This window comes from Agromyces sp. NPDC058484 (assembly GCF_042720415.1).
Classification (GTDB): domain Bacteria; phylum Actinomycetota; class Actinomycetes; order Actinomycetales; family Microbacteriaceae; genus Agromyces.
The window spans coordinates 1-102619 of record NZ_JBHXMP010000014.1 but is presented as its reverse complement, the minus strand read 5'-3'; the positions used below and the strand labels follow the sequence as shown (position 1 = coordinate 102619).

Here is a 102619-nt window from a genome sequence, read left to right as displayed (position 1 = left end):
GATCGGCGGATGCCGCGCGCCGCCGTCATGAGGCGGCCTTCTTCTTCGCGGCCGCTGTCTTCTTCTTCGCTCCGTCGGTCTTCTTCGTGTCGTCGCCCGAAGCCGACCTCTTCGAGCCGCCCTTCGACCCGGCCTTGGCGGCGTCCTTCGATCCACCCTCGCGCGATCCACCCTCGCGCTTCGCGGCGATCGACTGACGCAGCGCCTCCATGAGGTCGATGACCTCGCCGCCCTCCTCCTCGGGCTGCTCGCCGAACGTCGCGGCAGTATCGACCGCGTCGCCCTGCTCGAGCTTCGCCTGGATGAGGGTGCGCAGTTCCTGCTGGTACTCGTCGACGAACTGGTCGGGTTCGAAGTCGGAGACGAGGCTGTCGACGAGCTGCTTCGACAGGTCGAGCTCCTTCTCGGAGATCTTCACGGGCTCATCGAGCGACGGGAACTCCGCCGCGCGCACCTCGTCGCTCCAGAGCAGGGTCTGCACCATGAGCACGTCGCCGAACACGCGCAGCGCGGCGAGTCGCGTCTTCTGCCTCAGCGCCATCCGCACGACCGCCGTGCGGTCGGTCGACTCGAGCGTGCGCCGCAGCAGCACGTACGCCTTGTTCGACGCGGAATCGGGCTCGAGGTAGTAGCTCCGGTCGAACATGATCGGGTCGATCTGCTCGGTCGGAACGAACTCGATCACCTCGATCTCGCGGCTGCGCTCGGCGGGCAGCGACTTCAGGTCGTCGTCGGTGATGATCACGGTGCGCTCGCCGTCGTCATACGCCTTGTCGATGTTCTTGTACTCGACGACCTTGCCGTCGATCTCGCAGACGCGCTGATAGCGGATGCGCCCCCCGTCCTCGTCGTGCACCTGGTGCAGTGACACGTCGTGGTCCTCGGTGGCGCTGTACAACTTGACGGGCACATTGACCAAGCCGAATGTGACCGCCCCCTTCCAGACGGCTCGCATGTCTCCAAGTAGACACCCGTAACCCCCGTGAGAGGTAGCCCTGCGCCATGATGGGGGCATGGCTGAGATGCGTCAGCTGGTCGAGGTCGACGGCCGCAGGCTCCGGCTCACGAACCTCGACAAGGTCATGTACCCCGAGACGGGCATGACCAAGGGCGAAGTGATCTCCTACTACGCGGAGGTCGCTGCCGCCATGATGCCGCTCGTCGCCGGTCGGCCGGTCACGCGCAAGCGGTGGGTGCACGGGGTCGGAACGACGGATGCCCCTGAGCCCGCATTCTTCGAGAAGAACCTCGAGCACGGCCCCGAGTGGATCCGCCGGGGCGTCATCCGTCATTCCGATGGGCCGAAGACGTACCCGATCGCGGGCGACCGGGCCACCCTCGTGTGGCTCGCGCAGCAGGCCGCGCTCGAGCTGCACGTGCCCCAGTGGCGCTTCGACCCGCGGGGCGAGCCCGCGAACCCCGACCGCATCGTGTTCGACCTCGACCCGGGCGAGGGCATGGGCCTCGCCGAGTGCGCCGAGGCGGCGCGGCTGGTGCGGGCGCTGCTCGCGGGCATGGGACTCGAGGCGATGCCGGTGACGAGCGGCAGCAAGGGCATCCACCTCTATGCGGCGCTCGACGGACAGCAGACCAGTGACCAGGCGTCGGCGGTGGCGCGCGAGCTCGCCCGCGCGCTCGAGGCCGACCACCCCGAACTCATCGTGTCGAGCATGCGCAAGACGCTGCGCACCGGGCGGGTGCTCGTCGACTGGAGCCAGAACAACGGCAAGAAGACGACGATCGCGCCGTACTCGCTGCGCGGGCGCGCGCGTCCGACCGTCGCCGCTCCGCGAACGTGGGAGGAGCTCGACGACCCGAGCCTGCGGCACCTCGAGGCCGACGAGGTGCTCGCGCGTGTGGCATCCGGTGACGACCCGCTCGCCGTTCTCACGAACGCGTCGCACCACGGACCGCTCGCCACCTACCTCTCGATGCGCACGAGCGGGATCACGCCCGAGCCGATGCCGTCGTCGACGTGGGGCGCGTCGGACGACGGCGACCCGACGTTCGTCATCCAGGAGCACCACGCGCGGCGGCTGCACTTCGACTTCCGCCTCGAACGCGACGGCGTGCTGAAGAGCTGGGCCGTGCCCAAGGGGGTTCCGGATGACGCGGGCACGAACCACCTCGCGGTGCAGACCGAGGACCATCCACTCGAGTACGGCGCGTTCGAGGGCACCATCCCGAAGGGCGAGTACGGCGCGGGCGCGGTCACGATCTGGGATGCGGGCACGTACGCGACCGAGAAGTGGCGCGACGACGAGATCATCGTCGACGTCGACGGGAGGCCGGGCGGACCGCTCGGGCAGGTGCGGCTGGCGCTGATCCGTACCGACGGCGAGGGTGAGAAGAGCACGTGGCTGCTGCATCGTATGAAGGACCAGCGGACGGCGAAACCGGCGCCCGCCGAGTCGCCCGAATCCGACCGGAATCGGGCAACTCGAGACGCTGTCGGACCGATCCGCGAGCGGCCGATGCTCGCCACCGCCGGCACCCTCGGGATGCTCGCGGGGGAGGAGTGGGCGCTCGAGTGGAAGTGGGACGGCATCCGCGTGCTCGCGAGGGCGCACGACGGCGGCATCCGCCTGCTGAGCCGCAACGGCAACGACGTGACCGCCCGCTATCCCGAGTTCGCGGGCCTTCCGAGCGTGCTCCGCGGCGATGCCCTCCTCGACGGCGAGATCGTCGCCCTCGACGACGACGGACGCCCGAGCTTCGAGCGGTTGCAGCAGCGGATGAACCTGACGCGTGCCCGCGAGATCGAACGGCTCGCGGCATCCGTTCCGGTGCGCCTGCTGCTCTTCGACGTGCTCGAGATCGCGGGCGAGTCGGTGATGGCCGAACCGTACCGCGAACGCCGGCGCCGGTTGGAGCACCTCGTGCGCCCACGCCGCGGCGTTCCCGTCGAGCTGCCCGCCCAGGCGCCCGGGCCGCCCGACGAGGCACTCGAGGAGGGCCGCCGGCTGGGGCTGGAGGGGCTCGTGGCCAAGCGTCCCGACTCCGTGTACCGACCCGGCGCGCGCTCGGCGGCTTGGCTGAAGCTGAAGCTCACCGCCACGCAGGAGGTCGTGATCGGCGGGTATCGCCGGGGCGTCGGCACACGCACGGGGCGCATCCGCTCACTGCTCGTCGGCATCCCGGGCGAGCGCGGCCTCGCGTACGCCGGGCGCGTCGGCAGCGGGCTGGGCGAGCTCCAGGCCGAGCGACTCCTCGCCGCCCTCGACGAGCGACGCCAGCACGAGTCGCCGTTCGTCGAGGTGCCGGCAGCGGATGTCGCGGACGCCGTCTGGGTGCGGCCCGAGCTCGTCGGCGAGATCGAGTTCGGCGAGTGGACCCGAACGGGCGTGGCGCGTCATCCGCGCTGGCGGGGACTTCGTCCCGACAAATCGCCCGCCGACGTGGTGCGCGAGTCGTGACCGGCTCGCCCCCGTTCGGGGTACAGTGGGAGCCGTGGGTACTCTGTATTACGGCGATGCGGGCACCCCGATCGACATCGAAGATCGCGCGCTCGCGCATCTGAAGATCGCGATCGCGACCAAGCTGCGGCGGGGGGAGAGCTTCATGCTCTCGTGGATCCACGCCGGCGACAAGGGGCGTGGTCGCAGCTCCATCTGGGTGCATCCGTCGATCCCGCTTCGGTTCGAGTTCGACTGTTCCGAGATGCCCGAGCTCAGCCGCGAGTGGGTCGAGGAGCTGATGCTGGAGGCGAACAGCACGAGCGGCGTGGTGCTCGACAAGGCGCACATCCCGGGCGAGATTCCAGACTCCGACCGCCCGCCGCTCCTCGCGGGCTGATCGTCCGACGCCCTCACTCCTCCTCGATGAGCAGGGCGAGCAGCGCCGTCTCGCGCACCCCGCGCCGGGAGATGAGCCGCCCGATCTCGTACTGGGTGAACACCCGCGGATCGATGTAGCTCGCCTTCGCGATCGTGGGCGTGTTGCCGAGCACCGAGCTCGCGTGCTCGATCGCGTCCCGGATGGCGCGACCGCGTGCCCGGGCGGTGCCCTCCACGCCGAGGTCGGCGAGCCGGTCGGCCGCGGCGATCGTGCCGCGCAGCGTGCGGAAGTCCTTCGCGGTGAATTCGCCGCCGGTGCGCATGCGGATGTCCTCGTTCACGTCGACGGGGAGCGCGGGCCGCATGCGTCGTCCCTCCGACCACGCGTAGAGGCGCGCCGCGGGCGAGCGATCGCCCGCGCGCCGCACGAACGTCGCGAGCGCGGCATCCGTCACCCGCACCTCCTGCGAGATACCGCCCTTCGCGCGGAACCTGAACCGCACCGTCTCGAGGTCGTCGACGGCCGCATTCCGGATGAGCAGGGTCGTCAGCCCGCGGCTCCGGAAGCCTGCGAGCGACTCCTCGGAGCCGATTCGGATCGCGCCGAGCTCGAGCGTGCGGAACGCCGCCGCGAGCACGCGCTCGCGCGGCAGCTCTTCGAGGACGAGGTCGCGGCGCACGCTGCGCCGGGCGAGCGGCAGCGCCTCGGCGAGCGCCGTCATGCGGAGGAACTTCTCGGCGTCCTGCAGCTCACGCCACACGGGGTGGTAGAGGTACTGGCGGCGCCCCGCCTGGTCGACGCCCACCGCGAGGATGTGCGCGTTCGGGGCATCCGCGACCCACACCTGCTCCCACGCGGGCGGCACGGCGAGGTCGGCGATGCGGGCGCGCTCGGCCCTGCCCGCCGTGCCCCCGTCGGTGTGGACGTAGCCGAAGCCGCGCCCCCGCCGCACCCGGGTGAAGCCGGGCGACACGTAGGGCTCGACCCGTTTCAGGCGGGGCATCCGCGGGCTCGTCCCGTCGTCTCGGTGCGAGGACTCGACACGCGGCCCGGGCCTCAGTGGTTGCGCAGCGCCGAGATGAGCTCGGCCTTGCGCTTGCCGCTGTAGCCGGTGATGCCGAGCTCCTTCGCGCGCTTCTTCAGCTGGTCGACGGTCCAGTCGTCGTAGTCGCCCGACTTGCCGCCCTTGCGGCCGATGGCGCTGCGTCCCTGGTTCGCGGCCGCGTTCGAGATGCGCGCGGCCTTCTCCTTCGATGCGCCGTCGTCGCGGAGCTCCTCGTAGAGCTCGGGGTCCTTCAGCGACGAGTTCCTGCGTCCGGGCATGATGTGCTCCTCTCCTCTGCGTGGCTTCTGAGCGGCTTCTGCACGGCGCCTGCGTGGCGCCGGCGTGGCGCCGGCGTGGTCAGAGCCCGCGGCCGCCGGTGACCGGCAGCACGGCCCCCGACACGTACGATGCGTCATCCGATGCCAGGTAGACGTAGGCGCCCGCGAGTTCGGCCGGCTGGCCCGCGCGGCCGAGCGGCGTGTTGCGGCCGAACTCGGGAAGCTTGTCGGGCCATCCGGTCGCCGGGATGAGCGGCGTCCAGATGGGGCCGGGTGCGACGGCGTTCACGCGGATGCCGCGGGGCCCGAGCTCCTCGGCGAGCGCCTTCGTGAACGCGACGAGCGCCGCCTTGGTCATGGCGTAGTCGACGAGCGCGGCCGACGGGTCGAAGCCCTGGATCGAGGCCGTGGTGATGATGCTCGAGCCCGGCTCCATCAGCGGCACCGCGGCGCGGGCGAGGAACACCGGCGCGAACAGGTTCACCCGCACCACCGCCTCGAAGTCGTCGGTCGGGATCTCGTCGATGCCGCCGCGGTTGCGCTGGTGCGCGGCATTCAGCACGAGCAGGTCGATGCCGCCGAACGCCTGGTCGGTGTGGGCCACGAGATCCTGGCAGTGCTGCTCGCTGCGGAGGTCGCCCGGCAGCAACAGCGGATCGCTGCCGGCATCCGTCACCCAGCGTGCCGTCTCCTCGGCGTCGGCCTGCTCGCTCGGCAGGAAGGCGATCGCCACTCGAGCGCCCTCGCGCGCGAACGCGATCGCCACCGCCCGCCCGATGCCCGAGTCGCCGCCCGTGATGAGCGCCCGCCGGCCCTCGAGCCGCCCGCTGCCCCGGTAGCTCTGCTCGCCATGATCGGGTTGCGGCGTCATCGGTTCGGTGAGACCCGGAGGCGACTGCTCCTGGCGCGGGAACGGCTCGGTCGTGTGCTTGGTCGTGGGATCGATCAGGTCGTCGTTCATCGCGCCTCCTCGAACGCCTGCCACGCTACGCGCGCCCCTTGCGACGGCGCAGGGGGTTGACAGGCTGGTACGCGGCGACCGCCGCGGCATAAGCTGACCCTGTGGGAACCCTCTACTACGGCGACTCCGGAACCCCGATCGGCATCGAAGACCGGGCCCTCGCGCACCTGAAGGTCGCGATCACGACGAAGCTGCGCAGAGGCGAGAGCTTCACGCTGTCGTGGCAGCATTCCGAGGAGCAGCCGCGGGGCCGCAGCACGCTCTGGCTGCATCCGTCGATCCCGCTTCGCTTCGTGTTCGACGAGCCCGTGGCTCCCGAGCTCAGCCGCAGCTGGATCGAGGAGCTCATGCGATCGGCGAACAGCACCGGGGGCATCCGGCTCGTCACCGAGCAGCTCGACACCGGCCCGATCTCGACCGGCGCCGGGCAGCCCGTGCAGGTCGGGATCGATGTGCAGGAGGTCGAGACCGCGCCGACTTCGACCGAGTCGAAAGCGTCCGAGTCCGAGCGGGCGTAGTCAGGAGGAGCGATGAATGCGACAGAGGGCACGAGACCCGAGAGCGCCGAGATCGAACGCTGGTGGCCGCACCTCTCGATCGACGCGAAGCACCGGCTCCTCGCCGAACTCGACGGGCCGATCGACGTCGAGACCGCGGCCGAGATCGAGTCGATCTCGGGCGGCGGCGCGCCAGAGCGGCTGAGCCCCGGCGAGCAGCGGTTCGTGCTGACCCAGATGGAAGCCGTGGACTGACGGGAGCCCGTCGGCGAGCGGATGCCGCGTGGCTACTCCGCCACGAACGGGTCGTGCTCGGCGGGCTCGGGCACGAACTGCATGCCGGCGGTGCTGTTGGCCGAGAGCAGCATCTGCTCGATCCACAGTCGGTTGAGCTTCGGGGGGCGGTTGCCGCTGAACACGAATTGCAACGGGATCGACTCGTGCAGCCAGAGGGTCGTGCGTCCGCTGCCGTTCTCGACGCCGTGCTCCCACGTCATCGCGAAGCTCTCGGAGCGGCGGAGCTTGTTCAGGATCGCCACGCGCAGGTGCGCGAGCGTGCGGTCGTCGATCTCGAGCTCGCGCGATGAAGAGTTGTAGATCAACTTGCCCATGACGCGACTCTAGCCTCTGGGTGGCTGCGGACGCGGGTCGGTTACGCTCACCGTCAGAAGCAAGAACAGCACCACGAGCACGATGTTGACGGTTCTGTTCGTACTCGGCAGGTGAGAGGGAGCCGAGGGAGGTCCCTCACGGTTGTTCCGAACGTCGTCAAGCCCCTGTCCGCCGCTGCGTGCACGGCGTAGGAACGGAGCATGAGGGCCCTCACCTGGCACGCCACGAAGGATGTGCGCGTGCTCGACGTCCCCGACCCGCGGATCCTGGAGCCGACCGATGCGGTCATCCGCGTCACGGCAGCCGCGATCTGCGGATCCGACCTGCACCTGTACGACGTGCTCAGCCCGTTCCTTCATCGTGGCGACATCCTCGGCCACGAGGCGATGGGGGTCGTCGAGGCCGTGGGATCCGGCGTGCGGCGCATCGCGGTCGGCGATCGCGTCGTCGTGCCGTTCGTGATCGCGTGCGGGCACTGCTACATGTGCGCCCGCGGCCTCACCGCGCAATGCGAGACGACGCAAGGCCGCGATCGCGGCACCGGCGCCGAGCTGTACGGCTACACCGAGCTCTACGGCTCCGTGCCCGGTGGGCAGGCTGAACTTCTGCGAGTGCGGCTCGCCGACGCGAACGCACAGGTCGTCGGCCACGACCTCCCAGACGAGCGATACCTGTACCTCAGTGACATCCTGCCCACCGCATGGCAGGGTTTCCGCTTCGCGAACGTGCCACCCGGCGGGTCGCTCGCCGTGCTCGGCCTCGGCCCGGTCGGCCAGCTCGTCGCCCGCGTCGCGAGTCACCACGACGTGCACGTGCACGCGGTCGACCCGGTGGTGGAACGAAGGCTGATGGCCGAGCGGCACGGCGCGACGGCATACGACCTCGACGACGACGTGGCGGAGAGCATCCGGGACGCCACCGCCGGACGAGGACCCGATGCGGTGGTCGACGCGGTCGGCCTCGAAGCGCACGGCAACCCCGGCACGGCGTTCGCGCAGTCCGCCGTCGGCATCCTGCCCGACGGCGTGGCGAAGCAGCTCATGACGAAGGCCGGCGTCGACCGGCTGGCAGCCCTGCACCTGGCGATCGACCTGGTGCGGCGCGGCGGCACCGTCTCGGTGAGCGGCGTCTACGCCGGGGCGGTCGACCCGATGCCGCTGCTCGCGATGTTCGACAAGCAGCTCACCATGCGGCTCGGCCAGTGCAACGTGCACCAGTGGCTCCCCGAGCTGCTGCCGCTCGCGGAGTCGCCCGGCGACCCCCTCGGCCTCGAGGACCTCGCCACCCATCGGGTGCCCCTCGATCAGGCCCCCGAGATGTACGAGAAGTTCCGGGACAAGCAGGACGGCTGCATCAAGGTCGTGCTGAAGCCCTGACCTGAGCGAACCGCCGAGAAGCGCTTCTGTCAAGCCCCTTCAAGAACCGTTTGCGTGCGTCCTACCTTGAGCGCAGCGAGGCCCACCAGCCTCGGCGAGACGGAGGCGTGGACGATGACGCGGACTCGAAGGGGTGTCGGTTGGGTAACCGGTTGCGCCGCCATCGCACTGGTGTTGGGTGGTTGCGCTGTGGGGACCGGAGGGGCAGGCGCGGACGACGCCGAGTACGATCCCGATGCCGAACTCAGCGGCGAACTCTCGGTGATGGGCTTCTCCGGGGTCGATGAGGTGGCCACCTCGCGCGTCGAGTACACGGAGGCCGAACTCGGCGACGTCGACGTCGAGCTCATCGAGGGCGACCTCGACATCCAGCAGTTCCTCTCCGCCGTCGCATCCGGCCAGCCTCCCGAGCTGCTCTACGCCGACCGAGATCAGGTCGGTTCGCTCGCCGCGCGGGGTGCGATCATCCCGCTCGACCGCTGCATCGAGGGCGAAAGCATCGACATGGACCAGTTCCGGGAGGCGGCGGTCGATCAGGTGACGCTGAACGGGCATGTCTACGGCATCCCCGAGTTCAACCAGGTGCAGGTCACGATGGCCAACGCGAGCCTGCTGCAGGCGGCAGGAGTCGCGATCGAGGACGTCAACGGCTCCGACCGCGAGGCGATGTCGGAGGCGAACCGGGTGCTCACGAAGTCGAACGGCGGCTCGCTTTCGGTCATCGGGGTCGACTCCAAGCTGCCCGAGTTCCTCCCGCTGTGGGTGGCCGGTGCCGGCGGAGCCCTGCTCTCCGACGACGGTCGCACCGCAATGCTCGACTCGCCCGAGGTCGTCGAATCGCTGACCTGGGCAGTGGGCATCTACGAGGACCAAGGCGGGTTCAGCGCAGTGAAGGCCTTCCGCGATTCGGCCGACTTCTTCGGCGCGGGCAACCAGTTCGCGACGAACGTGCTCGGCGCGATGCCGATGGAGCAGTGGTACATCAACGTGCTGAACGAGGTGTCTCCGGATGCCCCGATGGCCTTCGATACGGTGCGCGACACGTCGGGCGAGCCGATCGCCTACGCTTCGGGGTCGGCATGGGCGATCCCGTCGGGCACCGAGAACGCCGAGGCGGCCTGCCGCTGGGCGAAGGCCATGACGTCGGTGGACGCGTGGCGCACGGCCGCCGACGCACGACTGGCGCTGCGCGAAGAGGAGGGCAAGCCCTTCACCGGCATCCTGACCGGCAACAGTGTGGCCGATGAGGAGATCAAGGGCATGGTCACCTCGGGAGGGGAACCCTGGGACTCCGGCATCGAGGCGATGTACGAGGCGAACGACCACACGTTCTCGCTCCCGGCCAATCCCGCTGACGCGGAGTTCGAGCAGGCTGTGCAGGACGCGGTGAACAGCGTGCTCAACGGCGAGGCGACGCCGGAGGAGGCGCTCGCCGATGCGCAGCAGACGGCCCAGAAGGCCCTCGACGAGGGCTGGGAGACGCTCGAGAGCCGTGACGAATGACGAACATCGCGACCCGCACCGGCGGTCGAGCACCGCAGCAGCGGAACTCCACCGTCCCTGAGCGAGGTCGCAGCCGCCGGAGGGCGAGTCGGCGCAACGTGCTCTCCGCACTGCTCTTCCTGAGCCCGTGGATCGTCGGGTTCCTCGTCTTCACCGCCTGGCCGATGATCTACAGCGCCTACCTGTCGCTCACCGACTACGACGTCATCAACGATCCCGAGTTCGTCGGGTTCGCGAACTACGCCGAGATGGCATCGGACCCGAAGATCCTCCTCGCGCTCGGGAACACCGCGTTCTTCACGCTCGTGCAGGTGCCGCTCTACGTCGTCGTCTCGCTCGCGCTCGCCCTCCTGCTCGATCGCGCGGGACGCACGTCGGGATTCTTCCGCACGGTGTTCTTCCTGCCGAAGATGACGCCGCCGGTCGCCGTCGGCGTGCTGTTCCTGCTCCTGTTCAACGGACAGAACGGACTCGTGAACACGGTGCTCGGCTGGTTCGGCATCGACGGGCCGGCGTGGACGACTGATCCCGCCTGGGTGAAGCCGGGACTGATCGTCATGTCCCTGTGGACGGTCGGGGCATCCGTCATCATCCTGCTCGCCGCGCTCCGGAACGTACCCGAGACGCTCTACGAGTCGGCGAAGCTCGACGGCGCCGGCTTCTGGCGCACGGCGTTCAGCGTCACGCTCCCGATGATCAGCCCCGCGCTGTTCTTCATCATCATCGTGAACACGATCGCCGGCCTGCAGACCTTCGACGAGGCGTACACCGCCTTCTTCGGCGCCGGCAACACGACCTACAGCAACGACGCCGCCCTGTTCTACGTCATCTACCTGTTCCAGCAGGCGTTCGAATTCCTGCACATGGGATACGCCTCGGCGATGGCATGGGGTCTCTTCGTCGTCATCATGGTCGTCACGGCGATCCAGCTCATCGTCTCGCGCAGGCTGGTCTACTACGAGGGGGACCGGTGACCGGCATCGACGTCGACCTTCCCGGCGCCACAGGTGCTCCCGTCCCGCGACGCGGCACGAGCGTTCCCACCGCGGCGATCGCGACGGGCGCGGCCCATGTCGAGGCGCTCCGCCGGAACGGACACCACCGACGGATGACGCCGGGCCGGGTGTTCGCGTGGATCGCGCTCGCGCTGCTCGGCGTCGTGTTCGTCTACCCGTTCGTGTGGCTCGTGAGCGCCTCGTTCAAGCCGCGGAGCGAGGTCTTCGACAACCGGCTCATCCCCGAGACCTTCACCCTCGACAACTACGTGCAGGTCTGGCAGGAGGCGCCGCTCGCCCTCTGGCTGATGAACACGCTGATCGTCACGGTGCTCGCCGCCGTCACGGTGACCCTCTCGAGCGCCATGGTCGCGTGGGGGTTCGCGTACTTCCGGTTCCGCGGCCGCGGCGTGCTGTTCGGCCTGGTGCTTGCGACGATGATGCTGCCGGGCGCGGTCACGATGATCCCGGTGTTCCTCATCTGGAACGGGCTCGGTCAGGTCGGCACCCTCACGCCGCTCTGGGCCGGGAACCTTTTCGGCAGCGCGTTCTACATCTTCCTGCTGCGGCAGTTCTTCCTCGGACTGCCGCGCGACCTGTTCGATGCCGCACGCGTGGACGGGGCGACCCAGTGGGGGGTGTTCTGGCGCATCGCGCTGCCGCTCTGCAAGCCCGCGCTCGCCGTGACCCTCGTCTTCGAGGTGCAGGCGGTCTGGACCGACCTCATGCGAGCGCTGATCTATCTGCGAGACTCCGACACGTTCACCGTGCCGAGAGGGCTGAAGTCACTCGTCGACGCCTTCGGATTCGGCGGCGAATGGCACTGGGAGATCATCGTGACCGCGAGCGTCATCACCACGATCCCGATGATCATCGTGTTCTTCCTCGCCCAGCGCCAGATCATCGACGGTGTGGCGTCGTCCGGGCTGAAGGGCTGAAGCGCGGCCGCACGGACGGGCCTTGACGGCGTCGCCGGCCTCGCGGGCGGCCGGAGATCGTCCCATGCACGGATGCCGCGAGCCGGTCGTCGCGCCTAGGCTGGCGGCGTGGCGCATCCGCGAGTGGTCGATCCGGGGCATCCGCTCATCGAACGGGTGCGACGGATCTGCTTCGAACTGCCCGAGGTCGTCGAGGTCGAGGCGTGGGGCAGGCCGACGTTCCGCGCGGCGAAGCCGATCTTCGTGCACGTCGCCGCCACGATGGAGCGGCCGTTCTCCGTCGTCGTGAAGACCGACCCCGAAGAGCATCTCGCGCTCGTCGAAGACGGCCGCTTCTACGGGGTGCCGTACTACGACCGTGCGCGCTGGGTGGGCGCCGACCTCGACGCGCCCGACACAGACTGGCAACTTCTCGCCGAACTCATCGAGACCTCGTACCGGCAGGTCGCGAACCGCCGGCAGCTCGCCGCGCTCGATGCGCTCAGGCCGTGGCCGATTGGCGAGATCGAATCGCGTGGGTTAGAGTAACGTGGTTGCCTGTTCAGCGCAGATCGCGCAGGCGACATCCCATGCGCCCGTAGCTCAACGGATAGAGCATCTGACTACGGATCAGAAGGTTGGGGGTTCGAATCCCTCCGGGCGCACACTGGTTGAGACAGTGTGAAGGCGGCTCGCTTCGGCGGGCCGTTTTCGTTTCCGCGCAGATCGGCAGCGCAGTTGTCCCCCACGGCACGCCGGGCGGGTCCCCATGACACGCCCGTATGCCCCCCTTAAGTGGACGATGACTCGCGTCACCCGCCCCGTTAGGCTCGGCACATCTGAGTCCCGGGAATCGAGAGTTCGGACATGAGGGGTGCGCGTGTCGGGGACGACTCGTCACGACGGCCGAACCGCCCGCGACTGGGCGCGGCCGGAGCACGGATGGCCGATCGTGGGGGACACGACCGGCGGTTCACCCCCGCCATCCGGCATCTCTCGGTCATCCGGCAGCGCTCGGTGATCCGAGGCGGCTCGCTCATCCGGCGCGCCTACGCGGGGCTCATCGCCATCGCCGTCGCGATCGTGGTGTTCCAGGAGCTCACGTCGAGTTTCGCTCGTGTGCATCCTGCCGGGTCCGAGGGCGCGGGGATGCCGGTCGAGTACGTGGTCTGGGCGCTCCCGGCGCTCGCGCTCGGTGCCGCCGCCGGAGCCGCACTCGTCGTCGCCTCCGGCTCGCAGGCGGGCCTTGCCGTGCTGGTTCGGCTGGGTGTACCAGGGCTCGGGACGAGTCCACGTGCCCGGGCGAACGGCCTCGCATGGGGAGGCATCGGCGCGCTCGCCGTCGGTTTCACCGGTGAGGCGTTCGAGGTGCTCCCGGGCGGGCAGGCGGTCGCCGCGACGGTCATCGGGTCGCTCCTCGGATTCGGCGCGTTCCGGCTTCATCGCCACGCCATCGACCACGAGGCGTACCGCACGTTCAACCTCGTCGCGATGCTCCTCGCCGTCGGAAGCCTCGCGAGCATGAGTATCACGCCCACCGGCTCCTGGTGGACGCACAACTTCAGCACTCTCGGCACGTCCGACGACATCGCGGCGGCGTGCTTCAACGTGGCGCTCATCGTCTCGGGCGCGGGGATGGCCGGGATGTCACGGGGCCTCACCCGTGCGGTCGCGGCCCCGGGATTCGCTGCACGGCGGGGCGGGCTGGCCACAATGCGCGTGCTCATCGTCACGATCGGGCTGAGCCTCACGTGTGTGGGCATGGTTCCGATCGACGGCGCCACCGACCTCCACAACGCGGCCGCATCGGCCGCCGCGGCCGCCTTCGCCGTGCTGTGCCTCGGGGTGCAGCTGTGGGCGCGGCGTCTTCCGCGCGCGCTCGTCGCCGGCTCCTACCTGTCGATCGCGATCGAGGTGATCGCGCTGATCGCGTACGACGGCATCGGCGTCTTCAACCTGACGGTGTTCGAGATCGTCGCATTCGCGCTGGTGTTCGTGTGGTTGATCGCGCTCGTCGCGATCACGCACGCGAGCATCGATCGCACGGATGCCGCGAGCCGGCGTCACCTGGCTCGATCGCGCCCGGGTCGCCGCCCCGTCGTCGCCCGCCACGCGTCGCCCGGACGCGAGCGGCTCGCGTCGCCCCGCCGCCGGCCCACGCGGGAACCTCCAGACGCGCTCCGTTCCGGTTGAACGGAATTTCGGACGCGCCAGCGCGTTATCGTGCAGTGAGGGCTGCGCCGATCGGCGGCGTCTCGGCGTGGAGGAACGAATGACCGGGCGGGTGGGGTCGTGACCGACGACATCGTGATCGAGCGCAACGAGGAGACCCGCCGCTATGAGCTGAACGTCGGCGGGGAGCCTGCCGGCTACGCGGAGTTCCGCACGAGCCCGGGCCGCATCTCGTTCACGCATACCGTCGTGTTCCCCGACCGCGAGGGGGAGGGACTCGGCAGCCGGCTCGCGGAGTTCGTGCTCGGCGACGCCGTGGCACGGGGCGAGACCATCGTTCCCGTGTGCCCGTTCATCGCGGCGTACCTGAAGCGCCATCCGGGCGTCTACGACGCATCCGTCTCCTGGCCGTGAGACCTCACTGGGTTCTTCGATCGTGGAGCGCCCGGCCCCGCGGCATCCGCTGACCCTCGTTCGGGGAAATGCGCCCGTCGCGCAGCGCCCGCTACGATCGAGCGGGCCTCCTCGCGGGGCCGCGGTGGGGTGGGAGGTAGGGTTCCCACCCCACCGTCCGAACGCTAGCCTCGACTCAGAGCGAAGGAGTCGGGCAATGGCAGCTCCAGCACTGTGCGTAGGGGGCGCGCTCACGATCGTGGCGCACCCCGATGACGACCTGTTCTTCTTCAATCCGCACATCCTGCGCGACATCGAAGCCGGCCGCTGCACTCGGACGGTCTTCACGACGGCCGGCGAAGCGGGGGAGGGGCCGGAGTACTGGGGCAGCCTCGAGGCCGGGATCTTCGCGACCTACGCGCAGATGGCCGGCGTGGACGATCACTGGACCGCCGCGGATGCCGGGGTCACCGCCGGCGCCATCTCGGTGCACACCCTCACGGATGCCCCGCACGTCTCGGTCGTCTTCCTGCGCATCCCCGACGGGTTCGACGGGAGCGGCAGCGAAGCGTACGGGTGGGAGAGCCTGGCGAAGCTCTGGGATGGCCGGATTCCGACGGTCACCACCGTCGACGCCCAGGAGTGGTACACGAAGGACGAGGTGCGGGACATCCTCGTCCAGCTGATGACGAACTTCCAGCCGACCACGGTACGCACCCAGGATTGGACGACCGACCCCGACAACGGCGACGATCACAGCGACCACCTGGCGACCGCGTTGTTCGCGCAGCTGGCGAGCGGGCATTACTCCGCCCCGCATACGCTCCTCGCGTACGAGGGGTACCCGAAATGGGATTATGAGCAGAACGTGTTCGGCGATGAGCGGACGAAATGCATCGACGCGTTCGTGACGTTCGCGAACTACGACAAGTGGCTCTGCTGGGATCCCGACGAGGGCTGCCCCTCGTACCCGCATGACAACTGGCTGGAGCGCCTGTACCTCGTCAGCGTCGAGTCCACCGGGAACGCCGCGCGCGAGCCGGGGGTCGCGGTCACGGCGTCCTCGACCAAGTCGCCCGAACAGGCCGCCGAGAATGCGATGGACGGGTATCCGCTCGGAGCACCGATGGCCGACGGCCATGAATGGGTGACGGATGACGAGGCCGCCGGAAGCTGGATCGAGGTCACCTTCCCGTCACCGACCCCGATCGAGGGCGTCACCGTCTTCGATCGACCCGACCTCGACGACCAGATCATGGGAGCCACGCTCGAGTTCTCCGATGGGAGCTCCGTGCCGGTGCCGGAACTGCCGAACAACGGCTCGGGGCTCACGATCAGGTTCCCGGTTCGCACCGTCACGTCCGTGCGATTGAAGGTCACCTCTGTCAGCGACACGACAGCCGCGGTCGGCCTCGCCGAGTTCGAGGCATGGCGTGGGCCTGCGGACTAGATGCTGCCCGTGACGCCGCCGTCGGTCTCGTCGTCGGATGCCGCGTGCGTCTCGCCCACCCCGAGCCGCAGCCGATCGCAGAGGTCCATGAGCTCGCGCAGCTCATCGTCGCCGAGCGCGTGCCCGACGTGGCGGGTGATGGCGCCCATGTGCGTGTAGGCGACGCGTCTGAAGAGGGCGTACCCCTGCTCGGTGATCGCGACGATCGTGCCCCGGCCGTCGTCGGGATCATGAGCTTTCGTGACCAGCCCACGCGTGGCGAGCCGGTCGACGAGCCGGCTCACGCTCGGCTGCGTGATGAGCACGGAGCGGTTGAGGTCCTTCAACCGCAGGCGGCGCTGCGGCGCACGCGTGATGTTGAAGAGCACGTCGTACTCGTTGAGCGAGATGACGTCGCTCGGGAACTCCGCGGCGAGCGCGCGCATGACCGAGACCTGCGCGCGGAAGAGCGATTCCCACGCGGCGACCGTGAGTGCGCGTTCGGCCACTCGGACTCCCTTCGATATCCCGCCGACCCCGGCAGATGCACCGGACTCATCCACCAAGGATAGGGAACCTGCGGCGGGAACGGGTGAGGGCCGGTCGTAGAGGCTGACGACCGGCCCTCTCCCTTGCACCAAGAGTGTCCTGCAATCACATTCCGCACCGACCGCCACAGCAAACAGTCGGTGCACGTACGAATATATAACGGATCGGTAACGGGCGCCAGTTATCGTTCCGTTATTTTTGCCAACGCTCGAATCGTGTCGCTCTGGTCGTCGGTTGCGCAGTGCGCAACAATCGCTCACATGACACAGGGCGGGATGGCCGATCCGGGATACCGCGGTGAGCTGGATGCGCGCAGGCATGCTGTCGTGGGAGAGGACTGGGCGGGGCGGTTGCCCGCGCAGTACGGGGTCGCGCCCCGCGTGCGCGTCGGCAGGAGCAAGTGGTTCAACCTGCTGTGGTTGATCCCGATCGCGCTGCTGCTGCTCGTCGTCGGGATCGCGGTCGCGAAGGGGCTCCGGGAGCTCCCGGCGATTCAAGACTTCCTGCGGGAGTACCCGGGAACATCCGAACTGCCCGAGGGCGCGCCCGTCGGGATCCCCGCGTGGCTCGGCTGGCAGCACTTCCTGAACATGTTCCTCATGATCTTCATCATCCGATCGGGGATCACGATCCTCGCCGACCATCCGCGGCTGTATCTGACACGCAACTCCACGCCCGGGTCGGAGTGGTACCGCATGCAGAAGCCCGTGCCGGACGACCCGGGCTACACGGCGAAGGCGGACTCGATCACCCTGCCGGACGGCGTCGGCCTTCCCGGACGTCGGCACTCGATCGGATTGGCCCGCTGGTGGCACCTGGGCGTCGACACGCTCTGGCTGCTCAACGGCATCGTCTTCTACGTGCTCATCTTCGTGACCGGACAGTGGATGCGACTGGTTCCGCTGAGCTGGGATGTGATTCCGAATTCGCTGTCGGTGGCGATCCAGTACCTGTCGCTCGACTGGCCGACGGAGAACGGCTGGGTCAGCTACAACAGCCTGCAGTTGATCGCCTACTTCATCACGGTCTTCATCGCCGCACCCGCGGCACTGATCACCGGGCTCGGCATGTCGCCGGCGCTGTCCACGCGGTTCCACCGCATCAGCTCCGTCTTCAGCATCCAGCTCGCCCGGACGCTGCACTTCCTGGTGTTGTGCTGGTTCCTGTTCTTCATCGTCGTCCACGTCACCCTGGTCTTCACCACGGGCGCCCTCCGCAATCTCAACCACATGTATGCGTCGAACGACACGGACTCGTGGGTGGGCTTCTGGATCTTCGCCGGGTCGATGGTGGTCGTCATCGTGGCCTGGGTCGCCGCGACGCCCTTCACCTACCGGCAGCCTCGCGTCGTGCAGAAGATCGGCTTCGCCCTCATCGGGCCGGCGCAGCGCCTGTTCGAGCACATCGACTCCAAGCCGGGTCGCTACACGGAGAAGGACATCTCGCCGTACTTCTGGGCGAATGGTCGGGTGCCCGATAGCGCGGAGTACCAGCGGCTGCAGGCCGACGAGTTCCGCGACTATCGGCTCTCGATCTACGGTCTCGTCGAGAAGCCGGTGCAGCTCAACCTCGAGCAGCTCCGCGCGCTGCCGCAACAGGAGCAGATCACCCAGCACTTCTGCATCCAGGGCTGGTCGGGCGTCGCGAAGTGGGGAGGCGTGGCCATGCGGACGATCCTCGAGACCGTGACGCCGCGCCCAGAGGCCAAGTGGGTCGTCTTCTACTCGTTCGCACAAGGGTCGGACGAGGGCATCTACTACGACGCGCAGCCGATCGAGCAGATGAGCTATCACCTGACGCTGCTCGCGCTGGACATGAATGGTGAACCGCTCAACTTCACCCACGGGGCGCCCGTGCGGCTGCGCAACGAGTCGCAGCTCGGCTTCAAGATGTTGAAGTGGGTGAAGGGCATCGAATTCGTCGAGGACTTCGCCTCGATCGGGGGCGGCCTCGGTGGCTACAACAACGACCATGAGTTCTTCGGCTACCGACAGTCGATCTGATGACGGCGGCGCCGACGCGATGGTGGCGGGCTGCCGTCGCGGACGTGCCGCCCAATGCGTTCGCCTTCGTGATGGCCTCGGGCATCGTTTCGACGGCGCTTGCCGCCGTGGGTGCATCGACACCGTCTCTGGTGCTGCTCTGGGTCGCGGCCGCCGGGCTGGCGGTGCTCTTCGCCTCTGGGGGCATCCCGGCGGGTCTGGTCATCCTCGCCGTGCCGTTGTGGATCGTGTTCGCCTACGTCCTTCCGGCGAACCTCATCCTCCGGCCCCGGGCGGCCCCGGTGTCAGCCGACATCGACGGCAGCTGGTTCCTCCTGGTCGTCAGCGCACAGTCGCTGGCGATCGCGCTGACCAGCGTCGATCTGAGGCTCGGCGTCGCGGCCTCGGCCGTCGCCGTCTCGCTGTGGGGCATCGGAATCGTGCTCTACTTCATCCTCGCGACGCTCATCCTGCTGCGATTGCTGACCGTCCCCAACTCGACCGACAGCTTCACGCCGTCGTACTGGATCTTCACGGGAGCCAGGCCATCTCCGTGCTCGCCGCGGCGCACCTCCTTCGACTCCAGCCGGCAAGCGAGTTGCTCGAAGCGACCGCCCCGTTGGTGACGGGGGCGGCGTTCGTGCTGTGGGCGTTCGGCACCTGGTGGATCCCCCTGCTCGTGATCTTCGGCGTCTGGCGCCACATCATCAAGCGCCGCCCGTTCCGCTTCGAAGCGGGCCTGTGGAGCATCGTCTTCCCGCTCGGAACCTACGCGGCAGCCACGCTCGCCGTAGGTGAACTCTTCGCCGCGCCGCCGCTCACGACGCTCGGGATCGTCATGACGGTCGCCGCCGCCGTCGCTTGGCTGGGAACGGCCGCCATGATGGTGATCGCGGCGCTCGGGTTCGTGAAGGGTGCATCCGCGGCGGGGATGTCGCGCTGACCCTGGTCTCGTCGACCGGCGTCGCGAGTCCCGACGTGGTCAGAAGACGTCGGGGGAGGGCGTCGACGCCTGGCGGATGGAGACATCCGCGTGGCGGTCGAAGCGGTAGCCGATGCCGCGCACGGTGCGCACGATGTCCTGGTAGTGCGCGAGCTTCGAGCGCAGCCGGCGCACGTGCACGTCGATCGTGCGCTCGCTCGGGGCCTCGTCGTCGGCGCTCCACAGGCTCTCGATGAGCTCATGGCGGTCGATCGTGCGGCCCTCGCGGAGCACGAGGTACTGCAGCAGCTCGAACTCCTTGTAGGTGAGGCCGGCGGCCTCCCCGTCGAGCAGCACGCGCTTGCGGGAGATGTCGATGATCACGCCGTTCGGGTGGCGGTCGGCGTCGTCGCGGGTGCCTTGGACTTCGCGTTGCCTGGCGAGCGCGGCAGGGTCCTGCAGGGCGAGCCGCACGACGTCGACGTCGCGGCCGCCCGCGCCCTCGGGGGCGAGCGCCACGGCGGCGTACGTCTCGGCCGACGGCGAGATCTCTGCGGTGAGGGCGCGGAGTGCCTCGACGATGCGGTGCAGGGTCGTGCCGTCGGCGTTCGCCTTTCCCTCGTCGATCCCGACGTAGAGCACGAACCCGCGCGCCTCGGTGCCCTCGGGCACCGCACGTACGCGGGGTGCGGAGGGGGCGATGACATCGGCATCGGCACGGGGGGCGATCGAACGAACGGGCGCGGCCGGCAGTGAGGGCGCTGCCGGGAGCGAGGGCGCGGCCGAGAGCGTGGGGGCCGTGCGAACAGCGGCGGTGCGGGCGGTCGTGGGAGCGGGGGCGAAAGCGAGAGACATGACGGAGTCCTTGTGTGAGGAAGATGCGGCGATGACCCCGGAATCACGGTCGGGGGTCGGTGCGAAGGCCGTTCGGCCGGAGAACCCTCGCATGGGATGGGTTCGGAGGAGTCCGAGCCGATCAGGGTGTCGATCGGTGACGGGAACTCGGCGGTCGGGTCGCGGTCAGCGGCACATTCGACAACACATGGGCGCACGCGCCGACATCATCACGTCGGCCGTCCTGTTCACCTCGCGGGCGGTCAGGGTGCGTGCGGTGTCGGTCATGGGCGTCAGTCAAACCGATACCCGAGCGTGTGTCAATTCATGACGACGCGATGACGCCGTGTGACGACGCAGACGGTTCGCACCGCGGCGAGGCATCCGGCAGGATCAGGGGCACGGATGTCGCGCCTGCAAGAATCTGCGAAAAGGCGCGAATTTCAGAAACTTTCCGTTTTGACTTGCCGGCTGGGCGCGGCCCAACCGAAGATCCTTCGGGCATAGCAGTCAGCTGAGCTCGTCGAAGCGATTCGCGCGTGGGCTCGATCCCTTCGACGAGCTCAGGGAGCGCTGGCGTCTAGACCGTGCCGTAGAGGCGGTCGCCTGCGTCGCCGAGACCGGGCACGATGAATCCGCGCTCGTCGAGTCGCTCGTCGACGGCGCCGAGCACGATCGTCACCTCACGGCCGTGCAGCGACCGCTCGACGGCGGCGAGACCCTCGGGCGTGGCGAGGATGCAGATCGCCGTGACATCCGTCGCCCCCCGCGCGAGAAGGAACTCGATCGCGGCCGTGAGCGATCCGCCGGTCGCGAGCATCGGGTCGAGCACGAAGCACTGTCTGTCGGAGAGGTCGTCGGGCAACCGCTCGGCGTAGGTCGTGGGCTCGAGGGTCTCTTCGTCGCGGGCCATGCCGAGGAAGCCGACCTCGGCGCTCGGCAGGAGCTTCACCATGCCCTCGAGCATGCCGAGCCCGGCGCGCAGGATCGGAACGATCAGCGGCTTCGGGTCGGCGATACGCACGCCGGTCGTCGGCGCGACCGGCGTGACGATCTCGACCGGCTCGACCCGCACCCCCCGGGTCCCCTCGTACGCGAGGAGCGTCATGAGCTCCTCGACGAGCGAGCGGAACACCGGCGACGGCGTGTTCTCGTCGCGGAGCACCGTCAGCTTGTGGGTGACGAGCGGGTGATCGGCAACGTTGACTCGCATAGGCTCGAGTCTATTGTCAGGGGTGGCGGGGAGGGAGTGCTCGTGGAGCTGCCGATCCACCGCGAATGGATGCGGCTTGCGCTCGCCGAGGCCGAGCAGGCGCCCGCGACGCGCGACGTGCCCGTCGGCGCCGTCGTCGTGAACGGCGCCGGCGCCGTGATCGCCTCGCGCCGCAACGAGCGGGAGCTCCTCGGCGACCCGACGGCGCACGCCGAGCTGCTCGCACTCCGCACCGCCGCCGAGGCCCACGGCGACTGGCGGCTCACCGACTGCACGCTCGTGGTCACGCTCGAGCCGTGCGTGATGTGCGCTGGGGCGATCCTCGCCGCGCGGGTCCCGACCGTGGTGTTCGGAGCGTGGGACGAGAAGGCCGGCGCCGCCGGCTCCCTCTACGACGTGCTGCGCGACCGGCGGCTGAACCACCGCGTCGAGGTGTTCCCCGGCGTCGCGGCCGAGGCATCCGCTCGCCTGCTGCTGGAATTCTTCGAAGACCCCTTGCGCCGTCCGCCGGCGACCTGAACTCAGGTGGGCCCGACGGGAAGCCGGCCGGCCTTCTCTCCCGCTCGTGTGAGATCCGCCTCACTTGAGGCGGGTTCGACATGAGCAGACGAGAAGGCACCACGCCCGCGGCTCAGGTTGTTTCGCGCCTCGATGCCCTCGAGGAATTCGCCCAGCAGGGCAGCGGATGCCGCCTGCGCACGTGGCCCGTGCGAAGCGCGCTCCTCGCGCAGCCGATCGCGGCTGAGCCCGTACTCGGGCAACTCGTCGCCCCACTCGCGCAGCCAGTCCTCGTGGATCTCGTCGTCGACCTCGGGGTGGAACTGCACGGCGAGCAGCCAGTCGCCCTTCGCGAACGCCTGGTTCTCGTACTGGCCCGAAGTCGCGAGCAGCTCGACGCCCGCGGGCAGGTCGAACGTGTCGCCGTGCCATTGCACGGTCGGAACCCCGGCGAAATGGCGCACCGGCGAGGCGGCGCCGGCCGCGGTGGGCTCGACCGTGAGCCAGCCGACCTCCTTGCGCGGACCCTTGCGCACCTCGGCGCCGAGGGTCTTCGCGAGCAGCTGCGCGCCGAGGCACACCCCGAAGATCGGCGCCTCGGCCTCGATGCGGGCCGCGAGCAGTCGTACCTCGTCGTCGAGGTACGGGTAGCGGTCGGTCTCGTATGCGCCCTCGTCGCCGCCGAGCACCACGACGAGGTCTGGTGCGAGCGCGTCGAGGGCCGCGACATCCGCGTGGGGCGCGTCGACGGTGACGATCTCATAGCCGTGGGCCTCGAGCGTGGGCGCGAGGTTGCCGAGCCCGATCGCGGAGTCGTGACGGAGCACGAGGGCGGTGCGAGCCGCGCCCGCGGCATCCGTCACTCGAGGCCCTTGATGACGATGGCGTCGGTGGGCGGGGCCGACTCGTTCGGATCGACGTAGACGTCGGGCTCGATGTAGATGATGCGGGCCGCGGGCACGGCCTCGCGCACGCGCTGCTCGATGACGTTCACCGCGGTCGACACCTCGAGCAGCCGCTGGTCGGCGTGGAAGCCGACCTTCGCGGCGACGAGCAGCTCCTCGGGGCCGACGTAGAGGGTCTTCATGTGGATGATGCGCTCGGCCTCGTCGCTGGCGAGGATCGCCTGCTCGATCTTCGCGTAGTCGGCCTCGGTCGCGCCCTCGCCCACGAGGAGGCTCTTCGTCTCGATGCCGAGCACGATCGCCACCGTGATGAGCAGGGCGCCGATGAACAGGGTGCCGATCGCGTCGAACAGCGGATTGCCGGTGAGAATCGTGAGGCCCACGCCGATGAAGGCGAACACGAGGCCGAGCAAGGCGGCGATGTCCTCCAGCAGGACGACGGGCAGCTCGGGCGCCTTCGCGCGGCGCACGAACTCGACCCAGCTCTGCGTGCCGCGAACGTGGTTCGACTCGATGATCGCGGTGCGAAGCGAGAACGACTCGAGCACGATCGCGATCGAGAGCACGAGGATGGGCAGCCACGGCACGTCGAGCGCGTGCGGGTGCTGCAGCTTGTCGATGCCCTCGTAGATCGAGAACACGCCGCCGACCGAGAACAGGATGATGGCCACGACGAACGCGTACACGTAGCGCTCCCGGCCGTAGCCGAAGGGATGCTCCTTGTCGGCCGCCTTCTTCGCCTGGCGCCCGCCGAAGATGAGCAGGAGCTGGTTGCCGGCGTCGGCGACCGAGTGCACCGCCTCGGCGAGCATCGACGAGGAGCCGGAGAAGAACCATGCGATGAACTTCGTGATCGCGATGCCCGTGTTCGCGAGGAAGGCCGCGATGATGGCTTTGGTTCCGCCCGATGCGCTCATGCTCCAATCCTAAGATGGTCGCATGCCCGTCGAAACGCCGGTGAAGCTGCCCACGATCGCCTTCCTCGGCGCCGGTTCGATGGCCCGCGCCATCATCGCCGGCCTGCTGAAACCGGGGGTCGTCGTCGACGGAGGCATCCGCACGACGAACCGCACGCCCGAGAAGGCGGCCGAGCTCGCCGGGCTCGAGGGGGTCACCGCGCACTCGACCGAGGCGGATGCCGCAGCCAACCTCGCCGCGGTCGCGGGCGCGAAGCTCGTGGTGGTCGCGGTGAAGCCCGCGATGGTGCCGGGCCTGCTCCGCGAGATCGCGGGAGCGCTCGAACCGGGCACCGTGGTGGTGTCGGTCGCGGCGGGGGTCACGGTCGCGACGTTCGAGTCGCTCCTGCCCGAATCGGTCGCGGTGATCAGGTCGATGCCGAACACGCCCGCGGTCGTGGGCCGTGCGGTGACGGGCGTCTCGGCGGGCACACGATCGAGCGAGGCCGACCTGGCGCTCGCGGTCTCGCTCTTCGAGACGGTCGGGCAGGTGCTCGTGGTGCCCGAGGAGCAGCTCGACGCGCTCTCCACGATCTCGGGCTCGGGGCCCGCGTACGTCTTCTACCTCATCGAGCAGCTCACGGCGACGGCGATCGGCAAGGGGTTCACGCCGGAGCAGGCGGCGCTCATGGTGCAGGGCACGTTCCGCGGCGCGAGCGAGCTGCTCGCGGCATCCGGCGACGACCCGGCCGAGTTGCGGCGTCGCGTGACGAGCCCGAAGGGCACCACCGAGCGCGCCGTCGCGGTGCTCGACGCGGCCGGCCTCAAGGCGACCTTCGACCAGGCGACCGATGCCGCGCTCGCCCGCGCCCGCGAACTGGCCGCCGGCGCCTGATCTTCCGCTCGCTGAGCCCGTTCTTCCGCTCGCTGAGCCTGTCGAAGCGAGCTCCCTTCGACGGGCTCTCCCTTCGACGGGCTCTCCCTTCGACGGGCTCTCCCTTCGACGGGCTCCCTTCGACAGGCTCCCTTCGACAGGCTCCCTTCGATGGGCTCAGGGGGCGTTCTACGGCTCGAAGCGGTAGCCCATCCCGGGCTCGGTGAGGAAGAACCGCGGCTCCGACGGCGTCGGCTCGAGCTTGCGGCGCAGCTGCGCCACGTAGAGGCGCAGGTAACCGGCGTCGTTGGCGTGGTACGGGCCCCACACCTCGCCGAGCAGCATCTGCCGCGTGAGCAGCTTGCCCGGATTCTTCAGGAACAGCTCGAGCAGGCGCCACTCCGTCGGCGTCAGGCGCACGGATGTCGCGCCACCGCCGTCGGCGGACGCGGCCGCCCGGACCGTCCTCGCCGCCAGGTCGACGGTGAGGTCGCCGATCGCCACCGCCGCGGCATCCGTCTCGTCACCGGATGCCGCACGCGCACGAGCGCGGATCCGGGCGAGCAGCTCGTCCATCGCGAAGGGCTTCGTGACGTAGTCATCGGCACCCGCGTCGAGCGCGTCGACCTTCTCGGCCGAGTCGGCGCGGCCCGAGAGCACGACGATCGGCACCTTCGACCAGGCGCGCACCGCGCGGATGACGTCGACGCCGTCGACCTTCGGCATGCCGAGATCGAGCAGCAGGAGGTCGGGGTGCGCGGATGCCGCGAGGTCGATCGCCTCGGCGCCGTCGCGCGCCGCGACCACGTCGTAGCCGCGCGCCGTGAGCGTGATGCGGAGCGCGCGCTGGAGCTGTTCGTCGTCGTCTGCGAGGAGGATCCTCATCGCGTCTCCTTCCCGGCCGTGGACAGCGTGACGACCATGGTGAGGCCGCCGCCCGGGGTGTCCTCCGCCTCCAGGGTGCCGCCCATGCCCTCGACGAAGCCCTTCGACAGGGCGAGGCCGAGGCCGAGGCCCGTCTCGTTGTCGGTGTCGCCGAGTCGCTGGAACGGCGTGAAGACCTGATCGCGGCGCTCGGCGGGAATGCCCGGCCCGCGGTCGACGACGCGCAGTTCGGTGCGGCCCTGGAACGAGCTCGCCGCGAGCCGCACGCGCTCGCCGAGCGGGCTGTGCCGCACCGCGTTCGCGAGCAGGTTGACCATGACGCGTTGGAGGAGCACGGCGTCGGCGAGCACCGGGCGGAGGTCGTCGGCGAGATCCAGCTGGATCGCGGCCGGTCCGACCCCGAGTTCGTCGAGCGCGGGGAAGACGACATCGGCGACCTCGGTGGGCGCGAGCATCACCCCCAGGGCACCCGCCTGCACGCGGCTCACGTCGAGCAGGTTGGTGACGAGCTCCGCGAGCGAGTCGAGGCTCTCGGCGGCGGTGGAGAGGAGCTCCTCTCGCTCGGCAGCGGGCAGCCGCACCTCGGCGGAGCGCAGCGCGCTGATCGCCGCCGACGCAGAGGTGAGGGGGCGGCGCAGGTCGTGGCCCACCGCCGCGAGCAGGGCCGACCGCATGCGGTCGGTCTCGGCGAGCTCGCGGGCCGCCCCGGCCGCCTCGGCGAGGGCGCCGTGCTCGATGGCCTGATCGATCTGGGTCGCGATCACCTGCAGCAGCCGGCGTTCGGATGCCGCGAGGTCCTGCCCGTGCAGCTCGAGCACGCCGTGCGCGCCGATCGGCACGTTCGTCACCCGGTCATCACGGGTCGGCTCCCCGTCGGCGACCCGGGGTTCGCCGTCGACGAGCAGGCGCACACCGGTGAGCCCGAACGCCTCGCGGGTGCGAGTGACCATCGCCTGCAGCGCGTCCTCGCCACGGAGCACGCTGCCCGCGAGCGTCGCGAGCAGCTGCGACTCCGCCGCGGCGCGGCGGGCCTCGCGCGAGCGCCTCGCCGCCTGATCGACGACGTAGCTGACGAGCAGCGCGTTCGCGACGTAGAACCCGAGCGCGAGGAACTGCCGCGCGTCGGCGATCGTGAGCGTGTACAGCGGTGGCACGAAGAGGAAGTTGAGCGTGAGGCCCGAGAGCACGGCCGCGAAGAGCCCCGGCCAGATGCCGCCGATCAGGGCGACGACGATGACGAGCAGCTGGTAGGCGAGCACGTCGCTCGTGATCGAGGATTCGGTGCGGAAGGTCGCGAGCAGCCAACTCAGCAGCGGACCGGCGACGAGCGCGACGGCGAAGCCGGCCACCAGACGCTTGCGGCTGAGCGCGCCGCCGAGCTTCGGCAGGGAGAACCCCGAGCCCGCAGCGGCGTGCGTCACGATGTGCACGTCGATGTCGCCCGACTCGCGGATGACCGTGGCCCCGATGCCGGGCCCCGAGAACGCCGCCGCCAAGCGCGATCGGCGGCTCACGCCGATGACCAGCTGCGTGGCATCCGCCGCCCTCGCGAAGTCGACGAGTGCACGCGGCACGTCCTCGCCGACGACCTGGTGGAAGGTGCCGCCGAGTTGCTCGACGAGCGTGCGCTGCGTGTCGAGGGCGCCCGGATGCCGCGCCCGCATGCCGTCGGGATTGGTGACGTGCACCGCGATCAGCTCGCCGCCCGACGAGCGCGACGCGATCCGCGCGCCGCGCCGCAGGAGGGTCTCGCCCTCGGGCCCGCCGGTGAGCGCGACGACCACGCGCTCACGGGCCTCCCACTTGCGGTCGATGCCGTGCTCGGCCCGGTACGCCTTGAGCGCCTGCTCGACCTCGTCGGCGAGCCAGAGCAGCGCGATCTCGCGCAGGGCGGTGAGGTTGCCGAGCCGGAAGTAGTTCGACAGCGCCGCGTCGACCCGCTCGGCGGGGTAGACGAGCCCGCTCGCGAGTCGGTCGCGAAGCGCCTGGGGTGCGAGATCGACGACCTCGATCTGGTCGGCGGCGCGCAGCACCGCGTCGGGGATTGTCTCGCGCTGGGCCACACCGGTGATCTGCAGCACCACGTCGCCGAGCGAATCGATGTGCTGGGTGTTGACCGTGGAGATGACGTCGATGCCGGCGTTCAGCAACTCATCGACGTCCTGCCAGCGCTTCTCGTTCCGCGACCCCGGCGCATTCGTGTGGGCGAGCTCGTCGACGAGCGCGATCTCGGGCGTGCGCGCGAGCACCGCATCGAGGTCCATCTCCTCGAGAGCCATGCCGCGATGCACCTCGCGGCGGCGGGGCACCGTCTCCAGGCCCTCCACCATCGCGGCCGTCGCCTTGCGCCCGTGGGTCTCGATGAAGGCGGCGACGACGTCATGGCCTTCTTCGGCGAGTCGCTTGCCCTCCTCGAGCATCGTGTAGGTCTTGCCGACGCCGGGGGCGGCGCCGAGGAGTACCCGAAGCCGCCCCCTCTTCATTGCGACTACCCCTCCAGCTCTGCGAGGGCGAGGTTGAGTTGCAGCACGTTCACGGTCGGTTCGCCCAGGTAGCCGAGATCCCGTGCCTGAATCCTAGACTCCACCAGCCCCTGCACCTCGGCTTCGGGCAGGCCGCGCTCGCCCGCAACCCGCTGCACCTGCAGGAGTGCGTACTCCGGGCTGATGTGCGGGTCGAGGCCCGACCCGGAGGCCGTGACGGCGTCGGCGGGGACATCCGCGGGGGATACCCCGTTGAACTCGGCGACCCGGGCCTTGCGCTCCTCGATCGCCGCGATGAGGTCGGCGTTCTCCGGTCCGTAGTTGCTGCCGCTCGACGCGCCCGCGTCGTAGCCGTCGCCGGCCGCGGATGGCCGGGGCTGGAACCACTCGGGGAGCGGCTCGCCCGCGGCATCCGTGAACGACTGACCGATGAGGGCAGAACCCACGACCTCGTCACCCGATCGCACGACCGAGCCGTTCGCCTGAGCCGGCAGTGCGAGCTGCCCGATGGCGGTGACGACGATGGCGTAGGCCACGCCGAGCACGAGCGTGAAGATGAGCATCGCGCGGACCGCCACCCAGTGGGTGCGTACCGTCGTGCGAGTCGTACTCATGTGTTCTGGTTTCCTTTCGCGCGCGGGTCTAGAACCCGGGGATGAGGCTGACGACGAGGTCGATCAGCTTGATGCCGATGAACGGGGCGATGATGCCGCCGAGGCCGTAGATCAGCAGGTTGCGGTTCAACATGTGGGAAGCGCCGATCGGCCGGTACTTCACCCCGCGGAGTGCGAGCGGGATCAGGATCACGATGATGATCGCGTTGAAGATGATCGCCGAGAGCACCGCCGAGGCGGGCGAGTGCAGCTGCATGATGTTGAGCACCGCGAGCCCCGGGAAGATCCCCGCGAACATCGCCGGGATGATGGCGAAGTACTTCGCGATGTCGTTCGCGATCGAGAACGTCGTGAGCGCCCCGCGAGTGATGAGCAGCTGCTTGCCGATGCGCACGATCTCGATGAGCTTGGTCGGATCGGAGTCGAGGTCGACCATGTTTCCGGCCTCCTTCGCGGCCGACGTGCCCGAGTTCATCGCCACGCCGACGTCGGCCTGCGCGAGCGCGGGGGCGTCATTCGTCCCGTCGCCGGTCATCGCGACGAGGTTGCCGCCCTCCTGCTCCTTGCGGATCAGCGCGATCTTGTCCTCGGGCGTGGCCTCGGCGAGGTAGTCGTCGACGCCCGCCTCGGCCGCGATGGCCTTCGCAGTGAGCGGGTTGTCACCCGTGATCATCACGGTGCGGATGCCCATCGCGCGGAGCTCGGCGAACCGCTCGGTGAGGCCGTCCTTCACGATGTCCTTGAGGTGGACCACGCCCAGGATGCGGGCGGTGCCACCTGAAGACTTCTCCGCGACGACGAGCGGCGTGCCGCCGGCGACCGAGATCGCGTCGACGCGCTGGGTCAGCTCGTCGTGCGTGCTCGACGGAATGCGGGCGGATGCCTCGACCCATGCGATGACCGACGAGCCGGCGCCCTTGCGGATGCTCGACCCGTCGGGCAGGTCGATGCCCGACATCCGGGTCTGCGCGGTGAACGGCACGACGTTCCCTGAGCTTGTCGAAGGGCCGGCTCCCTCGCTCCCTGAGCTTGTCGAAGGGTCGAAGCGGTCCCCACGCCCACTCCACGCATCGCTGGCGCGCTGCGCGGAGCCTCGGGGCGCGTGGGCCCAGCCCCGCTCCGCCGCCAGGGCTACGATCGACGAGCCCTCGGGCGTAGGGTCCGCGAGCGAGGCGAGCGCTGCGGCCCGCTCGAGGTCGGTGTTGTCGACGCCGGACATCGGCACGAATTCGCTCGCACGGCGGTTGCCGTGCGTGATCGTGCCCGTCTTGTCGAGGAGCAGCGTCGTGACGTCGCCCGCGGCCTCGACCGCGCGGCCCGACATCGCGAGCACGTTGCGCTGCACGAGACGGTCCATGCCGGCGATGCCGATCGCCGAGAGGAGCGCGCCGATCGTCGTCGGGATGAGGCAGACGAGCAGGGCGACGAGCACCGGGATCGACGCCGGGCCCGCCGCGTAGGACGCGATCGGGTTCAGCGTGAGCACGACCACGACGAAGATGATCGAGAGGCTCGCGAGGAGGATGTTCAGCGCGATCTCGTTCGGCGTCTTCTGGCGGGACGCGCCCTCGACGAGCGCGATCATGCGGTCGACGAACGTCTCGCCCGGCTTCGACGTGATGCGCACCACGATGCGGTCGGAGAGCACGCGGGTACCGCCGGTGACCGCGGAACGGTCACCGCCCGACTCACGTACGACCGGTGCAGACTCGCCCGTGATGGCGGACTCGTCCACGGAAGCGATGCCGTGGATGATGTCGCCGTCGCCCGGGATCGCCTCGCCCGCCGACACCACGACGATGTCGCCGAGCTGAAGGTCGCCCGAGGAGACGGCGCTGATCGCGGTGCGCTCCGCACCGGCATCCGCCACTTCGTCGTACCTCGCGACGAGATGCGCGACCGTCGACGTGCGGGACTGACGCAGGGTGTCGGCCTGGGCCTTGCCGCGGCCCTCCGCCACGGACTCCGCGAGGTTCGCGAAGACCACGGTGAGCCAGAGCCAGATGGCGATGGCCCACGTGAACGAGCCCGGCACCGTGGTGCCGCCCGAGACCGCCGGACCACCGAGGAACGGCTCGTTGATCGCGAGCACCGTGGTGAGCACGGCGCCGATCTCGACGATGAACATGACGGGGTTGTGCCACATCTCGCGAGGATCGAGCTTGCGCAGCGCACCGGGCAGTGCTCGGACGAGCTGCGCCGCGCCGAAGCCGCCCATCGGGCGTTTCGAGGGCGAGCCCATCGGGCGCGGGGTGTGCCCGGTCATCTCGCTGACGGTGGCGGACGAGGTGGTGGGGGTGGTGGTGTTGGTGGACATGGATCAGATCAGCCCTTCAGCCAGGGGACCCAGCGTGAGAACGGGGAAGTAGGTGAGGGCGGTCACGATGACCGACACCCCGACCAGGAGGCCGACGAACTGCGGCCGGTGGGTCGGCAGCGTGCCGGCGGTGGTGGGAACCTTCTCCTGCGCGGCGAGGCTGCCCGCGAGTGCGAGCACGAGCACGATCGGGACGAACCGGCCGAGGAGCATCGCGACGCCGAGCGCCGTGTTGAGCCACGGTGTGTTCGCGCCGAGACCCGCGAACGCGGAACCGTTGTTGTTGGACGCGCTCGTGAAGGCGTAGAGCACCTCGCTCATGCCGTGGATACCGGGGTTCCAGATCGACGACGTGACGCTCTCGCGAACGCCGGGGATCGCGAAGCTGAGCGCGGTGCCCGCGAGCACGAGAGTCGGCGTCACGAGGATGTAGAGGCTCGCGAGCTTGATCTCGCGCGGCCCGATCTTCTTGCCGAGGTACTCGGGCGTGCGGCCCACGAGGAGCCCGGCGATGAATACCGCGATCACGGCGAGCACGAGCATGCCGTAGAGACCCGAGCCGACGCCACCGGGGGCGACCTCGCCGAGCATCATGTTCAGCATCGGCATCATGCCGCCGAGTGCCGTGAGCGAGTCGTGCATCGCGTTCACGGCGCCCGTCGAGGTGAGCGTCGAGGTCGAGCCGAACAGGGTCGACCCGAAGATGCCGAAGCGCTGCTCCTTGCCCTCGAGCGCGCCGCCCGCCAACTGCGGCGCGGTGCCGTTGCCGGCGGCCTCCAGCGCGCTGAATGCGACGAGCGAGACGACGTAGAGCGTCGCCATCACGGCGAGGATGGCGTACCCCTGCTTGTTCGAGCCGACCATGCGCCCGAAGGTGCGCGGCAGCGCGAACGGGATCGCGAGCATGAGCACGTTCTGGAAGAGGCTCGTCCAGGCCGTCGGGTTCTCGAACGGGTGCGCGGAGTTGGCGTTGAAGAACCCGCCGCCGTTCGTGCCGAGCAGCTTGATGACCTCCTGGCTCGCGGCCGGGCCGCCGGGCAGGCTCTGCGTGTTGCCCGCAAGCGTCGTCATCTCGGTGAAGCCGTTGAAGTTCTGCACGACGCCGCCTGCGATCAGCACGATCGCGCCGATCACCGAGAGCGGCAGCAGCAGCCGGAACGAGCCGCGGAACAGGTCGACCCAGAAATTGCCGATCGTGCCGGAGCCCCGGCGGGCGAAGCCCCGCACGAGGGCGATCGCCACGGCGATCCCGACGGCGGCCGAGACGAAGTTCTGCACGGCCAGGCCGGCCAGCTGCACCGTGTAGCCGACGGTGACCTCGGGCACGTACGACTGCCAGTTCGTGTTCGCCACGAAGGATGCGGCCGTGTTGAACGAGAGGTCCTCGGGCACCGGCGGCAGCCCGAGCGAGTAGGGGAGCACGGCCTGGGCGCGCTGCAGCACGTAGACGAACAACAGCCCGACGACAGAGAACGCGAGCACGCCGCGCAGGTACGCGGGCCACGACTGCTCGGCGCGCGGGTCGACGCCGATGAGCCGATAGAGACCGCGTTCGACCTTCCAATCCTTCGTCGAGGTGTAGATGCGGGCCATGTAGTCGCCGAGCGGGCGATACAACAGCGCGAGGATGAGGGCGAGGGTGGCCGCCTGCAGGACGGCGAAGAACACATCCATCAGAACCTCTCAGGCTTCACGAGGGCATACACGAGGTACACCACGGCGGCGACGCCGAACGCGACGGCGAGGAGCTCGATGACGATCACAGCTTCTCGACCCCCTTCGCGATCAGGCCGACGAGGGCGAACGTCGCGATGATGACGGCGACGTAGACGAGGTCCAGCACGGGAACTCCAGACTCGGGATGCCGCGGGCCGCGGACGCGGCGGCGGGCAGCGCTCAGTGCGGCTGCATTCCGATGCAACACCCCGGATGCTGCGGCCGCGCCGATCCTCACGGATCCCTAACGCCTCGGCGGCGCATCCTGACACCCCGCTCACGAAGCTCGTCAGCGTCGCGTGAGGATGCGTCGCCGGGCCGTTCGGATGCCGTTCGGAACGGCAGCACGGCGCTCGCCGCGGCGTAGAACCGACGCATGACGCTCACGTCCGTCCTCCCGACCCTCCGCCGTTCCATCCCCGACCCGCTCGATCCCGACCGCTGGCCCGAGCACACCCGGGCGACCGTCGCCGACGTCGTCGTCGCGGGCGTCTCGATGTGCAGGCTCGTGGAGCTCTGCGGCACGCCGTGCGTGCACACCGCCGCGGCGAGTCTGCCCGGCACGGGCGGTCGCCCCTCGCCCGTCGACGATCGTGCCGTGGCCGTCATGACCGTAGCCGCCGTCCGCGTCGACGACGGCACGGCCACGATCGACCTCGATGCCGCCGTCGACGACATCGGCGCCTGCTGGCCGGAGCTGCGTCTGCTCGGCCGGGCGTCCGTCGCGCACGAGCGGCACTTCCTGATCGCCCGCACCGGCGTGCGCGGCGCGGGGTCCGTCGAGGTGACGCTCCCAGGCGACCTCGTCACCGGCGACGTGCTCGTCGTTCCGTGCGAGGCGCCACTCTCGCTCAGCAGGCTGCGTCGCTGACACCCCGTCGCCGGCAAGCGAAACGACGACGAGGGGCGGAGGCGATGCCTCCCACCCCTCGTCTTGGGTGTCCTCAGCGCCCGCAGCGCGCCACCGGCCACTCGGGGTCGTCGGGGTCGGGCCGGCGTGCGGCCGACCGTACGCGACCGCGAAGGTCGGCCCATCCCGTGCCGCCCACGGCAGGAATGGCCAGCAGGTCGCCTGCCCGAAGGTCGGTCGGCAGGGTCGCGTCCGGCAGGGCTGTCGATGCGGGCCGGAGCCGCACCGGCCTCATCGCCCGGGTCCCGCGACGGCCCAGCAGCCTCGACTCCGGGAGCAGTGGCCGCACCTGGTCGAGCGCCGCATCGACCCATGCGGCGAGCGTGCCGTCGGCCGACTCGTCGACGGCGAGCACCCGGGTGGCGATCACCGACGCGAATCGCTCGGGCGCGGCATCCGTTGCCGCCGATGTGCGCGCGCACGGCGTGCCCATCGCCTGGACCTGAGCGAGCATCGAGTTGCCGTCGACGAGGAGGTCACGGCCGTGGAGGCGCGCCGACGCCGGCCAGAGACCGGGTGCGAGCGTGGGGAACGGCTCGACGGCCGCGACGTGGAGGAACGAGCGAAGGTGGGTGAACGTCATGACTTCGGTCTACGCGGCGGCGCGACCGGGAACACGCGTCCTCACGAGATCTGAACGCCCGGGGGCCCCGACCTCACGGTTCCCCGACGTCCGCTACCGTGTGCTCATGGATGCGTCGGAGGTCGTCTCGGTCGTCGCCGAGGTGATCGGCTGGATCGCCCTCGGCGCCGCGCTCGCGTGCCTCCTCCTCGCGTTCCTTATCCGTCTGGCAGACGGCCGCTGGCTCCGCACCGACGCCGTCGTCATCGACCAGGAGCACGGCAGCACGATCCGCTGGTTCGCCGAGGGCGCCTTCCACCAGCGCCGGCTCAGCGATGAGGAGCGCGCCCATGTGGAGCGGCCCGACGAGGAGCGCGCCTTCTACAAGCAGCGCGAACCCGACCGTCTGCGCCTGCACGAGCCGCCGCAGGGGCGGCGCATCATCCGCATCGTCGGGCTCGTGATGCTGGCCATCGCGGCGATCGCGGGGCTCATCGGTTTCGTCCTGGTGCTGGTCGGCTGATCGGCTCGGCGTCTGCGATCTCGCGCCCGCGGCATCCGCCCGCGACATCCGCCCGCGACATCCGCTCCTATTCGAGCGCTGCGAACCGCTCGATGTCGCCCTCGGTGCCCGTCACGATGATGAGGTCGTGGTTCGAGACGACGGTCTTCTCGGTCGCGTAGGTGAACGGCTTGCCGGGACTCTTGACGCCCACGACGGTGATGTTGTACTTCGAGCGCACGCCGGACTCCGTGAGCGACCTTCCGCGGATCGGCTTGGGCGGGTACATCTTCACGAGGGCGAAGTCGTCGTCGAACTCGATGAAGTCGAGCATGCGCCCGCTCACGAGATGCGCGGTGCGCTCGCCGGCCTCGCGCTCAGGGTAGATCACGTGGTTCGCGCCGATGCGCTGCAGGATCTTGCCGTGCGAGGCCGAGATCGCCTTCGCCCAGATCTGCGGAACCTTGAGGTCGACGAGGTTCGCGGTGATGAGCACGGATGCCTCGATCGACGAGCCCACGGCGCAGACCGCGATCGAGAAGTCCTGGGCGCCGATCTGCCGCAGCGCGTCGATGTTGCGTGCATCAGCGACGACCGCGTGGGTGACGCGCTCGGCCCACTTCTGTACCAGCGTCTCATCGTCGTCGACGGCGAGGACCTCCCGACCGAGGCGGTCGAGCTGGCCGGCCGTCGCCGCGCCGAAGCGGCCGAGGCCGATCACGAGCACCGGTGCGTCGTGCTTGATCCGATCAACCAACGATGGGCCTCTCTTCGGGACGCTTGTACAACTGCCGGCGCTGACTGGCCGCCAGTGCCGCGGCGAGAGTCACTGTACCAATCCGCCCCATGAACATGGTGGCGGCCATCACGTACTTCCCCTCGGGTGGGAGGTCGGCGGTGAAGCCGGTCGACAGCCCGCAGGTGGCGAACCCCGAGATCACGTCGAAGAGCACGAAGTCGAGCGGGGCCTTCGTCATCTGGGTGAGGATGATCGTCGAGACGGCCACGATCGTCGCTCCCCACAGCACGACGCTCACGGCGAGGCGCAGCATGTCGCGCGGGATGCGCCGGCCGAACGCCTCCATCGAGGGCGCGCCCCGCGCCTCGGCGAACGCGGCGAGGAAGAGCACCGCGAGGGTCGTCACCTTGATGCCGCCCGCGGTCGACGCCGAGCCGCCGCCGACGAACATGAGCATGTCGGAGACGAGCAGGCTCGACGGGTAGAGGTCGGCCATGTCGATCGTCGAGAAGCCGCCCGACCGGGTCATCGCCGACATGAACAACGACTCGAACAGGGTCTTGCCGAAGCTGAACCCGCCGTACGTCTTCGGGTTGTCGTACTCGAGCACCAGGAAGGCGAGCGCACCGAGCACGAAGAGGATGACGGTGGTCGCGAGGGTGAGCTTGACGTGCACGCTCCACCGGCGCGGAGTGCGCCACAGCCGCGCGAGGGCGAAGATCACGGGGAACCCGACGCTGCCGAGGAACACGTCGAGCATCAGCAGCGACTGGAACCAGTAGTCCTCGAAGAACTCGACGGGGCCGGCCGCATTCGGGGCGAAGCCGGTGTTCGTGAAGGCGCTCACCGAGTAGTACACCGAGTACCAGGCGCTCGTTCCCAGGTCGTACCCGGCGGCGAGCACGCTCGGGATCATGCCGAGCATGATCACCGCCTCGATCGTCAGTGTGCTCACCGCGACGGTGACGAGCAGGCCGCCCACCTCCCCGAGGCGGACCGCCTGCCCCTCGGCCACCGGGCCCGCGTGCAGGCGCGACGGGTTCGTGTCGCTCGCGGCCATGAGCTTGGTGCGCAGGCCGAGTCGTCGAGAGATCACGAGGCCGAGGATCGACGCGAGGGTCAGCACGCCCATGCCACCGACGTTCATGCCGATGACGATCACCGCGTTGCCGAAGGGCGACCAGTACGTCGCCATGTCGACCGTGCTGAGACCCGTGACGCAGATGGTCGAGACCGCTGTGAACACCGCATCGGAGAGCGGCGTGCCACTCGCCTCGCCCGCGCGGGCGATCGGAAGCGAGAGCAGCAGGGTGGTGATCAGGATGAGCGACGCGAAGACGAGGATCGCGAACCGCGACGGGGAGCTCCTGACGAGAGAGTCGATCGCATCGCGCACTCGCCCCAGCCAGGACCGTCGGTCGAATCGGCCGCGGCGGCCCAACGGCTCTGCGCGCATCGAGCCCCCCTTTGTCCGCCTGCCGTGACCGATCGCGTGTCATGGTACTCCTCGCCGTGAATGACTAGCCTTGGGGCATGGCGGACATCTTCGACGTGGTGGCGGATTCGACCAGGCGCGACATCCTGGCGGTCCTCCTCGACCGCGAGACCACGAGCCCCGGCTCGGGCGGCGAGATCAGCGTCTCAGAGATCGTCTCGACGCTCGGCCTCAGCCAGCCCACCGTCTCCAAGCACCTGAAGGTGCTGCGCGAGGCCGGACTCGTGGGCGTGCGCGAGAAGGGGCAGCACCGCTACTACCACCTCGACCGTGGTCCGCTCGAGGTACTCGAAGACTGGCTCATCCCGTTCACGTCGTCGGATGCCGCAGCAGATGCCGCGACGCTTGCGGGCGCCGCGGGAGGCGACGCCGAGACCCTGAACGACGACCAGCGCGCATTCGCCTCGGCGATCGGCAAGGCCTTCGCCGAGACCGCGCACCAGGTGACCGCGGTCGTCGCGGCGAAGAAGCGCAGGTAGCCGTTCGCGCCCTCAGCCCTTCTGCCCCTTCGCGACGATCGCCTCTACGTCGGCGCGAGGGAGCGGGAAGCCGTCCATCCGGCCGACCGGAAAGTTCCCCATCATCTTGATCAGTTCGCTGTCTTCCTCGCCGGTCGTGGATTGCAGCGCAGCGCGCAGTTCCGGGCCCGTGTTCGGGTCTGCGAGCACCTCGTCGAACGTCGACATCAGCGAGATCGGCAAGTTGACCTCGTCGCCGGCGACCTGCACGGTGGCCGACGTGCGCAGGTCGCGGCTGGACGCACCCACCTCCACGGTATACGTGCCGCTCTCGACGATCCAACGCTCGACGCGGATGTCCCAGTAGGCCAACTCTCCGCGCCGGAGGGTCAGCGTGATCTCCTTCGTCTCACCCGGCTCCAGCGCAACGCTCTGGAAGGACTTGAGCTCTCGCGGCGGGCGTTGCACCGAGGAACCCGGGAGCGAGATGTACGCCTGCACGACCTCGCGGCCGGCGATCTGGCCGGTGTTGGTCACCGAGACGGTCACCACGACGTCGCCGTCGGCGTCGACGGATGCGGAGGCGCCGGAGATGTCGAAGGTCGTGTACGACATGCCGTAGCCGAACGGATACCGCACGTCCAGGCCCTTGGCGTCGTACCAGCGGTAGCCGACGAGCAGGCCTTCGCCGTAGCGGACATGCCCGTGCTCGCCCGGGAAGTTGCCGAATGCAGGGGTGTCTTCCAGGCGCAACGGGATGGTCTCGGCGAGCTTCGCCGAGGGGTTCACCACACCGTAGAGCACGTCGGCGGTTCCTCCGCCTCCGGCCTGACCCAGCAGCCAGCCCTCCAGGATCGCCGGAACGCGATCGGCGAACGTCAGGTCGACCACGCCACCGTTCGAGAGCACCACGACGAGATTCGGGTTGGCGGCGACGACCGCGTCGAGCAGCTCCAACTGCGCGGCCGGCAGGTCGATGTGATGGCGGTCGAAGCCTTCTGACTCTTCGCTCGCAGGAACGCCGAGGAAGAGCACGACCGTCTCGGCGTTCGCCGCGACCGCTACGGCATCTTCGCGGAGGGCGGCAGCGTCGCCGGACCCGTCGGTCGTGAAGCCGGGCGCGTAGGCGACCTCGCCCTCGGCGAGCGCACGGATCTCCTCCAATGCGGTATCGAGACGGGTCGGAATGATCTGCGAGGATCCGGCGCCCTGATAGCGGGGCACCTCGGCGAAGACACCGATCACGGCAACCCTCGTGCCGCGGCTCAGCGGCAGGATTACGCCGTCGTTCTTGAGCAGCACGATCGAGCGCCCGGCGACCTCGCGAGCCAGGGCGTGGTGCGCATCCACGTCGAGCGGTCCTTCCACGACCGGCCGCGCCAGAGCCTTGCGGACGAGGTCGAGCACCCGGTCGGCGACCGCATCCAGCGCGGACTCCGCCATCCGCCCCTCGCGGACGGCGGCGACGAGCTCGGCATCCGTGCGACCGTTGCTGGACGGCATCTCCAGATCGAGGCCGGCGGGGACGCCCTCGACTCTGTCGTTCACGGCCCCCCAGTCGGAGACCACCACTCCCTCGAAGCCCCAGTCGTCGCGGAGCACGGTGGTCAGCAGCCACGGATCCTCAGACGCGTAGACGCCGTTGAGGCGGTTGTAGGAGCACATCACCGTCCACGGCTGCGTGTCCCTGACCACGCGCTCGAAGCCTCGCAGGTAGATCTCGCGCAGCGGGCGGGGATCGATGTCGCTGGAGACCCTGAGACGGTCGGTCTCCTGGTTGTTCGCAGCGAAGTGCTTCAGCGACGACCCGACCCCCTTCGACTGGATGCCGCGGACCAGACCGGAACCCATCACGCCGGAGACGATCGGATCCTCGGACATGTACTCGAAGTTGCGGCCGCATAGCGGAGAGCGTTTGATATTGATGCCGGGGCCGAGGATGACGGCGACGCCCTCGATGGCCGACTCGATGCCGAGCGCTTCGCCAACACGCTCGGCCAGCTCGGGATCGAAGCTCGCGCTGAGGCCGACCGCGGGCGGGAAGCATGTCGCGGGCACGCTCTCCGACAGCCCGATGTGATCCAATCCGCCGGACTGCTTGCGCAGGCCGTGCGGCCCGTCGGTCATCATGATCGAAGGGACGCCGACGCGGTCGATCGCCTTGGTGGTCCAGAAGTCGGCTCCGCTGGTGAGGGAGGCCTTTTCCTCGAGGGTGAGATCGCGAGCGCCCGGAATCTCAGGTGAATCAGTCATGGCAGCTCCCAGGCGGTTGATGGACGGCGATGTTGCCGCACAAGGGATGCCCATGCGGTGTGCAGAAACATAGCCGTGGAGGTTTCCCTGCACAAGGCTGCGACGAGACGCACGAAGGTCGCGAGTACGTGACGACGAGGCATCCGCGCCTCTTGTGGTGAAGAGCGGAATGGCCTAGCTTTCTTCCACCGAGGCGAGGAAGACGCCAAGTATCTGTGGCGTCGGGTCGAAGGATACAGCCATGACTACGTCGAGCGGTTCTGCAGGTGGTGTGCCTTCGGGCCTGACCGGGGTCGTTCGCGAGCATCACTGGTTCCCCGAACCGACGGAGCCGGCGCCCCGCAAATACATCGTCGGCCTCATCGTCGCCCAGCTGATCTTCTTCATCGCGTTGCTGGGGCCAGCCATCATCGGCGTCGGCCTCAAAGTGATCTCGATCGTTCCCGCCGAGGGGACGGAGCGTGAGTCGGCGGTCGCGCTCATCGCCGGTCTCGGTGCGGCCGGCGCGCTGGTCGGGAACGTGGTCTTCGGCCGCCTGTCCGACCGGACCACCTCGAAATGGGGCCGTCGCCGGCCCTGGATCGTGAGCGGCACCGTCGTCATGACGATCGGCTTCTTCATCATGGCCATCGGCCCCTATGTTCCCGTGGTGGCGGCCGGCTGGCTCGTAGCGCAGCTCGGGGCGAACGCGACGCTCGCCCCATTCATCGCGACCATCTCGGACCAGGTGCCGAAGTTCCAGCGCGGAAGCATCTCGGCCCTCGTGGGGATATCCCAGAACGTCGGCATCCTCGGCGGCACGTATGTGGCCGAGCTCTTCCAGGACCAGATGATCATCATGTTCGTCGGCCCATCGATCCTCGCAATCGGCGCCATGGTGGTGTTCGCCTTCCTCCTGCCCGACCAGGTGCTCCCGGTGAGACCGCCGCGGATGAACCTCGCGGAGTGGGTGACCACGTTCTGGGTGAGCCCCGTGAAGAACCCCGACTACGCGCTGGCCTGGTGGTCGCGTTTCCTGGTCATCCTGGCGACCTTCATGTTCACCACGTTCCGCGTGTTCTACGTGAACCGCCAGCTCGGCGCTCCCGAGGACGAGGTGGCGAGTGTGATCACGATCAGCGTGCTCATCTACACCATCGCGCTCGTGGCCACCGCGTGGGTCGCCGGAAAGCTCTCCGACAAGACCGGCCGCAGGAAGATCTTCGTCGCCGGTTCCGCCGTGATCTTCGCGATCGGCACGGTGATGCTCGCCTACACGAACGACGTGACGATGTTCTACATCGTCGAGGCAATCCTCGGGTTCGCCTACGGCATCTACATGGGGGTCGACCTCGCGCTCGTCGTCGACGTGCTTCCCAACCCCGACGATGCGGGCAAGGACCTCGGGGTGTTCAACATCGCCAACGCGCTGCCGCAGACGATCGCACCGCTCCTCGGCGGAATTCTCGTGGGCATCGGTGCCGCTGCGGGCGGGGCGAACTATCCGCTGCTGATGTGGAGCGCCGGAATCCTGGCCCTGATCGGTGCCGTCGTGATCCTGCCGATCAAGAAGGTCAGATAGATCGTGCCGGCGCTCTCCGCCCGCTTCAACGCAGCGGCTTGATCATCTCGAGTTCGAGGCCGCCGGGTTCGAGCTCGTACTCGCGGCTGCGGCCGGTCATCGTGAAACCCAGCTTTTCGTAGAAGCGCAGAGCCCGGGGGTTCGCTTCGTGCACTTCGAGACGAAGGGTGTCGCTGTGCCGTCGCGCCCACTTCTCGACCTCGTCGAGCAGCAGCCGGGTAACGCCCGCCGTTTCGCCGCGGTAGTCGGGCGTGACGTAGACGCCAACGAGCAGAGGGCCGGTCGCGGCATCCGGAATGTACCCGCCCATGTGGCCGATCCAGCGCTGCCCGTCGATCGCGACCACCGACGTCTGACCCGGCGTCGTGCCACGGGCCGCGCGCAGGCGCCACCCGGTCTCGTCGACCAGCAGGGCGTGTTCGATCGTCTCGGCATAGGCCAGCGGCGTATCGCGCAGCATCTCGAGCCGCAAGGTGCGCACCTCGCGCCAGTCCTCCTCGTTCGTGGTGCGGATCATGAGGTCGGAGGCGCGCATTCCCCCGAGAGTAGCCGACGACCGAGAATAGGCCGGCCGCGGCATCCGGTAGACTGTCCCGAGGCTTTCCCGCCCCTGGCTGCGGCACGCGCGGCCGACTGATCTTTCACTGTGAGGTTTCGATGGGTTCCGTCATCAAGAAGCGCCGCAAGCGCATGGCGAAGAAGAAGCACCGCAAGCTGCTTCGCAAGACGCGTCACCAGCGTCGCAACAAGAAGTAGTCGTCTCGCACGACCGGCTGAGCGTCAGGCCCGCGGGCCTGACGCTTTTCGCTGTGCGCGCTGCGCTGCACTTCTCCGGTCGAGTGGGCGCACGTGGCGGACGTACGATCGACACATGACCCGCGACATCCGTCTCACCCTCATCGGCAAGCCCGGCTGCCACCTCTGCGATGACGCGCGCGAGGTCGTGCAGGCCGTGGTCGCCGAGGTCGAGTCGACGGATGCCGCGACGCGCGTGTCGCTCGAGGAGCGCTCGATCCTCGACGACGACGGGCTCGCCGAACTCTACGCAGAGGAGATCCCCGTGCTCCTCATCGACGGCGAGGTGCACGACTACTGGCGCGTCGACCCGGTGCGGCTGAAGACGGCGCTGCTCGCGAGCGCGTAGTCGCGGGCGGCCGGCGGGGCGCGCGGCCGGCGGGCCGATCGGGCGTGGTCGCGGCATCCGGCGCGTCGAAGCTTGCCCGCGCGCGTCTCAGGGCGTTGACTGTGCACATGACCTCGCTCTGGAGGGATGCCGCTGCGGTCGCCGCGAACGGGCGGCCCGCCCCGAACGCCCGCGTCGAGGGGCCCGTGTCGCCGGGGGAGCGGTTCGACGTCGCCGTCGTCGGCGCCGGCATCACCGGGCTCTCGACCGCGCTCATGCTGGTCGACGCCGGCATGCGGGTCGCGGTGATCGAGGGCCGTGACGTCGGCGCGCTCGCCTCGGGCCGCAACACCGGCAAGGCGAGTGTGCTGCAGGGCGCCATGCTGCAGCGCATCCGCGCGGGGCATCCGGCCGAGCTCGTGCGCGCGTACGTCGAGGCGAACCTCGACGGCCGGCGCTGGATCGCCGGGTTCGCGCAGCGCAACGGCGTGCCGGCGTCCGAGGAGACTGCCTACAGCTACGCGACCGCGCCCGACGGGCTGGAGATCGTCGATCGCGAGTACGACGCGGCATCGGAGGCCGGCCTGCCGGTCGAGCGCGTCGACGAGCTGCCGGTGCCCTTCCCGTTCGCGGGGGCCGTCGCGCTGCCCGCGCAACTGGGGCTCGACCCCTACCGCCTGCTCGTGGCCATGGCGCGCGCGTACGTCGCCGCGGGCGGGGTGCTGCTCGAGGGGATGCGCGTGCAGGGCGTGCACGCCGGGCGCCCGGTCGAGCTGCGCACCCCGCAGGGCGTGGTGCGAGCGGATGCCGCGGTGATCGCCACGGGCCACCCGATCCTCAACCGCGGGCTGTACTTCGCGAAGCTGCGCCCGTCGCGGTCGTACCTCACGACGTACCGCGGCGGCGCCCCGCTGCCGGGCGGGCTGTTCATCTCGGTCGACGGCGACACCCGGTCGCTGCGCATGGTGCCCGACGTCGACGCCGCCGCGCCGCCGCTCCTCATGGTGGGCGGGAACCACCATCCGCCGGGACGGGTCCCCTCGACCGAGGCGAAGGTGCAGGACCTCGTCGACTGGACCGGCCGGCACTTCCCGGGAGCCGGCCTCACCCATCGGTGGGCCGCGCAGGACTACCACTCGGCGAACATGATCCCGTTCGTGGGCTGGATGCCGCGGGGCTTCGGCCGGGTGTGGGTCGCGACCGGCTACGCCAAGTGGGGGCTCACGAACGGTGCCGCAGCCGGCATCCGCATCTCGGAGGAGATCCTCGGAGTGCCGTGGAACGAGCGGCGCCCGTGGATCCGGGTGCTCGCCACCCGCACGACGACGCCGGCCGACCTCGGGCGCGGTGCGGCGGAGGGCGCGCAGGTCGGCCGATGGATCGCGGTGGGCTGGGCCGGCGCCGAGACGCGACGTCGACGCACGCCCGCGGACCGGCCCGCCGAGGGGCAGGGCATCGTGGTCGCCCGCCACGGCGTGCCGTACGGCGTCTCCACGGTCGACGGAAGCACGTGCGCCGTGCGCGCCGTGTGCACGCACCTCGGCGGGGTGCTGCAGTGGAACGATGCCGAGCGCACCTGGGACTGCCCGCTGCACGGCTCGCGGTTCGAGGCATCCGGAGCCCGCATCGAAGGCCCTGCGGTGCACGACCTGGCCGAGGAGCCGCGGGTGCCGCGGCGGCCGGTCGAGTAGCCGGTCGCAGCCGACGTATCGAATCCTGCCGCCCAGACCAGGCGTAGCGCCTACTCGGTCGACGGGACGTCGCGGGCGCAGCGGAACCCGATGTGCGTCGTCGCCGTGTCGTCGGCCTGGGGCGAGCGCGCCGCCGGGCGGTAGCGCAGGCAGTACTCGGGGGAGCAGAGGTGCGAGCCGCCCTTGAGCACGCGGCGGGGGATGCGCGACCCCGGTTCGGCGGATGCCGCGGCGAGCAGGTTCTCGCGATTGCCGGCCTGGACCGGCTCGGCGCCGGGCATGTCGTGCCGCGGCGCGTAGAAGTCGGTGGTCCACTCCCACACGTTGCCCGTGACGTCGTAGAGCCCGTAGCCGTTCGCCGGGAACGTCATGACCGGCGAGGTGCCGACCCACCCCTCGGCGCCGGTGTTGCGATAGGGGAACGACCCCTGCCATTGGTTCACCATGAGCCGGCCGTCGGGACGCTCGTCGTCGCCCCACGCGAACCGCGCGCCGTCGAGGCCGCCGCGTGCGGCGTACTCGAACTCGGCCTCGGTGGGCAGGCGCTTGCCGGCCCACTCGGCGTACGCCGTGGCATCCGTGAAGCTCACCTGCACCGCCGGATGGGTCGGCTTGTCATCGACTGACGACGGGCCGTCGGGTCCGAACGGATGCCGCCAGCTCGCGCCGGCGCCCCACCGCCACCATTGCCGCCAGTCGCGTAGGTCGACGGGGCCGGGCGTCGGGGTGAACACGAGCCCGCCCGGCACGAGGTCGGCCGGATCGGCGCCGGGGAAGTCGGCCGGATCGAGCGGTCGCTCGGCGACAGTGACGTATCCCGTCGCCTCGACGAACGCGGCGAACTGCTCGTTCGTCACCGGATGCCGGTCGATCTCGAATGCGGCGACAGTGCGCTCGTGCACCGGCGTCTCGTCGGGGTAGAACTCGGCCGAGCCCATGCGGAACGTGCCGCCGTCGATGCGGACCATGGGCGTCGTGGCGACCGGGCGGGTCGGGAGGGTGACGTCACGGGGGTGGCCCGGGCGGCGTTCTTTCGCGTGGCTCATTTCGCTCACGGTTCGAGCCTATTGCCGTCGGCGGTGTTGCCTTCCGCATTCTGACACCGGGCGAGGATGATCGCCAGCACGGCGACGGACATCGGGTAGCGCGTAGAGGCCGGTGACGGCGAGGTGCCTGGTCGGGGCGCGCGGGTCGAACTCGACGCTGACATTCGACCTGTGCCATCCATCGGCGTAGGGTGCAGACATGGCCGACCAAGCGGTCATCCGTGACAAGCTTCGCCTGATGTTCGAAACGCCCGGCGGCGACGTCGCGCATGCCGAGGCGCTTTACCACGACGACGCAGTCCTGGAGTTTCCACAGTCCGGCGAGCGCTACGACGGCCGCGAGACGTTCACAACCTGGCGGAGTCAGTACCCGGCGGGGGTCGCATTCCAGATTCTGCGGGTGACCGTGCGCGATGATGTCGCGGTGGTGGAGTTGACCGCGCGCTACGACGGCGGCGCTGGGATGTACGGGGTCAGCATTCACGAGTTTCGCGGCGACAAGATCTCGCGCGAGCGCATCTATGTGGCCGAGGGGTGGGACGCGCCGGATTGGCGCAAGCCCTGGCGCTCTGACCGGGCGGTCGACAACCCGGGCTTTTGACCCCCGGCCGCCCCGTATTCGGCTTGCGGAACCCGACCGATTACATCGTGCGTAGCCTGGTCGAAGCTGGTGGCTTCAGCGCCCCATCTCCATCACGTGCAGTGTGGTGCGGGTATCGAATCCGCAACAGGGCAGACAGCGGGCCTGCGGCGGCCGCCGCTCTCATTCCTCCACGAGTAGCTGGAAAAGGTCGTGGTCCTGCCACTCTCCCGCGATCTTCAGGTACCGGGGCGCCATTCCGATGGGCCGGAATCCCACTCGGGCCAGCACCCGCTGGGACCATTGATTGTGCCGCAGGGTCTCCGCCTGTACGCGATGAAGGCCGAGATCGCCGAATGCGAGCGCCGTGATCGCCCGCAGTGCATCGGTGGCGTAGCCGCGGCCGTTCGCCTCCGGAGCGACCCAGTACCCGACACTGCACGACTGGAATGGCCCGCGCACGATGCCGTTCAGCGTGACGCGGCCGACGACGTCACCCGCCTCGTCGAGGATGACCTGCGGCAGCGCCACACCGCGCCCATGGTCTGCTCGCACGCGTCGGATCACCTCCGCCTGTCCCTCGGTTGTGTAGTGGGAGTTCTCGCGCACGGGATCCCAAGGCGCGAAGAACTCCCGTCCGTCTGCCTGCAACTGCGCGAGCCTCGGTGCATCGTCGATACTGAGGAGTCGGGTCGTGGCAGCCATCTTCCCAGCCTCGCACGCCATTCGTGACGTGACCGCTTGCCGCCCGACGGATGCTCCGACGGCTCACGTGAGCAGATGCGTCGAATAAAGCTTCTGGGTATCTGCCTAGATGAAGCTGCGCTTCATCGCCCCGCTTGAGGCGTGGATACGCAACTCTTGGGCGCGTCGAAGGATGCCGAATACGGTGTCGTTGCGCGGGTAGTGCACCATGACGGACTTCACCGAGACAGATGCCTAGAATAAAGCTTCGAGCAACAAAGGAAAAGCGGCGAAGGATATATCGAATATACCTTCCCACAACAACGCCAACTCCAGTAGAATCGAGCTATGCCAGAAGCGCCCGTCGCCCTCCACGGTCTGGAGAACGCGTGTGCTGAGGTGCAGGAGTCGTGGGGCGGATCGCTGCTGCGGCCCTCGAGCGAAGTCGATGCCGACGTTGGGCGATGAGCGATTCGGGACTTGTGCGCGCGACTGAGTCACTGGCTCAACTCGCCCGAAGAGTCGAATCTCTTCAGGCGCGGTGCGCTGCAGAACTCGCAGCGCGATCCCGTCGGGCTGAAGGCGACGATCTCGCGCGGAAGCACGGGTTCGCGTCACCCGAACGGTTGATCGCGCAAGCGACCGGTCGTCGGTACTCCGATGCGGCGAGGCTGGTGGCTGTCGGCGAAGCGACCGCGAAGCGGGCGTCGTTCACAGGTGAGTCGTTGCCTGCGCGGCGCCCACGGCTCGCCGCCGCACTCGGTGTGGGCGCGATCTGCGTCGACGCCGCGGAGCTGATTCGGCGCTTCCTCGACGGCATCGCGCCACGCGCCGATCGCGACCTGCTCGACGCGGCCGAGGAGTTGCTCGTCGACCGGGCTCCGCTCGTCGGTGTCGACGGCCTGGTGCGATTGGTGAAAGAGCTCGAGGCATGACCTGCAGCTTCGTGCGGATAGGTCGACCGGCCCGGAAGTCGGGGTGAACACGAGTCCGCCCGGCACGAGGTCGGCGGGATCGGCGCCGGTGAAATCGGCCGGATCGAGCGGGCGCTCGGCGACGGTGACGTATCCCGTCGCCTCGACGAACGCGGCGAACTGCTCGTTCGTCACCGGATGCAGGTCGATCTCGAAGGCGCCGACGGTGCGGTCGTGCACCGGTGTCTCGTCGGGGTAGAACTCCGCTGAGCCCATACGGAACGTGCCGCCGTCGATGCGGACCATGGGCGTCGTGGCGACCGGGCGGGTCGGGTCGCCGGGGTCGCCGGGGCGGCCCGCGCGGCCGGGGTCGCCGGGGCGGCCCGCGCGGCCGGGGTTGCCGGGGTGGCTCGTGTCGCTCACCGTTCGAGCCTATGCCCGTCGGCGGCATGAGCGGGGTGCGCAGACCTGCAACGGCCGATCGCGCTATGCAGCCAGCAGCCGAGTGACTGATCGTGCGGCGGTGAGGCCGGATTCGATGGCACCGTCCATGAAGCCGTTCCAGCCGTTCGCGATATCGGATCCGGCGAAGAGCACCCGGCCATGGGCAGCTTGGAGCGCGGGCAACGTCGACAGCTGTCCCGGCTGGAACGATGACCAGGTGCCGCGAGAGAACTCGTCGGCGCACCAGTCGTGGCCGTCGGTTCCGAGGATGTGCGCCTCGGCGGGAAGCATCCCGGCGAGCGCGTCCCGCACCGCTGTCTCGTCGTTCGGCGGCACGCGCATCGCGTCGGGGCCGAACCCGACGACGAACTGGCTGCCGTCGTCGCGGACCTGCTCGGTGACCACGGCGGTCAGGGGCAGGTCATCGGGAGCTGTGGTGAATACCGGTTCCTGAAGCCCTTGGACGTGCGCCCACACCTTCATGCCTCGGCCGGCATGCCCGTGGGAGAGCGCCGAAAGTCTTGCGGCACCGAGCGCCGGCTGGAAGTGCAGGGCCCCGAGCGTATTCAGCGGCACGGCCACAATGGCGACCGCCGCGGTGAACGGCGTGCCGTCGCGGGCGACCACTGTGACTCGGCCGTCAGCCTCCTCGACTGCATCGACCGGCGTGGTCAGCCGGATCGCGGGTTCGCCGTCGGTCGCCACAGCCTTGACGAGGTCCGACGTGTGCAGGGCTGTGGCGCCGAGTGTGTCCATCATGGCGGTGAAGCTCCACCCGGCGAGGGAGAACTCTCGCATCATCGAGGTCAACGCTGACTCGGAGCATCGCGCCGAGCAGGACGTGCTGAGGATCGCGTTCACGATGTCGCGTTCGTCGGCGCTCAGGCCGCTGGCGTCGATGCGGTCCTGAACGCTCAGGTGGTCCACCGCTGCGACCTCCTCGGGAACCGCGAGAGGCTGGTACGGAAGCGGGAAGATGTCTCGCGCGTCGGGGTAGAGACGATCGAATGCACCCTGCAGCTGCATGGCCATCTCGAAGCTCGGACGATCGTGCAGTCGACCGTCGCCGCGATACGACCACCGAGGCGGCAGGGGCAGCACTCGTGAGGAGAGCCCATACCGTGTCATCTCGGCGAAGACATGCGGCTGGAACCAGTGCACGAACGCTCCACCGAGCTCGACATCGCCGCCGAACCGCTGGCTGGAGTAGGCTCGCCCACCCAGTCGGTCGCGTGCCTCCAGCACGAGCACGCTCAGTCCGGCGCGACGCAGCTCGCGGGCAGCCGTCAGCCCGGCCAGGCCGCCACCCACGACGATGACGTCGTGCACGTCCTGGGTGGTCTCAGCCTCGGAGGTCGTCGTCCCGGTGGATCCATCCGAGTTTCTCATGAGGTCCTCCTCCCGACCTTCGCGGCGCATCATCTCCCGCTTCGCCGCGGACCCGGCAGAATGTGGCGTCGGGTCGATCTGGGACGAATGTACCCCCGCTCGAAGAGCGCGCGCATCCCTCAGACCGCACGACCAGCCGTTCTCATGCGCCGGTTCGATTCCCGGACGCGTATTTGACCGCCTGCACCCGATTGCTCGCACCCAGCTTGGCCAACAGGTTGCTGACGTGGTGCGCAGCGGTCTTCCGCGAGATGTGCAGACGCGCGGCGATCTCGGGATTCGTCAGGCCGTCTGCAATCAAATCGAGCACTTCCTGCTCGCGCCGCGTCAGCCGTGCCGATGAGCGCGGCACGTGTCGCCCCGGCGCTCCCAAACTGCGCAGGATCTCGGCGGCGATGTCGCCGTCTCCGGACGCTCCGAGCCGATCGAAGGCGTTGAGGGCCGCACGGGCCTCGGCGGTCGCAAGTGGTGGCGAGTCCGGTGCGAGCCTGCGCGCGAGTTCGAGCCGCACGCGACCGGTTTCCAGAGGCAGGTTCATCGCGGCGAAGAGTTCGAGCGAACGCTCGAAGCAACGCACGGCGACGGATGCCTCGGTCGCCAGCCGTCCGTGGGCGAGCGCGGCGTGTGCGGCATCGATCCCCGGGCGACTCACGGCGCTCCGCTCATCGAGTATCGCCGCTGCCGACGTCGCGGCCGCACATTCGCCGAGTTCGAGCAGCGCCTCGATCTTGACGGCGAGGGCCGTCGCCGCCTCGATCGAGTGCCCGTGGCCGCCGGCGTGCATGGGAACCGCGGTGTTCATGGAATCGGAGTCGAACCACCGGCCGACGAGCGCGACGGCGCTCGCCGGATCGCCGAGGCGCAATGCAAGGCCGGCGGCGGCCACGGCGGCCTGTATCGGCGCGCCGGCACGCTCGATGAGGGCCCCCGCCTCCTCCAGGCGCCCCTGCCGGGTGCGGAGCTCCGCCAGTCCGGCGACGACGCGAGCGTGAATGGCGGGGAAGGCCCCCCTTGCGACAGTCGCCGCACGGGTGAACTCGGCCTCGGCTTCCGGCCATCTGCCCGACAGCATGAGCACGCGACCATATGAGACGCGGCATTCGGCGAAGAGGTACGGGCATCCGCGCCCCTCCATGAGCGCGTCGGCGGCATCCGACCATGCTCGGGCACGGTCCAGGTCTCCCGTGATGTCGCACACCGTCATCATCGAGCACGCCGACATCACGACCGTGAAGAAGTCGGCCGGCTCGCCGGCGATGACGCCGGCCATGGCCTCGTCGACATCGGACAGGCCGGCCGCTGTCTCGCCGAGCTTCACGCGAGCGACACCCCGTTCGGCGAGCGCGCAGAGCTCAAGGTCCCGGTTCCCGACATCCCGTGCCACGGCGAGCGCATGCTCGAGCAGTTCGTGGCTGCGGGCGGTGTCGGTCGTGAGGAGCGCGCCCTCGTATGCGAGCCACCCCCTCGGCAGGACCGATTCGTCTCCGGCGAGCACACTGCGCGCGCGGGTGTGCCAGCCGTTGGCGGCCACCCGATTGCCGAGCGCCATCCCATAGGAGAGGCAGAGCCAGATCGCCGAGTCGACGGCGGCGACGCGGTCACCCGACCTGAGGCTCACGGCGTACGCACGCTCCCGGAACCGCACCGCCTCCCTCATGTCGCCGAGGAAGAAGAGCGCGTCGCCCAGGCCGGCCAGGGATGCCGCGGAGCCCGTCTCGAGCACGGCCGCCTCGAACGCAGTGCGCGCCGCCGCCCAGTCGCCCGCCGACATGGCGGCCGTGCCACGATCGAGCGCGGACTGCGCGGTCACCTCACCATTGTCGCAGCGCCACCGGCGCAGCCGGCCGAGCGTCGGGCCGAAAATGGGTCAGGTGCCCGATCCGTTGAGGCCAATCGGATCGCATCATCGTTCCAAGGGCGGATCTCCCGCCCGGAGGAGAGCCGAACCATGATCCCACGAGAGCGATATGCGGGCGCCATCGACGCGTTCAACCGCGACGACCCGGCAGGGTTCGCTGCGATCTACGCCGAGGACGCGATCGTCCACGACCCGCTGTACCCGCAGCCGCTTCGCGGACGGGCGGCGGTCGAGCAGGACGCCGCCGACCTGCGCCGCGCCATTCCCGACGCCCGGTTCACGCTGCTCGACGTGCTCCAGGACCAGTCGGCCATCGCCTTCCGTTACGGACTGATCGGAACCCACCTGGGCCCCCTGTCCACGCCCGATGGCGAGATCGCGCCCACCGGCAGCACGATCGACGTTCCCGGAGCCGTGTTCTCACGCCTCGATCGCGACGGCTTCGTCGAGGAGGAACGACGCTACTTCGACGTCTCGCGCCTGCTCGCGCAAGTCGGGCTCGTCAACGTGGCGTGAGCCGACGCGGCCGTCGTCGTCATTTCACGTTCACGGCGTGATCCGCAGCGTGCACGCGCGAGCAAGCGGCCTGAGCATCATCTCGAGCGAGGACGAACTCGTGCGGTACTTCACGCGGTAGGCATCGTCGACACGGGAGAGTTCCGCGTCATCCGTCACCCGTTCGACGACGACGCGCTCGAGATCGTCGCCGACCTCGAACCCGACACGACCCCGCGCGGTCGCCCGTCGATACCACCGTCCGTCGCTGCCGTACTCGGAACGGATGTACGGCACGTCATCCACGACCACCGACCAGATCGGCGTCGACACGTCGTCGCCGTTCTGCCTCGTCGTCACCACCGTCACGACGGAACGGTCTGCGAGGTACGCGTGCAATGCTTCGACGTTCATGATGCTCCCAACGCCATTGTGCCCCTGCTGGATGACCGTCGGAAGGGGATGACGGGAAGGCTACGGAAGCAACCGCGTCGGTCCGCGGAACAGGTACGTGGTCTCGCGGATCGAGTGCTCCTCGAGCATGAGCATGAGCACGCGGGCCAGCCCCATGCCGAACCCGCCGTGCGGCGGCACGCCGTAGCGGAAGAAGTCGAGATAGAACCCGAGCTCCTCGGGGTCGAGCCCCTTCTCGCGAGCCTGCTCGACGAGCACGTCGATGCGGTGCTCGCGCTGCGCGCCCGTCGAGATCTCGACGCCGTTGTAGATGAGGTCGTAGCTGTTCGTGAGCGTCGGCTGCTCGGGGTGGCGCATGTGGTAGAACGGCCGCAGGCTGATGTCCCAGTCGGTCAGGAACACGAAGTCGTGACCGTAGGTCTCGCGCACGTACGCCGAGATCTGACGCTCGCCCTCGGGGTCGATGTCTGCGTCGTCGCGCGGGATGACGTAGCCGCGGTCTGCGACGATCTGCTTGGCCTCGGCGAGGGGAATGCGCGGGAACGGCGTCGTCGGCACCTCGAGCTCGATGCCGAACAGGTCGGCGATCTCGGCGCCGTGCTTCTCCTTCACGGCGGTGATGCCGGCGACGAGCAGCTCCTCGTGCATCTTCATGACGTCTTCGTGCGAGTCGACCCAGCTCATCTCGGCGTCGATCGACGTGAACTCGGTGGCGTGCCGCGACGTGAACGACGGATCGGCGCGGAACGCCGGCCCGATCTCGAAGACCCGGCCGAAGCCGGCCGGCTGCGCCATCTGCTTGAAGAACTGCGGGCTCTGTGCGAGGTAGGCCGTGCCGTCGAAGTAGCCGACCTCGAAGAGCTCGGCACGCGACTCGCTCGCCGAGGCCATGAGCTTCGGCGTGTGGATCTCGATGAAGTCGTTGTCGATCCAGTACTGCCGGAGCGCGTGCTCGAACGTCGTCTGGATGCGGAAGATGAGGTGCTGCTTCGGATGCCGCAGGTCGAGGAAGCGCCAGTCCATGCGCTTGTCGAGGCTCGAGTCCGCCGCAATCGGGGTCTCGGGGTTCGCCTCGCCGACGACCTCGAGCGACGCGATCTTCACCTCGATGCCGCCGAGCTTCACGCGCTCGTCGTGCTTCAGCTCGCCGGTGACGATGATGAACGAGCCGTGCGTGAGCGCCGAGATCGACTCGGTCAGGGCGAGGCGAGCGGCGCTCCCTGAGCCTGTCGAAGGGGCCGCGGCCACTTCGACGGGCTCAGTGAGCGAGGGGTCGAGCTCACGGGTCGCCGGGTTCACGAGCTGAACCGCCCCCGACTCGTCGCGCAGGATGACGAACTGCACCTTCTTCTGATCGCGCACCGTCTCGACCCATCCGGCGACGGTGACGGTGCCGTCGGGGAGCGCGGCGAGGTTCTTGACGAGGGTGCGGGGGCTGGAGGTCACGATCGACCATCCTACCGGTGGGGTTCTGGCTCCTCGGCGGATTCAAAGGGAACCGCTCTCTAGACTGGAAGCCGTGCCGGCCGAGCAGATCCATCTCGTGCGCCATGGCGAGGTGTTCAACCCCCAGGGCGTGCTCTACGGTCGACTCCCCGGATACGGCCTCTCCGACCTCGGGCGTCGGATGGCGCAGGCCGCCGCCGCCGACCTCGTCGCCCTCGGCCGTCCGATCAGTGCACTCGTCTCGTCGCCGCTGCAGCGCACGCAGCAGTCAGCCGAACCCATTGCCGCGGCGTTCGGCCTCGAGACGATCCTCGACGAGCGCGTCATCGAGCCCGAGAACCGCTTCGAGGGCAAGCGCATGACCGGGCGCGACGGCGCCCTCCGCGACGTGCGCAACTGGACCTACCTCGTGAACCCGTGGGAGCCCAGCTGGGGCGAGCCGTTCCGCGAGGTCGTCACCCGCATGCTGCACGCGATGAACGAGGCGTGCGACGGGGTCGACGACGGCGACGCCGTGATCGTGAGCCACCAGCTGCCGATCTGGATGGTGCACCGCAGGGTCGCCGCGAAGCAGCTCGCCCACGACCCCCGCCGCCGCCGCTGCGCGCTCTCGAGCATCACGACGTTCGAGCGGCGCCCTTCGACCCTTCGACAGGCTCAGGGCACCGCAGGCTCAGGGACCGGCTGGGTCGAGGTCGGCTACCGCGATCCGGCGGCCGGCCTGGCCGTGCACGCGACCGATGTGGGGGCGGTGTGATGCGGCTCGATACGCTCCTGCGTCGCTACTCGACCGCCGGGATGGCGCTCGCCGCGGCATCCGCCCTGCTGCTCACCGGCTGCGCGAGCGATCCGCTCGCCGACCAGTTCCGCGAGGGCAGCGGCAAGAACTACATCGCCGGCGACGGCACCATCTCGGTCTACGCCGAGGGGCAGCGCGGCGAACCGATCACCTTCGACGGTGAAACGACCGGCGGTGCTCGATTCGACTCCGCGGATGCCTCGGGCAAGGTGCAGGTGGTCAACTTCTGGTATGCGGGCTGTGCCCCGTGCCGGGTCGAGGCGCCAATCCTCGAGCAGGTGCACGCCGAGCAGGACCCCGGCGAGGTGAGCTTCGTCGGCGTCAACGTGCGCGACCAGGCCGGAACCGCGGCCTCGTTCGAGGAGGCGTACGGCGTCGGCTACCCGTCGATCCTCGACGTCGAGTCGGGCACGGCGCAGCTCGCGTTCGCGGGCCCGGTGCCGCCGGCCGCGGTGCCGACGACGATCGTGCTCGACCAGGAGGGCCGGGTCGCCGCGCGGGTGCTCGGGCAGCTCGAGGAGGCCTCGATCCTCTCCACGATCATCGACGACCTGCTCGCCGAGCAGGCATAGGGCCGGCGACACGGCATGGGCGGCATCGGCGAGATCGTGCTGAACGGGCAGCTGTTCGCCGCCGTCCCCATTGCGCTCGCCGCGGGCCTCGTGTCGTTCCTCTCCCCATGCGTGCTGCCGCTGGTGCCCGGGTATCTCGGCTACCTCGGCGGGTTCGCGGATGCCTCGGCCGTGGCAACCGAGGAACGACGCAACCGGCGCAGGCTGGTGCTCGGCGTGATCCTGTTCATCGCGGGGTTCACGCTCGTGTTCGTCACCTTCAACCTGCTCGCCGGCGTCGCCGGCGCGTGGTTCAACGCCTACGGCGAGGTCGTCACCCGGGTGCTCGGCGTGCTGCTCATCGTCATGGGGCTGGTGTTCATCGGGCGGTTCACGTTCCTGCAGCGCACGATCAAGCCGTCATGGCGTCCGGCGACGGGCCTCGCGGGGGCGCCGCTGCTCGGCATCGTGTTCGGACTCGGCTGGACGCCGTGCATCGGCCCGACGCTGGCAGTGGTGCTCGCCCTGAGCGCCGACTCGGAATCGGCAGGTCGCGCTGTGCTGCTCGGCCTCGCGTACTGCATCGGCCTCGGCATCCCGTTCCTGCTCGTCGCCCTCGGCTTCGGCTGGGTGACGGGGTCGCTCGCGTTCTTCCGTCGCCACATCCGCGCGATCAACCTCATCGGCGGGTCGCTGCTCATCGCGATCGGCGTCTTCATGGTGTCGGGCCTCTGGTCCATCTGGATGTACGAGCTCCAGGCGGTGATCACCGGCTTTGTCCCCGCGATCTGACCCCGACGCGCTGTCGCGCCCCGACGACCACATCGACTCGCCCGAGCGCGCGACTGCCCGCGATGCGGCATCCCTTCGGCAGGCTCAGGACGGCGCCGTCGTGCAACCGAAGCTCGGCTTCGTCGGCTGGGTGCGCTTCGCCTGGCGGCAGCTCACCAGCATGCGCACCGCCCTGCTGCTGCTGTTGCTGCTCGCGATCGCCGCGGTGCCCGGATCGCTCGTGCCGCAGCGCTCGAGCGACCCGAACGGCGTGACGCAGTACTTCGCCGACAATCCCGAGCTCGCGCCCGTGCTCGACGGGTTCCAGATGTTCGACGTCTACACCTCGGCGTGGTTCTCGGCGGTGTACCTGCTGCTGTTCGTGTCGCTGATCGGATGCGTCATCCCGCGCACCAAGCACCACTTCGAGGCGCTGCGGGCGCGGCCGCCACGCACGCCGGTGCGCCTGTCGCGGCTCGCGGGGTACACGGAACGGCCGTTGTCGCTCCCTGAGCCTGCCGAAGGGGGCTCCGCTTCGACGAGCTCGGCGTCCGAGCGAGCGGATGCCGCGATCTCCGCCGCGGCCACCCAGCTGAAGCAGGCGGGGTACCGGGTCGAGCGCTACGAGCTTCGCGGCGAGGCATCCGTCTCGGCGGAGCGCGGCTACCTGCGCGAGACCGGGAACCTCGTGTTCCACACGGCGCTCGTCGGGGTGCTCGTCGCGGTCGGCATCGGCGGCGGCTTCGGATTCGCGGGCCAGCGCGTGGTGGTCGAGGGCCAGTCGTTCGTGAACACGCTCGCCGCCTACGACTCGTTCAACCCGGGCCGCTTCTTCGACGACACGACTCTCGATCCCTACCGGCTCTCGCTCGAGCGACTCGACGCCGTCTACGAGACGCGCAACCAGGACGCGATCGGGCAGCCGATCGACTTCACCGCGAACGTCTCGGTGCAGGCGAAGGGCGGCGAATCGGAGTCGGGCGTGGTCAAGGTCAACGAGCCGCTTCGCGTGCACGGCACCGACGTGTACCTGCTCGGCAACGGGTACGCGCCGACGATCACGGTGCGCGATCCCGGCGGCGAGGTCGTGTTCACCGACGCGGTGCCGTTCCTGCCGCAGGACGCGAACCTCACGTCGATCGGCGTGGTCAAGGTGCCCGACGGGCTCGAGCAGCAGGTCGGCATGGTGGGCTTCTTCTATCCGACGCAGACCACGCTCGCCTCGGGCGCGTACACCTCGAGCTATCCCGACCTCATCTTCCCGGTGCTGACGCTCAACGTGTACCAGGGCGATCTCGGCATCAACGAGGGCACGCCCACATCGGTGTACACCCTCGACCCGTCGACCATGGAACAGCTCACCGGCGGCACGACGGGCGTCGATTCGATCGAGCTCATGCCCGGCGAGACGGTCGAGCTGCCGAACGGCCTCGGCACGATCACGTTCGAGGACGTGTCGCCCGGCGCCGGTGACGCGGATGCCGCGGACCCGGATGCCGCGGATTCGGATGCCGCGACCGACGACTACGCGCAGAGCGTCTCGCGCTTCGCGAGCTTCGACATCCACGACGACCCCTCGCAGCTGTGGGTGCTCGCGTTCGCGGTGCTCATCCTCGCGGGGCTGCTCGTGTCGCTCTTCGTTCCGCGACGGCGCATGTGGGTGAAAGCGGCACGGCGTCCCGACGGCACGGTCGTGCTCGAGTACGCGGGCCTCGCGCGCGGCGAGGATCCCGGACTCGAGGACGCGGTGGCGGCGTTCGCCGACCGGCATGCGGGCGCGGCATCCCGCGAATCGGCCGATGGCCGCGCGAATCCTTCGACGTAAGGTGGAACAGTGACGCTCGACGAGATCTCCATCATCCTCGTGTACTCGGCGATGGCCGTGTACGCGATCGCGTTCGTCGCCTATGCGATCGATCTCGCGCGTCGCTCCGCCGCGGTCACGAAGGCGGCCGACCAGGCGAACGTGGTGCCGGCCGGCGAGGCCGCGGCCGCCCGGGGCGGCACGATCGTGGCCGCACCACCGACGCCCGCGGCATCCGTCGCCTACGGGCGCTCGCCGTCGCTGCGCGTGGGCGTCGCGATGACCGTCATCGCCTGGCTCCTGCACCTCACGGCCGACGTGCTGCGCGGCATCGCCGCCGAGCGCGTGCCGTGGGCCAACATGTACGAGTTCGCGCTCACGGGCACGCTCGTCATCACGACCGTGTACCTGGTGGTACTCGTCGTCGCCAAGCACGACCTGCGCTTCCTGGGCACGTTCGTCACGGGCCTCGTGCTCGTGCTCCTGGGCGTGGCGACCGTGAACTTCTACGTGAGCGTGGTGCCGCTGCCGCCCGCGCTGCAGTCGGCATGGCTCGTCATCCACGTGTTCGTGGCGACCTCGTCGGTCGGCTTCCTCGCGCTCGGGTTCGCGCTCTCGGTCGTGCAGCTCCTGCAGGCCCGGCGCGAATCAGTCGCGGCATCCGCCAAGGCCGTGAAGCGGTCGTTCCTCGCGACGCTGCCCGACTCGGCGACGCTCGAGAACCTCGCCTACCGGGTGATCATCATCGGTTTCATCCTGTGGACGTTCACCCTCATGGCCGGCGCGATCTGGGCCGAGGCCGCGTGGGGCCGCTACTGGGGCTGGGACACCAAGGAGGTGTGGACCTTCATCATCTGGGTGGTCTACGCCGGCTACATCCACGCCCGGGCGACGCGCGGCTGGCGCGGGTCGCGGTCGGCGTGGCTCGCGATCATCGGCTTCTCGACGGTGCTCTTCAATTTCACGGTCGTCAACCTGTTCTTCAAGGGACTGCACGCGTACTCGGGGCTGTGATCGTGATGCCTCAGGGGCGGCCCGGTTGCGGCGGCGCACCGTCACGAGCACGATCGGATCATGAGGCTGCTCGAGCGCGAGTCCGAGCTCGCCGAGCTCGGCGACGCGGTGCATGCCGCGATCGACGGACGCGGGAGCGTGCTCCTCGTGCACGGCGAGGCGGGCATCGGCAAGTCCAGCCTGGTGAGCGCGCTGCGCGAACGCCCAGCCGACGGCAGCCGCGTGCTCGTCGGCGCCTGCGACGCGCTGTCGACGCCGCGCACGCTCGGGCCGTTGCGCGACCTGATCCCGCAGGTCGGACCGCAACTCGGAGACGCACTCCGCGCGGGCGACCGTGAGGAGGTCTTCACCGCGCTCCAGGAGGAGCTCGCTTCGGCACCCGGCACCGTTCTCGTCGTCGAGGACGTGCACTGGTCGGACGAGGCGACGCTCGATGCGCTTCGTTTCGTCGCGCGGCGCATCGACACGCTCCCCGCTGTGCTCGTGCTCACCTACCGCGACGACGAGCTCGACCGCGGTCATCCGCTCGCCGGGCTGCTCGGCGACCTGAGGGTGAACGTGCGCCACGTCCCGGTGCGGCGCCTGTCGGCGGCGGCCGTCGCCGAGCTGACCGCGCATCGCGGACTCGACGCCGACCGGGTGTTCGCCCTGACTGACGGCAACCCGTACTTCGTGAGCGAGATCGTCTCGTCGGCGGATGCCGCACACGTGCCGCGCACCGTGGTCGATGCGGTCACCTCACGCCTGCGTCGTCTCGACCGCTCGATCCAGGCGCACGTCGAGCAGCTCGCGGTCGTCCCCTCGGCCATCGGCCCGTCGGAGCTCGCTCGCCTCGTGCCGGGTGGCCCCGGTGCCTTGAGCGACGCCGAGGAGGCCGGCCTGCTCACCGTGCGCCCCGAAGCCGTGCAGTTCCGGCATGAGCTGACACGTCGCGCGATCGTGGACGCGTTGCCGTCGTCGCTGCGCATCGACCTCAACGCCCGGGTGCTCGCGATGCTGCTCGAGGTCGGAGCCGACCCGGGCCGCATCGTCGCACACGCGCAGGAGGCCGGCGATGTCGACCAGGTCGTGCAATGGGCGCCGAGGGCAGCTCGGGATGCTGCGACAAGCGGCGCTCACCGGCAGGCGGCCGCGCACTACCTGTCGGCGCTGGAGCACGCCGCTCGGTACGGCCCCGTCGTGCGCATCGATCTCCTCGAGGGCTACGCGATCGAGGCGTACACCCTCGGGCGTGGTCCCGAGTCGATCGAAGCGCAGACCGAGGTCGTGCGCCTGCGGCGCGGGCATCCCGACCACACCGCACTCGGTGCGAGCCTGCGCTGGCTCTCGAGGTTCCAGTGGCTGGCGGGGAACCGGGCCGCGGCCGAGGCGGCGGGCGCGGAGGCGTCGGCGGAGCTCGCCGGGTCGGACGATCGCGGACTGCTCGCCCTCGCGCTGAGCAACGAGGCGCAGCTCGCGATGCTCGCACACCACCTCCCACGAGCGATCGAGCTCGCGACCCGCGCGGCCGCGCTCGCGCGGGAGGCGGGCGAGCGGATGGCGCTGTCGCACGCGCTCAACAACCTCGGCACCGCGCACCTGCTGCAGAACCGCGACGAGGGCATCGCGGAGCTCCTCGAGGCGGCGGAGATCGCGGTCGCCGGGAACTTCATGGACGATGCGGCGCGCGCGCACGTGAACCTCGTCTGGAGCCTGCTCGACCAGTACCGCCTCGACCTCGCCGATCGCTACCTCGGACCGGCACTCGAGATCTCCGAACGCGCCGAGGTCGTCGGTCTCTGGAACTACCAGCAAGCCGAACGCGGGCGACTCCACCTCGCCCGAGCGCAATGGGACGAGGCCGTCGCCGCCGCCGGTCACACGACCGAGTCGCTGCCCGCGCTGCACTGCGTCGCGCTTCTGGTCAGAGGCACGGCCGGAATCCGCCGAGGCGATCCTTCCGGCGAGGAGACCCTCGACGAGGCCGGCCGAGTGGCCGAGCGCCTCGGCGAGCTGCAACGCACGGGCCCGGCTGCGGCGGCGCTCGCCGAGGCCGCGCTGCTGCGAGGAGACCTCGGCTCCGTACGCACGATCGCCCGGCCCGCGTACGACGAGTCGGTGCGACTGCACGACGTCAACCTGCAGGCCGAGCTCGCGTCGCTGCTCCGTCGGGCGGGCGAGAAGGTGGCGGTGCCGGAAGGCGATCACCCGTTCGCCGTCCAGGCACGGGGGGACTGGAAGCGTGCCGCCGAGATCTGGCGGTCGATCGGATGCCCCTACCACGAGGCATCCGCGCTGGCCGAGAGCCCGCACGAGGCCGACCTGCTCGCGGCGGTCGCGATCCTCGATCGCATCGGTGCGATACCGCTCGCGAGACGGGTGCGTGCGGACCTCCGCGACCGTGGGGTGCGCAGCATCCCGCGCGGGCCGTCGAAGCCGACTCGGCGCAACCCCGAGGGCCTGACCGACCGGCAGGTCGACGTGCTGCGGCTCCTCGCCGAGGGCCTGACGAACGCCGAGATCGCCGAGCGGCTCGTCGTGTCGGTGCGCACGGTCGACAGCCATGTCGCCGCGGTGCTCACCAAGCTCGGGGTGGCCTCGCGACTGGACGCCGTCCGTGCCGCGCGCGAGCTCGGCGTGCTCTCGGCGTGAGCCGCGGAGATCTCGGTAGTCCGGGCGGCTGATCTCGGTACCCGTCGCCGATGAGGCGGAACCCCCTGTGGCGCTGGACTGGTTTCACGGTTCGCACACGGCGGGCCCTGCACCGAAGAAGGATCATCATGGACACCGCATTCTCCATGAGCACGACCGCCCCGGCGCCCGAGGTCGGCGGCCACGCGGCTCGCGGTCTCGCCGGTCTGGCCCAGCGGGTCGGTATGCGACTGGTCGCGTGGAGCAGGGCTGACGAGCAGCGTCACAGCCGAGAGGTCCTGGCCGAGCTGCATGAGCGGCGTGTCGCGGCCGAGCGCCTGCGCGACGAGCGCTTCAGCAGCGTGGCCGTCGGCCGGCTCTTGTGAGCCGGCTCCTGTGAGCCCGCTCGTGTGAGCCCGGCTCTTGTGAGCCCGGCTCTTGTGAACCCGGCTCTTGTGAGCCCGGCTCTTGTGAACCCGGCTCTTGTGAACCCGGCTCTTGTGAATCCGGCGGTCCCCGTCGGTCGGCCGGCTTGGCACGTGATCCCCGAGTTCATTGCCACCCGAACGCACCGGTTTCGCGAGTCCCGGGTTTCTGCGGGCGGACCCGCATGAACACGGGAATCGGTAGGTGCGGCGGGGGCACGGCATCGTGCGACATCACGAGTCCCGGGTTTCTGCTGGCGCACCAGCATGAAGACGGGAATCGGGCGGATGGCGACGGGGCGCGGCATCGTGCGATTTCTCGAATCCCGGGTTTCTGCGGGCGGACCCGCACGAACACGGGAATCGGGCGGGTGGCGACGGGGGCACGGCATCGTGCGACATCGCGAGTCCCCGGGTTTCTGCGGGCGTACCCGCACGAACACGGGAATCGGGCGGGTGGCGACGGGGGCACGGCATCGTGCGACATCGCGAGTCCCGGGTTTCTGCGGGCGCACCCGCACGAACACGGGAATCGGGCGGATGGCGACGGGGCGCGGCATCGTACGACATCTCGAATCCCGGGTTTCTGCGGGCGGACCCGCGGGAACACGGGAATCGGTACGGCGGCGGGGGTGAGGTGGCACGGGTGAGGCGGTGAGGGCGAAGCTGTGAGGGCGATGTGGCGAGGGCGATGCGGCGACGTGGGCACTCGGCGACGCACCGACCGGGTGGCACATGTTGACAGCGTTTCCACGGTGTGGATCGGCCGGATGGCCTGACGTGACGACGTTCCGAGATGCGCAGAGAACCAGCGACATCAGATCTTGCAAGCGCTTGCAATTTCACGCGCGCCGCTGCTAGCGTCGCCCACAGTGTCGGTGGCACGGGGTCGTGCCGGGAATCGGGAGTCAAGGATGACGCAACGCGCGCGCGCTCGCAGGTGGTTCGCTTCGGCAGTGGCGGGTGCCCTCGCGGCATCCGCCATCGCATTCGTTCCGGGCCTCGCGGTCGCGGCAGCGGCGGAGGAGCCGCGCACCTTCGCCCTCGTCGGCTCACTGCAGTCCGAGCTCGGCTGCGCCGAGGACTGGGCCCCGGCCTGCGAGGCGACCGACCTGCACTCCACGGCCACGCCGGGCGTCTACTCGGCCGAGTTCACGGTCCCGGCGGGCACCTGGGAGTACAAGGTCGCCGTGAACGACACCTGGGACGAGGCCTACGGCCTGAATGGCGACGGAGACAACATCCCGCTCACGGTCGCCGGCGACACCCCGGTGCGCGTCGTGTTCGACGACATCCTGAAGCGCGTCGGCCTCGAGGCGACCGATGCGACGCTGCGCGGCGCCTACGACGAGGCATCCGACGCCGCGCTCGTCGCCGACCCCGTGCGCCAGCCCGGCAGCGACGAGGTGTTCTACTTCGTGATGACCGACCGCTTCGCGAACGGCGACATCGCCAACGACGAGGGCGGGCTCACCGGCGACCGCCTCACGACGGGCTTCGACCCCACCGACAAGGGCTTCTACAACGGCGGCGACCTTGCGGGCCTGCGCGAACAGCTCGACTACATCGACGGCCTCGGCACCACGGCGATCTGGCTCACGCCGAGTTTCGAGAACCGCCCGGTACAGGGAGAGGGCGCGAACGCGAGCGCCGGCTACCACGGCTACTGGATCACCGACTTCACCCGGATCGACCCGCATCTCGGCTCGAACGCCGAACTCGAGGCGCTCATCGCCGAGGCCCACGCCAAGGGCATCAAGGTCTACTTCGACATCATCACGAACCACACCGCCGACGTCATCGACTACGAAGAGGGCCGGTACTCGTACATCGACCAGGCCACCGAGCCCTACCGCGACGCCGACGGCGATGCGTTCGACCCGGCCGACTACGCCGACGGCGATACGGGCGCCGACTTTCCGGCCCTCGACGCCGAGACGAGCTTCCCCTACACGCCCGTGATCGCGCCAGAGGACGCCGACCTCAAGGTCCCGGCCTGGCTCAACGACCCCACGCTGTACCACAACCGCGGCGACTCGACGTGGGAGGGCGAATCGGTCACGTTCGGCGACTTCGTCGGCCTCGACGACCTGATGACCGAGCACCCGACCGTCGTCGACGGCTTCGTCGACGTGTACCAGCAGTGGATCGACCTCGGCATCGACGGCTTCCGCATCGACACGGCCAAGCACGTGAACTTCGAGTTCTGGGAGCAGTGGTCGACCGAGGTGCTCGACTACGCGCACGCCGCCGGCAAGCCCGACTTCTTCATGTTCGGCGAGGTCTACGACGCCGACCCGGTGAAGCTCAGCCCCTATGTGCGCAAGACCGACATGAACTCGGTGCTCGACTTCACGTTCCAGTCGCAGGCGGTGAGCTTCGCGGCCGGCAACTCGGCGAAGAACCTGCAGTCCCTGTTCGCGGGCGACGACTACTACACGACGCCCGACTCATCGGCAACGGCGCTGCCGACCTTCCTCGGCAATCACGACATGGGTCGCGTCGGCCACTTCCTGCAGTCGACGGATGCCCCGCTGCAGCGTGACGAGCTCGCGCACGAGCTGCTCTTCCTCACGCGGGGCCAGCCCGTGGTCTACTACGGCGACGAGCAGGGCTTCGCCGGCACCGGCGGCGACAAGGACGCACGTCAGACGCTCTTCGCGAGCCAGGTGGCCGAGTATCAGAACCAGCCGCTCGTCACCGGCGAGACGGCGGGCAGCGTCGACCGCTTCGGCACGGATGCCCCGCTCTACGAGCACATCGCCGCACTCGCCGCCCTCCGCGAGGCGCACCCCGCGCTCTCGACCGGCGCGCAGATCGAGCGCCATGTCGACAACGGGGCCGGCGTCTACGCGTTCAGTCGGGTCGACCGCACCGAGCAGGTCGAACACCTGGTGGCGGCGAACAACGCGAACGAGTCGCGCACGGTCGACATCCCGACCCTCACCGACGGCGGCGTGTTCACGGTGCTGTATGAGTCCCTTCGACAGGCTCAGGGACCGTCGAGCGTGACGGCCGACGCCGACGGCGTGGCATCCGTCACCGTGCCGGCGCTCGGCGCCGTGGTGCTGAAGGCCGACCGCACGGTCAGCGCGCCCGACGCGGCATCCGCCATCTCGGTGGCGACTCCCGCAGCGGGCGACGGCGTGACCGGCGTGACCCCGGTCGCCGCCGACGTCGACGACGCGACCTGGCAGGAGACGAGCTTCGCCTGGCGCGTCGCCGGCGCGACCAGCGACGATGCCTGGCACGCGCTCGGCACCGCCGAGGACACGAGCCCCCGCGTCTTCCATGACACCGCCGGGCTGGCGAAGGGCACGCTCATCGAGTACCGCGCGATCTCGACCGACGCGGCCGGCAACCGCTCGGCGGCGAGCACCTACGCGTCGGTCGGCAACGCCGTGAACCTCGCCGACGAGGAGGAGCCCGAGCAGCCGATCGACCTCGTGACCGTGCCCGGATCGCACAATTCCGAGATGGGCTGCGCCGGCGACTGGGCGCCTGGCTGCGAGGTCGCGAAGCTCACGCTGCGCGCCGACGGCGTCTACACCGGCACCTTCGACGTGCCCGCCGGCGACCACGAGTACAAGGTTGCGATCAACGGCAGCTGGGATGTGAACTACGGCGTGAACGGCGAGCAGAACGGCCCGAACGTGACGTACTCGCACCCCGGCGGCCCGATCACGTTCTTCTGGAACCCCGACACGAAGGTCGTCTCATCCACCGCCGAGGGCCCGGTCGTGACGCTGCCCGGCAGCTTCCAGTCCGAGGTCGGATGCCCCGGGGACTGGCAGCCCGACTGCCTCGCGTCGCTCATGCAGGACGGCGACAAGGACGGCGTCTCCACGTGGTCGACCGACGCGATCCCGACCGGATCGTACGAGGTGAAGGTCGCGCACGGGCAGAGCTGGGACGAGAACTACGGCGTCGGGGGCGTTCCCGGCGGCCCGAACTACACGTTCACCGCGACGACCGGCAAGCTCGTCGAGTTCCGGTACACGCTCGCCACCTACGTGCTCGAGATCGTGGTGACCGACCCGCCGCTCGCGGGTGTCGGCCAATCGCGGGCGCACTGGATCGACGAGCAGACGCTCGCCTGGCCGGCCGACCTGCTCGACGGTGCCGAGGCGACGGATGCCACGTGGACGCTCGAGCACTCGGCGGAAGCCGCACTCGCCGTCGCCGAGGGCGCGGTCACGGGTGGTGGCGAGCCCGTCGAGCTCGAATTCGACCCGGAGGGGCTCACCGACGAGCAGCTGGCGACGTTCCCGGCGCTCGAGGGATTCCTCGCCCTGCACCCGGTCGGACTCGACCGTGCCGGGGTGCAGGAGCTCCTCACCGAGCAGCTCGCAGTGGCGCAGCGGGTTTCGACGAGCTCAACCGGCGACGATGCGCTCAGCGCCTTCACCGGCGTGCAGCTGCCGGGCATGCTCGACGACCTCTACGCCGACGCCGTGGCATCCGTGCCGCTCGGCGTCAGCTGGGAGGGCGACGCCGCGAGTCTCGCGCTGTGGGCGCCGACCGCGCAGGCGGTGTCACTCGAGAGGTGGAGCGCCGGGTCATCCGGTGACCCCGAGGTGATCGCGGCGGCATTCGACGCCGCCGACGGCACCTGGAGCGTCGACGGCCTCACCGCGGGCGACGAGTACCGCTGGGCGCTGGAGGTGTACGCGCCGACGACCGGGGCGATCGAGACCAACTCGGTGACCGACCCGTACTCGATCGCGCTCACGACGAACTCGGCACGCTCGGTCGTCGTCGACCTCGACGACCCGTCGATCGAGCCCGAGCAGTGGGTGGAGACGCCCGCTCCCGTGATCGAGCGTCCCGTCGACCGGGCGATCTACGAGCTGCACGTGCGCGACTTCTCGATCACCGACGAGACCGTGCCAGAGGCCGAGCGCGGCACCTACCGCGCCTTCACGCGCGACAGCGCCGGCACCGCGCAGCTCGAGCAGCTCGCCGAGGCCGGCATCAACACGGTGCACCTGCTGCCGACGTTCGACATCGCGACGATCGAGGAGAACCGCGCCGCGCAGGCGACGCCCGACTGCGATCTCGCGTCGTTCGGTCCCGCGTCGGCCGAGCAGCAGGCATGCATCAACGCGATCCGCGACCTCGACGGCTTCAACTGGGGCTACGACCCGTTCCACTTCCAGGCGCCCGAGGGCTCCTACGCGGTCGATCCGAACGGCGCCGCGCGTGTGGGAGAGTTCCGCGAGATGGTGGGCGCGCTGCACGGCATGGGCCTGCAGGTCGTGCTCGACGAGGTGTACAACCACACCGCGGCATCCGGCCAGGGGGAGAAGTCGGTGCTCGACAGAATCGTGCCCGGTTACTACCAGCGCCTGAATTCGGTCGGCGCCGTCGAGACCTCGACGTGCTGCCAGAACATCGCCACCGAGCACGAGGTCGCCCAGAAGCTCATGGTCGACTCCGTTGTGCTGTGGGCGAAGGAGTACAAGGTCGACGGGTTCCGCTTCGACCTGATGGGCCACCACTCGAAGGCCAACATGCTCGCGGTGCGGGCCGCCCTCGACGAGCTCACCCTCGAGAACGACGGGGTCGACGGGAAGGCGATCTACCTCTACGGCGAGGGCTGGAACTTCGGCGAGGTCGCAAACAACGCCCTGTTCGAGCAGGCGACGCAGGGGCAGCTCGGCGGCACCGGCATCGGCACCTTCAACGACCGACTGCGCGACGCGGTGCACGGCGGCAGTCCGGTCGACGGGAGCTCGACGTTCGTGCAGGGCTACGGCACGGGCCTCGGCACCGACCCGAACGGCGACCCCATCAACGGCACGCCCGATCAGGCGCTCGCCGACCTGGCGCACCAGACCGACCTGGTGAAGCTCGGTCTCGTGGGCAACCTGCGTGCCTACGAGTTGACGGATGCCTCGGGGCAGATCATGCGCGGCGACCAGCTCGACTACCGCGGATCGCCGGCCGGCTACGCCGACCAGCCCGACGAGGTGATCAACTACGTCGACGCGCACGACAACGAGACGCTCTACGACCTGTCGGTGTTCAAGCTGCCGACCGACACGTCGATGGCCGACCGGGTGCGCATGAACACGCTGTCGCTCGCGACCGTGACGCTGTCGCAGTCGCCCTCGTTCTGGCACGCGGGCACCGAACTGCTGCGCTCGAAGTCGCTCGACCGGAACAGCTACAACTCGGGCGACTGGTTCAACCGCATCGACTGGACCGGTCAGGAGTCGACCTTCGGGTCGGGTTTGCCGCCCGCGGCCGACAACGAGGGCAAGTGGCCGATCATGGCGCCGCTGCTCGCGAACCCCGCGCTGAAGCCGACCGCGGCCGACATGGCGACCGCCGAGGCATCCGCTCTCGACCTGCTGCGGGTGCGCGACGAGGTCGACCTGCTGCAGCTCGGCTCGGCCGCGCTGATCGACGAGAAGGTGTCGTTCCCGAACAGCGGACCGGATGCCACGCCGGGCCTCATCGTGATGCAGATCGACGACCTCGTGGGCGCGGACGTCGACCCCGAGCTCGACGGTGCGCTGGTCGTGTTCAACGCGTCGCCGTCGGCGATCACCGAGCAGGTCGACGGGCTCGCGGGTCGCGAGTTCGCGCTGACCGCTGCGCAGGCGGACGGTGCCGATGCGGTCGTCAAGGGCACCACGTGGGATGCCGCGACCGGGTCGGTCACCGTGCCCGCACGTTCGGTGGCGGTGCTGGTCGACGAGCAGGCGCCCCCGGCGGTGGCCACGCTCACGATCGGTGCCCCGAACAAGCTCATCGCGAGGGCCGGCGCGGCGGTGACGTACGTCGGCGGGGTGTTCGCGCTGGACGGCTCGAGGCCCCAGGGCACCGTCACGATCACCGACGGAAGCACGGTGATCGCCACCGTCGAGCTCGCCGAGAGTGATCGGGGACGCATCGCCGTCAAGCTGCCGAAGCTGAGCCGGGGACTGCACATCATCCGGGCGTCGTTCGACGGCGGAGAGGGCTACGGCGACTCGACGTCGTTCCCGGTGCCCATCCTGATCTGGTAGCCCGCCCCCGGGCGGTCGAGGAGGTCGCTACTCGACCGCCCGTGCGGTGAGGACCGCGTGCACCCGCCCCATCCGCTCGATCCACCACTCGACGCGCTCGGGTGGTGCCGTGTATCGATCGAGCAGCTCGGGGTCGGGAAGCACCCGGCGCACCTCGATCGACCCGCCATCGGGGAGAAGCGGCGAGCGCGTGACATCCGCCGCCAGCAGCGACGCCGTGCCGAGGCCGCAGTCGTACTCGAGTTCGGGAACGGATGCCGCGAGCTGCGCGCCCATCGCGAGCCCGACGCTCGTGTCGAGTGCGCTCGACACCACCACCGGCAACCCGGCCTGTTCGACGATCCCCAGCGCCCGGCGGATGCCGCCGAGCGGCTGCGCCTTGATCACGAGCAGGTCGGCGGCGCCCGCCCCGGCGACGGCGAGCGGGTCATCCGCGCGGCGCACGCTCTCGTCGGCGGCGATCGGGATGCCCATGTACTTCGTGCGCAGGCGGATCTCGGCGAGCTCGTCGACGGTGGGGCACGGCTGCTCGACGTATTCGAGATCGAACTGCGCGAGGGCGTGGATGGCGTGCTCGGCCTCGTCGACGTTCCAGCCCCCGTTCGCGTCCACGCGGATGCGCCCCTCGGGCCCGACCACCTCGCGCACGGCGCGCACGCGGGCGACATCCTCGGCGAGCGTGCCGTCGGCGCTCGCGACCTTCACCTTCGCCGTGCGGCATCCGGGAAACCGGTCGAGCACCGCGCCGACGCTGTCGGGGTCGACGGCCGGCACGGTCGCATTCACGGGGATCCGGTCGCGCACGGCGGGCGGCGGTGCGTTCCAGCCGTACTCGATCGCGGCGGCCAACCAGACGGCTGCCTCGTGGTCGTCGTACTCGGTGAACGGCGAGAACTCCGTCCACCCCTCGGGCCCCTCGAACAGCAGCGCCTCGCGCACGTCGATGCCGCGGAACCGCGTCACGAGAGGGAGCGCCACGACCCGCGCAGTGGCGACCAGGTCGGCGAGCGGGGGAAGGAGCGTGCGGGCGGGCGCGGCGTCGTCGGTCACGTGATCATCGTGGCACGGTCGGGCCCGGGGCGCGGGAATAGGCTTGGCGCATGGCACGCGAGGTCTCCGAACTGTTCGATGCGAGCGAGTGGACGGATGCCGCGGCATCCGTCACCGGATCAGCCGCCGGTCTCGGACAGGCGCTCACCGACATCACGTACCACCACTCGCGCGACGGACGGATCGCACGCATCGCGTTCGACCGGCCCGAGGTGCGCAACGCGTTCCGCCCGCACACGGTCGACGAGCTCTATCGCGCCCTCGAGGACGCGCGCACGAACCCCCGCATCGGCGTCGTGCTGCTCACCGGCAACGGCCCGAGTAGGAAGGACGGCGGCTGGGCGTTCTGCTCGGGCGGCGACCAGCGCATCCGCGGGCGCGACGGGTACAAGTACGAAGGGTCGCTCCCTGAGCCCGCCGAAGGGAGCAACCCCGCCGGGGGCGCTTCGACAGGCTCATCGACCTCAGCGGGTCTCGGCCGCCTGCACATCCTCGAGGTGCAGCGGCTCATCCGCTTCATGCCGAAGGTCGTCATCGCGGTCGTGTCCGGCTGGGCGGCAGGCGGCGGACACTCGCTGCACGTCGTCTGCGACCTCACGATCGCCAGTCGGGAGCACGGCCGCTTCAAGCAGACGGATGCCGATGTCGGCAGCTTCGACGCCGGATACGGGTCGGCCTACTTCGCGCGCCAGATCGGGCAGAAGTTCGCCCGTGAGGTGTTCTTCCTCGCGGAGGAGTACTCGGCCGAGCGCGCCTACGAGATGGGCGCCGTGAACCGGGTCGTGCCGCACGCCGAGCTCGAGCGCGAAGCGATCGCCGCGGCCCGTACGATCCTCACGAAGTCGCCGACGGCGATCCGCATGCTGAAGTTCGCGTTCAACGCCGTCGACGACGGCATGGTCGGTCAGCAGGTCTTCGCGGGGGAGGCGACGCGGCTCGCCTACGGCACCGATGAGGCCGTCGAGGGGCGCGACGCGTTCCTCGAGAAGCGCGATCCCGACTGGGGCCCGTACCCGTGGCACTTCTGAGCCTCTCGGTCCGGTGCGCGCGATGAAACCGCTCGTGCGGGTTTCGGCGTCGGATGTCCCGGCGTTGACTCACGCGCTTCGCGTCGCGCTCGACGGCGGCCCCGCCGTGTGGCCCGTCCCCGGCGAAGCTCCGCCCCGTGCGACTGCGACGTCCGCCCCGCGAGTTTCCTCTGCCCCCAGAACCCAATCCGCCCCCCGAATTCACTCCGGGGGTGGGTTTCGGCCACCGGTGGATGTGAGCGGCGGCGTGGATGGCCGCAACCCACCCCCGGAACGCGGCGGCGGTCTCGGGAGTGAGGGCGCGAGTGACGGCGCGAGCGAGGTCGGCGACGACGTCGCGCTCGTCGTCGAGACGAGCGGGTCGACGGATGCCCCGAAGCGCGTGCTGCTCTCGGCGGCCGCCTTGCGCGCGAGCGCCGCCGCCACCGAGACCGCGCTCGACGGACCCGGGCAGTGGCTCCTCGCCCTCCCGGCGCACTACATCGCCGGCGCCCAGGTGCTCGTGCGATCGATCGTCGCGGGCACCGAGCCGGTCGTGCTCGAGGGCGACCGCTTCGACCCGGCGGCGTTCGCAGCGGCATCCGCTCGGCTCGATCCCGTCGGCCTCCGATTCGCGTCGCTCGTGCCCGTGCAGCTGGCCCGGCTCGTCGAGGCGGCGCGCGACGACCGTGCGATCGCCGAGGCGCTGCGCGGGTTCGACCGCGTCCTGCTCGGCGGTCAGTCCGCGTCGCCGTCGCTCGTCGTCGCCGCAGACACGCTCGGGGTGCGGGTGACGCGCACGTACGGCTCGAGCGAGACCGCGGGCGGATGCGTCTACGACGGACGCCCGCTGCCCGGCGTGCGGGTGCGCATCGCCGACCCTTCGACAGGCTCAGGGCGGCGCGGCGAGGTCGAGCTCGGCGGCCCGACGCTCGCCGACGGCTACCTCGGCGACGACGAGCGCACCGCCGCCGCCTTCACGACCGACGCCGACGGCACCCGCTGGTACCGCACCCGCGACCTCGGCGAGCTCGCCCACGACGGGGTGCTGCACATCCGCGGACGCGCCGACGACGTGATCATCTCGGGCGGCATCAAGGTGGTGCTCGGCGAGGTCGAGCGGGCGGTCCGCGCGGTTCCGGGCTTCGCGGATGCCGCGGTCGTGCGCGTCGCCGATGCCGAGTGGGGCGAGCGGGCGGCGGTGGTGGTCGAGGCGACGGATGCCGCGGCATCCGCTGCCCTCGACGCGCTCGCCGTGGCGACCGACGCGGCGGGCCTTCCGCCGGCGGCCCGCCCGGCGCGAGTCGTGCTCGTCGAGCGGATGCCGCGGCTCGCCTCGGGCAAGCCCGACCGCCGCGCACTCCACGAGCTCGTGCGCGACGGTCAGTCATAGCCACGCGACGCGACCACGACACTGATGCCCAGGTGGCATCAGTGTCGTGGTCGCGACGCGACAGGGCCGGCAGGCCGGGGCGGGTCGGTATCAACCGACGCAGGCGTGCGTCAGCCCGAGTACACCGGCGCCGGGGCATCCGCCTCCGCGTCGGCCTCGGCGAGCCGTCGGGCCTCCTCCAGATGCGCCTGCACCCGGGCGCGGCTCGGAAGGAAGAGGCTCGCCAGCGCCGCGATCGCGAGGCCGGCGACCGCCACCTGCACCGATGCCTGCAGGGCGTCGAGCACGTGCGCGCGGCTCCAGTCGTCGCCGACGATCGTGAAGAACACCGTCGTCGACACGGCGACTCCGGCGGCCGCGCCGAGCTGCTGGAAGGTGCTGTAGGCACCGGATGCCGCGCCCGCATCGGCGACCGGCACGGTGGCGAGCGCGACATCCACGAGCGGGATGATGAGCAGCGCCAAGCCGAATCCTGCCAGCAGCATCGGCCAGACCGCCGCCCATCCGGTGAACGCCGGGCCGGTGCCGGCGACGATGGCGAAGACCCAGATCATGCCCGCGGCGAGGACCATCGCGCCGGCCGTCACCAGGTACTTGCCGATGCGGGCAACGAGCGGGATCACCGCCCCCGTGCCGACCAACGCGCCGAGGCTGAACGCGAGGAGGTTCAGCCCGGCGGTCAGCGCGTCGAAACCGAGGGCGACCTGCAGGTAGATGATGAACGGCAGGGTGAACGCGTTGAGCGCACCCTGGAACGCGGCCTGCGCGACGATGCCGGCGGAGAAGCCCCGATCGGCGAACAGCGGCATCGGCAGCAGAGCCGAACCATCGCGGCGCATGCGCCGGCGTTCGTACGCGACGAACACGACCAGCAGCAGGGCGCCGGCGGTGACGGGGATCCAGAGCCAGGCGGGCCAGCCGAGTGAATGGCCCTCGACGAGCGGCGCCAGGAGCGCGAGCACCACTGCGCTGATCAGGACCACGCCGGGCAGGTCGAGCCGCATGGGCCGCGGCGAACGGGTCTCGGGCACGAACCGGGCGGCGAGCGCGAAGATCACGACGCCCACGGGGATGTTGATGAGGAACACGCTCCGCCAGCCCAGCCCCCAGAGGTCGGCGTCGACGAGCCAGCCGCCGAGCACCGGGCCGGCGACGGCGGCGAGCCCGGCGACGCCGCCGATGAGCCCGAACATCGGGGCGCGCTCGCGCGGGCTGAACAGCGCCTGCACCGACGCGAGGAGCTGCGGCACCATGAGTGCGGCGAACAGGCCCTGGGCGATGCGGGTGGCCACGAGCACGTCGCCCGACCACGCGGCGGCGGCGGCAGCCGACGTGAGGGTGAATCCGGCGACGCCGACGAGGAAGATGCGACGCCGGCCGTAGAGGTCGCCCAGTCGGCCGCCCGTGATGAGGGCGACGGCGAAGGCGAGCATGTAGCCGCTCACGATCCACTCGAGCTGGGCGTCGGATGCCTCGAGGTCGGCGCCGATCGACGGCAGGGCGACCTGCACGATGGTGACGTCGAGCAGATCCATGAACGAGGCGAAGAGGAGGATGCCGATGGCGAGCCCGCGGCGCGGGGTGCTGGTCATGCTCGTCGTCCTTTCGTAGGCTTGTGGTGTTTCCGAGTTGGAATAGTTGCAATGTGGGATAATCCCATATTGGGAACAATAAGGAGTCGGATCGACGATGTCAAGCAAGGCCGAAGTCGCCGGTCGCATCATCGAGCTCTTCCAGCTCGTGATCGCCTCCTCGGTGATGACCAACGAACGCATCGCCCGCTCGCTCGGGCTCAACGTCGTCGACCTGCAGGCGCTCGGCTTCATCGCCCGGAGCGGGGGGCCGATCGCCGCAGGGGAGGTGAGCCGGCTGACCGAGCTGCCCACCAGCACGACGACGCGGGTGCTCGACCGGCTCGAGAGGCACGGCTACATCGAACGCACGACCGACCCGAACGATCGGCGCCGGGTGGTCGTGCGCGCCCTCCCCGACGCACTGCCGAACGCCGGCGGCGGGGGGGACGACGACCCGTACGTCGGGGTTCTCGCAGGCATGCAGCGCGTGCACGATCGGTTCACGCGCGACGAGCTCGAGGTCGTGGCCCGCTACCTCGACGCCGTCAAGGACGTCCGCTGAGGTAAGCCGTCGCGAGACATCGCGGGCTGCGATCGAGTCAGACGCTCGTCGTGTCGATCGTCGCGAGGCCGAGATCGCGCCAGGCGGCGATCAGATCCCGGTCGCCGCTGACGGCGACGAAGTCGTCACTCGACGTCTCGACAGCGGTTGCGCAGTGCACGGCATCGTACCCGCGGAGTCCGAATCGGCGACTCAGCGATGCTGCGTGCAGCACAGTCTCTTCGCGAGGTTCGACAACCGCGACCGCCGCCCAGACGTGCTCGAGCGCGACCATCGCATCACGATGCTGGTTCGCATCGAGTCGGCCCATGCGCTCGGCGCGGGCGAGCGCGGCCGCCACTTCGACGTACGCGAGCAGACTCACGACGACCTCGTCTGATGCGAGCCACGCGCGTTGGCATCGGGCGGAGGTGGGCTCGTCGATGATCAATGGCACGATCGCCGAAGTATCGAGGTAGGCGATCACCGCCGTTGCTCGGCGATGAGGTCGGAGACGGTGCCCGCGGCCGTGATCGGAGCAGGGAGAGCTGCCCTCGGGCGCAACGGCGGGCGGGCGAACCCCTCGGCGATCATCCGCTCGAGCGGCGACACTGTCTCGTAGGGCACGAGCCGAGCGATCGGCCGGCCGTGGTCGGTGACGATGACGGTCTCGCCCGCACGGACTCGGGCGAGATGGCGACTCAGCGCGTCGCGGAGGTCGCGGACGCCCACCCTCGATTCAGAAGTGGCTACAGCCATACGTCGATTATAGCCACAATCGGGCATCGAACTAGCATGGGTGCGTGGCACGCCCGAAGCACCAGCGCATCGACCCCGCCGACGTGAACCGCGCCGCCGCGCGCGGCCGTTCGGGCAACCCCGCGAAGGCGGCGGCCGGCCCGTCTGCGGCCCGCGGTCCCGCGACGGCGGCCGACTGGGTTGCCGGCGCACGCCTGCGCACCCTGCCGCTCGCGATCGCCCCGGTCGCGCTCGGCACGGGAGCGGGCGTCGTCGCGATCGCCGACGGCCCGTGGCATCCGGCCCGCGCACTGCTGGCGCTGGTCGTCGCGCTGGCGCTGCAGATCGCCGTGAATTACGCGAACGACTACTCCGACGGGGTGCGCGGCACCGACGATCACCGCGTCGGCCCCGCGCGCCTCACGGGGTCGGGGGCGGCGAAGCCGAGGCAGGTGCTGGCCGTCGCGCTCAGCTTCTTCGCGCTCGCCGCGATCGCAGGACTCGCACTCACCGTGGTCACCGGCCAGTGGTGGCTGCTTGCCGTCGGCGCGGTGGCGATCATCGCCGCCTGGTTCTACACGGGCGGAAAGCGGCCATATGGCTATCACGGCCTCGGCGAGCTGTTCGTGTTCGTGTTCTTCGGCCTCGTCGCCACCGCGGGATCGGCATACGTGCAGGCGCTCACGGTGAACCTCGAGGCGTGGCTCGGCGGCGTCGGCGTGGGACTTCTCGCGTGCGCGGTGCTCATGGCGAACAACCTCCGCGACGTCAGGCAAGACAGGGTGGCCGGCAAGCGCACGCTCGCGGTGCTGATCGGGCCGCTCGGCGGGCGCATCCTGTTCACGGTCTTCATGCTCGTGCCGTTCGCGATCGCCGGGTTCTTTGCACTGTTCTATCCGACGGCGCTCCTCGTGCAGTTCGCGCTGCTCCTGGCGTTGCCCGCGTGCGTCATCACGCTGTGGGCGAAGACGGCGCGCGAGCTCCTGACGGCGCTGCAGCTCGCGAGCCTCACGGCGCTCGCCTACGGAATCGGGCTCGGGCTGGCGTTCGCGCTCTGAGCGCGGGCCAGGCTACGGCTCGCGACGCTCCGGATCCCGTGCGTCGACCGCGGCATCCTCTTCCTCGTCGTCGGCCCGCACGACGGGCTCCTCGCGGTGGCGGGCGGCATAGAGGTCGGTCGCGATCTGTTCGCGCGGGCGGCGCAGGAAGATCAGCGACGCGCTCAGGCCGAACACGGCGGCGACCGCGGTCGAGACCCACGGGTTCACGCCCGCGACCAGCAGCACGGCGAGCGGCACCGCGAACAGCACGATGCGCAGCACGGTGTACCAGATCCAGACAGGCACGGATTTCACCCTGACAGTGTAGGTCGGAGTCGCTGGGCGGTCGCACAGCGTCTCCCAGCCACTCACAGCCGCCGTGCACGCGGACGCGCCTACACTGAGGATATGGCCCGGCTGCTCTTCGGACTCGGCGTCGCCGCCGTGATCTTCACGATCTACGCCGTCGCCGACTGCGCGTTCTTCGACCGCACGCGCATCCGGGGCCTGCGCCGTGCCTGGTGGATCGTGGTCATCATCTTCGTGCCCATCATCGGCGGGCTGCTCTGGTTCATCATCGGCCGGGGCCGCGCGAACCGCATCGGCGCGACACGCGGTGGGCGCACGGTCGCCCCCGACGACGACGTCGAGTTCCTGCGCCGGTTGCGCGAGGATGCCGCGCAAGACGAGCGCATCCGCCGCATGGAGCAGGAGCTGGCCGAGCTCGACGCCGACGAGCCGCGGCAGATCGAGGGCCCCGGCACCAAGGGCAACGCGGCCGGCCGCGCCCCGGGGGTCGCGGCATCCGGAGACCCGCTCGGCAGCGGCCCGCGCGGTGCCGACCAGCGCGGTGCCGACCAGCTCGGTGCCGACCAGCTCGGCACCGGAGACACGCTCGGCACCGAGCACAAGCACCCCGACGCTCCCGATGCGCCGGGTGAGGCGGGCCCCGCCGGGCGACCGAATGGCTGACCCGGCGCCTCGTCGGGCCGCCGTCCGGTGGAGCCCCGCGAGCGACGCCGCGATGACGCTGCTCAGCGCGTTCGTGCGCGAGGGGGTGCGCGATGTCGTCGTCGCACCCGGCTCCCGCTCGCAGGCGCTCGCCCTCGCGGCCGCCGAGCTCGAGCGCGTCGGCGCGATCCGCCTGCACGTGCGCATCGACGAGCGGGGCGCGGCGTTCCTCGCACTGGGCACCGCCGTCGAGTCCGGCCGCCCCGCGATCGTCGTGACGACATCGGGCACCGCGGTCGCGAACCTGCACCCCGCCGTGCTCGAGGCGCATCACTCGGGGGTGCCGCTCATCGTCTGCTCGGCCGACCGGCCGGCCGACCTCCGGGGCATCCGCTCGAACCAGACCACCATGCAGCCGGGCATCTTCGCGGGCGCGCTGCGCCTCGAGCGCGACATCGGCGCCCCCGAGGGCGAGCCCGGCGAAGCGGATGCCGCGACGCGCCTCGCCCGCGACGCCGTTGCCGCGGCGCTCGGCCGCGACGCCGCGGGCGAACCGACGCCGCACCCCGGTCCCGGTCCCGTGCACCTGAACCTCCAGTACCGGGAGCCGCTCTCGGCCGTGATCGCGCTCGACGAGGCTCCGCGGTCCGAGCGAGCGGATGCCGCGGCATCCGCCGGCCCCGACCGCTTTGCCGCCCCCGTCCGGGTCGCCGACGAGCTGCACGGCGCGCCCATCGAATCCGGGCCGCGCACGGTCGTCGTCGCGGGCGCGGGCGCCGGCCCGGCCGCCGAGGAGTTCGCGCGTGCGGGCGGCTGGCCGCTCCTGGCCGAGGTCTCGAGCGGCGCCCACTTCGGGCCGAACCTCGTCGTCGCCTACCGCGAGCTCCTCCGAGAGCCGGGGTTCGGCGACGTCGTGGAACGCGTCGTCGTGTTCGGGCATCCGACACTCTCGCGCGAGGTGCCGGCGCTCGTGCAGCGCGACGGCGTCGAGACGATCGCCGTCGATCCCACCGGCATCGAGTGGTTCAACCCGGGCCATCGCGTCGGGCGCTTCGAGCGCGCGGTGCACGTCGCCCCGGGCCAGACGTCTACCGACGACCCGGCGTGGGTCGGCCGATGGGTGCAGGCGAGCCGGGCGCTCGTGGATGCGGGGCTGCCGTCCGGGGCATCCCTTCGACAGGCTCAGGGCGGCGCCCGACAGGCTCAGGGCGGCGCCGTTCGCAGTGGCATCGACGAGACCGGCCACGTGTCCGACTACGCGGCGCAACGCGAGTACATGCGCGCGCAGCTCGACTCGATGCGCGCCCCGGTCACGCGGCGGATGCTCGTCGACGCCGTCTGGGCGGCGACCTGGCCGCACGACCGGCTCGTGTTCGGGGCATCCCGCCTCATCCGCGACGCCGACCGCGCCGTGCCCGGCCGCCGCATCGCGGTGCACGCGAATCGCGGCCTCGCGGGCATCGACGGCACGGTCGCCACGTCGCTGGGCATCGCGATCGCGAGCCAGTCGGCGGTTCCCGGTGAGCAACGGGCGACGGATGCCTCCGCGCCCATCACCTCGGCCCGCACGGGCGTCACCCGCGCCCTCGTCGGCGACCTCACGCTCCTCCACGACGTCGGGTCGCTGCTGCTCGGCGCGGGGGAGCCGCGGCCGAGGATCCAGGTCATCGTGGGCAACGACGGCGGCGGCACGATCTTCGACGCGCTCGAGGTCGCCGGCACGGCGCCGCCCGAGGCGTTCGATCGCGTGCAGTACACGCCCCAGCGGGTCGATCTCGCCGCCCTCGCGGCGGCCTACGGCTGGGATTACGTGCGCGCGACGACCCGCGGGGAACTCGACGAGGCGCTCGCCGGCCGCATCGACGCTCCGCAGCTCGTCGAGGTGCCCATCCCGCGCTGACGCGTTCGAACCCCTTCGGGGTGCTTTTCGGCCAGATGCTGCGCGGCCAGCCATGGATCTGGCCGAAAAGCACCCTCAACGGAACGAGACATGCAGCGTGGACGCCCGCCGCAGCTGATGCCGCCGCCGCTGACGCAGCCTGCTGGCGGGCGACACCGCGCGAATCCCGGGAATGTGCGGGCGGGCGACACCCGCGCTGGCGGGCGACACCCCGCGAATCCCGGGAATGTGCGGGCGGGCGACACCCCGCGAATCCCGGGAATGTGCGGGACGAGTCACAGGAATCCGGGAATCGCAGGATCGTCCGGCGGCGGAGAGCGCGCCCGATGGGCCGCGTGGCGGGCTGCCTTCGAATGGCGGCAAGGCGCTCCCGGGTCGCGACGGGATGCCTTCGCGTGCGTAGCGAGCCATCCGTCCCAAGTTCTGGACCAAGTTTGCACAGTCAAGATTGATTATGTAACCTTCGATGAGCCATCCAACGATGAACGGCCCAGGAAGGAAAGATCCAATGGCGGAGTTTCTCGACATGAAGGCGCTGCGCCGGTTCGCCGGCGGCGCCGGTGCACTCGCAGCGATCGTGGCGCTCAGCGCCTGCGCGGCGGACGCGACCGCATCCAACAGTTCGGCACGCGCCGACGTGATCGTCGACGAGCAGACGTGCGAACGCAACGAAGCCGTCGGCACCATCACCTACATCTCCGGCTACGGCTACTCCGCCAGCGCCGGGCAGATGGACGTCTTCCTCGCCGAGGAGCTCGGCTACTTCGACGCGCTCTGCCTCGATGTGGAGATCAACGCGTCCGGGGCGAACGGGCAGCAGCTCGTGGCATCCGGTCAGGCGCAGTTCACCGCCCTCGGCTCCGCATCCGACGTGATGCTCGCCGCGGCGAACAGCCACAACCTCACGGCGGTGGCGACCTACGGCAACACCTCGCCGTTCTCGATCTTCGCGAACGAGAACGTCGAGAGCCTGACGGACCTCGAGGGCAAGAAGCTCGGGTACTTCATCAACCTCACGCCCGTCGCCTCGGCGATGCTCGACGAGGCCGGAGTCGACGTCTCGAAGGTCGAGCTCGTGAAGATGACGAACTACGACCCGACCGTCGTCACCCGCGGCCAGGTCGACGCGATCGTCGGGTACGCCTCGAACCAGCCCGAGAAGCTGAAGTCGCTCGGCTTGCCGTTCAACGAGTTCCTCCCCGCCGACTACGAGGTCGGCGGCACCTACAACGTGATGGAGGTGAACTCCGCATTCCTCGCCGAGCACCGCGAGGTCGCCTCCGACTTCATGCGGGCGAGCCTCAAGGCGCTCGAGCACTGCCTCGCCAACGACGCGGAGTGCGTCGACCTGATCAGCGGTCTCGCCGAGCAGAACAACCAGGGTGCCGCGTTCCCGAAGGACCAGCAGGAGCGCACGTGGGCGGTCGAGTCCGGCTGGGTCCGCGACAGCGAGAGCGGCACGCCCGGCGTGCAGACCGCCGAGGCGTGGCAGTCCGAGTACGAGCTCGTGAAGCAGTACGGCGGCGTCGCCGACCTGCCGGCGCTCGAGGACATGATGGACACCGAACTCGTCGCCGAGCTCTACGACGGCGACACGCTCGTCTGGCCGGGCAAGTGATGCCCGGGCCGGCGGCGACCGTCGAGGCGCCGGTGCAGACCGGCGGCGTTCGGGTCGCGAACGTGTCCAAGTCGTTCGGCGCCGATGGCGAGCGCGTGAAGGTGCTCGACGATGTGAGCCTCACGATCGGCATGGGCGAGTTCGTCTCGGTCATCGGGCCGAGCGGATGCGGCAAGTCGACGCTGCTGAAGGTCGTCGCCGGGCTCGTCGACGCCGATGAGGGAAATGTGACCGTCGACGGCGAGACCGTGCGGTCCGCCGCGCGCGACAAGCTCATCGGACTCGTACCGCAATCGCCGGCGCTGCTGCCGTGGCGCACGGTGGTCGACAACGTGAGCCTCCCGATCAACGTGAACCGCAAGGCGAACGAGGGCCGCACGCTGCGGGATCCCCGGGAGCTGCTCTCCTCCTTCGGCCTCGGTGCGGCGCTCGACAAGTACCCCGGTCAGCTGTCGGGCGGCATGCAGCAGCGTGCGGCGATCGCGCGCGCATTCGCGTTCGACCCGAGCATCCTGCTCATGGACGAGCCGTTCTCCGCGCTCGACGAGATGAATCGCGACCAGCAGCGCCTGGGGCTCCTCGAGTTCTGGCAGTCGAACCGCAAGGCGGTGCTCTTCGTCACGCACTCGGTTCCCGAGGCGATCATGCTCTCCGACCGGATCATCGTGATGGCGGCGCATCCGGGCCGCATCGCCCAGGTGATCGACGTGAACCTCCCGCGACCGCGGACCGTGGAGGCCTACGCGACCGACGAGTTCCGCGACCTCGAGGGCGTCGTGCGATCGGCGCTCTACGACGTGATGGAGCAGGCCAGATGACTGAGATCAACACCATCGGCGCGACCGCGTCGATCACCGCTGTCGAGCTCGCGGAGGCCCGCGTCGCGCGCCGGGAGCAGCGGAAGCTGCCGAAGTGGGCGCACTGGCGCAACTGGCTGCCGACCGCGGTCACCTTCGCGGTCGCGGCCCTGCTCTGGCAGGTCATCGCCATCACCAACCCCTACGTGCTCCCCACGCTCGACGCGATCTGGACGAGTCTCGCCGGCGACCCGGCGATGTACTGGGCGAACTTCCTGGTCACCCTCCAGGAGGTCGTGATCGGCGCCGCCAGCGGCATCGTCGCCGGCTTCCTGCTCGCGGTCGTGATGGCGGAGTTCCGCCTGATGGAACGCGCGATGATGCCGCTCGTCGTGGTCGTGATGGTCACGCCGATCGTCGCGATCGCGCCCGCCCTCGTGGTCGCGTTCGGCTTCGGCATGCTGCCGAAGTACATCGTCACCGCGCTCGTCGTGTTCTTCCCGATGCTCGTGAACTCGCTCGCGGGCTTGCGAGACGTCGACGTCAGGGCGCTCGACGTGCTGCGCACCCTGCACGCGAGCAGGTGGGAGATCTTCCGTGACCTCCGGTTCCCGGGTTCCATGCCGTACGTGTTCGCCGGTCTTCGGATCGCGCTGCCGCTCGCCGTCGTCGGCGCCGCGGTTGCCGAGTTCGTCGCCGCGGGCCAGCAGGCGGGCCTCGGATCGCTCGTCACGACGTCGGCCGCACAGGCGAACCTCCCGGTGACATGGGCGAGCATCACGCTCCTCTGCGTGCTCGGCGTCATGCTCGTCGCCCTCCTCGCGGTCGTGCGCAAGCGCGTGCTCTGGTGGAGCGACGGCGACGTCGTGGCGCGGTGAGCATTCCGGGCAAGTGGCAGTGAACAGCTGAAAGGCAATAAGAAAATGAAGCAACTCCGGTTCGGGCTCTTCGAGAACGCCCAGGCAAACGATTCCGGCACCGCGACGTGGCGGCACCCCGAGAACACCCGGCATTTGTTCGACACCCTCGGGTACTGGCGCGACATCGCCCGCATCTGCGAGGAGGCGAAGTTCGACTTCCTCTTCCTCGCCGACGCGTGGGGCTGGGCGGACGTGAACGGCAGCCGGCCCGAGATCTGCTCGGTGGAGGGGCTCGACCTGCCCCGCCTCGACCCGGCGATCGTGGGGGCGGCGCTGGTGCCGCAGACCGAGCACCTCGGTCTCGTGATGACGGGCTCGATCCTCACCGAGCAGCCCTACGCCTTCGCCCGGCGCATGGCGAGCCTCGACCAGCTCTCCGGCGGCCGGATCGGCTGGAACGTCGTCACGACGGGCACCGCCGAGACCGCGGTCGCGGCCTTCGGCATCCCGATGGTCGCCCACGACGAGCGCTACCGCATGGCGGACGACTTCATGGACGTCGTCTACAAGCTGTGGGAAGGCGCCTGGGAGCCCGACGCGCTCCAGAAGGACAAGGCCGGCCACTTCGCCGACCCCGCCAAGGTGCACCGCATCGCCCACGAGGGCCCGTACTTCCGGTCCCACGGCTACGGCAACACCGCGTACTCACCGCAGGGTTCGCCGGTGCTCTTCCAGGCGGGCGCTTCACCGGCGGGTCGCAGCTTCGGCGGGCGCCACGGCGAGGCGATCTTCATCGGCGCGGGCACCGTCGAGCAGCTCGCCGACCACACGCGGGCGATCCGCGCCGAGGCACTGGCGGCAGGGCGCCGGCCCGACTCGGTCAAGGTGATGTCGGCGTTCGCCTGCGTCATCGGCAAGACGCGCGAGGACGCCGAGCGCAAGTACCAGCGCGTGCTCGACTCGCAGGATCCGGATGTCGCGGTGGCCTCGTACGCGTGGTTCACCGGGCTCGACCTCTCGTCGTACGCGCCCGACACGCCCATGACCGAGCTGCACACCGAGCTGTCGCAGACCCAGGTGGCGCGCTTCGCCGGGAAGACGGTCGGCGACGTGCTCAGGGACTGGCACGCGCACGGTGTCGGGGCGCGGCCGGTCGTCGGCACTCCGGAGGAGATCGCCGACCGGATGTGCGAGCTCGCCGAGGGCGCCGACCTCGACGGGTTCCTGCTCTCGCCCGTCATCCAGCCCGGCTCGACGCTCGACTTCGTCGAGCACGTGCTGCCCATCCTGCGGGAGCGCGGGGCGGCCGGAGATCACTACGACGCGCCGACGCTCCGCCAGCGGCTGCTGGGCTCCGAGAGCGCGACCCTGCCCGACGAGCACCCGGCAGCGGCCCATCGGGTCGCCGCCGAGGCTCGCGCGGCCTGATCGGAGCACAGCATGTCGGTCTGCGTGGTCGGCAGCGTCAACCTCGACGTGATGGTCCGCCTCGAGCGGCTGCCCGAGCCGGGGGAGACCCTGCTCGGGCAGCCGCTGGGGCGGTTCCCCGGCGGCAAGGGGTTCAATCAGGCGGTCGCCGCCCGGAGGGCCGGAGCGCCGACGCGGTTCTGCGGGGCAGTCGGCGCCGATCCCGACGGGGCGTGGCTTCGCGGCATCGCGCAGGCGGCGGGGATCGACGACCGCCACCTGCACGATGTGCCGGATGCTCCGACCGGGCTCGCCCAGGTGTTCGCGCTTCCGGGCGGCGGCAACAGCATCGTCGTGAGTCCAGGAGCGAACGGTTCGCTGGGTCCGGGGATCGCCGCGGCGGCGGTCGAGGGTGCGGCCGTGGCGCTCGTGCAACTGGAGATCTCCGTCGAGGCGGCCGGTGCGGCGCTGTCCGCCGGCCGCCGGTCGGGAGCGCTCACCATCCTGAACGCGGCGCCCGCGTCGTCGGCAGCCCTCGAGCTCCTCGGCGAGGTGGACGTCCTCGTGGTGAACGAGTCCGAGGAGCGCAGTCTCGGCGGTGTCGAGGGGCTCCTCGACTCGGGAGCCGGTGCGGTCGTCGTCACGCTCGGCGAGGCCGGCGCACGCCTGCACCGGCCCGGCGCGGCGGCGACCCGGATCCCGGCGTTCGCCGTGGACGCGGTCGACACGACCGGCGCCGGCGACGCGTTCTGCGGTGCGCTCGCCGCGGAGCTCGCGAAGGGTCTCGGACTGGAGACGGCCGTGCGGCGCGCATCGGCCGCGGGCGCCATCGTCGCGACCGCGGTCGGGGCGCAGACCGAGCGCCTCAGTGCCGCGGCGATCGATCGGCTCGTCACGGCGGCATGAGGGTGCCGGCGGCCGGAGCCCTACACCGGGGCGGCGGCCGCCGGCATCGCCTCGCCGGCGAAGGTGTACTCGCCGGCCCGGAGTCGTCCGACGAGTCCTCGCGCCCACGCCTGCTCACCCCGGAGTCGAGCCGTGGAGATCTCGAAGATCTCGCGCACGTACTTCGGGGTCGTGGCCGAGCGGGCGGTGTCTTCGATGTGGTAGCCGTTGGTGACGATGATCGCGTCGATCTTGTTGATGCGATGCTCGAGCCCGGCGATCACCTCCTGGCGGCTCAGGATGAACATGAACGATGCGATGACCATCACGGGTTTGGTGTCGAAGCTCTCGACGTTCCAGAGGGTGTCCCGCAGCATCCGGAGCAGCTCGATCTCGCCCTCGGGGGTCGTGCGGTAGGTGGTGCGAGCGGGCCGCTTGCCGTTCGTCTCGGTGCCGCCCTCCTCGACGTACCCGTCGTGCTCGAGGGAGCGGAGGGCGTTGTAGATCGAACCGGGCTGGATGTTGGCCCACTCGTCGACATGCCAGGTCATCAGCTCTCTCCGGAGGAAGTACCCGTGCACGGGCTGGAACTGGTGAACGGCGCCGAGCACGACGAGACGCGTGGTAGACGACATGCGCCCATCGTACGTCAAAGTCTGCCGCTCCGACTTGTTTTGCATGATCAAGTGTGCATACAATGAAGAGAGATAGTCAAAATTGACTACACGATCCACACGACAGGAGGGTCTCGGATGTCGGGCCAAGCCAATGTGAAAGAGATGTCACCTCAGGTGGCGCTGCGAAAGGCGTTCTCCGCGTTTCCCACCGGGGTCGTGGCGGTGTGCGCCCTCGTCGACGAGCGGCCCGTCGGCATGGCGGTCAATTCGTTCACCTCGATCTCGCTCGACCCGCCGCTCGTCGCGGTCAGCGTCGCACGCACCTCGAGCACGTGGCCGACGCTGGCGACGCGAGGCCGCCTCGGCATGAGCGTGCTCGGGTCGGAGCACGAGGTGCTGTGCCGCCGGCTCTCCGCTCGAGCGGTGGACCGCTTCGAGGATGCGCAGTGGCACGCCACCGACGACGGCGCCGTGCTCATCGACGACGCGGCCCTGTGGCTCGAGTGCGAGGTGCGGTCGACGTTCGACGGCGGCGACCACGAGATCGTGCTCATGGAGGTGCACGAGGCCGAGACGTTCCCGGATGTCACGCCGCTCGTGTTCCACCAGAGCCAGTTCCGAGAGCTGCATGCAGATCGATGAGCACGCACTCGCGGACTCCGCGATGGTGACGGCGGCCGCCCCCGGCGTCACCGGCGGCGTGCCGAGCTTCACGGGGCGCGTCGTCGGAGGTAACGGGCGGGGCCGGCTCCTGGGCTTTCCCACGGCGAACGTCGCGCCGCACGAGGAAGCGGGGCTTCCCCCCGATGGGGTCTACGCGTGCTGGGTCGCAATCCAGCCTTCCCGGGACGTGTTCGGCGCCACGATGAGCATCGGCAACAACCCGACGTTCGACGACGTCGCCGAGCGTCGCGTCGAGGTGTTCATCCACGACCTCGCGGCCGATCTCTACGGACGACGCGTCGTCGTGTGGGTCGCGCAGCTGCTGCGGCCGATGCGGCGCTTCTCGACGCTCGACGAACTGATCGATCACACCGCCGCCGACGTGCGGAGGTCGCGGGCGGCCCTTCAGCGGATGCCTCGGCCCGAGATCGAGTGACGTGCTCGCTTCGACGAGCTCAGCGAACGGGGGCCTTGTCGCGGCATCCGCTCGCTCGGCAGGATGGGTCGTGCGCGTCCGCCGGGGCGCGCGAGGGGAGCGTGACATGGACCGCGAGTCGTTCTGGACGGAGGACCCGAGCGAACTGCTGCGGGTCGGCGACGGGTTCCGGCTCGACGATGTGGATCCGCACGCGACGCCGGGGTTCGACGGCGACAAGGCCGACGGCAAGCGTGCGCTCGCCGTCGGCGCCGCGATCCTCGCCGAGCAGCAGGAGCTGCTCTACGCGAACAGCCGCGGCGGCGACGACGAGCGGCGTATCCTGCTCGTGCTGCAGGCGCTCGACACGGCGGGCAAGGGCGGCATCGTCAAGCACGTCATGGGCGCGGTCGACCCGCAGGGCGTCGCCCTCACCGCATTCAAGAAGCCGACCGACGAGGAGCTCGCGCACGACTTCCTCTGGCGCGTCGAGAAGGTGGTGCCCGATGCGGGCATGATCGGCGTGTTCGATCGCTCGCACTACGAGGACGTGCTCATCGGTCGTGTGCGCCAGCTCGCCCCGGCCGACGAGATCGAGCGCCGGTACGGCGCGATCAACGAGTTCGAGGCGCAGCTCGCGGCATCCGGCACGACGATCATCAAGGTCATGCTGCACATCTCGGCAGACGAGCAGAAGGAGCGGCTGCAAGAGCGCCTCGATCGCCCCGACAAGCACTGGAAGTTCAACCCCGGCGACATCGACGAGCGCCTGCTGCGCCCGAAGTACATGGAGGCGTTCCAGATCGCATTCGACCGCACCACGGCTCCGGATGCCCCGTGGTACGTCGTGCCCGCCGACCACAAGTGGTACGCGCGGCTGGTCGTGCAGCACCTGCTCATCCAGGCCCTCGAGGCGATGGACCTCGACTGGCCGCCCGCCGACTTCGACATCGCGGCCGAGAAGGCGCGGCTCGCGGCGAGCTGACGCTCCGCCGGCCGCCGGCCGCCGGCCGCCGGCCCCTGTCCCAAGTCGTTCTCTCTCTGGCGTATGCCAGTTCCCCCTCAGTGCCACGCTTCGGTGCACCGCGATGAGGCGGGCGCAGAGGCGACTGGCCCGCACATCCTCCCGCGAGTCGGGTGGCAACTCGTGCAGGCGACGTGCACGAGGCTCTCCGTGCTCCGATGAGGCGGAACTGGCATACGCCGAGGAGAAACTCTCGCGGCCCGCATGCGACGAGGCAGCGCTCCGCGAACCGCGCAGCTCGTCAGCCGCCGAACGCCTCCACGATCGGCCGGAACTTCATGACGGTCTCGGCGAGCTCGTCGGCGGGCACCGAGTCGTGCACGATGCCGCATCCGGCATATGCGGCCACCGTGCCGTCGCCGTCGACCTGCGCGCAGCGCAGCGCGATCGCCCACTCGCCGTCGCCGTCGCCGTCGATCCAGCCGACCGGCCCGGCATACCGACCCCGATCGAAGCCCTCGAGCTCGGCGAGCGTGCGCAGCGCGATGCGGCGCGGCGTGCCGGCGACCGCGGCGGTCGGATGCACCGCCTGCACCAGATCCAGCGAGCTCGAGCCGTCGCCGAGCGTGCCCTTCAGGTCGGTGGCGAGGTGCCAGAGGTTCGGCAGTTGCAGAGTGAACGGCTCGGGACTCGCGTCGAGCCGGGCGGTGTGCGGCGCGAGCCGCTTCACGGCGCTCGCGACCGCGAGGGCGTGTTCGGCCAGGTCCTTCGGCGACGCCGCGAGGTCGGCGGCGCGTTCGCGGTCGGATGCCTCGCCGGCACCACGTGCGGTCGTTCCGGCGAGCACGCGTGCCGAGACGGTGCCGTGGTCGACGCGCACGAGCGTCTCGGGGCTCGCGCCGATGAGTCCGTCGACGGCGTACACCCAGGTGTCGGGGTAGTCCTCGGCGAGACGGGTGATCGTCGCCCGAAGGCCGTCCTCCTCGTGCAGCTCGCCGACGAGCTGCCGGGCGAGCACCACCTTCGCGAGCTCGCCGGCGTCGATGCGGCGCACCGCCTCGGCGACGGCGGCCTCGTACTCCTCGGGCGGCACCGCCCCAGGAGCGAACGTCACCCGCGGGACGCGGCGCTTCGCCGCCGGCTCGGGGATCTCGAGGGTGAGGGCTGCGGATGCCGCGGCATCCGTCGCCTCGGAATCCCCGGTCGCGAGCGCGATGCGCGTGACCCACGCCCGCCCGTCGCGACGGCCGAGTACGAGCTCGGGCACCACGAGCACGCTCGTCGACGCGGATCCATCGGCGAACGCGAACGCGCCGAACGCGACGAGCCCGGTTCCGGGCAGGCCCACCCGGTCGTCGACGTCGGCGAGCGCGGCGAGCGACGTCCATGCCGCCGCGGCATCCGCGATCCGGCTCGGGCCGCTCGTCTCGATGCGCACCGCCTCGCCGAGGCCGACGATGCCCTCGCCGCGTCGCATCCAGAGCAGCGGATGCCGCGGGTCGGCCCGTGGGATGAGCGGCGCGAGCTCGTCGGTCGGTTCGGTGCGCACGACGAGCCGCGCGCCGCCGGCGCGAGTCGCGGCATCCGTGTGTTTCACCGCATCAGCCTACGTCGCGAGCCCCGCCTGCACCGTGACAGCGGCGGCCTACGCCGCGACGACCTCGACCCCGCGCCAGAACGCGACGTGGCCGGCGAGCTCGGAGGCGGCCTCCGACGGGGTCGGGGCGCAAAGCATTCCAATGCATGGAAGCGTCGGGCGAACCGCGTCGGCCAACCGGTGAGCGCCCCGCCGTAGACTCGAGGGATGACGCGCGCAGACCTCGGCAAGGACCCCGGCCAGGTGTCCGCGATGTTCGACCGGGTCGCCGCCCGGTACGACCGCACGAACACCGTGCTCTCCGTCGGGAATGCGCCGCTGTGGCGCGTCGCGACGACGCGCGCGGTCGACCCGCAGCCGGGGGAGCGCATCCTCGACGTCGCCGCCGGCACGGGCACGTCGAGTGCGAGTCTCGCGAAGTCCGGGGCATCCGTCGTCGCCGCCGATTTCTCACCGGGCATGATCGAGGTCGGCCGCAGGCGGCAGGCGGGGGTCGCGAACCTCGTCTTCGTCGAAGCGGATGCCTCGAAGCTGCCGTTCGGCGACGACGAGTTCGACGCCGTCACGATCTCGTTCGGCCTGCGCAACGTGAACGATCCGAGGCGTGCGCTCGCCGAGTTCTCGCGGGTGACGAAGCCCGGCGGGCGACTCGTCGTGTGCGAGTTCTCGCGCCCCCCGGTCGGGTTCGTGCGCGCCGGCTACCACGCGTACCAGCGCTACGTCATGCCCTCGCTCGTGAGGCTGTCGAGCTCGAACGACACCGCCTACGAGTACCTCAACGAGTCGATCAACGCGTGGCCCGACCAGCGCGAGCTCGCCACCTGGCTGCGCGAGGCCGGCTGGGTCGACGTCGAGTGGCGCAACCTCACCATGGGAGTCGTCGCCCTGCACCGCGGCCGCAAGCGGTAGAGCCGCGACCCGCGGCCTCGGAGTCCGGCCGGGCCGGTTGCGTGCTGCGATGACGAGCCGACGACCGATTCGGTGAGCACGCCCGCTGCTGCCCGCCCCCGGTAGGCTTGGGGGCGTGAATCCGAGCCACCCGGGCGCCCGTCGCGGCTCCGCGCTCGCCGCGAACCTCGGCCTGAGCGAACGCGTCTTCGCGTCATCCGCCGACCGGGCGATGGCGAAGGCGATCGACGCCGGCATCGAGCGGGTCGAGGCGGGCCTCCTGCGCGAGGTGAGCTTCGCCGACTCGATCGCGGATGTCTCGTCGCGCTACCTGCTCGAAGCGGGCGGCAAGCGCGTGCGCCCGATGCTGACGCTGCTCACCGCGCAGCTCGGCGCGGGCATCACCGACGACGTCGTGACGGCGGCCGAGGCGATCGAGATCACGCACCTCGGCTCGCTCTACCACGATGACGTGATGGACGACTCCGACCGCCGCCGCGGCGTGCCGAGCGCCCAGACCGTGTGGGGAAACTCCGTCGCGATCCTGACGGGCGACCTGCTGTTCGCACGGGCGAGCCAGCTCATGGCGAGCCTCGGCGAGCGCGCCATCCGCCTGCAGGCGAACACGTTCGAGCGGCTCGTGCTCGGCCAGCTGCACGAGACGGTGGGCCCCGCCGGCGGCGTCGACCCCGTCGCGCACTACATCCGCGTACTCGCAGACAAGACCGGCTCGCTCATCGCGGCCGCCGCGCAGTCGGGCGTCGTGTTCTCGGGCGCCGATCCCGTGTTCGAGGCGCCGGTCGTCGAGTTCGGCGAGAAGATCGGCGTGGCGTTCCAGCTCATCGACGACGTCATCGACCTGTCGCCGCAGCCCGAGGAGACCGGCAAGGTCCCCGGCACCGACCTGCGCGCCGGGGTGGTCACGCTGCCCCTGCTGCGTCTCGCCGAGATCGCGAAGGCGGATGCGGCATCCGCCGACCTGCTGCGGCGCATCGAGCGCGACGTGATCATCGTGACCGACCCCGCCGTCGCCGGCGACCCGTTCGACACGAACACCCTCGCGTCGCGCATCGTGCCGTCGCGCGAGACGGTGGATGCGATCGTCGCCGAACTGCGCGATCACGAGGCCACGCGCGCTACGCTCGCGGAGGCGCACCGCTGGGCGCGCGACGCCGTCGACGTGCTCGCCCCGTTGCCCGAGGGCGGCGTCAAGAAGGCGCTCACGCGGTTCGCCGAGACCATCGTCGAGCGACAGAGTTGATGGAGAGACCACGCACGTGACACGGAACAAGCTGCGACTCGCGATCGTCGGCGCCGGCCCCGCCGGCATCTACGCCGCCGACATCCTGCTGAAGGCCGAGCGGAACTTCGATGTCTCGATCGACCTGTTCGACCACCTGCCGGCGCCCTACGGGCTCGTGCGGTACGGCGTCGCCCCCGACCACCCGCGCATCAAGGGCATCATCACGGCGCTTCGCGAGGTGCTCGACCGCGGCGACATCCGGATCTTCGGAAACGTGCGCTTCGGCGAGCACATCACGCTCGAAGACCTGAAGAAGCACTACAACGCCGTGATCTTCGCGACGGGCGCCGTGCGCGACGCGTCGCTCAACATCCCCGGCGCCTCCCTCGAGGGTTCCTACGGCGCGGCCGAGTTCGTGAGCTGGTTCGACGGGCACCCCGACTACCCGCGCACTTGGCCGCTCGACGCTCGCGAGGTCGCCGTCATCGGCAACGGCAACGTCGCGCTCGACGTGTCGCGCATCCTCGCCAAGCACGTCGACGACCTCATGCCGACGGAGATCCCGGCGAACGTGGCATCCGGCCTCGCGGAATCGCCCGTGACCGACGTGCACATCTTCGGACGCCGCGGGCCGACCTCGGTGAAGTTCACGCCGCTCGAACTGCGTGAGCTCGGCGAGCTGCGCGACGTCGACATGATCCTCTACGACGAGGACTTCGACTACGACGACGCGGCCCGCGCGGCCGTCTCGGGCAACAAGCAGGTGTTCGTCATCGACAAGGTGCTGAACCAGTGGCGTCAGCGTGAGGTGGGCACGGCCTCGCGGCGCCTCCACCTGCACTTCTTCGCGAAGCCGCTCGAGCTCGTCGAAGACGGAAGCGGCCGGGTCGGCGCCATCCGCTGGGAGCGCACCATGCCCGACGGCGAGGGCGGCGTCGTCGGCACCGGCGAGATCCGCGAGCTGCCGGTGCAGGCGGTGTACCGAGCGGTGGGCTACTTCGGGTCGCCGCTTCCCGGCATCCCGTTCGACAAGAAGTTCGGCGTCATCCCGAACCACGAGGGGCAGGTGCTGATCCGAGACAAGGGGTCGGGCGAGGCGCGGCAGATGTACGGCGTCTACGCGACCGGCTGGATCAAGCGCGGCCCGGTGGGCCTCATCGGGCACACGAAGTCGGATGCGATGGAGACCATCAAGCACGTCATCAACGACCTCGGCAACTGGTGGCGGCCCGAGTCGCCCGACGAGGAGTCCGTGGTCGAGATGCTCGAGTCACGCGGCATCGAGTGGACCGACCTCACCGGATGGCACCGGCTCGACGAGCACGAGCAGGCGCTCGGGTCGGCGGAGGGCCGCAAGCGCATCAAGGTCGTGCCCCGCGACGAGATGGTGGGCATCTCGCGCGGCGAGGCGTAGCCCCGCCGCCCGCCACGCCGCACGCCATGACGCTCGCGACCGTGATCACCGCTGCGCTCGCGGCCGTCGTCGGCGCGGCCCTCGGCCGGTGGCCCCTCGCCGCCTTGACCCGGCGTTCGATGAACGGCGAGCGGATGCCGCAGCGCACCGTCCGCATCGCGGGCGCCACGATCACCGCCGTCACCTTCGGCGCACTCGCGTGGCGCTTCGGCCCATCGTGGATCCTCCCCGCGCTCCTCGTGTTCGCCGCGGCATCCACCGTTCTCACCCTCGTGGACCTCGCCGAGAAGCGCCTGCCGAACGCCGTCGTGTTCCCGAGCCTCGGCGCGGTGGCGCTGTGCCTCGTGCCTGCGACCTGGGCCGGCGACACGTGGTGGCCGTTGCTCTGGGCGGTGGTCGGCGGGTCGACGATGTTCGCCGTGTACGTCGTGCTCGCGCTGGTGTCGCCCTCGTCGATGGGCATGGGCGACGTGAAGCTCGCGCTCGTCATCGGCCTGCTGCTCGGCTGGTTCGGCCTGAACGCCTGGCTCATCGGCCTGCTCGCGGCGTTCATCGTCGGCGGGGTGATCGCGATCGGCGCGCTCGCGATGCGGCGGGTGACGCTGCGGGGTTCGATCCCGTTCGGGCCGTCGATGCTCGCCGGAGCGTTCGTCGCTGTGCTTCTGTCGGCCGGGTAGCGACTCGCGCGCGCTCGGCGTGGCGACCCACTCGATCGGTGGAGCACGAGGGTGAGTGAGCGTACTCGCACGAGTGGTGTCCTGACCGGGTCAGCGACGCACCCGCCCTGGCTCACGGCGGAACTCGCCGGCCGCGCGAGGGTCGCCACCGGGCTCATCGTGGACGCCAGCGCCGAGCGCGCCGCACCGCTGACGCGCTGTGCGCGCGGGGGTACGACCATTATGCGGCTGGACGACCGTTGCGTACCGTCGTATCAGCGCAGATGGGTCGTGCAGATGGGTCGTACAGGGGGCGACCTGTCCTCAACACGGCGGCGGGGCATTCCCTGTTCCGCACATGGCCCGGAATGCGTGGCCACAGACGAATGCCACGCGAACATCGATGGATGAATGTCGAGCTGCCGCGAAGGTCCCACGGGTTCATGCTCGCCCGCGACGCGACCGCGCTGGGCGTGCGCTCTGAACTCGAGTCGGGCGTCGCGACCGCGAGGCTCGAGCGCGTGCGGCGCGGCGTCTACGCCGATGTCGTTCGACCTGATCCGAAACTTCCCGCTGCACAGCGAGAGGCGATGGCGTATCTGCGAGATGTGCGCGCTGCTGGGCTCACCCTTCGCGCGCCCGTCTTCACCGCACACTCGGCGATCGCCCTGTACGAGCTGCCGATCGTCGGCGCCTGGCCAGCGCAGGTCTACGTCATGGCCCCCGGCCGCAGCGGGCACCGACGTCGTGGCGTTACCGCCCTCGCCCGCACTCGCGACATCGAGGTTCACCTCGTTGGTGGACTCGCGGTCACCTCGGTGGAGTACTCGCTGATCCAATTGAGCCGGCACGGCTCGCTCGCCGCTGCACTCACCGCGACGGATGCCGCGATACACGTGAGCCGTCGCTCCGATGATCCGCCACCGTTGACGACACTTGCGCAGCTGCGTGCGGAACACGAGCGTTTGCTGCCGTACCCGGGAAGTCGGCGAACCGACGCGGTACTGCGTCGCGCGACGCACCTTGCCGACACGCCGCTCGAGACGGCGAGCCGGTTGGTGATCGAAGAACTCGGTTTTCCGGCGCCCGAGCTCCAGCATCGATTGTGGTTGCCTGAACTCCGAAGGGTCGCCTTCCTCGACTTCCACTGGCCGGAGTTCGGCGTCGGGGCCGAAGCCGATGGGCGGGGCAAGTACCTCGGTGACGGCACGGTCGAGGCATCCGCTGATGTGGTCATCGATGAGAAGGCACGCGAAGATGCGATCAGGAGGCAAGTGCGGGCATTCACCCGTTGGGATTGGCCGGAGATGTGGGGACGCCGTGTTCTCGCGGCGAAGCTCAGGGCGGCGGGCCTGCCGGTGGTGAGACCCTCGCTCAAGCTCTTCTGACCCCTCCCCACCGGTACCCGGTACCCGGTACGCGGTACCCGGTACCCGGTACCCGGTACCCGGTACCCGGTACCCGGTACCCCGGTACGACCGTTGTGCGGCGCGACGACGGGAGCGAGAAGTCGTCACGCCTCACAAGGGTCGTACGAGCGGAGCGTGTCGGGGTGCCGGACGGGTCGGGCGCCGCCTCAGCGGAAGTTCACGAACTGCAACGCGACGTCGAGGTCCTTGCCCTTGAGCAGCGCCATCGTGGCCTGCAGATCGTCACGGCTCTTCGACGAGACGCGCAGCTCGTCCCCCTGGATCTGCGACTTCACCGACTTCGGCGCCTCGTCGCGGATGATCTTCGAGATCTTCTTCGCGTTCTCGCTGTCGATGCCGTTCTTCAGCCCGATCTCGAGACGGAACTCCTTGCCCGACGCGTACGGCTCGCCCTCGTCGAGCGAGCGCAGCGTGATGCCGCGCTTGATGAACTTCGACTCGACGACCTCGAGCACCGCCTTCACCCGCTCCTCGGTCTGCGCCTTGAGCAGGATCTTCTCGCCGCTCCACTCGACCGACGCACCCACGTTCTTGAAGTCGTAACGCTGCTCGACCTCCTTGCGGGCCTGGTTCACGGCGTTGTCGGCCTCCATCTTGTCGACCTTGCTCACGATGTCGAACGTTGCATCTGCCATGCGCGCCAGTCTACCGAGGGGTCGGATGCCGCGAAGGGGCGGATGCCGCGGTGCGGGTGGGTTCCGCGGGCGGGTCTCGAGACGCGTCGCCCGCGCCGGCGCTACTCGACCGGCGACACCGGCCGCGCCGTCGACGAGCGCACGCGCAACTCGTATGGCAACGGGGTCGCGGCCGGCCCCGCGGCATCCGCTTCGGGTTCGAGCTGCTCCATGAGGATCTCGACCGCCTTCTCGCCTTGGAGGCGCGGGAACTGCGCGACCGTCGAGAGGCCGAAGAATTCGGAGAGGTCGTGGTCGTCGATGCCGATGATCGAGACGTCGCGCGGCACGATGAGTCCGAGGTCGCGGGCCGCGAGGATCGAACCGATCGCCATCTCATCGGATGCCGCGAAGATCGCGGTCGGGCGGTCGCGCGGCACCCCGAGCAACTGCTTGGCGGCGTGGTAGCCGCCGCGGATCGTGAAGTCGGCCGGCGCGAACAACGCCGGATCGACGTCGATGCCGGCATCCCTCAGCGCTGCCTCGTAGCCGATGCGGCGGTTCGTCGGCAAGTGGAAATCGACGTCGAACTCGAAGCTGCCGCCGATGTGCGCGATGCGCGAGTGGCCGAGGCCGATGAGGTGCTCGGTCGCGAGACGGGCGACCGCGACGTCGTCGATCGTGAGCGTGCGCACCTCGGGGATCGGACCGCCGACGCCGACGAGCGGCTTGCCCAGTTCGTGCAGGCGAGCCACCTCGTGCTCGGTGAGCTCGAGCGAGACGGCGATCACCGCGTCGACGCGTTGGCGCAGCAGGAAGTGCTCGAACACGCTGGAGCGTTCCTGCCCGTCGCCCGACAGGTTGTAGAGCGTGAGGTCGTAGCCGTGGCGGAGCAGTGCCCGCTGCGCACCCTCGAGCACCGAGGAGAAGAACCAGCGGTTGAGGAACGGGATGACGACGCCGATGTTGCGCGTGCGTCCGGATGCGAGGCTCGAGGCGTTCGACGAGACCACGTAGCCGAGCTGCGCCGCCGCCTCGATGACCTTCGCCTTCGAGGTTGGTGAGACATGTCCGCGCCCGCTGAGCGCGCGCGACACCGTCGCGGTCGAGACCCCCGCGAGCTTCGCCACCTCTTCGATGCCGGCCATGGCCCCTCATTCCCGGCCTCGCCGAGTCGTTCCCCGGCCTCGCCGAGTCAGGAGGAATCCTATCGCCCGGCATGCCTGCCTGCCCCAGCGGAGCGCGCGCACCGGTCGCGCGGCCCCCCGCGTGGCGCGTTGCCGCGGTCACGCCGTTGCGGTACAAAAGCGGGAGTCTGGGCGTGGTCACTGGGGGGATGCTGCGCGTTGTCGCCGTCTCGAAGGGAAAGCACGCGTGAAGTGGCTCAAGCCGATCGTCATCGGGCTCGTCGGGGTCTTCGCCCTGTTCTACATGGTCAGTCGTCCCGAGGATGCCGCCAACGCCGTGCAAGGCGCGATGGCCGCCGTCTTCTCGGGCGCCGAGGCGGTGGGCAGGTTCTTCACCTCCCTCGCCACGTGACGCCATGAGCCTGTTCGACTTCGACCCCCGAGTCGAGCGGCACCTCATCGCCGACGAGGGCGAGGTCATCGTCGACGAGGTGCGCAAGCACTGGGCGGCGATCGTGGGTCCCGTGCTCGAGATGATCGCCGCCATCCCGGTGCTGCTGCTGCTCCTCTGGGTGCCCTCACAGGCGTTCTGGGTTCCCTTGCTGCTCGCCGCCGGCCTCGCCGCGCACGGACTCTGGCGGATCCTCCAGGCGCGCATGGACCGCTTCGTGATCACCAACATGCGGGTGTTCCGGGTGCACGGGATCCTCTCGCAGAGCATCGCCACCATGCCGATCGCACGAATCCTCGACATCTCGGTGCACAAGCCGCTCGTCGGCCGCATCGCCGGGTACGGGCATTTCGTGTTCGAGTCGGCCGCCCAGGAGCAGGGGCTCCGCGAGATCAGGTTCGTGGGCGCCCCCGACGAGCGCGGCATCACGATCCAGCGGGTCATCCAGCGGTCGGGCCTGCGGGGGCCGGCGCGTCCGGTGACTCCGGCGACCCGCACCGCGGAGGTCGACCCGGTGGGTCGCGACCACGCCGAGACCGCCGAGATGCCCTGGTGGCGGGCGTCGGGCTGAGTCGGCGGCACACCGCGATGGCGGCGCAGCAGCGGGCGACGGATGCCGCGGCATCCGCTCGTCGTCGCTGATTTCTCGACACGCCGCTCGCCGGGTATTCTTTACAGGCCCCCGGTTGTGTGCAGAACTCGGTCGGGTGCGACTGGCGAGTTACCCAAGCGGCCAAAGGGATCTGACTGTAAATCAGCTGTCTACGACTTCGGGGGTTCGAATCCCTCACTCGCCACCGATCGACCGGCCAGACTAGAGCGCGATGCCCACTCCGCGCCCGCTGTCGCTGACCCCAGGCCTGCTCGCCGTGCTCGGCGTTCTGGCCGCCGTCGGTCCGATCGCGGTCGACATGTACCTGGCGTCGTTCACCGACATCGCCGACGAGCTCGGCGCGGATGCCGCATCCGTGCAGCTCACCCTCACGGCGTTCCTGATCGGGATGTCCGCCGGCCAGTTGCTGCTCGGGCCGCTCTCGGATCGCTGGGGACGCCGGCCGGTGCTGCTGGCCGCGCTCGTGGTGTTCGCGGCATCCGGCACGGCGATGGCCTTCGCGCCGACGATCGGCGTGTTCATCGCCCTGCGGCTCGTGCAGGGGCTCTCGGGCGCGGCGGGCGTGGTGCTGGCCCGGGCCATCGCCGTCGACCTCAGCACCGGCGCCACCGCCGTGCGCGCATTGAGCCTGATCGCGACGGTCGTCGGTGTCGGACCGCTGATCGCACCACCCATCGGAGGGTTCGTCAGCTCGGCGTGGGGGTGGCGTGCCGTGCTGGGTGTGATCGCCGTCGCATCGGTCGTGATGCTCCTGCTCGCGTGGCTGCGCGTCCCCGAGTCGCTGCCACCCGAGAAGCGCCACACCGGGGGGCTGGGCGCCACCGTGCGGCGGTTCGGCACCCTGCTGCGCGATCCGGGCTTGGCGCTCTACACGCTCGCCTTCGGTCTCGGATTCGCCGCGATGATGTCGTACATCTCGGCATCGCCGTTCGTCGGGCAGGCCGTCTTGGGCATGAGTCCGATCGGCTACTCGTTCGGATTCGCCGCGGGCGCCGCGGCGCTGATCCTGGCGAACCTGCTCAACGCACGGGTGGCGGAGCGGGTCGGGCCGCGGCGGATGCTGCTCGTGGGCGTGACGCTGCTGGTGCTCGCGGCATCCGCCCTGATCGTGCTCTCGACCACCGGCACGCTCACGCCCGCCGCCTTCATCGCCTGCGCGTTCGTCACGACCGGCGGCACGGGCCTCACCATGTCGAACGCGAGCGCGCTCGCGCTCGCCCGCACCACGCCGAGTTCGCGCGGTGCCGGGTCGGCGTTGCTGGGCGCATCCCAGTTCCTGCTGGGCGGCCTCGCGTCGCCGGTGGTCGGGCTCTGGGGCGAGCACACCGCCGTGCCGATGGCCTCGGTGATGCTGCTGACCGCGGTCGCGGCGGCGAGCTGCGCGGTCGCGGCGCGATCGCGGACGTGCGCGTAGCGTGAGGGGCATGACCCAGCACGACCCATCCGTGGCATCCGCTGCCGTTCCCCTGCTCGACCTCGCGCGTGACATCGCCGTGCGGGCGGCGGAGTTCGCGCTCGACGCGCGCCGCGCCGGCGTGCGGGTGGCCGCGACGAAGTCGACGCCGACCGACATCGTGACCGCCGTCGACCGCGACACCGAGACGCTGATCCGGTCGCTCATCCTCGAGGCCCGGCCCGACGACGGCATCGTCGGGGAGGAGGACGCGACGCACATCGGTGCGAGCGGGATCGACTGGGTCGTCGACCCGATCGACGGCACGGTGAACTTCCTCTACGGCGTGCCGGCCTGGGGCGTGAGCATCGCCGTGGTCGAGGGAGCGGGAGGGGGCGCGGGCTTCGGCGCCGCCGGTGGCGGCGTGGCCGGTGCCGGTGCCGGTGCCGGTGTCACCGTCGGCGGCACCACGCTCGCCGGCGTCGTGGTGAACCCCGTGACGGGCGAGCTGTTCGAGGCGTCCGCGGGCGGCGGTGCGCGGCTCGCCGGACGCGAGCTGACCGTGAACGTCGATGTGCCGCTCGGGTCGGCGCTCGTCGGAACGGGCTTCGCGTATGCGGCAGAACGGCGCCGCGAACAGGCGGGCGTACTGCTCGAACTGCTGCCGCACATCCGCGACATCCGCCGGATCGGATCCGCCGCGCTCGACCTCTGCGCGCTCGCCGCCGGACGCCTCGACGCGTTCTACGAGCGCGGCCTGAACGTCTGGGACCACGCCGCCGGCGCGCTCATCGCACGCGAGGCCGGCGCCCGGGTCGGCGGGCTTGCGGGAGGGCGGGAGAACGCCGAACTGCTCGTGGCGGCGGCGCCCGGACTGTACGAGGAGCTCACAGCGGCGCTGCGTGCCGCGGGGATGGATGCGTGAACGGTCGTGCGAGCGGGTCGCGTGTCGCGTTCACGGCGACATCCGCGTGCTGATGCGGATGTCGCGGGCCGCCGGCCGGGGCGTCGACGGAACAGGCCGTGTCATGTGGCGAACACCGACGGGAACGGCTAGTCTTTACCAATCCGTTATCTCGACCTCGAGCCAATTCGACTCGAGGTCGGATGTTCACCTCCCGTCCACTGCCCGCCCAACACGCCGAAAGTCCCCCCTACGTGCTCGAGTCCCCCCTCGTGCCCGACGGTTCTGCGCCAGGCACCCAGGTCCCCGTGCGGCCTGAGCGACCCCTGACGCGACGCGAGATGCGGGCTCGAGAGGCCGCCGAGGCGCTCCGGACCGAGGCCGCCCGGGAGCCTCAGGCGGCGGAGCCGGCCGCGGTGACGCAGGCGACGGCGCCGGCGTCCGTCGTGACGTCCCAGTCGGCGCCGAAGCGCCCCGCGTTCGACGCCCTCTTCGGACTCCCGGATGCCGCGTCGCATCCGATTCCCGAGGCGCCCGCGTCGCTGGCGCTGATTCCGGCGCCGGCGCTGATTCCGGCAGCGGCGCCGGTTCACGCAGCGGCGCCGGGTCTGACGCCGGCTCAGGCGCCGACTCCGGGGCCGACGCCGGCGCCGACTCCGACGCCGGCTCAGGGGCCGACGCCGGCTCTTCGCCGCCGGACGACCGACGCGCCCGCACCGACCCCGTTCCCGCTCTCCGAGGCCGAGCAGACCGACCGCTCCGTCGGCCGCAGCTCGGCCGCCGCTGTTTTCCCCGGTGAGGCCCGTGACTTCCCCCGTGAGGCACGTGTCTACTCCGGTGAGGCGCGCGGCGACGCCTTCCCCGGCGGTGCACGCGATGCCGAGCGCTCGGGGTTCGACGCGCTGTTCGCGGGCCTTGACGACAAGGCCGGCGGCGGCGTCGAAGAGCCCGCCGGTCGTGCACGTCGTGCCGACCGCGACGGCCGGGCGAGCCGCGCCGACCGCACATCGACTCGGCCGGCGAAGGGCGCGACGCCGAAGGGCAAGCCGGCGAGGGGCGCGAAGGCAGGGCCGCCGACCCGCCCAGCCGTGCGCACGAGCGCGCGCCCCGCGGCATCCGCCCCCACTCCCGCTCCGACCCCCACGGGCACGCCCGGCCGCGGCCGCCGAGCTCGCGGCACCGCACGTGCCGCGAGCGTGGTCGCCATGAGCTTCGTCGCGCTGCTCGCCGTGGCTACGACCATCCCGTCGCTGTCGCTGCTGACGGCCGCCGACGTGCAGGCGCTCGCGCTCGCCGACACCGACCGTCCCCTGCTCGACGGGCAGCACATGGAGCTGAACGGCGACATCGTCGCGCGGAGCGTGCAGCGCGAAGGCTACGAGGCGCAGACGATCGAGGAGTACGCGCGGGCCGCCGGCATCCGCCCTGAAGCCACCTTCACGAACAACCCCGCGGGCTCGATCCAGTGGCCCTTCGCGGTCGGCGTGCACATCGGCGACCGCTTCGGGTACCGCGACTGCGCCGGATGCTCGAGCAACCACGGCGGCCAGGACTTCAACCCGGGACTCGGCGCGGAGATCCAGTCGATCGCCGACGGCACCGTCGCCACTGCCACCGACTCGGGCGGCTCGCTCGGCGTGGTCGTCATGGTCGACCACGTGATCGACGGCGAGACCGTCACGAGCGTGTACGCGCACATGGAGTACGACTCGCGGCGCGTCGAGGTCGGCGACGTCGTGCAGGCGGGCGACGTGCTCGGCACGACCGGCAGCACCGGCATGTCGACCGGCCCGCACCTGCACTTCGAGATCCGCCTCGGCGGAGTGAACGGCACCAAGGTCGACCCGCTCGAGTGGCTCTACGCCAACACGAACTGAGCGGATGCCGCGGCGCGGCCGCTCGCCGCGGCGGAACCGCCGCTCGCCAGCGCCCGCACGATCACGCAGCCATGACCCGACGTTTCGCAGGACCAGAGCGCACATACACCTCTTGTAGGCCTGTGATGTCTCGGGACATCGGTGACGGTTCTGTGTCAGGAGATCGGTAACACTTGGTGTGTCAGGACATCGGTGACGGTTCGGGGTTCGCGGGGTTCTTGGGACGGCCGGGGGGTCGTCCGTTGCTGACGTACCGGGTGTCGTTGTCGGGCCAGGGGTGCTCGATCAGAAGGGTGCCTTGGGCGTCGAAGAACATGATCGTTTCGGGGTCCCAGATCGTGCGGACTTCCTCGCCGATCCGCTCGCGGCCGATCTGGAATCGCACGCCTCGGATGCCGACCCCGCCGTCGCGGCGCACGGTGAGGACGCTCTCACCGGCCGGGGCGGCCGTGTCGACTCTGACCCGACGAAGTGTCACCACCAAGACCCCCGGAACTGTCACCGATGTCCTGACACAGAACTGTCACCGATGTCCTGCGAGATAACACACCTCTTGTAGGCCGTGCGTCGGCTGTCGTCCTGCGAACGAGCGGTGATGCGAGGCGCCGAGCAAGTCCGACACTGGTGAAGGCACGGGCGCGTCAGACGAGATGACGACGGCGGATGCCGCGTACGCACGTTTTCCACAGGGCATCGGTTCGACGGCCATGGCGCCGGCACATCGAGCAGACTCGTCCCGTGCCGCACACCCCTGACGCTGTCGCCCGATACATTCGCGCGAACACGGGAGCGCTCTCGTATCGCGACCTCGATGAGGCAGGCGTGGAGCGTTCAGCGGTCGCGGCTGCACTCGCGACCGGACGCGTCACCCGGATCCGGCGTGGCTGGTTCGGCGTGCCCGACGCCCCGCACGACGTCGTTCGGGCGGTTCGCGTGGGAGGCGTGGTCACCGCGGCATCCGCTGCTCGGCTCGACGGCCTCTGGCTGCACGACGATCCGGTGCTGCACGTGCGCGTTCCGCGCACTTCGGCGCGCCTGCGGTCGCCGGATGCCGCGCACGTTCGCCTCGATCGCGAAGCCCACCAGGTGTGCGTGCACTACCGAAGCGATCCGCCCGTCGAACGCGCGCGCGACCCGCTTCCCATCGCCCTTGCCGAGATGTTGTCATGCGCCGACGCAGCGCATGCGATCACGACCATCGACTCGGCGCTCGCGCACGGGCCGCTCGATGAGAAGGGGCTGCGCCGCGTTCGCTCACTGACACTGCCGTCGCGGCATCCCGTGCTCGATCAGGTGAGCGCCGGTTCGGAGTCGGGCATCGAGACGAAGGTGCGGCTACTGCTCCGTTCGCGACGGATCCGGCATCGCACGCAGGTGCACATTCCACGGGTGGGATATGTCGACCTCCTCGTCGGCGATCGGCTCGTCATCGAGGTCGACGGGAAGGGGTTCCATACCGGGCCCGAGTTCGAGGAGGACCGGCGGCGCGACTTCGAGCTGGTCATGCAGGGCTACCTCGTGCTGCGCCTCAGCTATCACTTGGTGACGAATGAGTGGGCGGTGGTGAGTGAGGGATTACGCGCCCTCGTCGACCGAGGAGCACACCGCTGGGGAGCACGTACAGAGCCGGCCGAACCACTCGCGACCGCGCTCAAGAAGCGTTCTGCAGGATGAGAGCATCCTTGTGCCGCTGGGAGCGCGTGTTATCTCGCAGGACATCGGTGACAGTTCTGTGTCAGGACATCGGTGACAGTTCCGGGGGTCTTGGTGGTGACACTTCGTCGGGTCAGATCGG

Annotated in this window: 97 protein-coding genes, 2 tRNA genes and 2 pseudogenes; 62 read left to right on the top strand and 39 right to left on the bottom strand. The window is 70.0% G+C overall.

Annotated features, from left to right (window positions below; genetic code table 11):
• Positions 1-25 precede the first annotated feature (25 nt).
• A complete protein-coding gene (locus ACFWN7_RS12745) occupies positions 26-955 on the bottom strand; it encodes a Ku protein (RefSeq protein ID WP_376939178.1) in 930 nt (309 codons plus the stop codon).
• Between the two features lie 58 nt (positions 956-1013).
• On the opposite strand from ACFWN7_RS12745, the gene ACFWN7_RS12740 reads away from it, so the two are divergent.
• Positions 1014-3416: an ATP-dependent DNA ligase gene (locus ACFWN7_RS12740; RefSeq protein ID WP_376939177.1), complete on the top strand. Its 2403-nt coding sequence runs from the start codon at positions 1014-1016 to the stop codon at positions 3414-3416.
• Between the two features lie 34 nt (positions 3417-3450).
• A complete protein-coding gene (locus ACFWN7_RS12735; RefSeq protein ID WP_376939176.1) occupies positions 3451-3795 on the top strand; it encodes a hypothetical protein in 345 nt (114 codons plus the stop codon).
• 13 nt (positions 3796-3808) lie between these two features.
• Here ACFWN7_RS12735 and ACFWN7_RS12730 read toward each other — a convergent pair whose 3' ends face one another.
• The 3 genes from ACFWN7_RS12730 to ACFWN7_RS12720 form a co-directional block, all read right to left on the bottom strand.
• On the bottom strand, positions 3809-4780 hold the full coding sequence (locus tag ACFWN7_RS12730) for a DNA topoisomerase IB (RefSeq protein ID WP_376939175.1): 972 nt from the start codon (positions 4778-4780) through the stop codon (positions 3809-3811).
• A gap of 53 nt (positions 4781-4833) precedes the next feature.
• The gene (locus ACFWN7_RS12725; RefSeq protein WP_376939174.1) at positions 4834-5100 is read right to left on the bottom strand and encodes a Rho termination factor N-terminal domain-containing protein; all 267 of its coding nucleotides are present in this window, start codon (positions 5098-5100) and stop codon (positions 4834-4836) included.
• Positions 5101-5179: 79 nt separating this feature from the next.
• Positions 5180-6061, bottom strand: coding sequence for an SDR family oxidoreductase (locus tag ACFWN7_RS12720; protein ID WP_376939173.1), 882 nt, complete (start codon positions 6059-6061; stop codon positions 5180-5182).
• Between the two features lie 101 nt (positions 6062-6162).
• On the opposite strand from ACFWN7_RS12720, the pseudogene ACFWN7_RS12715 reads away from it, so the two are divergent.
• Together ACFWN7_RS12715 and ACFWN7_RS12710 are read left to right on the top strand one after the other, a co-directional pair.
• Positions 6163-6462: pseudogene (locus ACFWN7_RS12715) on the top strand (hypothetical protein); the annotation flags it as partial.
• 129 nt (positions 6463-6591) lie between these two features.
• Entirely contained in the window at positions 6592-6813 is a 222-nt protein-coding gene (locus ACFWN7_RS12710) for a hypothetical protein (RefSeq protein WP_376939172.1), read from the top strand.
• Between the two features lie 32 nt (positions 6814-6845).
• Here the strand turns inward: ACFWN7_RS12710 and ACFWN7_RS12705 are convergent, their stop codons facing one another.
• Positions 6846-7169 (bottom strand): ATP-dependent DNA ligase, encoded by a 324-nt coding sequence (locus ACFWN7_RS12705; protein WP_376939171.1) that lies wholly within the window; start codon positions 7167-7169, stop codon positions 6846-6848.
• Positions 7170-7370: 201 nt separating this feature from the next.
• Between ACFWN7_RS12705 and ACFWN7_RS12700 the strand changes: the two genes are divergently transcribed.
• The 9 genes from ACFWN7_RS12700 (at position 7371) to ACFWN7_RS12660 (ending at position 15976) form a co-directional block, all read left to right on the top strand.
• The gene (locus ACFWN7_RS12700; RefSeq protein WP_376939170.1) at positions 7371-8546 is read left to right on the top strand and encodes an alcohol dehydrogenase catalytic domain-containing protein; all 1176 of its coding nucleotides are present in this window, start codon (positions 7371-7373) and stop codon (positions 8544-8546) included.
• A gap of 189 nt (positions 8547-8735) precedes the next feature.
• Positions 8736-10049 carry an extracellular solute-binding protein gene (locus ACFWN7_RS12695; protein ID WP_376939169.1) on the top strand — a complete coding sequence of 438 codons (1314 nt, stop codon included), beginning with the start codon at positions 8736-8738 and terminating at the stop codon, positions 10047-10049.
• Positions 10046-11023 carry a carbohydrate ABC transporter permease gene (locus tag ACFWN7_RS12690; RefSeq protein ID WP_376939168.1) on the top strand — a complete coding sequence of 326 codons (978 nt, stop codon included), beginning with the start codon at positions 10046-10048 and terminating at the stop codon, positions 11021-11023. The genes ACFWN7_RS12695 and ACFWN7_RS12690 overlap by 4 nt, the downstream gene beginning before the upstream one ends.
• Entirely contained in the window at positions 11020-11982 is a 963-nt protein-coding gene (locus tag ACFWN7_RS12685; protein WP_376939167.1) for a carbohydrate ABC transporter permease, read from the top strand. The genes ACFWN7_RS12690 and ACFWN7_RS12685 overlap by 4 nt, the downstream gene beginning before the upstream one ends.
• A 108-nt stretch (positions 11983-12090) precedes the next feature.
• Entirely contained in the window at positions 12091-12510 is a 420-nt protein-coding gene (locus ACFWN7_RS12680; protein WP_376939166.1) for an MmcQ/YjbR family DNA-binding protein, read from the top strand.
• A 43-nt stretch (positions 12511-12553) separates the two neighbouring features.
• Positions 12554-12626 (top strand) — tRNA-Arg (locus tag ACFWN7_RS12675).
• A gap of 277 nt (positions 12627-12903) precedes the next feature.
• Entirely contained in the window at positions 12904-14154 is a 1251-nt protein-coding gene (locus ACFWN7_RS12670) for a hypothetical protein (protein ID WP_376939165.1), read from the top strand.
• Positions 14155-14253: 99 nt separating this feature from the next.
• Positions 14254-14547 (top strand): GNAT family N-acetyltransferase, encoded by a 294-nt coding sequence (locus ACFWN7_RS12665; protein WP_376939164.1) that lies wholly within the window; start codon positions 14254-14256, stop codon positions 14545-14547.
• A gap of 196 nt (positions 14548-14743) precedes the next feature.
• Positions 14744-15976: a PIG-L family deacetylase gene (locus tag ACFWN7_RS12660; protein WP_376939163.1), complete on the top strand. Its 1233-nt coding sequence runs from the start codon at positions 14744-14746 to the stop codon at positions 15974-15976.
• Here ACFWN7_RS12660 and ACFWN7_RS12655 read toward each other — a convergent pair.
• The gene (locus ACFWN7_RS12655) at positions 15973-16464 is read right to left on the bottom strand and encodes a MarR family winged helix-turn-helix transcriptional regulator (protein ID WP_376939162.1); all 492 of its coding nucleotides are present in this window, start codon (positions 16462-16464) and stop codon (positions 15973-15975) included. The two genes, ACFWN7_RS12660 and ACFWN7_RS12655, sit on opposite strands and share 4 nt — an antisense overlap.
• Before the next feature lie 300 nt (positions 16465-16764).
• On the opposite strand from ACFWN7_RS12655, the gene ACFWN7_RS12650 reads away from it, so the two are divergent.
• From ACFWN7_RS12650 to ACFWN7_RS12640, 3 genes are read left to right on the top strand one after another with little or no spacing between them, the layout of a single operon-like run.
• Complete coding sequence (locus ACFWN7_RS12650; RefSeq protein WP_376939161.1) at positions 16765-18507, top strand: molybdopterin-dependent oxidoreductase; 1743 nt, start codon at positions 16765-16767, stop codon at positions 18505-18507.
• Complete coding sequence (locus tag ACFWN7_RS12645) at positions 18507-19112, top strand: hypothetical protein (RefSeq protein ID WP_376939160.1); 606 nt, start codon at positions 18507-18509, stop codon at positions 19110-19112. Before ACFWN7_RS12650 ends, ACFWN7_RS12645 begins: the two co-directional genes overlap by 1 nt.
• Complete coding sequence (locus ACFWN7_RS12640; protein WP_376939159.1) at positions 19085-19429, top strand: hypothetical protein; 345 nt, start codon at positions 19085-19087, stop codon at positions 19427-19429. Before ACFWN7_RS12645 ends, ACFWN7_RS12640 begins: the two co-directional genes overlap by 28 nt.
• A gap of 39 nt (positions 19430-19468) precedes the next feature.
• Here the strand turns inward: ACFWN7_RS12640 and ACFWN7_RS12635 are convergent, their stop codons facing one another.
• Together ACFWN7_RS12635 and upp are read right to left on the bottom strand one after the other, a co-directional pair.
• On the bottom strand, positions 19469-20263 hold the full coding sequence (locus ACFWN7_RS12635; protein ID WP_376939158.1) for a winged helix-turn-helix domain-containing protein: 795 nt from the start codon (positions 20261-20263) through the stop codon (positions 19469-19471).
• 559 nt (positions 20264-20822) lie between these two features.
• A complete protein-coding gene (gene upp, locus ACFWN7_RS12630; RefSeq protein WP_376939157.1) occupies positions 20823-21455 on the bottom strand; it encodes a uracil phosphoribosyltransferase in 633 nt (210 codons plus the stop codon).
• 69 nt (positions 21456-21524) lie between these two features.
• On the opposite strand from upp, the gene ACFWN7_RS12625 reads away from it, so the two are divergent.
• A complete protein-coding gene (locus ACFWN7_RS12625; protein WP_376939184.1) occupies positions 21525-21974 on the top strand; it encodes a nucleoside deaminase in 450 nt (149 codons plus the stop codon).
• 2 nt (positions 21975-21976) lie between these two features.
• Here the strand turns inward: ACFWN7_RS12625 and ACFWN7_RS12620 are convergent, their stop codons facing one another.
• Positions 21977-22816: a glutamine amidotransferase gene (locus tag ACFWN7_RS12620; RefSeq protein WP_376939156.1), complete on the bottom strand. Its 840-nt coding sequence runs from the start codon at positions 22814-22816 to the stop codon at positions 21977-21979.
• On the bottom strand, positions 22813-23775 hold the full coding sequence (locus ACFWN7_RS12615; protein ID WP_376939155.1) for a cation diffusion facilitator family transporter: 963 nt from the start codon (positions 23773-23775) through the stop codon (positions 22813-22815). The genes ACFWN7_RS12620 and ACFWN7_RS12615 overlap by 4 nt, the downstream gene beginning before the upstream one ends.
• A 22-nt stretch (positions 23776-23797) precedes the next feature.
• Between ACFWN7_RS12615 and proC the strand changes: the two genes are divergently transcribed.
• The gene (gene proC / locus ACFWN7_RS12610) at positions 23798-24649 is read left to right on the top strand and encodes a pyrroline-5-carboxylate reductase (protein ID WP_376939154.1); all 852 of its coding nucleotides are present in this window, start codon (positions 23798-23800) and stop codon (positions 24647-24649) included.
• A 168-nt stretch (positions 24650-24817) separates the two neighbouring features.
• Here the strand turns inward: proC and ACFWN7_RS12605 are convergent, their stop codons facing one another.
• From ACFWN7_RS12605 to ACFWN7_RS12575, 7 genes are all read right to left on the bottom strand, one after another.
• A complete protein-coding gene (locus ACFWN7_RS12605) occupies positions 24818-25513 on the bottom strand; it encodes a response regulator (RefSeq protein WP_376939153.1) in 696 nt (231 codons plus the stop codon).
• The gene (locus ACFWN7_RS12600) at positions 25510-27996 is read right to left on the bottom strand and encodes an ATP-binding protein (RefSeq protein WP_376939152.1); all 2487 of its coding nucleotides are present in this window, start codon (positions 27994-27996) and stop codon (positions 25510-25512) included. Before ACFWN7_RS12600 ends, ACFWN7_RS12605 begins: the two co-directional genes overlap by 4 nt.
• Positions 27997-28001: 5 nt before the next feature.
• On the bottom strand, positions 28002-28610 hold the full coding sequence (gene kdpC, locus ACFWN7_RS12595; RefSeq protein ID WP_376939151.1) for a potassium-transporting ATPase subunit KdpC: 609 nt from the start codon (positions 28608-28610) through the stop codon (positions 28002-28004).
• 28 nt (positions 28611-28638) lie between these two features.
• A complete protein-coding gene (kdpB, locus tag ACFWN7_RS12590) occupies positions 28639-30852 on the bottom strand; it encodes a potassium-transporting ATPase subunit KdpB (RefSeq protein WP_376939183.1) in 2214 nt (737 codons plus the stop codon).
• Positions 30853-30930: 78 nt separating this feature from the next.
• Complete coding sequence (kdpA, locus tag ACFWN7_RS12585) at positions 30931-32601, bottom strand: potassium-transporting ATPase subunit KdpA (protein ID WP_376939150.1); 1671 nt, start codon at positions 32599-32601, stop codon at positions 30931-30933.
• Entirely contained in the window at positions 32601-32690 is a 90-nt protein-coding gene (locus ACFWN7_RS12580) for a potassium-transporting ATPase subunit F (protein WP_376939149.1), read from the bottom strand. The genes kdpA and ACFWN7_RS12580 overlap by 1 nt, the downstream gene beginning before the upstream one ends.
• The gene (locus tag ACFWN7_RS12575) at positions 32687-32881 is read right to left on the bottom strand and encodes a hypothetical protein (protein ID WP_376939148.1); all 195 of its coding nucleotides are present in this window, start codon (positions 32879-32881) and stop codon (positions 32687-32689) included. The genes ACFWN7_RS12580 and ACFWN7_RS12575 overlap by 4 nt, the downstream gene beginning before the upstream one ends.
• 138 nt (positions 32882-33019) lie before the next feature.
• Here ACFWN7_RS12575 and ACFWN7_RS12570 point away from each other — a divergent pair, with 138 nt between their 5' ends.
• Positions 33020-33514, top strand: coding sequence for a hypothetical protein (locus ACFWN7_RS12570; protein ID WP_376939147.1), 495 nt, complete (start codon positions 33020-33022; stop codon positions 33512-33514).
• Between the two features lie 73 nt (positions 33515-33587).
• On the opposite strand, the gene ACFWN7_RS12565 is transcribed toward ACFWN7_RS12570, so the two are convergent.
• Complete coding sequence (locus ACFWN7_RS12565) at positions 33588-34136, bottom strand: hypothetical protein (RefSeq protein WP_376939146.1); 549 nt, start codon at positions 34134-34136, stop codon at positions 33588-33590.
• Positions 34137-34242: 106 nt separating this feature from the next.
• Here ACFWN7_RS12565 and ACFWN7_RS12560 point away from each other — a divergent pair, with 106 nt between their 5' ends.
• Complete coding sequence (locus tag ACFWN7_RS12560; protein WP_376939145.1) at positions 34243-34638, top strand: hypothetical protein; 396 nt, start codon at positions 34243-34245, stop codon at positions 34636-34638.
• 67 nt (positions 34639-34705) lie between these two features.
• Here the strand turns inward: ACFWN7_RS12560 and ACFWN7_RS12555 are convergent, their stop codons facing one another.
• Together ACFWN7_RS12555 and ACFWN7_RS12550 are read right to left on the bottom strand one after the other, a co-directional pair.
• Entirely contained in the window at positions 34706-35374 is a 669-nt protein-coding gene (locus ACFWN7_RS12555; RefSeq protein WP_376939144.1) for a potassium channel family protein, read from the bottom strand.
• Complete coding sequence (locus ACFWN7_RS12550; RefSeq protein WP_376939143.1) at positions 35367-36812, bottom strand: TrkH family potassium uptake protein; 1446 nt, start codon at positions 36810-36812, stop codon at positions 35367-35369. Before ACFWN7_RS12550 ends, ACFWN7_RS12555 begins: the two co-directional genes overlap by 8 nt.
• Before the next feature lie 77 nt (positions 36813-36889).
• Between ACFWN7_RS12550 and ACFWN7_RS12545 the strand changes: the two genes are divergently transcribed.
• Positions 36890-37330, top strand: a complete 441-nt coding sequence (locus tag ACFWN7_RS12545) for an ArsR/SmtB family transcription factor (RefSeq protein WP_376939142.1) — start codon at positions 36890-36892, stop codon at positions 37328-37330.
• 12 nt (positions 37331-37342) lie between these two features.
• Here ACFWN7_RS12545 and ACFWN7_RS12540 read toward each other — a convergent pair whose 3' ends face one another.
• Positions 37343-39562 (bottom strand): glycoside hydrolase family 3 C-terminal domain-containing protein, encoded by a 2220-nt coding sequence (locus ACFWN7_RS12540; protein ID WP_376939141.1) that lies wholly within the window; start codon positions 39560-39562, stop codon positions 37343-37345.
• Between the two features lie 241 nt (positions 39563-39803).
• Between ACFWN7_RS12540 and ACFWN7_RS12535 the strand changes: the two genes are divergently transcribed.
• Entirely contained in the window at positions 39804-41123 is a 1320-nt protein-coding gene (locus ACFWN7_RS12535) for an MFS transporter (protein ID WP_376939140.1), read from the top strand.
• 25 nt (positions 41124-41148) lie between these two features.
• On the opposite strand, the gene ACFWN7_RS12530 is transcribed toward ACFWN7_RS12535, so the two are convergent.
• The gene (locus tag ACFWN7_RS12530; RefSeq protein WP_376939139.1) at positions 41149-41658 is read right to left on the bottom strand and encodes a GNAT family N-acetyltransferase; all 510 of its coding nucleotides are present in this window, start codon (positions 41656-41658) and stop codon (positions 41149-41151) included.
• Between the two features lie 122 nt (positions 41659-41780).
• Between ACFWN7_RS12530 and ACFWN7_RS12525 the strand changes: the two genes are divergently transcribed.
• The 3 genes from ACFWN7_RS12525 (at position 41781) to ACFWN7_RS12515 (ending at position 43937) form a co-directional block, all read left to right on the top strand.
• Positions 41781-41879 carry a 30S ribosomal protein bS22 gene (locus ACFWN7_RS12525; protein ID WP_003792170.1) on the top strand — a complete coding sequence of 33 codons (99 nt, stop codon included), beginning with the start codon at positions 41781-41783 and terminating at the stop codon, positions 41877-41879.
• A 115-nt stretch (positions 41880-41994) separates the two neighbouring features.
• Entirely contained in the window at positions 41995-42267 is a 273-nt protein-coding gene (locus ACFWN7_RS12520; protein WP_376939138.1) for a glutaredoxin family protein, read from the top strand.
• A gap of 107 nt (positions 42268-42374) precedes the next feature.
• A complete protein-coding gene (locus ACFWN7_RS12515) occupies positions 42375-43937 on the top strand; it encodes an FAD-dependent oxidoreductase (RefSeq protein WP_376939137.1) in 1563 nt (520 codons plus the stop codon).
• Positions 43938-43987: 50 nt separating this feature from the next.
• Here the strand turns inward: ACFWN7_RS12515 and ACFWN7_RS12510 are convergent, their stop codons facing one another.
• Positions 43988-44905: a formylglycine-generating enzyme family protein gene (locus tag ACFWN7_RS12510; protein ID WP_376939182.1), complete on the bottom strand. Its 918-nt coding sequence runs from the start codon at positions 44903-44905 to the stop codon at positions 43988-43990.
• Positions 44906-45182: 277 nt separating this feature from the next.
• Between ACFWN7_RS12510 and ACFWN7_RS12505 the strand changes: the two genes are divergently transcribed.
• Positions 45183-45584 (top strand): nuclear transport factor 2 family protein, encoded by a 402-nt coding sequence (locus ACFWN7_RS12505; RefSeq protein WP_376939136.1) that lies wholly within the window; start codon positions 45183-45185, stop codon positions 45582-45584.
• A 162-nt stretch (positions 45585-45746) separates the two neighbouring features.
• Here ACFWN7_RS12505 and ACFWN7_RS12500 read toward each other — a convergent pair whose 3' ends face one another.
• Entirely contained in the window at positions 45747-46268 is a 522-nt protein-coding gene (locus tag ACFWN7_RS12500; RefSeq protein ID WP_376939135.1) for a GNAT family N-acetyltransferase, read from the bottom strand.
• Positions 46269-46711: 443 nt separating this feature from the next.
• Here ACFWN7_RS12500 and ACFWN7_RS12495 point away from each other — a divergent pair, with 443 nt between their 5' ends.
• The gene (locus tag ACFWN7_RS12495) at positions 46712-47182 is read left to right on the top strand and encodes a DUF222 domain-containing protein (protein WP_376939181.1); all 471 of its coding nucleotides are present in this window, start codon (positions 46712-46714) and stop codon (positions 47180-47182) included.
• Positions 47183-47200: 18 nt separating this feature from the next.
• Here ACFWN7_RS12495 and ACFWN7_RS12490 read toward each other — a convergent pair.
• The 3 genes and pseudogenes from ACFWN7_RS12490 to ACFWN7_RS12480 all read right to left on the bottom strand — a co-directional run.
• Positions 47201-47467, bottom strand: a pseudogene (locus ACFWN7_RS12490) (SUMF1/EgtB/PvdO family nonheme iron enzyme); the annotation flags it as partial.
• A gap of 180 nt (positions 47468-47647) precedes the next feature.
• A complete protein-coding gene (locus tag ACFWN7_RS12485; protein WP_376939134.1) occupies positions 47648-48994 on the bottom strand; it encodes a flavin monoamine oxidase family protein in 1347 nt (448 codons plus the stop codon).
• 142 nt (positions 48995-49136) lie between these two features.
• Positions 49137-50804: a LuxR C-terminal-related transcriptional regulator gene (locus ACFWN7_RS12480; protein ID WP_376939133.1), complete on the bottom strand. Its 1668-nt coding sequence runs from the start codon at positions 50802-50804 to the stop codon at positions 49137-49139.
• Positions 50805-50942: 138 nt separating this feature from the next.
• Here ACFWN7_RS12480 and ACFWN7_RS12475 point away from each other — a divergent pair, with 138 nt between their 5' ends.
• On the top strand, positions 50943-51368 hold the full coding sequence (locus tag ACFWN7_RS12475) for an ester cyclase (protein ID WP_376939132.1): 426 nt from the start codon (positions 50943-50945) through the stop codon (positions 51366-51368).
• A gap of 30 nt (positions 51369-51398) precedes the next feature.
• Here the strand turns inward: ACFWN7_RS12475 and ACFWN7_RS12470 are convergent, their stop codons facing one another.
• Positions 51399-51761, bottom strand: coding sequence for a DUF2255 family protein (locus ACFWN7_RS12470; protein ID WP_376939131.1), 363 nt, complete (start codon positions 51759-51761; stop codon positions 51399-51401).
• Between the two features lie 60 nt (positions 51762-51821).
• Positions 51822-53207, bottom strand: a complete 1386-nt coding sequence (aspS, locus tag ACFWN7_RS12465) for an aspartate--tRNA(Asn) ligase (RefSeq protein WP_376939130.1) — start codon at positions 53205-53207, stop codon at positions 51822-51824.
• 73 nt (positions 53208-53280) lie between these two features.
• Between aspS and ACFWN7_RS12460 the strand changes: the two genes are divergently transcribed.
• From ACFWN7_RS12460 to pulA, 8 genes are all read left to right on the top strand, one after another.
• Complete coding sequence (locus ACFWN7_RS12460) at positions 53281-53964, top strand: histidine phosphatase family protein (protein ID WP_376939129.1); 684 nt, start codon at positions 53281-53283, stop codon at positions 53962-53964.
• Entirely contained in the window at positions 53964-54578 is a 615-nt protein-coding gene (locus ACFWN7_RS12455) for a TlpA family protein disulfide reductase (protein WP_376939128.1), read from the top strand. Before ACFWN7_RS12460 ends, ACFWN7_RS12455 begins: the two co-directional genes overlap by 1 nt.
• A gap of 15 nt (positions 54579-54593) precedes the next feature.
• Positions 54594-55349 (top strand): cytochrome c biogenesis CcdA family protein, encoded by a 756-nt coding sequence (locus ACFWN7_RS12450; protein ID WP_376939127.1) that lies wholly within the window; start codon positions 54594-54596, stop codon positions 55347-55349.
• Between the two features lie 10 nt (positions 55350-55359).
• Positions 55360-57153 (top strand): cytochrome c biogenesis protein ResB, encoded by a 1794-nt coding sequence (locus tag ACFWN7_RS12445; RefSeq protein WP_376939180.1) that lies wholly within the window; start codon positions 55360-55362, stop codon positions 57151-57153.
• 51 nt (positions 57154-57204) lie between these two features.
• Positions 57205-58146: a c-type cytochrome biogenesis protein CcsB gene (ccsB, locus tag ACFWN7_RS12440; RefSeq protein ID WP_376939179.1), complete on the top strand. Its 942-nt coding sequence runs from the start codon at positions 57205-57207 to the stop codon at positions 58144-58146.
• 60 nt (positions 58147-58206) lie between these two features.
• Positions 58207-60777 carry an ATP-binding protein gene (locus ACFWN7_RS12435; RefSeq protein WP_376939126.1) on the top strand — a complete coding sequence of 857 codons (2571 nt, stop codon included), beginning with the start codon at positions 58207-58209 and terminating at the stop codon, positions 60775-60777.
• Positions 60778-60905: 128 nt separating this feature from the next.
• The gene (locus tag ACFWN7_RS12430) at positions 60906-61142 is read left to right on the top strand and encodes a hypothetical protein (RefSeq protein WP_376939125.1); all 237 of its coding nucleotides are present in this window, start codon (positions 60906-60908) and stop codon (positions 61140-61142) included.
• 995 nt (positions 61143-62137) lie between these two features.
• Positions 62138-68197: a pullulanase-type alpha-1,6-glucosidase gene (gene pulA, locus ACFWN7_RS12425; RefSeq protein ID WP_376939124.1), complete on the top strand. Its 6060-nt coding sequence runs from the start codon at positions 62138-62140 to the stop codon at positions 68195-68197.
• Between the two features lie 27 nt (positions 68198-68224).
• On the opposite strand, the gene ACFWN7_RS12420 is transcribed toward pulA, so the two are convergent.
• Entirely contained in the window at positions 68225-69247 is a 1023-nt protein-coding gene (locus tag ACFWN7_RS12420; RefSeq protein WP_376939123.1) for an o-succinylbenzoate synthase, read from the bottom strand.
• Between the two features lie 50 nt (positions 69248-69297).
• On the opposite strand from ACFWN7_RS12420, the gene ACFWN7_RS12415 reads away from it, so the two are divergent.
• Positions 69298-70275 (top strand): 1,4-dihydroxy-2-naphthoyl-CoA synthase, encoded by a 978-nt coding sequence (locus ACFWN7_RS12415; protein ID WP_376939122.1) that lies wholly within the window; start codon positions 69298-69300, stop codon positions 70273-70275.
• Positions 70276-70522: 247 nt separating this feature from the next.
• Positions 70523-71647: an AMP-binding protein gene (locus ACFWN7_RS12410; protein ID WP_376939121.1), complete on the top strand. Its 1125-nt coding sequence runs from the start codon at positions 70523-70525 to the stop codon at positions 71645-71647.
• A gap of 110 nt (positions 71648-71757) precedes the next feature.
• Here the strand turns inward: ACFWN7_RS12410 and ACFWN7_RS12405 are convergent, their stop codons facing one another.
• Positions 71758-73239, bottom strand: a complete 1482-nt coding sequence (locus ACFWN7_RS12405) for an MFS transporter (RefSeq protein WP_376939120.1) — start codon at positions 73237-73239, stop codon at positions 71758-71760.
• 97 nt (positions 73240-73336) lie between these two features.
• Here ACFWN7_RS12405 and ACFWN7_RS12400 point away from each other — a divergent pair, with 97 nt between their 5' ends.
• Positions 73337-73783, top strand: coding sequence for a MarR family winged helix-turn-helix transcriptional regulator (locus tag ACFWN7_RS12400; RefSeq protein ID WP_376939119.1), 447 nt, complete (start codon positions 73337-73339; stop codon positions 73781-73783).
• A 37-nt stretch (positions 73784-73820) separates the two neighbouring features.
• Here ACFWN7_RS12400 and ACFWN7_RS12395 read toward each other — a convergent pair whose 3' ends face one another.
• Positions 73821-74249, bottom strand: a complete 429-nt coding sequence (locus tag ACFWN7_RS12395; protein ID WP_376939118.1) for a type II toxin-antitoxin system VapC family toxin — start codon at positions 74247-74249, stop codon at positions 73821-73823.
• A complete protein-coding gene (locus ACFWN7_RS12390) occupies positions 74246-74521 on the bottom strand; it encodes a type II toxin-antitoxin system Phd/YefM family antitoxin (RefSeq protein ID WP_376939117.1) in 276 nt (91 codons plus the stop codon). Before ACFWN7_RS12390 ends, ACFWN7_RS12395 begins: the two co-directional genes overlap by 4 nt.
• Positions 74522-74565: 44 nt before the next feature.
• Between ACFWN7_RS12390 and ACFWN7_RS12385 the strand changes: the two genes are divergently transcribed.
• Positions 74566-75558 carry a 1,4-dihydroxy-2-naphthoate polyprenyltransferase gene (locus ACFWN7_RS12385; protein WP_376939116.1) on the top strand — a complete coding sequence of 331 codons (993 nt, stop codon included), beginning with the start codon at positions 74566-74568 and terminating at the stop codon, positions 75556-75558.
• Between the two features lie 12 nt (positions 75559-75570).
• Here ACFWN7_RS12385 and ACFWN7_RS12380 read toward each other — a convergent pair whose 3' ends face one another.
• Positions 75571-75855, bottom strand: a complete 285-nt coding sequence (locus tag ACFWN7_RS12380; RefSeq protein WP_376939115.1) for a DUF4229 domain-containing protein — start codon at positions 75853-75855, stop codon at positions 75571-75573.
• A 93-nt stretch (positions 75856-75948) separates the two neighbouring features.
• On the opposite strand from ACFWN7_RS12380, the gene ACFWN7_RS12375 reads away from it, so the two are divergent.
• The 7 genes from ACFWN7_RS12375 (at position 75949) to ACFWN7_RS12345 (ending at position 83979) form a co-directional block, all read left to right on the top strand.
• Positions 75949-76512, top strand: coding sequence for a PLDc N-terminal domain-containing protein (locus tag ACFWN7_RS12375; RefSeq protein ID WP_376939114.1), 564 nt, complete (start codon positions 75949-75951; stop codon positions 76510-76512).
• The gene (gene menD / locus ACFWN7_RS12370; RefSeq protein WP_376939113.1) at positions 76505-78391 is read left to right on the top strand and encodes a 2-succinyl-5-enolpyruvyl-6-hydroxy-3-cyclohexene-1-carboxylic-acid synthase; all 1887 of its coding nucleotides are present in this window, start codon (positions 76505-76507) and stop codon (positions 78389-78391) included. Before ACFWN7_RS12375 ends, menD begins: the two co-directional genes overlap by 8 nt.
• A 508-nt stretch (positions 78392-78899) precedes the next feature.
• Entirely contained in the window at positions 78900-80009 is a 1110-nt protein-coding gene (locus ACFWN7_RS12365) for an ABC transporter substrate-binding protein (protein WP_376939112.1), read from the top strand.
• On the top strand, positions 80009-80827 hold the full coding sequence (locus ACFWN7_RS12360; RefSeq protein WP_376939111.1) for an ABC transporter ATP-binding protein: 819 nt from the start codon (positions 80009-80011) through the stop codon (positions 80825-80827). The genes ACFWN7_RS12365 and ACFWN7_RS12360 overlap by 1 nt, the downstream gene beginning before the upstream one ends.
• Entirely contained in the window at positions 80824-81684 is an 861-nt protein-coding gene (locus ACFWN7_RS12355) for an ABC transporter permease (protein WP_376939110.1), read from the top strand. The genes ACFWN7_RS12360 and ACFWN7_RS12355 overlap by 4 nt, the downstream gene beginning before the upstream one ends.
• Before the next feature lie 45 nt (positions 81685-81729).
• On the top strand, positions 81730-83094 hold the full coding sequence (locus tag ACFWN7_RS12350; RefSeq protein WP_376939109.1) for an NtaA/DmoA family FMN-dependent monooxygenase: 1365 nt from the start codon (positions 81730-81732) through the stop codon (positions 83092-83094).
• A 12-nt stretch (positions 83095-83106) separates the two neighbouring features.
• Complete coding sequence (locus ACFWN7_RS12345; protein WP_376939108.1) at positions 83107-83979, top strand: ribokinase; 873 nt, start codon at positions 83107-83109, stop codon at positions 83977-83979.
• Positions 83980-83999: 20 nt separating this feature from the next.
• Here the strand turns inward: ACFWN7_RS12345 and ACFWN7_RS12340 are convergent, their stop codons facing one another.
• The gene (locus ACFWN7_RS12340; protein ID WP_376939107.1) at positions 84000-84593 is read right to left on the bottom strand and encodes a PadR family transcriptional regulator; all 594 of its coding nucleotides are present in this window, start codon (positions 84591-84593) and stop codon (positions 84000-84002) included.
• Positions 84594-84737: 144 nt separating this feature from the next.
• Here ACFWN7_RS12340 and ACFWN7_RS12335 point away from each other — a divergent pair, with 144 nt between their 5' ends.
• The 3 genes from ACFWN7_RS12335 to ACFWN7_RS12325 all read left to right on the top strand — a co-directional run bounded on the left by ACFWN7_RS12335 (position 84738) and on the right by ACFWN7_RS12325 (position 86638).
• Positions 84738-85217 (top strand): flavin reductase family protein, encoded by a 480-nt coding sequence (locus ACFWN7_RS12335; protein WP_376939106.1) that lies wholly within the window; start codon positions 84738-84740, stop codon positions 85215-85217.
• On the top strand, positions 85204-85674 hold the full coding sequence (locus ACFWN7_RS12330; protein ID WP_376939105.1) for a riboflavin kinase: 471 nt from the start codon (positions 85204-85206) through the stop codon (positions 85672-85674). Before ACFWN7_RS12335 ends, ACFWN7_RS12330 begins: the two co-directional genes overlap by 14 nt.
• A 106-nt stretch (positions 85675-85780) precedes the next feature.
• Positions 85781-86638 carry a polyphosphate kinase 2 family protein gene (locus tag ACFWN7_RS12325; RefSeq protein ID WP_376939104.1) on the top strand — a complete coding sequence of 286 codons (858 nt, stop codon included), beginning with the start codon at positions 85781-85783 and terminating at the stop codon, positions 86636-86638.
• 280 nt (positions 86639-86918) lie between these two features.
• Here ACFWN7_RS12325 and ACFWN7_RS12320 read toward each other — a convergent pair whose 3' ends face one another.
• Positions 86919-88214: an isochorismate synthase MenF gene (locus ACFWN7_RS12320; RefSeq protein ID WP_376939103.1), complete on the bottom strand. Its 1296-nt coding sequence runs from the start codon at positions 88212-88214 to the stop codon at positions 86919-86921.
• 207 nt (positions 88215-88421) lie between these two features.
• Between ACFWN7_RS12320 and ACFWN7_RS12315 the strand changes: the two genes are divergently transcribed.
• The 5 genes from ACFWN7_RS12315 to ACFWN7_RS12295 all read left to right on the top strand — a co-directional run bounded on the left by ACFWN7_RS12315 (position 88422) and on the right by ACFWN7_RS12295 (position 93803).
• The gene (locus ACFWN7_RS12315) at positions 88422-89123 is read left to right on the top strand and encodes a demethylmenaquinone methyltransferase (protein ID WP_376939102.1); all 702 of its coding nucleotides are present in this window, start codon (positions 88422-88424) and stop codon (positions 89121-89123) included.
• A gap of 115 nt (positions 89124-89238) precedes the next feature.
• Positions 89239-90363, top strand: coding sequence for a polyprenyl synthetase family protein (locus ACFWN7_RS12310; protein WP_376939101.1), 1125 nt, complete (start codon positions 89239-89241; stop codon positions 90361-90363).
• Between the two features lie 16 nt (positions 90364-90379).
• Complete coding sequence (locus tag ACFWN7_RS12305) at positions 90380-91759, top strand: FAD-dependent oxidoreductase (RefSeq protein WP_376939100.1); 1380 nt, start codon at positions 90380-90382, stop codon at positions 91757-91759.
• Positions 91760-91785: 26 nt separating this feature from the next.
• Positions 91786-92436: a prepilin peptidase gene (locus ACFWN7_RS12300; RefSeq protein WP_376939099.1), complete on the top strand. Its 651-nt coding sequence runs from the start codon at positions 91786-91788 to the stop codon at positions 92434-92436.
• 386 nt (positions 92437-92822) lie between these two features.
• Positions 92823-93803 carry a hypothetical protein gene (locus ACFWN7_RS12295; RefSeq protein WP_376939098.1) on the top strand — a complete coding sequence of 327 codons (981 nt, stop codon included), beginning with the start codon at positions 92823-92825 and terminating at the stop codon, positions 93801-93803.
• Between the two features lie 188 nt (positions 93804-93991).
• On the opposite strand, the gene ACFWN7_RS12290 is transcribed toward ACFWN7_RS12295, so the two are convergent.
• Together ACFWN7_RS12290 and ACFWN7_RS12285 are read right to left on the bottom strand one after the other, a co-directional pair.
• On the bottom strand, positions 93992-94480 hold the full coding sequence (locus tag ACFWN7_RS12290; protein ID WP_376939097.1) for a YajQ family cyclic di-GMP-binding protein: 489 nt from the start codon (positions 94478-94480) through the stop codon (positions 93992-93994).
• A 101-nt stretch (positions 94481-94581) separates the two neighbouring features.
• The gene (locus tag ACFWN7_RS12285) at positions 94582-95607 is read right to left on the bottom strand and encodes a LacI family DNA-binding transcriptional regulator (RefSeq protein ID WP_376939096.1); all 1026 of its coding nucleotides are present in this window, start codon (positions 95605-95607) and stop codon (positions 94582-94584) included.
• 226 nt (positions 95608-95833) lie between these two features.
• Here ACFWN7_RS12285 and ACFWN7_RS12280 point away from each other — a divergent pair, with 226 nt between their 5' ends.
• From ACFWN7_RS12280 to ACFWN7_RS12255, 6 genes are all read left to right on the top strand, one after another.
• Positions 95834-95998 (top strand): hypothetical protein, encoded by a 165-nt coding sequence (locus ACFWN7_RS12280; protein WP_376939095.1) that lies wholly within the window; start codon positions 95834-95836, stop codon positions 95996-95998.
• Between the two features lie 4 nt (positions 95999-96002).
• Positions 96003-96608 (top strand): PH domain-containing protein, encoded by a 606-nt coding sequence (locus ACFWN7_RS12275; protein ID WP_376939094.1) that lies wholly within the window; start codon positions 96003-96005, stop codon positions 96606-96608.
• Positions 96609-96752: 144 nt separating this feature from the next.
• Positions 96753-96834, top strand: a tRNA-Tyr gene (locus ACFWN7_RS12270).
• 27 nt (positions 96835-96861) lie between these two features.
• Positions 96862-98064, top strand: coding sequence for a multidrug effflux MFS transporter (locus ACFWN7_RS12265; protein ID WP_376939093.1), 1203 nt, complete (start codon positions 96862-96864; stop codon positions 98062-98064).
• Between the two features lie 10 nt (positions 98065-98074).
• Positions 98075-98968, top strand: a complete 894-nt coding sequence (locus tag ACFWN7_RS12260; protein ID WP_376939092.1) for an inositol monophosphatase family protein — start codon at positions 98075-98077, stop codon at positions 98966-98968.
• Between the two features lie 320 nt (positions 98969-99288).
• Complete coding sequence (locus tag ACFWN7_RS12255) at positions 99289-100824, top strand: peptidoglycan DD-metalloendopeptidase family protein (protein ID WP_376939091.1); 1536 nt, start codon at positions 99289-99291, stop codon at positions 100822-100824.
• A 181-nt stretch (positions 100825-101005) separates the two neighbouring features.
• Here the strand turns inward: ACFWN7_RS12255 and ACFWN7_RS12250 are convergent, their stop codons facing one another.
• Positions 101006-101302, bottom strand: coding sequence for a hypothetical protein (locus ACFWN7_RS12250; protein ID WP_376939090.1), 297 nt, complete (start codon positions 101300-101302; stop codon positions 101006-101008).
• A gap of 260 nt (positions 101303-101562) precedes the next feature.
• On the opposite strand from ACFWN7_RS12250, the gene ACFWN7_RS12245 reads away from it, so the two are divergent.
• Positions 101563-102498, top strand: a complete 936-nt coding sequence (locus ACFWN7_RS12245) for a DUF559 domain-containing protein (RefSeq protein ID WP_376939089.1) — start codon at positions 101563-101565, stop codon at positions 102496-102498.
• The last annotated feature ends 121 nt before the right edge of the window (positions 102499-102619 follow it).

What these genes read in the sequence shown, in the direction of transcription:
- ACFWN7_RS12345 (WP_376939108.1), top strand. Translation starts at nt 83,107, where the DNA reads ATGTCGGTCTGCGTGGTCGGCAGCGTCAACCTCGACGTGATGGTCCGC.
- ACFWN7_RS12540 (WP_376939141.1), bottom strand. Translation starts at nt 39,562, where the DNA reads ATGACTGATTCACCTGAGATTCCGGGCGCTCGCGATCTCACCCTCGAG.
- ACFWN7_RS12740 (WP_376939177.1), top strand. Translation starts at nt 1,014, where the DNA reads ATGGCTGAGATGCGTCAGCTGGTCGAGGTCGACGGCCGCAGGCTCCGG.
- ACFWN7_RS12650 (WP_376939161.1), top strand. Translation starts at nt 16,765, where the DNA reads ATGACACAGGGCGGGATGGCCGATCCGGGATACCGCGGTGAGCTGGAT.
- ACFWN7_RS12275 (WP_376939094.1), top strand. Translation starts at nt 96,003, where the DNA reads ATGAGCCTGTTCGACTTCGACCCCCGAGTCGAGCGGCACCTCATCGCC.
- ACFWN7_RS12340 (WP_376939107.1), bottom strand. Translation starts at nt 84,593, where the DNA reads ATGTCGTCTACCACGCGTCTCGTCGTGCTCGGCGCCGTTCACCAGTTC.
- ACFWN7_RS12295 (WP_376939098.1), top strand. Translation starts at nt 92,823, where the DNA reads ATGAATGTCGAGCTGCCGCGAAGGTCCCACGGGTTCATGCTCGCCCGC.
- ACFWN7_RS12710 (WP_376939172.1), top strand. Translation starts at nt 6,592, where the DNA reads ATGAATGCGACAGAGGGCACGAGACCCGAGAGCGCCGAGATCGAACGC.
- ACFWN7_RS12350 (WP_376939109.1), top strand. Translation starts at nt 81,730, where the DNA reads ATGAAGCAACTCCGGTTCGGGCTCTTCGAGAACGCCCAGGCAAACGAT.
- ACFWN7_RS12550 (WP_376939143.1), bottom strand. Translation starts at nt 36,812, where the DNA reads ATGCGCGCAGAGCCGTTGGGCCGCCGCGGCCGATTCGACCGACGGTCC.
- ACFWN7_RS12450 (WP_376939127.1), top strand. Translation starts at nt 54,594, where the DNA reads ATGGGCGGCATCGGCGAGATCGTGCTGAACGGGCAGCTGTTCGCCGCC.
- ACFWN7_RS12355 (WP_376939110.1), top strand. Translation starts at nt 80,824, where the DNA reads ATGACTGAGATCAACACCATCGGCGCGACCGCGTCGATCACCGCTGTC.
- ACFWN7_RS12415 (WP_376939122.1), top strand. Translation starts at nt 69,298, where the DNA reads ATGGCACGCGAGGTCTCCGAACTGTTCGATGCGAGCGAGTGGACGGAT.
- ACFWN7_RS12605 (WP_376939153.1), bottom strand. Translation starts at nt 25,513, where the DNA reads ATGAGGATCCTCCTCGCAGACGACGACGAACAGCTCCAGCGCGCGCTC.
- ACFWN7_RS12510 (WP_376939182.1), bottom strand. Translation starts at nt 44,905, where the DNA reads ATGGTCCGCATCGACGGCGGCACGTTCCGCATGGGCTCGGCCGAGTTC.
- ACFWN7_RS12400 (WP_376939119.1), top strand. Translation starts at nt 73,337, where the DNA reads ATGTCAAGCAAGGCCGAAGTCGCCGGTCGCATCATCGAGCTCTTCCAG.
- kdpC (WP_376939151.1), bottom strand. Translation starts at nt 28,610, where the DNA reads ATGAGTACGACTCGCACGACGGTACGCACCCACTGGGTGGCGGTCCGC.
- ACFWN7_RS12260 (WP_376939092.1), top strand. Translation starts at nt 98,075, where the DNA reads ATGACCCAGCACGACCCATCCGTGGCATCCGCTGCCGTTCCCCTGCTC.
- ACFWN7_RS12360 (WP_376939111.1), top strand. Translation starts at nt 80,009, where the DNA reads ATGCCCGGGCCGGCGGCGACCGTCGAGGCGCCGGTGCAGACCGGCGGC.
- ACFWN7_RS12745 (WP_376939178.1), bottom strand. Translation starts at nt 955, where the DNA reads ATGCGAGCCGTCTGGAAGGGGGCGGTCACATTCGGCTTGGTCAATGTG.
- ACFWN7_RS12475 (WP_376939132.1), top strand. Translation starts at nt 50,943, where the DNA reads ATGATCCCACGAGAGCGATATGCGGGCGCCATCGACGCGTTCAACCGC.
- ACFWN7_RS12315 (WP_376939102.1), top strand. Translation starts at nt 88,422, where the DNA reads ATGACGCGCGCAGACCTCGGCAAGGACCCCGGCCAGGTGTCCGCGATG.
- ACFWN7_RS12335 (WP_376939106.1), top strand. Translation starts at nt 84,738, where the DNA reads ATGTCACCTCAGGTGGCGCTGCGAAAGGCGTTCTCCGCGTTTCCCACC.
- ACFWN7_RS12600 (WP_376939152.1), bottom strand. Translation starts at nt 27,996, where the DNA reads ATGAAGAGGGGGCGGCTTCGGGTACTCCTCGGCGCCGCCCCCGGCGTC.
- ACFWN7_RS12560 (WP_376939145.1), top strand. Translation starts at nt 34,243, where the DNA reads ATGGATGCGTCGGAGGTCGTCTCGGTCGTCGCCGAGGTGATCGGCTGG.
- ACFWN7_RS12265 (WP_376939093.1), top strand. Translation starts at nt 96,862, where the DNA reads ATGCCCACTCCGCGCCCGCTGTCGCTGACCCCAGGCCTGCTCGCCGTG.
- ACFWN7_RS12515 (WP_376939137.1), top strand. Translation starts at nt 42,375, where the DNA reads ATGACCTCGCTCTGGAGGGATGCCGCTGCGGTCGCCGCGAACGGGCGG.
- ACFWN7_RS12285 (WP_376939096.1), bottom strand. Translation starts at nt 95,607, where the DNA reads ATGGCCGGCATCGAAGAGGTGGCGAAGCTCGCGGGGGTCTCGACCGCG.
- ACFWN7_RS12530 (WP_376939139.1), bottom strand. Translation starts at nt 41,658, where the DNA reads ATGCGCGCCTCCGACCTCATGATCCGCACCACGAACGAGGAGGACTGG.
- ACFWN7_RS12435 (WP_376939126.1), top strand. Translation starts at nt 58,207, where the DNA reads ATGAGGCTGCTCGAGCGCGAGTCCGAGCTCGCCGAGCTCGGCGACGCG.
- ACFWN7_RS12660 (WP_376939163.1), top strand. Translation starts at nt 14,744, where the DNA reads ATGGCAGCTCCAGCACTGTGCGTAGGGGGCGCGCTCACGATCGTGGCG.
- kdpA (WP_376939150.1), bottom strand. Translation starts at nt 32,601, where the DNA reads ATGGATGTGTTCTTCGCCGTCCTGCAGGCGGCCACCCTCGCCCTCATC.
- kdpB (WP_376939183.1), bottom strand. Translation starts at nt 30,852, where the DNA reads ATGGGCTCGCCCTCGAAACGCCCGATGGGCGGCTTCGGCGCGGCGCAG.
- ACFWN7_RS12375 (WP_376939114.1), top strand. Translation starts at nt 75,949, where the DNA reads ATGGCCCGGCTGCTCTTCGGACTCGGCGTCGCCGCCGTGATCTTCACG.
- ACFWN7_RS12730 (WP_376939175.1), bottom strand. Translation starts at nt 4,780, where the DNA reads ATGCCCCGCCTGAAACGGGTCGAGCCCTACGTGTCGCCCGGCTTCACC.
- ACFWN7_RS12645 (WP_376939160.1), top strand. Translation starts at nt 18,507, where the DNA reads ATGACGGCGGCGCCGACGCGATGGTGGCGGGCTGCCGTCGCGGACGTG.
- ACFWN7_RS12505 (WP_376939136.1), top strand. Translation starts at nt 45,183, where the DNA reads ATGGCCGACCAAGCGGTCATCCGTGACAAGCTTCGCCTGATGTTCGAA.
- ACFWN7_RS12255 (WP_376939091.1), top strand. Translation starts at nt 99,289, where the DNA reads ATGCGGGCTCGAGAGGCCGCCGAGGCGCTCCGGACCGAGGCCGCCCGG.
- ACFWN7_RS12325 (WP_376939104.1), top strand. Translation starts at nt 85,781, where the DNA reads ATGGACCGCGAGTCGTTCTGGACGGAGGACCCGAGCGAACTGCTGCGG.
- ACFWN7_RS12635 (WP_376939158.1), bottom strand. Translation starts at nt 20,263, where the DNA reads ATGTCTCTCGCTTTCGCCCCCGCTCCCACGACCGCCCGCACCGCCGCT.
- ACFWN7_RS12625 (WP_376939184.1), top strand. Translation starts at nt 21,525, where the DNA reads ATGCGGCTTGCGCTCGCCGAGGCCGAGCAGGCGCCCGCGACGCGCGAC.
- ACFWN7_RS12700 (WP_376939170.1), top strand. Translation starts at nt 7,371, where the DNA reads ATGAGGGCCCTCACCTGGCACGCCACGAAGGATGTGCGCGTGCTCGAC.
- ACFWN7_RS12520 (WP_376939138.1), top strand. Translation starts at nt 41,995, where the DNA reads ATGACCCGCGACATCCGTCTCACCCTCATCGGCAAGCCCGGCTGCCAC.
- ACFWN7_RS12455 (WP_376939128.1), top strand. Translation starts at nt 53,964, where the DNA reads ATGCGGCTCGATACGCTCCTGCGTCGCTACTCGACCGCCGGGATGGCG.
- ACFWN7_RS12525 (WP_003792170.1), top strand. Translation starts at nt 41,781, where the DNA reads ATGGGTTCCGTCATCAAGAAGCGCCGCAAGCGCATGGCGAAGAAGAAG.
- ACFWN7_RS12725 (WP_376939174.1), bottom strand. Translation starts at nt 5,100, where the DNA reads ATGCCCGGACGCAGGAACTCGTCGCTGAAGGACCCCGAGCTCTACGAG.
- ccsB (WP_376939179.1), top strand. Translation starts at nt 57,205, where the DNA reads ATGGCCGTGTACGCGATCGCGTTCGTCGCCTATGCGATCGATCTCGCG.
- ACFWN7_RS12365 (WP_376939112.1), top strand. Translation starts at nt 78,900, where the DNA reads ATGGCGGAGTTTCTCGACATGAAGGCGCTGCGCCGGTTCGCCGGCGGC.
- ACFWN7_RS12545 (WP_376939142.1), top strand. Translation starts at nt 36,890, where the DNA reads ATGGCGGACATCTTCGACGTGGTGGCGGATTCGACCAGGCGCGACATC.
- ACFWN7_RS12705 (WP_376939171.1), bottom strand. Translation starts at nt 7,169, where the DNA reads ATGGGCAAGTTGATCTACAACTCTTCATCGCGCGAGCTCGAGATCGAC.
- proC (WP_376939154.1), top strand. Translation starts at nt 23,798, where the DNA reads ATGCCCGTCGAAACGCCGGTGAAGCTGCCCACGATCGCCTTCCTCGGC.
- ACFWN7_RS12615 (WP_376939155.1), bottom strand. Translation starts at nt 23,775, where the DNA reads ATGAGCGCATCGGGCGGAACCAAAGCCATCATCGCGGCCTTCCTCGCG.
- ACFWN7_RS12720 (WP_376939173.1), bottom strand. Translation starts at nt 6,061, where the DNA reads ATGAACGACGACCTGATCGATCCCACGACCAAGCACACGACCGAGCCG.
- ACFWN7_RS12300 (WP_376939099.1), top strand. Translation starts at nt 91,786, where the DNA reads ATGACGCTCGCGACCGTGATCACCGCTGCGCTCGCGGCCGTCGTCGGC.
- ACFWN7_RS12330 (WP_376939105.1), top strand. Translation starts at nt 85,204, where the DNA reads ATGCAGATCGATGAGCACGCACTCGCGGACTCCGCGATGGTGACGGCG.
- ACFWN7_RS12390 (WP_376939117.1), bottom strand. Translation starts at nt 74,521, where the DNA reads ATGGCTGTAGCCACTTCTGAATCGAGGGTGGGCGTCCGCGACCTCCGC.
- ACFWN7_RS12405 (WP_376939120.1), bottom strand. Translation starts at nt 73,239, where the DNA reads ATGACCAGCACCCCGCGCCGCGGGCTCGCCATCGGCATCCTCCTCTTC.
- upp (WP_376939157.1), bottom strand. Translation starts at nt 21,455, where the DNA reads ATGCGAGTCAACGTTGCCGATCACCCGCTCGTCACCCACAAGCTGACG.
- ACFWN7_RS12290 (WP_376939097.1), bottom strand. Translation starts at nt 94,480, where the DNA reads ATGGCAGATGCAACGTTCGACATCGTGAGCAAGGTCGACAAGATGGAG.
- ACFWN7_RS12535 (WP_376939140.1), top strand. Translation starts at nt 39,804, where the DNA reads ATGACTACGTCGAGCGGTTCTGCAGGTGGTGTGCCTTCGGGCCTGACC.
- ACFWN7_RS12430 (WP_376939125.1), top strand. Translation starts at nt 60,906, where the DNA reads ATGGACACCGCATTCTCCATGAGCACGACCGCCCCGGCGCCCGAGGTC.
- ACFWN7_RS12570 (WP_376939147.1), top strand. Translation starts at nt 33,020, where the DNA reads ATGACGCTCACGTCCGTCCTCCCGACCCTCCGCCGTTCCATCCCCGAC.
- ACFWN7_RS12470 (WP_376939131.1), bottom strand. Translation starts at nt 51,761, where the DNA reads ATGAACGTCGAAGCATTGCACGCGTACCTCGCAGACCGTTCCGTCGTG.
- ACFWN7_RS12500 (WP_376939135.1), bottom strand. Translation starts at nt 46,268, where the DNA reads ATGGCTGCCACGACCCGACTCCTCAGTATCGACGATGCACCGAGGCTC.
- ACFWN7_RS12565 (WP_376939146.1), bottom strand. Translation starts at nt 34,136, where the DNA reads ATGACGTTCACCCACCTTCGCTCGTTCCTCCACGTCGCGGCCGTCGAG.
- ACFWN7_RS12495 (WP_376939181.1), top strand. Translation starts at nt 46,712, where the DNA reads ATGAGCGATTCGGGACTTGTGCGCGCGACTGAGTCACTGGCTCAACTC.
- ACFWN7_RS12670 (WP_376939165.1), top strand. Translation starts at nt 12,904, where the DNA reads ATGGCCGATCGTGGGGGACACGACCGGCGGTTCACCCCCGCCATCCGG.
- ACFWN7_RS12485 (WP_376939134.1), bottom strand. Translation starts at nt 48,994, where the DNA reads ATGAGAAACTCGGATGGATCCACCGGGACGACGACCTCCGAGGCTGAG.
- ACFWN7_RS12690 (WP_376939168.1), top strand. Translation starts at nt 10,046, where the DNA reads ATGACGAACATCGCGACCCGCACCGGCGGTCGAGCACCGCAGCAGCGG.
- menD (WP_376939113.1), top strand. Translation starts at nt 76,505, where the DNA reads ATGGCTGACCCGGCGCCTCGTCGGGCCGCCGTCCGGTGGAGCCCCGCG.